This is a genomic window from Bacillus fungorum (genome assembly GCF_002746455.1).
GTDB classification, from domain to species: domain Bacteria; phylum Bacillota; class Bacilli; order Bacillales; family Bacillaceae_G; genus Bacillus_A; species Bacillus_A fungorum.
The window spans coordinates 57672-173014 of sequence record NZ_NWUW01000003.1 but is presented as its reverse complement, the minus strand read 5'-3'; the positions used below and the strand labels follow the sequence as shown (position 1 = coordinate 173014).

The following is a 115343-nucleotide window of genomic DNA, read 5'->3' as shown; positions in this document are numbered from 1 at the left end:
TATACTTACACTCTGTATTTATACTCGTACGCTGGACACTTGGATGATACCACGTTTGTCCTAACTCGACTGTTTTATCTTCTACTGAAATATTATATAAGCGTGTACTTCCTACAATCATATTCGTCTGTTGATCCACTACAACGAAAGGTATTTGCGTACCCTTTCCGTAACCCTGTATCGCTTTTTGAACATATTGCTGCATATCTTGAACACTATCCATTTTAGAGATTAAATACGCCCAAATATCCCGATTTCCTTCTACAATCGAAAACAAAGTTTCGACATCATCACTATCCATTAATCGTAACTTTACTCTTTCGTAAATGATTTCCATTTGTAAGCCCCCTTTGTTGTTACTATAACATACGAAACAAAAACGATTTATAAGAATAACGAGATATAATTAAAAGAATCACTTTTCGAATATACTCTTCACATCTAGGATGGGAAGACTCATCGATAATCATTAATATCGCACCTATAAAAAGAAAATTTTAATAATTCCCAATAAATACTATATAATAATAAACGGGAGGGGATAAAAATGCTAGATCAAATTACTTGGGGAACGCCAGCCAGCTTATTATGCTTAGGATTCTTTTTTGCAGGATTAGGAATCTTCCTAAGAAATATTACTTCACATACGAAAAAATAAATAAAACTTAAAAAAGGACATTTTCACCTGAAGATGTCCTTTTTTAAGTTTTAGAGTATTTGCCTTTCTTATCCTGACAGCGCTACAACTTTAAAGTAACAATTAACACATTTATATAACACCTGTATACTACTAATATTTTCATCACAAAAATTAATTTTCAATTCTACCTTTTTATGCTTTTGCACTTTCCCCTTTTTAAAGCAACAAATAAGCAATTGGCGTAATAATAAGTAACGTTAATATCGTTCTCTGCACGTACAGAATAATAAGTTCTGATACTTTTAACGGTATATCTGTCGATAAAATACAAGGAATAGATGCTGAGAAAAACAATATAGATGATACCGAAACAACCGCAATGACAAACTTTGTCACAAGTGGTGCACTAACTACTAATAATGATGGTAAGAACATTTCCGCAATACCGACGGATGCCGCTTTAGCAGCTAGATCTGCTTCTGGTAATTGTAAAGCCCATGTAAAAGGATAAAAAATATAGCTGATCCAATCAAATATTGGTGTGAATTTCGCTAAGACGATACCAATTAATCCTACTGACATAATAGATGGTAAAATTCCCATCGTCATGATAAAACCGTCTTTTAAGTTCACTGCAATATTTTTTATAATACTCGGTGCAGATTTCGATACTTCTAGCGCATCTTCCCAAGCGCGTTCTAGCATTTTCTCCTTATAAACGGGCTCTGGGAACCCTTCTTTTGTTACATATGTATCTGGTTTTATACTAAGGGGCGGGATTCTTACGGTGATAGCAGTTACGATGAATGTTACAACGAGAGTAGTCCAAAAATAAACATTCCATAAATGCATAATGTCTAATGTTTTTGCGATGATAATCATAAATGTTGCGGATACTGTAGAAAAGCCTGTAGCAATAATGGCTGCTTCTTTTGTCGTATATTTTCCCTCTTTATAAACTCGGTTAGTAATGAGAAGCGCAAGCGAATAACTTCCAACGAAAGAAGCAACCGCATCAATTGCTGACCTTCCCGGTGTTTTCCATAATGGTCTCATAATCGGACGGCAAAACGTACCGATAAATTCTAGCAATCCATATCCGACTAATAACGCTAAAAAAGCCGAGCCAATTGGGACGAGTAAACTTACCGATATTACTAGCTTTTCATACAAAAACGGTCCTACATCTTGTGCAAAGAACCAAGCTGGTCCTACTTTCAAACAATATAATACACCAAAAACGACGCCAACTACTTTTAAAATAGAAAAGCAAATGTCTACGATAGATGCATTCCATTTTTTCGTATAAAACGGATAAATCGCACCTATTACCATAACAAGTAGTGCGTAATAAGGTACTACGCCCGGAACAGAAGTCCTGATCCATGATACGATATGATCAATCATAATGGACGAAGCACCGTTTATTGTAACCGGTACGAAAAACATAAACACCCCAACGAGACTAGCGAGTATAAACCGAAGAATGATGCTCTTCTCACTCCCTGTCTTAATTACATTCCTTTTTAATTCAATTTCACTCAAAATTCGACACCTCTCATTATCTAAATTTTCTGTATAATTATGTTAGATTCCTTCTTTTGATTTCTAATATTTAATCATGTGAAAAAGCCTATTTTGAAATAGGCTTTTTCTATTACCTCTCATAATCATCCACAATCACTTGAATAACACAATACGATTCTTCTGCTTTTTTTCATTACTATCCTTATTCGCATCATATGTAATTAACGCCTTCCAAAGCGCCCATTCAGGAAACTGTTCCCCCTTTTTCATGTTTACTTCTTCCTTTATTGATTTTTTATACATTATATACCAAAACAAACTACTATACTTTAAAGATATCTATTATTCGGCTTGTATTACACCATAAAAAAACCGTTCCACTACTTGTGAAACGGTCTTAATCCCCTAGGTATTTACTTCGACTTCACAAAATAATATAAAAACCACACCGCATGATTTTGTTCATCGGCTGCTATTCTGCGCAACAACTCTTTCATGTTCGCATCTGATGTTTCATCTGAAATTTCCAAATAAAAATCCACTGTCTTCTGTTCATCTTGTATAGCGAATTCTAATCCTTGTAAGTACGTATTCGGACATTCTTCTGTAATTTGTGGTTTAGGTTGCTGACCAGTTAAATTTGTATAGATTTGTACAAAATGGTGAAAATGCTTGATTTCATCATTGCGAATTTCAAGAATTTGATTTCGTTCCGCCACATTCGGAGCCATGTTGGCTAATTTCGCATAGCAATTTATAGCACTAAACTCTCCGTTAATTGCTTTCTCAATATCACGAATTAGCTTATCATTTTGCCTGTACGAATCATAATAATTCGAATTATACATCTTATCCCCTCCATTATTTCGCATAACATTTTATGCATTTCGAAATAGTAAGAGCATGTATACAAAAAGGAATCACAAATATTAATTCTTCAATCACCTTTAAAACATTGAAAATGCCTGTCTATCACTGCTTTATTTCCTTATCGATTTCAGCACAAAAACCGTTTCACTACCAGTGAAGCGATTTTTTTTAAGCATTCAATTCTGTTTTATGTCCCTTTGCTGCACTACGTTTTAAAGCAGTTGCTAGTATAGTAATCATACTTACTACACCAATCCAAACGAGTACAGTAACTGGTGTATTCCAGCTTAAACCTTTTCCGAAGAGGAAGATTTCTCTGAGTCCTTCGATCATAAATTTCATTGGTAACCATGAGTAAACCCAGTCTTGATAAAATGGAGACAACATCTCAGGTGCTAACGATAATAATGGTGCTCCGAAGAACAGTAATAAAGCAAATAGTCCGATTTCTTTTAGTCCAACTAATGAAAGCACCGCAGATATCATTAAGAAGAAACTAAAAGGTGTAATGGATAAGAACAACGCTGTATCCGTGAAATTCGAAATGTTTAATCCTACCATGCCATCTGCAATCCATGTAAGACCAAATCCAATTACAAGTGCCGCAACAGCTCCTGTTACTATTTGTTTTACTTTCAATACAAAGTTTTCTTTTCGTGTACCTACCTGGCATTTTACGAATCGCCATAAAGATAATCGTTGCACTCGCTAAACTTGCGATCCATAACGGCTGGAATAATGAAATTGGTGAATGACCGTTCGCACTATTTTTGCCGATTTCATTCATATTTGTCACTTTCTTTGTAATAGGTGTTACTAAACTTGAAGCTTGATCTGCTATTAATGTAATTCCTTTCGCTTTAAATTCTTCTAATATTTGTGTAGGCATATTAAAATAATTTTTATCTTTAAAATATTTTCCATAAAATTACTCAATCATTTTTACGATATGCTCATACACTAAATACGAAGGAGTACAAATATAATTGATTTGAGAATAAAATATACCTCATTCAAATCTAATATAAAATGAGAAAATAAGATTTAATTACTAAATTAATAAGTTTTTAAATTTTTACAAACTAGTATTCCCGAAATTATTCTTTAATTATTTATTCCTTTGATCAATACATTTTTTTCTTCTAATATAGTAAATTCAGGGGGCAGCGATTGATTATTATTAAGGCGTATCACTCAAAATAATATGAGCAATATTAGAATGTGAACATGTTTTTATACAAACATGTCCATGCGTTTTTCACAATAAAATCCATATCACAATTGCTTCTGAATCATATTTACTACAGTTTTTTTGAGCATCATACGTACCGTAATATTTACTTACTCCTACATGATTACGATCCATAATTTTTACGCACAAAGGCATGTAAATCAGCTTCAAGAGATCCGACATAAAACATAGCGGCAAGATAAATTACTACGCAAACTCGTTCAATATTATAATAATTTTGAAGAAGTATTTGACAACTTTCCATATGCATATCTATAGGAAAATCATCTTTTTCATCTCTCCAATAAATGGATGTGGTTGCAGACCAACTACCATTTCTAGGGTGATTTTTTGCACATATTCACGAGCGTGATAAACAAGGTTCCTTGCTTGAAATCTTACCATCGTTTTCCATCCTAACTCTTTGAACATTTTTCTCTTTCCTCTAAGGCTCATGTAAAAAGAATCTAACTTTCCATGGGAAGGACAATTTAGTATAAAATGGATTCTGACACATTTTTTGAAGGCTCGTTGCACTGCAAATGTTATCTATTTTGCTTTATTCGTGTTATTCGTCAAGTGAGAAGAATCGAAATCCTATACAATTTTAAACACATGAATAAATGGATAAACAAAAACTCCTTATGATAAATATATTAAGAAAAGAAGAAAGGTAGGTTCATCTGATATGCAAATGTCTGTATGCAATGGTTTTTTGGTATCAACTGTTCCTAAAAGTGGAACACATTTATTAATGCAAATTTTAGAAGCTGTACCCCTAATGAATTTAAAGAAATTTTATTATTTTGAAACAAGCTGCAAACAAACTAATCTAGAGCAACTTAATAATTTTAAAAAAGAATTGTTAAGTTTAAAAAAATATGACGCGCTACTAGGACATCATTGGTATTCATCCCATTGCAAGGAATTACTTGATTCTTTAAAAGTAAAACATGTGTATCTATACCGAGATCCTAGAGATGTTATTATTTCATATATAAATCATTGTATTAGATTTAATGACCAACCAATATCTGGAATATTGAAGAGTTGTACCTCTATACAAGAAGCAATTTTAATGGTTCTATCAGGGAACAACAATGAATACCCTAGATTCATTGAATTATTTAATCCAACCTACCAATGGATTGAATTCAAAAATGATTCTAACTTCTATTGTATATCATATGAATCCCTTGTTTCTATAGATACAAGATATGATACGATTTATAAGCTTATCGAATTTTTATATGATGATCTTCCTTTATCTATTAGTGAAATGACAAATTTAGGAATGAAGGGTATCAATCCAGATACATGCCCAACATTTCACAAAGGTGAAATTGGTCAATGGGCAAACTTTTTTGATGAAGTAGTAAAGGAACATTTTAAGGATGCTATCGGCAATTTATTAATTGAAACTGGGTATGAAAAAGATAACAATTGGTAATCTTGCTACTCTAGTATTATGCTGCAATCAAATATGCCTTTTATATATTATCCAAATAATATTGAATGTTATAAAAAAATAAATAGAGCTTGTCACAAAATCTCTATCTATAAAAATACACATAAGTTATCTATAAATGATAATGTATTTATAGTTTCGTAACAGGCTCAAATCCCTTTCACATACTAAAAATTTGTACCTCTAAATACATTTCACTTCTAAAGTTAGAATAATGATAATATTGGTAAATACGATTTCACCACAAAATACCCAAAATCTATTATTATATATAACACCAACTAACCCTTTTACTCATTTGAAATAAACTCTATATTATTATTCTTAAGTGATATAGTTTCTATAATTTTCAACAAATATTTTTCTATCTTCTTCATATCCTGTAACATTTGTAATACCCGTATCGTGTAAGCACCAAGGCTTTCTTTGCCTAGGAACCCCCACCTCATATCCAGCCTTTACAAATTCCAAACACTGAGAGATGTCATAAAAGTGCCAGCCTTGAAACAAATCTTCCCTCCATTCAAGATCATATTGTGTCACCATTATTAATCCATCAACCGCTAGTACTGACTCATAATCATTTGTTACATTCCGATGTGCCATTAAATCTATATTATTTTTACCTGTAAGCGTGTGATATACAGTTCCATATGAACATAAGCTTGCCCACCATACACCATTTGGTATCGTCTTTGCACCTATCACTCCAAGCATCCCTAATTTAGGATTCATCTCAAATAATCTGATTATTTCATATATAAAATTTTTATTTAAAATATAGGTATCCTGATGAAGATATACTTTATATTTAGCATTGCTCTTTTTCATCGCCTGATTATATCCAGACGTAAGACTATTAGCTTGTTTAATAGTTATAATTTCAATCTCACAATTCTCAGGAATATGTAGCGCATGAATAAAATTTAATGCAGTGTTGTACTCTTCAAAGTTATTAACGCATGATATAAAACTTATTTTTTTTTTCATTTTGCTCTCTCCCGTTACTTAAATAGTATTGCCCTCCTCTAGTTTCACTTTTCATATTCATAATTCCCCCCCTTTAAATTAGACAATTAACCTCTTTTTATTAAGGAGAGTTCCTTATTTTTACAATAAATTTAATAAAATTACAAAGTCTTGTTAAATAACTAAGAAATATACCATCAATACGAAACTATTTATCTATAATATTACAAATCACATAATACATTCTTTCCATAGAAATTCTGTTCTTATACTTCTTCTCGAGAAAGTATATTAAAGACTGAAAAATGCGTCTATTTTTAAAATCATCCCAAATATATAAAATTAATTTTACACTAATATTTATTAGTTACTTAAATGCACTATTTTTTTGTTTTTGCCAATACACTGCCATGTTATCAATTGGAATAAGTGGCTCCTGAATATTCCGCTCTCTACGAAAATCTGTAATAGCTGGCTTACATGTAGGTAATACATAATCATCAATAATAATAAAACCGCCATCTGATACCTTATCATATAAATTTGTTAAACTATCCATTGTAGATTCATACAGATCACCATCAAGTCGTAAAATCGCTAATTTTTCAATTGGGGCCACAGGTAATGTATCTTTAAACCATCCTTTGAGAAATTGGACATTTTCATCAAGTAAACCATATTTCCGAAAATTATTTTGAACTTCTTGTAAGGATACGCGTAAATAATCAAGTGTATATAGCTTATCACCTTTATCTTGTGGATATTTTTCCTCATCTGGTTGTGGGAGACCTTGGAATGAATCCGCTACCCATACTTTTCGATTATTAACTCCATAAACCTTTAGAAAACCTCGCATAAATATACAAGACCCTCCACGCCATACACCCGTTTCAATAAAGTCTCCTTCTATATTTTGTTTCAATACAGACTCCATACACATCTGTAAATTATTCATACGCATACGACCAATCATACTGTGAGCCATTTTCGGCCATATTTCTCCCATTTTATGTCTTTCAGGATCTACTTTTGTTGAGCTATCAATTAATTTACCCATAAGAGGTACTCCCTTAAAAACACTCCCCATAATATCCTCTTCATATTCCTGCCCAATTTCAAATAAAATTGTCTTTTTTAAAAGCTCAAGATACATCTCTATACCTCGTTCTGTCTGCATAGTAACCTCTCCTTTATCAAAAATGATTCATAAGATCCAAAATCTATTAATAAAATATTTTTTCTCATCTTTAATACTTAAATCTTTTGTATCACTTTTTAATTTTTAAGATTCTATAAGTGATTTTAACTAAATATCATTTAATGTAAACCAGTATTAAACCACTCATGATTCACCTGTTTTTTTGCCAATACACTGCCATGTTATCAATTGGAATAAGTGGCTCCTGAATATTCCGCTCTCTACGAAAATCTGTAATAGCTAGCTCACATGTAGGTAATACATAATCATCAATAATAATAAATCCGCCATCTGATACTTTATCATATAAATTTGTTAAACTATCCATTGTAGATTCATACAGATCACCATCAAGTCGTAAAATCGCTAATTTTTCAATTGGGGCCACAGGTAATGTATCTTTAAACCATCCTTTGAGAAATTGGACATTTTCATCAAGCAGATCATATTTCCGAAAATTATTTTGAACTTCTTCTAAAGATACACGTAAATAATCAAGTGTATATAGCTTATCACCTTTATCTTGTGGATATTTTTCCTCATCTGGTTGTGGGAGACCTTGGAATGAGTCTGCTACCCATACTTTACGATTATCAATCCCATGAACCTTTAAAAAACCTTGCATAAATATACAAGACCCTCCACGCCATACACCCGTTTCAATAAAGTCTCCTTCTATATTTTGTTTCAATACAGACTCCATACACATCTGTAAATTATTCATACGCATACGACCAATCATACTATGAGCCATTTTCGGCCATATTTCTCCCATTTTATGTTTAGTGGGATCAACAACTCTATTTTTTATAGGGTGTTTCTGTAAATCTGAAACAAGATCTTGTTCATGCTCTTGCCAAATTTCAAATAAAATTACCTTTTTTAAAAGTTCAAGATACATCTCTCTCTCCTGCTCTATCAACATAAAAAACCTCTCCTTTTTTTGTGAATGTTCAAGTTCTTAACACTTTTATATAGTCCTCTGATTATCCACAATCTTAATTTAAACTTCTCAGTTCCTCCAATATATTCAAAAATAATTAAATAATTACTTTTAACTCTCATATCGAATTTATAAAGGATGCGCTAGTTCTACAGCTTATGATCTCCATTTGAATATCTTATATTTTTATATAAAAAACTAGTTTTAGAAGACAACTAATACAAAAATTAGTATCTAACTACAAAATAAAAATATTTTCTGAAAGAAATATTTGTCCGCTTTAGAATATTTATGAAACCCCCCCCTCCAAAAGCTATACTTTTTGGACAACCCTCTTGTCAATTAAACATATATTATTATCATTGAACAAACATGAAATAGAAACATATCACTCATTACAAAAAACGAATTGTTTTATACGCAAGTTCAAACAATTCGTTTTTTGTAATATAAATTTCTAATTGATAAAAAGTATTGCTTCCTTAGATTCAATTCGTATAAGAACCACATAATAATCTTATATTCACGACACTTATTTATAATTGCCTCTACTTAGGATAATCATTACATAAAATCAGAAGGAATTTAACTTTACATAATATCTCCTAACTTTTTATTCTATCCTGTAGAAAATTCCCTGCAGAATATACTAACAAATCAATACTATACATAGATTTCATTTAATCTTTTAAACAAAACTGAGACTCATTATTTTCAAATGATATAGCGTCTATAATTTTCAACTAAAATTGTTCTATTTTCTTCATATCCAGTCCAATCAATAACACCTGTATCATGAAGACACCAAGGAGTATCTTGTTTAGGAACTCCTACTTTGTACCCAGCTTCTATAAATTCTAAACTTTGAGAAATATCATAAAAATGCCACCCTTGAAACAAATCCTCTCTCCATAAAAGATCATACTGTGTGACCATTATTACCCCGTCAATAGCCATCACTTGTTCATAATCCCCTTTTACATCTCTCGCCTTTCCTAATTCTATTTTCCCTTTTACTACAGGAGTATGATACATCATACCGTATATATATGAACTATGAAACAAAGATCCATTCGGCAGTGTTTTTGAGCCCGCTATTCCTAACATTCCTAATTTAGGATATTTCTCAAATAACGTAATCACATCGGATATAAAATTCTCGTTTAGAATATAAGCATCTTGATGAAGATAAACTTTATATTTCGCATTACTTTTTTTCATCGCTTCATTATATCCAGAAGTAATACTAGTAGCTTCTTCAATAGCTATGGTTTCAAATTTATAACCATCTGGAACCTTCAACTTATGGATATAACGTAAGGCTGTATTATATTCCTCAAAATTGTTAACACAAGATATAAAAGTTACTAATTTATTATCCATCTAACAGCCTCCTATAAATTTGGAATTATTAATACACACCTTTTATGCTTTTAAACACTCTGTTTTAAATTATGCGAACAGCTTCTTTTTGTTTATTAAAAGGAACAATTTTTTAAATATATGAAATTGATATATTGAATTAAGCTCATTTAATCCGTAATGCACAATAATCTAGAATCGAATAAATAGGACACGACGCCCTGGCACCAAATCCATTTGTATAAATAGAGTTCGTATTGACATCTATGTTATATAAATAAAGAAAATCTCTCTAGCGCTTTTCATTATTCCCTCCAGTGTTGTATATTTTTCCTTTTTTTCTTTTATACAGTACTAAATCAACCGCTGTACACTGAATCGTACACATAATGCAAATCCCGAATATTTCTTCCTGTACCGTATCTAGGTTAAGATTTATTTTCTAAAGCATTTTTAATCACAAGAAGAATTAATTTTCTAAACATTAATAATACTGCAATTGTTAGAGAAACGTAGAATATTTACTGTAAATCCTACGTTTTACAGTACTAATGAATTTAAGTCCTCACTTGCTTTACTATGGGAGTCTAGACTATTAGAATTCAATGCGGTATCTTCTATGGAAAATCCCACTTCTCTCAATGAACCATACAATTCATTAGTAGAAATTCGAATAAATTTTTCAGTTTAATTTGCAAGGGCAACTGCTAATAATATTATTGTTCCTAATATATTTGTAGAATGAAAAAATTATGAATTTTCAATACTGCGGTTGCATATGGTACTGTAGAAAAGTTAATGCCACTGTTAATTTCATATTGCTTTATCATGGAATACAGCAATTCTTTATTTTGAATATATCCTTGAACAGATCAGTAATTCTTTCTGTCTTTAGCTCTTCTAAGTTCAATAAATTTCAACAAGTTAATTCATCGTAATTAATTCAGTAATAATAACTCTTCTCACCTAAGTATAACTTTAAGTAGTATATTACTTATTCCAAGAATAAAAAAATATACATTTCTCATTATATATATTGTTTATAAACATTTGGCACTAGCTGAATCCTGTACAATGTTAACTTCTTCTGCTAAATTCATTGCTATTCTAAAATGAAATGTACAGTACTTAATCTATCTTAACGAGCACACACATAAAAGAGACCTACTGTTTCTGTTAGATTACTTAATCTTTCAACCTATGAAAACTATTACCCGAAAATAGATATTCACATTTTATATAAGGATGTATTTACTAGAACATATTTCATTCGAAACACTTAGGCACATTAATCATTTTTGGATCGATCTCATTACCATATTAGTTCTAAACAACTACACGTTGTTATTAAATGGTTTTGTATGGAATTACTTCATTTTCCAAAGAAGAATATTTCTCTAAGTCCTTCAATCATGAATCGCATCGGCAACCATGCATACACCCAGTCTTGGTAAAATGGCGACAACATTTCAGGTGCTAACGATAATAACGGTGCCCCAAAGAATAGTAAAAGAGCGAATACACCGATTCCCTTTAGTCCAACTAATGAAAGTACCGCCGATATCATTAAGAAGAAACTAAAGATTGAAGAAAAAGGTTTTGATGCTATTACAGTGAAAGATATTACAATGAAAGCAAACATTAATCGTGGTACTTTCTATGCGCACTATCAAGATAAATTTGATTTAATGACAAAATGCCAAGAAGACATTATATATGAGTTTTCTAGCATTGCCAAAAAGAGATTCCCAGAAGTGATTGCGGATCTTGGATCAAATCCTTCTCCAACAATGCCGTTTCTACTTATCACTTCTATCCTTGAATTTCTAAATGAAAATAGTGATTTTATGAGAGCTGTACTTAGCCCAAAAGGAGATTTATCTTTCCAAACAAAACTAAAAGACTTTATGTGGAAAACACTATTTGAAGATACGAATGGTGCTCTCATTAATAAGGAAAATTTACTTGTCCCAAGTCAATACTTAGCTTCTTATATGGCATCTGCTCATATTGGTGTTATTCAGCAATGGTTAAATAACGGGCAAAAAGAAACACCAGAGGAAATTGCTCGTATTTTATCAACAATCGCAGTTCATGGACCTTTTTATGCAGCTGTTTTAAAGAAGTGAGTTGTTGCAGAGTAAAAAGATCATCCACTATTTATAGCGAATGATCTTTTATTTCATTACAACACTTCAATATACCCTTCTGTTCCATGTACCCGAATTCGTTGTCCGTCTTTTATTAATTTCGTAGCATTCTCTACCCCAACAACTGCGGCTAATCCATATTCACGTGCGATCACTGCTCCGTGTGTCATGAGTCCGCCAACTTCAGTGACTAATCCTTTTATAGACACAAACAACGGTGTCCAGCCAGGATCAGTAAAAGCAGTGACTAATATATCTCCCTCTTCTAAATTCGCATCTTCCATATTTAAAATAACGCGAGCTCTTCCCTCAATTACTCCTGAAGAAACAGGCAAACCTATGATTGCTTCAGCCGGGAGATTTTTTCGTTTATACTTTCCTGTAATGATTTCTCCATCAGACGTCATTACACGCGGAGGCGTTAGTTTTTCATATAATTTGTAATCATTTTTTTGTTTATAAATAAGCTCGTAATCTAGTTTATTCGTGCGAACAACTTCTTGAAGCTCTCCAAAAGTTAAATAGTATATATCATCAACTTCATGAATGACACCGCTCTGCACAAGTTGCTCTGCTTCTTTCAGTAATGCCTGCTTATATATAAAATAACGATGAATCATGCCGTATTTTGGATATTCACGATAACCAATACAATTACGGATGTTACGAATCATTCGCTTCGTTTCTTCTACTCTTTGTTTACTATCCGGCAATTGCTGCAATCGATCTAATAATTCTTCTTCTTTTTTCAAAGCTTCTTGCAGTCCTTCTTCAAATTTCCGTTTACTCGCACCATATTCAAAGTCTCTTATATTATTTAAAATCATCGGGATAATTGTAGTTGGCTTTTCACTCCAGCGCGTTTTCGTAATGTCGATTTCGCCGCTACATCTCATTCCATATTTATTTAGAAAAGTTAGAATGGTATCTCGAGCTTTTTCTCCGCCTTTAAACTGAACTAATTCATCTAAAAAACTATCGTTTTCTACATGTTGTAAATACGCAATAACTTCTGGGTACGGCCGAATCACATCCGCTACATCCATTAATGCTAAACCCATTTCAGAAGTAATATTATTTTGTACCGATTGAGAAAGTGTGTCTGCTGCATTCTTTTCGCCTAGCCATTGCTCCATTTTTTCATTGATCCACGTTGAAGCATTCATTCCTTTCATAATGACAGCGATACTTTGCGGGTTAAATAATACTTTCTTTAATTGCTGAATATCTTCCAAAATAAAATCAAGTACATCCACCCCTGATTTCATTTGCATGTTTCGTTTTAACTCTTCGATTGATACTTGACTATTCTTTATTAACTCCGTAACGATTGCTGGGGTGTTTTCGATTTCTGGTTGCGAACTTGCAGGCGGCACACTTTTACTAGCACTCTTTTCTTTTTCATCACCCGGTAACAATTCAATAAAATCATCTCGTTCGACTACAGTCTTTAATGCATCTCGTATGAGCGGATCCGATTTTCCTAACGTGTTTATTAAGTAATTTCTGCTAGCAGGTGAAGCTAATTTTTGTGTAGCATCCACAAACAATCTTCCTCCCGCTTTACGCATAGGAGCACTAGTCGTTAACAGGAAAAAAGATAACCCTAGTGGTTTCATCGCATCTGTCATCATTTGTTGATGGCCAACCGATATATATACATGATTTTCCCCATCATTTTCTTCAGGAATTGGATATAAAGTTGTAATTGGACGACTTTGGACAATATAAAATGTGTTATCGACTAAACACCATTCAATATCTTGCGGACAGCCAAAATAAGCTTCAATAAGCCTTCCAATCTGTGCTAGTTTTAAAATTTGTTGTTCCGACAATGTTTGAATGTTTTGCTGAGCCCGATCCATCTGTTTCGTCTCTGTTCCGCCCTCTTTTAAAGCATAGCTAGCTACTTTTTTAGTTGAAATCACCTTATCAACGATTTCACCTTCTTTTACTTTATAATTATCGGCAGAGACCAGTCCTGATACTAACGCTTCACCAAGTCCAAAACTGGCATCGATTGATAACACCCTTCGGTTAGAAGTAATTGGATCAGCAGTAAATAAAATTCCCGAAGCCTCAGGGAAAACCATTTTTTGAACGACAACACATATAGAAACTTGATTATGTTCGAAATCATTTTGCATTCGGTATATAACCGCTCGATCTGTAAATAAAGAAGCCCAGCATTTTTTAATATGCTGCAAAATGTTTTCTTTTCCAATAATATTTAAATACGTATCTTGTTGACCAGCAAACGAGGCATACGGTAAATCTTCAGCCGTAGCACTCGAACGCACGGCATACGCATGTTCATTTCCAAAACGTGAGAGATAATGAGCTACCGCTTCCACTACATCAGAAGGGATTTCTACTGCCATAATGATTTCTCTAATCTTCTTACTGATTTCACCAATTTGAGCTCGGTCTTCACGTTTCAACTTTGTTAGCTGTTGCAACAAAGGTTGAAGCTCTTCATTTTGCTCGATAGCTTTTTCATACCCTACCGTTGTAACACAAAATCCTTCTGGCACTTGTATACCTTGAATGTTAGATAACTTCCCTAAATTCATTCCTTTTCCACCGACAAGTGGAAGCTGCGTTTTTTCTATTTCTTGAAAATCGAGAACGAAAGAACTCATATAACATCTCTCCTTACTATGCATGTGTTCTTGATTGTAGCAGTAGTAAATGAGAATGAATAGTCTATTTTGAACGTGATTTACATGATATAATTAAGTTAGGAAGAGATCATTACTTCTATTTTCCCCTCTAATTCACTTCAATTATATTACCAAACTTAAATCTTCTTTAATTATGAAAAGCATCTGCACAAGTAATCGTCTCATTTAATGGATTTATATCATCTACTGTTATGTAATTTTTATATAATGAGAAATTTTATAAATGAATTAAACCTCCTTGGACAAGTATCCATTTCATATTAGTAAAAAAATTAATATCTTATTAATAGCTAATTGATAAGATGGGAGATGTTTTTTTGTCTGAACGTTGTAAAAAGTGTGGACATAGAAGTTATAACTGTAGTTGTTATAAAGAATGCAAGACATGTGTACAGAAGGTTGTTATCGAGGGAGCGCCTAGTGTATTTTCACCAGCTTTCGGAAATTTTTATCAAACTAACTTTGTTACATTGGTTAGGAACCAGCCTATGCCTTGGAATGCTACAGGGCAGACATCTGGCGGAGTAAATCTTGACTCTGATGGCTTGACTATCCACGTTACTCAAGCTGGGTCATACTATATTGATTATTATGTAAGCGTGAATTATAATCCCAATACTCCTGGCGGTGACAGGGATTTAGGACTATTCATAAACGGGGTAGAAGTTCCCAACAATCAAACGCGATTTGGGGTTTCTGATTATGAAGCCGATCGCAATGTTTGTGCCACTGTTTCTGGTGGAGCTATTGTATTCATCCCAGCCAATGCTACTGTCCAACTGAGAAATGTATTAAATGAAGTTATAGATACTTGTGATGGTAGAAAACTTGCGGCATCGATAAATCTAATTAAATTATCCTAATATTAAATTGCGTGATGTTTTAGAAATTAGAGACATGATGAATATGGTATCTATAAGTAGCAAAAGCACCCTAAAGTTGGTGCTTTTTGTTTGCAAATATCCTCTCCTGTTTAAGCTACGCTTTTTAAAGCACATTGGCAGTCCATGTTAAACCATAAAAAACATATTTTCCAAAAGACTACCTAGGATAACTATCAGATACTCCTTTTTACTTTATCTCTACTTCAACACCTGTACCCACAGGACTAGCTCCAGGTCCCCAAGGGAAATTCACTTTAAATCCACTTGAACTTACCTTAAGAGTACCACCCGCTTGTCCAAGTGAGGCTGAACCACCAATATGTAAATCATGATCTGTAAATGGTATAGGTATATCTATCCCCCCTCATATTTTGCTAAAGAAGCCTCTGCTCCAATTTCAAATCCATTTTTATCTATCTTAGCAGAAAGTTCTGCGTTTGCCATACTTAAACTTGCTTCTCCTTTTAAACCTCTTCCATCAATATTTACTGAACCTTCAATACCTACTTTAACAGTGTTATATGAGGCACTGCCTCCGATAATTGCTCCAGCTTTCAATTTACCACCTATAGCTTTAGCATATAACGGGCCACTTCTTTCATTATATAAATAGCCTTCTTTAAACTTGGTACTTAACAAATCAGTTATTGATAGAAAGAAAAACTATCGGAAAGTTATTTCTAAATTAATATGGTCATAATGTATGATAGTGAAATAAAAGAGGACGCTCACAGCGTCCTCTTTTTCAAGTAATTAAATATGCTCTCCATGATCCATAAACACTTGAATTGATTCGTTTTTTGCTACATCTTTTACATTAGTAAAACCAAAAGTAAAAACAGCGGATAACATCATCATTAATAAGATTGCTTTTTTCATTTTAGCGCCCTTCTTTCTATGCTCTTTTTGTCTGCATCTAAAGCGATGTGTAAATACTTGCTAGCTTTTTCGTGATTTTCTGAACCATAGAACTTTTCACCTAAAAGAGAAGCATATTCTTTTACCCAATCATATAATACTTCTTTTTCAAAATACAAAATACCTTCCATGACCACATTTTCTAATTCTTCTTGTGGTGCATGGTTATGTACTGCTCTTAAAATTTGAAAATGATGACGATAACATAAGTCACTAATCTTATAGCCATTCTCAATATATTCGTTAGCGATCTGATTGTAACCTAACTTAAAATGTTCTCTTGCTAAAAGAAACATAGTTTTAGCGTTATTTTCTAATGAATCCTCTAAATGCTTAATCGCTAACTCTGACATATTTTGCCTTGCATATAAAAGCCCTAAATTATGCTTTACTCGTTTAATAAGACTTTCATCATTAGATTTTTGGAAGGTACCCAGTGCAGAAAGTAAATATTCCTCTGCACTTTCGAATTCATTTAGTCGAATGTGTGCCATCCCTAAAGTATTTAAACATGCAGCAGTTTTTAATTCATACCCTGGACTAATTGAAAATAATTCATTCGCCTTCGTAGCAAATTGAACTGCTAAGATTGGTTTCAAAATGTGATAGTAATGAACTGCAAGCCAATAATTAAATTCGGCTTTTTCAATTTCATCATGCATGTACCTTAGAAACTTTTCAGCTTCTTCAAATTGAATTCTTGCTTCACTATGTTTTGCTGTATTAATAGCGTAAATTGCTTTAAATAAATGATGATAGTAAGCTAAAAATGTTTCAGCAGAATCTGGTAAAGGTTCGATTTTGTCCAAAATATCTTTTGAACTATCCATATCACGAATTAGCAGGTTATACCGTGCATTTAATAAAGCGTAGTAGACTAATATTGTTTGGTCTTCCTTAATATTATTGATTTTATTTGCAATATCTTCTTTTATTTTCTGAGATTGTGATACACGTTGTGAAATCATAGCTTGATACCAGTCGTTTAATAAATTTGTGATTTCTTCTTTAGAAATAATGTCAACACTCATCTACTGCTACTCCCTTTTGTTAAATATTACTACAATATACTTGTCTATATAAATGATTTTTCGAATATCCTAACTTGATAAACTTTTTAAGGATCGTTCCATATCTAGTAAGTTCCTCGGTTAGCTTGATGGCAATTTGGCGCATATGGTGAGACTTCAATTGCACTTACTTATAGGGGGGCGCGTCAGAAAAATACGGATTTACAAAGTTAAGGAAATTCAAATATAAAAAGCCTAATTTCTCGGTGTTATAAGTGAGAAATTAGGCTTTAATTACTTCTTTTAAGCGCCCTTTAATGGAATAACTAAAATGCTTATATTAGCTGGTATGATTCTATAAGAACAGTGGCAATTTAAATTTGAAGAGCTTTTTGTAGTGATTCTTTCATTGCTTCTATAAAGTTCTGACGTGTTTCTTCAGGTAATTCTAACAAGGAAAGATAAGGGTTTAAATCTTCTAACTCGACTAATAAAAGCCCCCCTTGTTCGCTACGGCAAGCATCAACTCGTTGAATCCCCCAGTCAAGATTATTCCAGTCGATGAAACGTTTAGCAAAAGTTACATCTTCTTCCGTAGGTACATACTCTTTCAATTCCCATCTTTTATCTTTATTTGGTGCATAAAGAGCATACTGAAATTCTTTGTCAATAAAATAAAATGAGACTTCATATTCAAAATTGATAAATGGTTGTATCAATGTATCTTTTGACTCTGAATTAACTTTTTCACTCAATTCATCTTTTGTAATAAATTCCATTCCGATAGAGTCTGCTCCATTTTTTGGCTTTACAATATATCTATCTACACTAGGGAGTTTAATTAGGGAATCAAGAGTATCAATCGTCGGAATAACAGGAAAATGAGCATTTGTAAGTTCAATTAAATATTCTTTTCCATTCATATCACCCTTCCCATTAAACGAATTATATGTTTTTAAATGTTTAGAAATAATTCGTTTACGAAAAGCTTCATATTTGTCTTTAAAATTTGCAACTGGACCTGCATTTCGGAAAACAATCAAATTAGCATTATCTTCAAATGCTTCAATATCCTCAGGATGACAGATGACCAAATTAAATGCTTCTCTAAGCTTAGAAGTTAGGAATAAATCCTCTTCATAATAATTTCTTCCTTTTGCTTCGTAATATAAATCTGTTACAAATAGTAGCGTCTTCATTACGCCTTCACCTGCTCTTCTTAAATTTTTATTGTGAAAATATTCCCTTAAAAAAAACAAAAAATCCCGTCTCAGTAAGAGACGAGATTGAAACTCGCGGTACCACTCTTGTTTAATAAAATGTTTAAATAACATTTTATTACCCTTTACAAACGTACAATCATACGTTGTCCCTTCTAACGGAGGAAACCGATAAAGCTTACTAAACATTCGGCTTTACTTCTCAGAGATGATCTTCGGTTATTATCTGAACACTGATTTTCAGCAAAACACCAGCTCTCTTTGGAACAGAAACAATAACTTACTCTTTCTCTTCATAGAATTTAAATCGAATTTGACTAATTAGACAGTATTATATATTTATTCAGAAAAAAATGCAAATGATTATTTAAAGAAATTTATTGATTTTTTTATATAAGGGTCCCGTCGCATTGCTATCAAGCTAACATATGAAATGTAACCCACTCATAATAATATATTGGGTGAATCTTTCATCTATTGTTCTTTCTAAAAGGACCTGCCCCACATCAGGTCCTTTTTTAGATTTGTAATCTATTAAAATGGCATTTCCGTTCGACATTAGTATATCTATACATACTGAAATCAATAATTGTACATAAGTACTAGTACTTATGTCGTTTCTAAAATTAAAAAAACTCATAGAATACAATATAGGACAAGTTTTATCATAATCTAGTCCTAATAAAATTGAGAAGGAGATGAGTAGAAAATGGCTATTATCCCTCCATTTATGGCTTCTAGAAGATTTACCTCCACATTAGGTGCAGGAACAGGGACAGGTGCTGCTTTTGCGATCGCTGCTACAGCCTGTTTAAATGATGCTGGCGTGACCGCTACAGCATTCCCCACTTTTACGTATTATAACTTCTATGTAAACGGGGTATTACAACCTGGTTCGAATTCTAGTGTTACTACAGGACCAACTGGTGCTATCACAATCCCAGGTGGAGACACATTAGATCCAGGAATTCCAATTACTGTTGAATTTATCGTATCTTAATCAACATCTTTTTTTGGGACAGATTTCTTTTATGAGAAATTTGTCCTTTTTAAAATTAAAGGAAATTTTACATTTGTCTTTTAAAATTAAACGGCTTAGAACATGGTGATTTAACTACTTTTTCACGCAAGATTTCTTAATAATACAGAACATTTGTAAGGTTAAAAACTGAAAAATCTCCGCGATATATAAAATTCTGTATAATAAAATAAAAAACAACTAAACACAATCACGACTAGGGTTCATGTTTTTCTTGTTACCAAGTCAAGTTACGCTTACTGGACTTGTATACAATACTCATCATAAATTTCATTTTAAAAATTCGGACAAATGTATTAGCAAAATGACTAGATTTGAATATGAATAATTATAGTAGGGATACAATCCATGCTAATTTAATATAGTCTTTTATTACAGCAAAATTGGCTAAATAAAGGCGAACACTTCTTGAAACCAATGTTGTAACAAAAACGTTTATTTTGGCTACAACCCTTTGCATAAAAAAATAAAGTTTTTAACTAATAATGTATTAATATGAATTTTTTCGTTGGGCCCCCTAGTAAGTTTCGAAATAAAGGCGATGAATTGTTTTGAACTCATATTTTCCAAAACAGAAGAAAAACTGTCGTAGACTTTTTCCTGCTTTCCCAGTTGCTTTGCCACCTATTGTGAGAGATAGATTTCTTTATGTATCAAGTGCTCTTAATAATACGGTAGAAATTTATAATATTATCAATCCTACAACTCCTGTACATGTAGGGAAATTTAATGCGGGAATTTTAAGTTTCCCTTCCGGATTGGCTATTATAGGTACTATTCTTTATGTAGCAAATCAAGATAAAAACATGATAGAAATTTATAATATTATTAATCCTACAGCACCTGTGCATGTGGGGGAATTTAATGCAGGAAATTTAAATTTCCCTGATCAATTGGCTATTACAGGTAACTTTCTTTATGTAGCAAATGGTGGTGATAGCACGGTAGAAATTTATAATATTTCTAATCCTATATCCCCTGTACGTATAGGAGAGCTTAATGGGACAAATTTAAATGTTCCTTCCGGGATGGCTATTACAAATACCACTTTATATGTAGGAAATACTGGTGATAACACTGTAGCAATTTATAATATCTCCAACCCTATGTCCCCTGTACATGTAGGGGAATTTAATGCAGGAAATTTAAATATTCCCGCGGGATTGGCTACTACAGGGAATATTCTTTATGTAGCAAATGCTGGCGATAATACTATAGAAATTTATAATATTTCCAATCCTATGGATCCTATACGTATAAGAGAGTTTAATGAAGGGAATTTAAATGGTCCCGTTGTATTAGCTATTACAGGTACTACTCTTTACGTAGCAAATGCTTTCGGTAACAATGTAACAATTTATGATATTTCTAATCCTATAATTCCTATACATGCAGGGGAATTTAATGGGGCAAATTTAAATTCCCCTAATGGATTGGCTATTTTTACGCTATCCAGCTAGTGATTTCTTTTACTATTACGCAACTCCCATAACACTTGGTTATGTATACACAAAAGCCTTTCAAATTGCTTAACTAGAGAGCTTTTAATAGTCTCCTAAATAAATTGAATTCCAATAACAAGACTTTATGCTAACTTAACGTGTATATGATATTCACTATTTAAACTTCTTAGAAAATCATTTTGTCATGTTTAAAAATTGGCCTAGTAAATTCCATATTCGGGATCACCGCACCTGTTTATCAAGTTGCCAAAAACAAATCCACCCTGTAACAGCATGAAGTTGACTACACAGTCGAACTAATGAATCACTCGCAACACGTTGACTAACCCAGACACAAATAATAGCTAAATCATGACCTGAAAATTTACGCTTTTATTATACAAAAGTTAGTTCCCTAGCAAGATTCTCTAAATAGGAGAGAAGCAAAAGTTCTCCCAGTAATTTTATATCGGGACATTTTTCCGTCCCCCTTTAAATTGACCCCCTAAAGGTAGGTATAAGCTTAAAGGAGAACAGAAGCTCTCCTCCGTTTAGACCATTTAAATTAATGAAGTATTGAAAACTATTCTAATTACGATTGCAATCAAGAAATACATACAAAGTAAGGCCCGTAACCTCTTACTTTCACCTTTAATAAAATCCTCTTGCAGATAAGGAAGAGCAACACTATACGTTCACTCAATCACTCATCTATAAGAGCTGATTTCGGCCTCTCATATATAGGTAGCTTTCTGACGACAAATTTCGATATTTTTTCCAAAGAGAATTTATTATGAGAACGCGTTATTAAAAAAGGGGAGATGTTGTAAATATGGATAAATATAGAAAACATTCGAAAGTGATTGCGCTTTGAGTTAACATAGTATTAAGGTAACTTTCCTAAGTAAGTATTTAAGGGGTGAATAATTTGAGTTTCAAATATAAGAGACCGTTAATTTTTATAGTCCTACTGTATATTCTATTGCTGGCTTTTAACTATGCAAATCATAATCAATTTAATTGGTTTGCAAACCTTATAAAAACACTATTTCTAGTAGGTTTTTATGAAATTATGATGTGGTTATTTTCTTCAAAAAAAACACCCTCTAGAAAATAGAGGGCACTGAAAATAAGAGGTTGTTTTTTTATTACTCAGTTTTCCGGACCTATGTTTTTCCAGTTCAGCCTTCTTCATATATACATGTACCTAGATACCAAGCAAGTTGACCAGCTAAGCTTATTAAATTACCTTTAACGCCTAATTTAATCATTTTTCTAGCTGCTAATTCAACACTTCAACTTATAAATAATAGCTTTTTTAGCAATCAAGATATTCTTACATGCGATAATGGAATAAATGCTTTAGAATTAACTATCATCAAATTAAACTAGTACAAATATTCCTTTAAAACTAAGTATTGTAAGGAAATCCTCTACTCATAACATTCTTATCTTTTTAAGAGCATGCTTATATGTATGCTCTTTTGATTTGCTATTCAAATAAAACTTTTATTAGATATTCTTTTTAGCATCAGTTGGACATGCTTTATTAATCTTTTATTTTCATATTCCATCCCTCTTTGGCATTTATTAATAAAGAGTTAATATACTGGAGGTGAAATATGTCAAAAGAAAATATATTTAACTCCCATGAAATTCTACATGGATCTGCATTAAATCCATCTTCGATTGGCCCTACACTACCACCTACTCCAACATTTACAATACCTACGGGACCTACTGGTGACACTGGACCTACTGAAATTCAATCAGCATTTAGAGCTACTAAAACAGTTGGTACTGGTCAGCCTGAAGATACTATTACTCCAATCATACTTACATTTGATGTCGTAGAATTTGATTTAAATGGTGAATACGATGGAATATCAACCTTCACACCTAAACAAGATGGAGTATATCTCATTATTGGCTCTGTAACTTTTTCACCGGGTTTTGTATCAATCTATACAACTACAGTAAATATACTTGTAAATGGTAATATAGCTGCTACTACTCTAAATTTTATGGATGGGAGTACGAGTGTTTTGAACTTTACAACTATTTCTACCATTCTTCAATTACAAGCAGGCGATGCTGTAACCGTTCAGTCTGTAGTATAACTGGTGTATATGTTGCGAACACTGGCACTCATTTTGAAGCGGCTAGATTCCCATCCCCTTGAAACAATTATTTCGCTCACATACTTCATACTTGTAGAAAGATAAATACACAAAACCCCCAAATCATGGGGCTTTTTTAAGTGTCCATGATTCGGGGTACAGTTCAAGTACTTATATGCTGCTCTTTTATTTGTAACCTTTTTAGACGAGTCTGTATATAATATAACCATTCCTTTCTTATGAATTAATTACGTCACTTGGATTATAAAAATAAAGTTCTAATCTATATTTTTTCATTATCATTCTTCTTAAAAGAAATCTGTCCTTTTTTAACTAATTGTAATAAATTGCAAAATAATTGACGCTCCCTGTACTGGAGCTGTAGGGGCTAACAAAGTTAATTGACCGGTTACAACTTGGTATGAAGATAACGGCTGAAGAATTCCATTTATAAATAAATTGATATATGATACATCACTTGGTGACAATATTTGCGTGGTTCCATATTGAGGTGAGCCATCAGCATTTGTATATACGAGTTTTTGTCCATCTGAAAAAGTAAAATACAATAAATTTGTTGTTTGTATGGCTCCTATTGGCCCCGTATCTCCTGTCGGTCCTGTATTTCCGGTTGCTCCCGTATCTCCGGTTGGTCCTGTACTTCCAGTTGCTCCCGTATCTCCGGTTGGACCCGTACTTCCGGTTGCTCCCGTGTCACCTGTCGGTCCTGTACTTCCGGTTACCCCCGTATCTCCGGTTGGTCCTGTACTTCCGGTTGCTCCCGTATCTCCGGTTGGTCCTGTACTTCCGGTTGCTCCCGTATCTCCGGTTGGACCCGTACTTCCGGTTGCTCCCGTATCTCCGGTTGGTCCTGTACTTCCAGTTGCTCCCGTGTCACCTGTCGGTCCTGTATTTCCGGTTGGACCTGTAGGAAATGTTATTGATGGAATTGGTGGAAAAGTAGGCCCAATTAAATCAGGATCTATTGCATGAGCTTGAAGCATTTCATATATTTTTTTCATTTCATTTTTATCAGCCACATCATCAACTCCTATAATACGACTGCATTATATTGATACGCCAGATTATATTACACTTCGTTTATCTTTATATAATATGTGTTCCTGCTACTATTATGCTCCTTATATCAGAGCTAACTTTTTAAGCACTATTAAATTATTTTATTAATATAATAAAGTTCTATCAAATATCATATCAACAATACTTATATCTTTTCCCTCTATATGTTAACAGGTTCGCTTTTCTAACTTTCATCACTTTTTCTGAAACTGAATTAAAATTAATTTTTTGTCCTTCTTTAATTATTAACTGTATTTCAATATGTCGACTAATACACATAAAAACTTGAGCATTTTTATTATGCTCAAGTTTTCATTTACACCTTTAATTAATAGAATAAATTATCCAGGATAAGTATGTAGCAAATACAGACCATAAAAAATATGGAATTAACAACCATGTCGATACTTTAGATAAATTGGAAGAAAACGCTATGAGAAGTAACGTAGTAATAGCGACTAGTAAACAATCTACTGTTGCTAAAAACAAATTTTTTTGGCTGAATTGAAAGTAGCTGAACGCTTGATTGCACATATAATTTAAAAGGAATACAAACCAAAATGTTTTTGGCTTAAATCCATAGTTGTTGTAAACAATTGCAACTGATAATGCAATAAGTCCATATAATACAGCCCATATAATTCCAATCGTCATACCAGAAGGTGTCCAAGACGGCTTTTCTAACGCATCATACCAAATACGATCAATAGGGAATAAAATACTAGAAACATAAAACAAACCATATGTTAGTAAGAATACTATAACACTAGATTTTTTCATAAACATTCTCCTTTTTACTAGAAGATTATAGAAACTCTATATGATTAGTATGTCCTTTTAATGGATAAAATTCTAATATTTAAATTTCAAATACATATTGTTTAATCTATTTTATACGAATTCTTTCATACTTTTATATGCGCAAAGTGCTCTCTCTCGTGCTGCTTTATGATCAACAATCGGAAAAGGATATGTATTACCAAGCTTTATATTGGCCTTTTGTAAAACATGCTCAGGTGCTTCCCAAGGTTTATGTATATATTTGTTTGGTATATCTCTTAATTCTGGCACCCAATTTCTTATATACTCTCCATTTTTATCAAACTTTTCCCCTTGTGTGATGGGGTTAAAAATACGAAAGTACGGTGATGCATCTGCTCCACTTCCAGCAACCCATTGCCACCCCATTGTATTATTTGCAATATCAGCATCTAGTAGTGTATCCATAAACCATTTTGCTCCTTCTTGCCACGGAATTAATAAATGCTTTACAAGAAAAGAGGCTACAGCCATCCTTGTCCGATTATGCATAAAACCTGTATGCCATAGTTCCCTCATTCCCGCATCAATAAACGGATAACCAGTTTCACCCTTCTGCCATACTCTTAATAACTCCTCTTTATTATCCCATGGAAAATTTTCAAAGCTCTTATTAAGAGGTTTATATACTGTAAACGGATAATGATATAGCAAATAGTAAGAAAACTCTCGCCAAATTAATTGACGTATAAAGCTATTCACTTGTTTTTCAAAAAAACTACATTTCCTTTCAATACCTTTATTGATTAAGTAATGATACATCAGCTTTACTGATATTTGACCAAATGAAAGATAAGGCGCCAACATCGAATGAACATTTTGGTTTGGGAAATCTCTTCCTTCGCTATAAAAAGCTAATTTGCTAGAGAAAAATTTCTTAAATGTTTTGTATGCCCCTTCTTCTGTAGGCTCCCATATTGATTCCATATGAGATGTCCACGGTATAGTCGGCAGCAATCGTAGTTCTGAAACAGGTAGGCTTACTGGTAGAGAGTTTACTCCCTTTATACTCTGCACTTTACTAGTAGGTTTAGGTATTACCTGCTTTTGAAAAGCATTGTAAAAAGGCGTAAAAACCTTATATTCAGTGTTATCTTTCTTTTTAATAATCCACGGTTCTAATAATAAATGTGAATTAAATTCCTTACAGATAATATTTTTATCTTCCAATATCGTTTTCATTTTTTGATTATCTTTTAATCTGCCCGGATCGTAACAAATATTCCAATATACACCCGTTATACCTAATTGTTCTATGAGAGAAAGTATTTCTTCTTGTGTATTTCCTTTGCGAATAATTAACGTGGAACCCAATGCTTCAAGTTGCTTTTGGATATCTAATATCGCGTGATGTAACCACCACTTGGACGCCTCTCCCATTGAAAAAGCTTCATCTTGTATATAAACTGGAAGAACTTCGCCCGATTGAGAAGCTTCAAATAGAGCTGGGTTATCATATAAGCGAAAATCTTTTTGAAACATAACAATAATTTTATTTTGCATAGTCATCCCTTCTAATTTCGATACCATAATCGTTTCCTTATATAAATAAACTTTTCCATAGTTATTGAATATCTATCTGGTAAATTAAAAAATCTGATGTGAACTTTTCACCTAATTTAGCGATTGCATATAATCCACTCATAGTCCAACTAATTGCAAGTATTATACCTTTCTTTACAGTATAATACTTATACCTACAAACATTGATTTTCAATATCTCTAAGTACGTCATTTCCTACACTGTCTATTTTTTTATTTTTCATATTAGCATATAAATTTCTCAAGACTTTTAGCTCAGTTTTTAGATGTAAAATAACACTAGATAGTATATATAATTTAGCCAGGCTCTCTTCTCCATATTTTTCCTCATATACTTTTTGAAGAGTCGTAAGGTATAAGGTTAATTGAGATATTTTAATTTTTAGCTGTTCTAGAATTAATCTGTCATCACCATACTGTGCAAAAAGTAATGCTTCATATATAGGACGATGCATATCCTCTTTCTTTATCATTTGTTCTAATAATAAATGCTCAAATTCTTGTTTACCACTTTTAGTAATACCATAGATAGTTCGTTCAGGACGTTGTTCATTACGAATAATATCAACAACTTCTATAAAGCCCTTCTTTTCAAGTTGCTCAAATGTATAATATAAAGAGCCTTTAGTAATTTTTATATAATATTTCATTTCACTATTTTTTAAAAGTTGCTGGACTTCATACGGATGCCTATTTTTCTCCATAAGAAGGCCCAGCATAAAAAGCTTTGTATTCATAACTCTCCACTCCTTAATAACCTATACCAATAGTATAAGCTAAAAATAAGCAAAGAATCTTTTTGTTTTATAAAATTTATGACTTCAAATTCACTTTATTATCCTTTGTACCAGCTTTAACGTTCCCCATAAATAATATCGCCATAAACGAAATGATAATGGGAATTAAAGCTAGTAGAAATACAGTAGTAATTGAAGATGACATAGCAGCTATAATTTTTTCAAGAATAAAAGTAGGAATACTAGTCCTTACATCTGAGCGAAATATTGCACTCGGATCACCTAGATTATTTAACATGCTGGAACCGTGTTCTATTCCCTTAAGAGCCTCCTTTAAGTTAGCTGTAAAGGTACTATTTTGAATGGACCCAAAAATCGTTACTCCAATTGTCATACCTAGTGAACGAAAGAATGAGTTTGTTGAAGTAGCTGAACCACGGAATCTCGGTTCCATATTATGAATAGAAACTGTGGGAAGTAAAGAGAACGAAAATCCAACTCCAAATCCCGTTATAATCATGTATGTCGTTAAAAGTACACGGCTTGTTTGCGGATCCATCGTTCCTAATAAATACATACCTATCCCAAAGGATATTACAGATAGTAGCATCAAGTTGCGGTAACTAATTTTCGTTTGAAATATTCCACCAATGGCACTACCTACCACAGAACCTAACATCATTGGTGTTAAAATTAATCCAGCATTAGTTGCTGTTCCGCCATATACAGCCTGAACAAAAATAGGAATAAATACTGTTAAAATAACAAATGTTGCTCCATAGAAAAATGTAATAACTTGAGATACTGCAAATTCCTTACGCTTAAACATCCGAAATGATATTATCGGATCTTTCACTTTTCTTTCTATCAATAGAAAGCCAATAAAAAATACAGTAAACGATACAAATAGCCCAATGATTTGTATAGAATCCCATGCGAATTCTTTTCCTCCTAATTCTAAAGCGAACATTAAGCTAATTACTGCTATTACGAGCGTTATCGCCCCCCACCAATCAATATTTTGCTTAGTAGGTGGATTATTTTCTTTATACGCTTTTAAAATAAAAATTAATGACATTAAACCAATTGGAATATTGACGTAAAAAATCCAATGCCAACTAATATTTTCTGTTATATACGCGCCTAATAAAGGTCCTAATACACTTGAAGAACCAAATACGGCCCCTAATAATCCAGTCATTTTACCTCTTTTTTCAATAGGAAAAATATCAAATACAATGGTAAAGGCGATTGGCATAAGTGCCCCCCCACCTATACCTTGAACTGCACGATAAATACTTAGCTGAACAATACTTTGCGCAGTACCACATAATGCAGAACCAATTAAGAAGATGAATAAACCAAAAATATAGAACCTCTTTCTACCATACATATCAGATAATTTCCCAAAAATAGGCATACCAGCCATAACTGCAACCATATAAGCAGAAGTAACCCAGACGAATTTATCCAATCCACCCAAATCTGAGACAATTGTACCAATTGCAGTGGCAACAATTGTATTATCCATTGCAGCCATTAAAATGCCTAGCATTAACCCAGCTATTACTAAGCGTAAGTTGCTCTCTTTTGCAACCATACCTCTTTCCTCCTTTTTTCACATTCAACAGAATAAATGGTCTAATTAAACTATATACTCATTATAGTCTAATTAGACTATTTTTCAATAAATCAATAAAAAAATAAATCCCCCCAAAATATATTGGAGAGATTACAATTGTAGAATTGCTTCCTATATAAAATAATTAAAATCGTTAAAACAATCACTTCTTTATACTACCTTAATTTTGCATACATGCAGCTTACTCATTTAGTTTTGGTCTAGTTTGTAAATATAAATTCAAATCCGGACTTGAACCGTTAATAATTATATCTCGAACAATTTTAGAAAGTACCATACTATATACTAATCCATTATCTCCATACGCATAGATAAAGTGACAATTTGGAAACTCTTCATACATTCCAATTATAGGTAAACCATCATGAGTACCACCATAAAAAGCACTTAAATAAAATTCAGGTTCAACTGTTATATTGGGAAAGAGCTTATTAAATTCATTCACTAATTTCTCTTTTTTATGGATTAATTTTGAGTCTCTTTCTTGAGCAATGTTTGTATCTTCATCTAACCCACCTATAATAATCCTGTTATCTGCAGTAGTTCTCATATAAATATATGGTCTCGCAGTTTCCCAAATGAGAGTACGTTTATACCAAGAAGATAAATCTTCCACAGGATTAGTAACAATTGCATATGAACTAATCAGTGTAGCGTTCTTTTCCTTTTTAAATTCCAAACCTTCATATCCTGCAGCCACAATTACTTTATTAGCAGTAATAGAATTGCCCCCTTTTGTATAAAAGATAGCACATTCTTTCTCTAACTTTTTGCCAACAATCTCCGTATCTTCATAAATGTGAACCCCTTTATTAGAAGCTTGTTTTAATAAATTATGTGTAAATTTATAAGGATTTATTTCACCATCATTATACGTATAAATAGCTGCACGTTTTTTAAATGGATATCTCTGTCCAATTTGTTCCTCTGATAGCCAAGTCGCTTTAAAATCATGCTTATGTAAATAATACAGTTCTTTTTCTAATTTCTTTATATCCTCTTCATAGCTTGCATAATATAAACTGTCACGTCGTTTAAAGTCAGAGCAATAAGGTAAACTTTGATCAGCATATTCAATATCATGAATAGCTTGTTCACATAACTTCATATGCTTAACTGCATACTCTTCTCCAAATGTATTTACAAGTTCAAAAAACATCTTATCACCTAAATATTGAATAAGTGCTGTATTTGTAAGGTTACTCCCATGTCCTACCTTTCTTTTATCAACGATAACAATATTTAAATCTGATTCACTCAAATAGTATGCTGATTGAGCACCCGAACTCCCTGCTCCTATTATTAGTACGTCACATTTTATATCTTCGTCCAAACGGGGATAAGAAGGTGTATTAGAAAAAGTTGTGTTCCAATATAAATTCCCTTTCTGTAAATCCATTTTAATTGCACCATCCTAAATAAAATAGTTATATCCCCATCTGTATCTCCAAATCATTCTAACTATATACTTCTTATTAAAATTATCTTGCTACCATTAGATTATTAGTACAATATGTTTGTCCACTCATATTTGGTATTAAACTAAGCTTATAAAAAGCTAATAGTAGATATATTATTTATTTTCATTTAGAAATTTAAGAACTTGGTTAAAAGCTTCTTGACCTGCTGGAGTGTTCATTTTAAATTGAAATTCATGTGCTAACTCGCCAGAGATATTTTTATCAAAGAAAAGTGTATCTACAGGTACTCCTTTATTTTGTAAAGTAGAAGCTAATGCTTTAGCTTGATCTTCAAATGATGCAGTATTTCCATCTGTGATGAACGTTGGTGGGTAATCTTTTGTAACGTGTTTATAAATAGAGGCAATTTCTATTTCAGGTAATGTTTCAAATTTCTTTTTCCCAAAGTAAGCCCAACCAGTAGTACGCATAAAGTCTTGCACTTCTTTGGATGTTTCCATTTTAGCTAATGCAGGCATATTATACGGGCCGCAAAATAGCAGTATACCTTTAATTGTAGAAGGAGCAACAATAGCGTCAATTCCGGTTAATTTCGCATAATCTGGAGATGTTTGAATAGTAACGAATTGTCCAGATATTTGCGCTCCAGCAGAATCTCCTGCAAAATACAGATCATCTAGTTTTACATTATATTTCTTTGCATTTTCTTTTATATATTCGTAAGCCTCACCAAGTTGTAGTACTGGTGTAGGATACTTTCTTTTAGGAGCAAGAGCATAATTTATATTTATCACTGTATAACCACGAGCAGCTAATTCTACTGCATAACCAGTAATATCTGATTTATCTCCACCTACAAATCCACCCCCATGTACCCAAAAAATAACAGATGTTTTTCCCGTAAGATTTTTGGGATAAATAATGTCTAATGTACCATCAGGAAATTTAGAATTATAATTGATATCTTTAACAATTCGTGTCTCTTTTAGAGCGTTTTTATAATCATTAGATTGAACAAACATTCCACTTTCAAATGCTTTTTTTATGAGAAACGCTTTTGGAATAGGTGAAACATTCCAAAAAACAACTCCCGCAATAATCAATCCGAAAACAATAAAAAGAGATAGCAACATTCTTTTTTTCCATATCATTTTAGGTTTTAACTGTTTTATTCTCATAATTAAAGAATCTCCATTCTTTTTAATAACAATCTTGAAATAAACCATAACATAAATTTTTATTTTCCACCTGCTAATCCGTCCTTAAAATTTCATGCAAAAGGTTATATATTTTTATTATGTACATATTAGATATCTCCTATAAAACACATTAAAAATTCAAACAAAAAGAGCAAAAGATCCCCATTTATAGAAGATTTCTTTTGCTCTTTGTAAAGGACACAAGTCCAAATAAAAGTTGCTTATCTATCGATAACTTACACATAAGAATGCATTTGTTTCACTACTTTATTAGCAGAAACTTTAACAACCATTTCTTTTTCACCTGCTCTATCAATCCTGAAACCATGAACTTTAACATTAGACGGCACTAATGGATGATGACGAATCATATCTATACTCTTCTCAATATTTTCACTAACATTTTCTTGTCCACTTAGCCATGCATTCAGGCTACCACTTGAAAATTCAGGCATGCAATTTTTAAAGAGATAGTCTATTTCTCTGTTATTTTTTATGGAATCACGTTGAATTTGTAGATTAACTACATCAGTTTCTTTATCCTCTATTCCTACAACAAAAACTTCTTCCACATTTTCTTCATAAATAGCAATAATAACAGATCTCATTATATCTCCATAAGGATGTACAATTACAGAATCATAGCTGTGTATAGTCAACATGTTTTCTTGTTGAATGTTACTTATTTGTTGGATAATAGGCTCTATTCCGTGTTCAACGTCTGTTAATAATAATACTTTTTTATTCTTTGAATTCATATGGAGCACTCCTTCTTCATTATTGTATTTATGAACCTTTTAAGTTAGTAGCAATAGTTGATTATGCATTACATGATTGTTACCAGTTTTTCCAGCGTCCCTCTGGATCAACACTTGCCAGTCTAATCCATCCATTTTGAACTTTTTCTCGAAATGTGAGATTGGCATTTAGCAAACGCTCTATATATTCAATAGGTGCTTGAATTACAATTAGTAAACGAAGTGGTGAATGATACGTCTCACTATCTGACTGCATAACCGATTGCCAAGGTAAGCCTGGCAACAGGTCACTTGCATTCCCTTGCATAACACCGAGACCTGCCGTTACGGTTTGGGTTGTTTTGTTTCCACTACCATAATAATGAGGTGCTACAGTTGAAGCATAATATTGTAGGTTTATCCACTGAGCTACTGTTCCTGGTCCCGCTATAATGTTAGCTAATATATCGCCGCTTTCATCCTGTTTCCAATCATAATTATGAAGGAAAGCCCTACCTTCTAAGTCACAATCCTGAGTTAATTCTCGTTGCCCGATAATAAAAGATGCATTACGGGCTAATCCCCATTCCGGACGTATTTCACTCCAATCTTCTGCAAATCGATGCGCCTCTTTACTCGCATTTTTTATTTTCGTTTTGAAATTAGGTAATTGCGTTAAACGCTCTCTATTTGCATGTTGGCTCACATTTGGCATAATCGACTCGATACAATCAAATGCTAATTGCGCAGTTTCCGAAAGTTCTGGGACGTAAATCCATTCCAATTCGTCCACTGTTGTTTTATGTTCAGCTGCTGCAAAAATGGTATCCTCAGGAATTTTAATACCTTCAGTAGACAACGCCTCTCTCACTTCTGGAAGATTACATAAAGTAGCAAAAACTCTTGCATTGAATCCTCCTGCTGCTCCGCCACAAGCACCACACTCAAGCGCAGCTGCATAAGGGTTGTTCGTACTTTGACTACTGTGTCCACACATTACAACTAAAGGAGCAAATTTTTCTGTCAATCCCACCATTTTTAAAGCTTGACGCACATAGTTCACTTTTTCTTCTTTAGTAAAACCGATAGGTATCTCACCTTTTGTGTCATGAACATGATTAAGCGAGAATGTTGTATCCGGTTTTTGTAACATAGTTTTACGGAGGTTACGAATTAAACTACCTACTCTTCTTGGGACAAAGCTTCTTGTCATCATCTGTAGACCAAGTAAAGGGCCACTTAACTCAGGTAGCAACATACTTGTCAGTACGTTCTGTTTCATCGTTTTAAATGTATAACTTATTGAGCTGCCTACCATCTTACGTTGCTGATAAGATTTAAATTCATTTTCATCTGTGAGCTCTTCTATTTGATGTTTCGGTTTTAGTATAACTGGCAAAGAAGGATGGCTGTCATTACTACCTAGTTCACTAGTTGCAATTGGTAACCCAAAGAAACCAGCTATTCCAAACGTTTCGAACGGACCTAATTTTTCTAGGTGGCGACGAAACGGTTCTGAACGTACATCAATACAGAATGCTAATTGAGCTAATACACGCTTTTTATCATTAGTTACACGTTGTTTAGAAGCAATCTTCTCCCTTAATTGCTCTGCATGCGTTTGTTCCCAAGCTTCCAACCAAAGTTTCCTACGAATATTTTCATCAAAGCGATAAGCAAATGTTAATAATTCGCTTTGTTCAGCTGCAGGCATTTGTAACCATTCCTGGATTGAAATATTCCCCCAATAGATCCAAGAAGCTATAAGTGGAGCAATCGAAACTTTTTTCTCAACCTTTTGATTTGTTAAAGATAAATAAGGTTTTACAATAGCCAACTCCATAGAAATTCGAACTGCTAAATATTCTATTAAGAGTCCCTGTTCCTGAATTGATTGTTGTGAGCGCCATAATATCATTCCTGCCCACCCAGGCAAAGAAAGTAAGTGCCCTTCAAGATAAGCTTGTATGTTAGATTCAAAAATCCCTAGTTCAGATAATGCTCTCGTTAAAGCTACTTGGGCATCTTGTGGCCAATCTTTTAAAACTTTACGCTCTTTTTTACTGAGCGCTGGATCAAATTTAATAAGGTGTTGCCATGCACGATAAAAACCTTTCTCTCGATTTGGCATCGTCCAACTTGACCCGGAGTCATCCAAATATAATTTACACCATTTAATGATGTGATAATTAAGAATATCAGATAGGTTTTCACTATTTTGATTCTCTATAAGCGAACTTATTGGTTGTATAACAGAGGCTTTAATACTTCCTGTATTTATATAACTCATTTCTTCCGCCAATTTATTTAATTCTGGCAATGATAATAGACTAGAAGGTAATCTCTCTAACTTTAAAGCGGCCTGGCAAAAACGCTCCGCTGTCTCTCGCGGGATATGAAAAGATTGTGAATCAAGCCAACGAGACAAGCTCATTTGTAAAAACGATTCCTCAATCTCACCTTTCGCCTTTGCCGAATGAATCATGGAAGTACTAGGATATATATCCACATTACGAGCTTCTTTTAACCAATTTGCGACTTGTTCAAATGATTGCTTTTCAAGTCCCATCCAAGGGTGATGAGCTGCAAACGTAGAGATAGGCCAAAGTGGCGCAATAACTCGGCTAGCAGATGCAATTAAATCATTTATATTATTTTCTTGTAGATCAATGTTTATATCTTTCTTTTTTAAAGGTTCTTTCGTTAATATTGACGGTATGCTCATCACTAATTACCTCCCTTTGATACATAATACTTAAGATAGCTTGGGTGACTTTCTACTGACTTTCGTCTCGCCTCACCTACTCGAACGAACCAAAGATAAAGTACAGCAAATATAGTGGAGGATTGATTACGAGTAACGAAAGTACCAATAGCACTACTAAATAGTAAAATACATATCACAAAGATAATGGCTGGAGCTGAAGGTTGAACACTTTGGTAAATGTCAGTATGCAACCATTTGTAAAGAGAATTATGAACGGTAAAATAAATAAGAGAAAATCCAATCAAAACAATTAAACCAGCAATTCGTCCCATTCTTCCCTCTCCAAAAACAACAAGCTGTTTCCATGAAAAGTATAGTGACCACCCTAAGATGAACGCACTAACTAATTGATACCCCTCTCCAGAAGCCATAAACCAGAAAACAATCGCTATAAATAATCCTAAAACACGCCCGACTATAATCCATAAATTGGACATCTTTTCATTAGACTGCTTCACTACTCCAAAACGTTCTACTGAAGAACCAGCTTGTAAAAACAGGGTAGCTTTAAACAAACCATGTAAAATTAAATGAGTAACAGCCGCTAAATAGGCTCCTAATGCGCATTGAATAAGCATAAAGCCCATTTGTGCAATAGTTGACCCCACTAGCTGACGTTTATAATCAACTTGAACTAGGCTAATTCCTGTTCCTATTAAGACAGAAATACTAGAAAAAATAAGTAAAATGATTTGTGCAATATCATCATGAAAAAGAGGCGAAAATCTAGTTAACATGATACCGCCAGCATTTACTAAACCCGCATGCATAATAGCAGAAACAGGCGTTGGAGCAACAGCAGACTCAATTAGCCATCTTTGAAAAGGCCATTGTGCTGCTGGAATCATCACAGCTACTATAATCAATAAGTTAATTCCTGTTTTTTCCAATGCTCCAAATTGAGCTACATTTTCATTCGTTAAAACTGATGTTAACTGCCACTGTCCAGTTATTTGAAACAGCCAAATGACAGCTGATAGTAAGGCAATCCAACTTATTGTAAATAAAAAGCCTGAGATTTTTGTTGCTTCACTAACTACTTTCCAACCTTTATTTAGTCTGATGAGTAGAACCAATCCAATAAGAGTTGCGCCCCAACAAATAATCATGAAACGAAGGTCATTACTTAACCATGCAACTGAAGATATACCTGTAGTAAATGTAAAAAGTGCAAAGTATTTTCGATATGAGCGATCTCCCATTAAGTAACGTACAGAAAAGCGCTGAATAATTAAACCAATTGTAAGAACAAAGAAAGCCATTAGCCAAGCTAAAGTATCTAGATGCCAAGGGCCCACAACTCTATCTCCATTGTTATTAACAAGTGCGAGTAAAGAAACCAATGAAGGCAAAGCAGCGATACCAATATGGATATGAACAAAACGTAAAGGCATCCTTGCATGTAAAAACAATAATCCACTTAACCAAGAAGCACTAAGCGCCATAAAAAATAATGTTAACAGTGTTGATGAACTTAGCGAAATTAACATGTAAATACTCCCTTCTAAACGAAAATAAACTGTAAGAATTCCCTTTCATTACGATAATTTTTTTAATTTCAATTTTCATTCACTCTTTTTAGTACATCGTTTTTTCCCATAAAAAAAACCGACAACTTCCATAATTCAATGATTTTATATCATCATTGAATTATGGAGATTGTCGGTTTCCCTTCAACTAACTGCAATAAAGTTTTTTGAAGAGCTCCCATTTTATAGAGGATAATGTATGTATTACTCCTGTTAAAAAGAAAAGTATATTTCTGATCTCCTAGATTATGCAATCAATATATCAATTTATGTTATGCGCTATCTTTCAATTAAGAAACTTTTTCATTTAGTCAATATTACATATTAAAAAAATGCTAAAGCCTTAATTATAGCAAACAGTTAAAATAAGCATCTATTAATTTTTAAAACAACTATAAGATAAACCATACTAAGCATTTTGTCAATTTATTTCCTCATTTTTTAAAGTGTTATTTCAATAAAAATTCATTATACGTAAATAATTTCAAGTTTTTAATTATTATCATGTTAATAAATTTAAATAACGTGCAAAACTTTTAGGTTTCTTAATTCTCCCATTACATTTTTAGTTTATCTCCCACTAACCTTAAGATGTTTTTCATTTTCAAAATTTTTCCTCGAGATTATGAAACAATTTAAAAATCATTACTCGTTCACCTGTACGGGAGCTTATATCCGTATGAAAGCTTTTCACTTTTTCTCCAGTTAATTCTAGTATAATCTCTTTCAAATCGTCAATTCCAGATTCAACTAGCTCCGAACGATTTTTCTTTATCGTTAGCATACCGTTTTTCGTTTCGCAAACAGTATATTCAGCCGGTGTTAAAATACCTTGTAAATTTACGATAATCATATCTCGTAATATATCTGTCTTAACGGATATAGATCCGCGTCCTAGGTAATCCTTTTCCCAGTGAGTAATTGCTTTGCTTATCTCTGATTCAATAGAGCCTTTTGAGTTTTTCATTTATGCTTCCTCCTTCAATAAATAAATTTACAATAACAATATAATAATCTGGATTGATTTTATTTTCAATTACTAAGAAGAAATTATAGTAATTGGATAGGCTACACTGAACTAGACAAAAAAAATTAAGGTCAAGTAGACTACAACTAATCTATTTGAGGAGAATCTACTATGACGAAAAATAAAAGAGAAAGAAGAACCTTTACAACGGAATTTAAGCACTAAATGGTTCAACTGTATCAGAAGGGTAAACCAAGGAAAGGCATCATTAAGGAATATGGATTAACACCATCGTCATTGGATCAATGGATCAATGGATCAATCAAAATCATACGTCTGGTTCGTTTAAAGAGAAGGCTAATAAGACCGCCGAACAACTAGAGCTGGAAGCGTTGAGAAAACAAGCCTGAATGAGATTGCCCTATTTCATACAGATCGAGGAAATGAGTTCAAAAACAAGCTAATCCATGACACGTTAAAGACCTTCAAAATCAAGCGTTCATTAAGTGCGAAAGGCTGTCCATATGATAATGTGGTAGCGGAAGCAACCTACAAAATCTTTAAAACAGAGTTCGTTCGCGGTCGTTATTTCGCAAGTTTAGAAGAATTGACCTTAGAATTGAACGACTACGTAAACTGGTTTAACAATGTTAGAATTCATGGAACATAGGCTATTTGAGCCTTATTCAATACAGACAGGAACACCTTAAAAAAATTGTCTAGTTTCGTGTTGACATACCAGTTTCTTAAGTTGATGGGGATATATGGTGGCCCCTTGTACTCTCTTCAGCATCAAAAATCCCCTCTGAATTCTGAATCACTTTAATGTATCATTATAAGGACCTAATTGTTTTTTAGAAAAGTAATGATTTGTCTCCTTACTTTTCATTAACATGTTTCCTTTTATAATTAAAAAATAGGTAGCTATTAGAAAATAGATTAGCCCTAATAACCAATCGTAATTTGTAGCCATATTGTGTAAAAGAATATATCGCATATATGCATAACCAATCGGAACATGTAGTAATACAACCGCACCTAATCCCGGGTTATATATTGTTTTAGCTTGTATATTCGCAAAAATACCATGCCATATGAATTGAAAAAAACCCATTAAAATAGGTGCCAACCCAAGCCATATAATATTTGGAAAGAAAACCGGAAGTAAATAAAAAACATACGCAATCAAAATATTTATTACCATAGCAGATTGCGTATTTAATGGATAGCGATCTGGTATATCACTTTTAAATATAACTATATTAAACAGACCAGCGAAATAACCTGGCCAACGATACTCTTCAAATTGATGCACTAAAATGGCTACAAAACTTAATGCTAACAGTACTTTTATTTCACTCATTTCTCCCAAATTCGTGACTAAACAAACAATGACAACAATAGCCACACCTAACCCTACATCACACCAATGCTTTCTAAAGAAACTAATCATCTCTATCACCCACTATCTCAATTTTTATAAAAATAGCGTTCAAATAGGAAATCAATCTGCTTTTCTATAGGCAGTACTCTTATATCCGCCCCTGATTTGAGAATTGGTATCATTAATGCTGGAAGAAAAATGGATCCGAATATTTGCACTGTCATTATCATTAAAATTTCCTGATCCGTTTCATTTGTTATTTCACTCAAAATATTCTTCACTTTACTAAAACCGAGCCTCTTCAAAAAATCTCCATACTCGTATTGTGATGTAAATACCGTAGTTCCCATTGCAATAATCTTCCTAACTAACTCAGGGTATTGCTGAATTACTAATACATAATTAAGTAAAAATATTTTTAATCTTTCTTTCGCTGGCACTGTAATATCATCTAAAATAGAAAAAGTGCCTTGGAAGCTAATTAATAAGACTTTAATTGTCTCATTAATTAACTTTTCTTTTGAGCCAAAATGGTAATTTACAAGCGCGATATTGGTATCTGACAATGCCGCAATTTTTCTTATTGTTACACTTTCGAAGCCTTTGTCTTTAATTAACTCCAATGTTGTATTTAAAATCTTTTCTTTCGTAGATATGTTTGCATTTCCCCTCAACTTATCTCCTCCTCTAAAATTCATCAATTAAACAACATTTTAAACATCGTTTAATTTTATGGTATCACCTTCAATTTTTAAAATCAATTTAATCCTTTCGACATTTCTCTACAAATAAGATTCCTGACTCTACTTAAACAAAATTAGGACTAAATTAAACTGATCATATTTAGGCTGTAGTTGTCCGATCTTCTATGGTTTAAACATATATAAACTTATAGAATCAGCTTCAAATAACTTGTTTAAGTAAAAAGTATTCACATTTAGCTTGGACAAGCATATATTATTGCATGGAGACCCTCCATTTATAAATTTTAATCTAAGAGCATTGTTATCTACTTGCTCTTGGATTTTTTACTATGAAATAACTTTCTTTAATTTATTATTCGGACTAATTCCCCAGTATTTTCAGCGTGAACTTCATGTAACTCTTCATTTTCGTTATTTAAAAAATCAATCCATCTTTTTTCTGTATCTTCGTACGATAATTCGTCCAGATAATCGTCAGGTACTAGACTACGATAAGTAGTCCTCCAACTATCAACATAAACTCTTGATACGCCCTTTATATCTTCTTTACTTATCTTTCTAATTCTCAAGTTAAGTGCCTCCAATGCAAAACAGTAAAAGAATAAAATTTATTATAACATTCTTTCTTAAACCCCAGTTAGCTCAATAAGTGTTATTCCATAAAATGGCCCGATTGTTGAACAAGTAGGAAACGGAGTACCCTTGGGATAGCACCCCATGCTCATCAAGCTAAAATTTTATAGTACCCCCAAAACGAAAAAATATGTTAAATTCTCATAGATAACTATCTTATATTAATTACATAACCTAGTGTGTGATATAATAATATAAAGATATTGTGTTTAAAGGAGGATTCAAATTGGTTAAAAACTTACCTTTACTAATAGTGATTTTAATACTAGGTGTAAGTTCTTCTACATTAAGTACGAACGGATACTTTTCTCCAGTTATAGAATGGTCTTTAATGATTATAAGTATTATTTTAAACATTACTGCAGTGATAGGTTTATCACTACACGTCCTTGTATATCAACCTATGAAAAGATTTGAAAAAAATTTATAAGAGACCTTCAAATAAAATAATGATATTTGAGGTAACACCACATCGCCATCGAGCTAAAAAAATGCATCCATAAAAAGAACAAATACGCTATTCTTTCTGTAGAATCATAGGAAAGGATGGCGTTTTTTATGTCTGTTTCTGTGTCTGATGAATTACAACTATTTGCTCAAGAGATTGAAAGTTTTTTATCTCCAAATACCTTACAGAATCTTGCTAGAAATGTTGGTTTCGTACAACGAACCAGTAAGTACCAAGCAAAAAATTTAGTAGCTTTATGTATATGGATGAGTCAAAATATCGCTACAACCTCTTTAGCTCAGTTATCTAGCTGTTTAGAAGCATCCACAGAAGTACTCATCAGTTCGAAAGGACTGAATTAACGGTTTAATAAATCAGCCGTTCAGTTTTTACAACATATATTGACTAACCTTCTAAATAAAAAATTAACTTCATCTGATTGAATTAATACAATTAAAAACTTTCCAACCATTCAAACCTAATGTCCAATCCACTCAAAACACTCTTCATATAATTAAAAGTATAGCCTTTTAATTTTTTTGAGAGGAAAAGATGTTTATGACACTACATGAGCGTTCAGAATATTTATTGAAAGAAAGAATGAAACGATTACACTGCAAGAATAAATTTAATTTTGTGTTTCTTGGAGACAGTAGAGGCAATGGGCCAGAAGATAACTGTTTTACGATGAGCGGTGAATTCGAACTTGTTTTACAAAAGGCAGCTGAATTAGATCCTTTGTTTATTATTCATGGAGGAGACACAGTTTATACAGGAGAAAAGAAATATTTAGAACACTTTGTACGCGTAGTAAAAAAAATAGTTCCTCATATACCGGTATTTGTTTGTGTTGGTAATCATGATGAATTATACCTTGAAGAAAGCAATCTAAAAAATTTCCAATCTACTATTGGAAAAGTACACTGGGTAATCGATATTCCTAACTTTAAATTTCGCTGTATAGCACTAAATAACATTATTAGCCCTAAAAATAAAATATACGGATTCACCAATGACGAACTAAACTATTTGAAAAAACAATTACATCATACCCGTCGTAATACTATTTTAGCAATGCATGCACAGCCTAATATAGGACGTTGGTCAACACTAGAAGGATTTCCTGTGGACACCCCTCAAAGTCAGAAGTTTTTTGATTTAATTCAATGTCACCATGTCAAGAAAGTACTAGTTAGCCATGTACATGCATATGACGAACAATTTATTAGAAAGAATTGCGATGGAACATTTACACTGGGACAAGGCACTGATTTTATACTATCAGGAGGGGCTGGTGCTCCCCTCGACTTGAATCCACCTTTAACTTTAAATGACTACAACTTTACTGAATTCTTCGTGAATAGACATGATATTTTAGGACCCATTCTTTGGAGAGATTTTGGCATTCCAAAAAGGTCCTGTATTTAAATAGATATTCTAATAGTAGCAAAGTATTTATACTAGAAAGACTTATTTCTAAAAAGGGCACTATTCAGCAGTGCTCTTTTTTATGGAAAATAAAATATTATTCATTATATTATCGATTTTGTTTTTCTAGATTTATCATTCAAATTATTTCATTTGTAATATCAAATTGAAAATCAACTATTCAATTGATATTGCAAGATGTGGTTTACTATAATGACTTGTGCCACCACCACCTACTGCTACTTTTCCGTTTTTATCAAATACTAATAGTTTACTTGAACCATCAGAAAGTAAAACTTCTACTCTAGCATTATCACTTGTTGCCGTATATATTACATACCCACTCTTTGTTATACACGTTTCCCAATTTTCATCAAACTCTGATCTTTCTACCCTATTTGAATACACCTGATTTTCAACTCTTCCTGGTTGTAAGTTTTCCAACTTACATCTCCCCTTCCCTTATTATATATACTTAAATTGCGGTTCTGTCTGAAGATAGTAACCACTTCTAACATGCCCTACCCAATTTGCAAAAAATTCCCTCCACTGTACACTATTAAAAAATGTATCCACTGATTGTGTTGCAGAATTCCAATTTAAAATAGTAAATGGTGCGTTGCCAACTTCCCAAATTCCCCTTAGTGTATCTGTTCCTGTCTCTCTAATTAATAGTAATGGTAATCCATATTGATAGGCCATCGAAGGTTCAATTTGTGAAAATGGCGTTCCTTCCCAAAAGGGTGTCTTAGGTTCAAAATCTCCTACATTTGTTTTAATACCTTGTACGAAGAAACGCTGAAAATTCACTGCAACCATACCATAACTGGATAAAATTACTCTCCTTATATTTGTAAGTGGTGCTTCGGGATACAAATCACTACGTGGAACCGTTCTAGGAAATAATAGAACTTGTTCTAATTCTAAAATAAGACGATCTAAAAACTGTTGTTGTAATTGATTTAGAGTGTTTGATGTACTTAAAAATACTGGAACACGAAAAGCTTGGTCTGTAATTGCCTGTAATTTTATAGAAGTATACACACCTTCTTCTGTATTTACATAGGGTTTACCATTCAGATTTTCCATACACAAAACTCCTTTAATTGTCTTTATAAATACCATATTCAACTTTAAGAATAATGCTTGGACAAGTTTATTAGTTTTATTTAAAAGTTTTTTCTCTATACCACTACCAAGCTAAAAATTTAATATACCTCTCCTGTCGCTAATAACGAAGGGCAATAATCAATGGTTTGGGTTTATTCATTTTTTATTATAGGTAGCACCATATGCCCATAAAGCTAGGATTTCAAGTTACCCCCTAAAAGAATTTTTTAACACCGAAGTTCATTTTTATGATTTTTGGGGAAGAATATGTTTCTAAACTTGATAGCTAATAGGTTCTTATCACATGTCCATTAACTTAAGTAACTTTAATACCCCCAAACAAGCTAGATGAGAAAGAATGATGTTTTCTTATGGACAATTTAAAATAAATTATAGTCATTTGTGGAAGCATCACAACGATATGTTCACTTGTGTTTTTAGTAGAAATAGCTTATTCTTTGTCCATTGGAGAAGTAATGTTATCTTTATATGTATCAATATAGATATTTCCATTTGCAGCACGTACAGCATACGTAACATCTGTGTAGCGGAGGTTACGTTTTTTTAGTTCACATTGTAATTCTAGCTCCGTATGATTGTTTTGCTTTAGGTTTTCTGTCATAATTTCCCCATCCATAATTAGCTCGATGGGAAGCTTACACTCTTTTTTTGTCGGTATATTTAAATCTTGTTTTGTAACAGTACGATATTCCGGTTTTTTCAAAACAGATATTTTACCATTTGTTTCAACTACGACATAAAGAACTTCTTCAATGTTAAAAATACCATTCTCTCTTAATTGTTGGTTTAAATAATCTAGAGAATAGCGCATTTTCCGCATATTATTTTCTAAAATTTTTCCGTTTTCAATAATGACTGTTGGATTTCCTGCAAATATTTTTCTGCCTATTCGACTTTTCAGGGATATATAACTAACCATTAAAATGATAAATACTAAAATAAGAAAAGCGATAACTGCATGATGAGTTTTTACATTTAAATTAAATGCCAAATTTGCAATAATACTTCCGATAGAAATAGCACCAATAAAATCAAAGGTATTCATTTCAGCGATAATTTGCTTTCCTAATATTTTAGCTCCGATAAATAAAATCGAGAAAGATAACAATGTTCTCAAAATAATTTCTATATGTTCAGACACAAATAGCTCCTCCTTTTAAGATTGGGTGTTCGAATAATAACATTTTATATAAGGATAATATGTATCATTGTAAAAGAATTTATTATGTTTAATAATTGCCTTATTAAAATTCACATTCGTGGCCACCGGGTATGCCTATCAATCCAACAAGAACGAACATTCTTTTTTGAAGTTAAAAAAGCATAAACAGGTTGGTCAATAAGAAACAATATTTAGGAAGCTGCTAATAATTATTGAAGTTCATTAGACATTGAAAAGAAAATCTAAAACTGCATAAAATGCGAGTTATTACACGATGGTTTCTTTCTCATGCTTTATTAATTTTTTGGGATTGCTCCTTGCTGAACTTTTAGCCCTCACGTATTTAGTGAGATAGGAAAAATATAAAAACTCATTAGTACCAAAAGGTTATAACACGACGGGAAAGTGCATATTGGACTTTCGTTCTCCTTTAGGCATGGGTTAAAGGAGAACTTTTTTATAGGGGGAATGTTTATTTTTTAGTATATTTTAACAACAGACAATTACAAGTCTTTAAAACGCCTATAGGTTCCTTGAACATAAGATATCACATAGAATTCGATAGACGAATTCCATATGATATGCGTCATCCAGAACAAGACGCTAAAACATATGAACACAATTTCCAATCACATTCAACACGTATTTGATAAATTAAATGTTTCATCTTCTTTAGAAGCTGTCACGAAGGGAATACAATTAGGTTATATTCAGCCGAATTATTGAATATAGCAATTTAATACACAAACGAAAGAGCTAACTCCAAGGAGTTAGCTCTTCCTTCTCTTATTTTGTAAATCTCCAATAGTTACGCTACACTGAGAAACAGATAGGTTTTACTTTTGTAATCCATTAATAATTGTATCTATATTCCATTTCATCATTTTCAAATACGTATCTCCATCCTCACCTGATTTACCTAGTGAGTCTGTAAAAATTGTCCCTGCAATCGGCACGTTTGTTTCTTTTGAAACAGTTTCCATACTACGTCGATCTACACTTGTTTCAACAAATAAAGCTGGCACTTTATTTGTTTGAATTACACTTACAACATCTCTAATTTGATCTGGAGTACCTTGGTTTTCTGAGTTAATTTCCCAAATGTATCCCGTCTTAATATCATATGCTTTTCCAAAGTATTTAAAAGCACCTTCACTAGAGATTAAGAAACGTTTTTCCTCAGGGATTTGATGAATTCTATTCACTGTCTCATCGTGTAAGTTTTGAAGTTCTGCTATATACTTGTCGGCATTTTTAGCATAGAACTCTTTATTTTTAGGATCTTCTTTAATTAATGCCTTTTTCACATTTTCAGCATATACAATACCGTTTTTAATATTCATCCATGCATGTGGGTCTGGTTCTTTTTCTAATCCTTTTGTTTCTAAATAAATAGCTTCTACACCTTCACTTACTTTATAAACAGGTGCATCTTTCTCTGATTTATTTGCCGTTTTTAATAGTTTTTTAAACCACGCTCCCCCTTCTTCCAGGTTTAGCCCATTGTAAAATACCATATCTGCATCTGTCATTTTCATAACATCTTTTGGTAGTGGATCATATTCATGCGGGTTAGCTCCAATTGGAACAAGACTATGAATCTCAACTTTATCTCCGCCAATTTGCTTCACCATATCATATATAATAGAGTATGTAGTTACAACTTTTAATTTTTCACTGCCTTCTTCTTTTCCATTTGTGTTACTCGAACACGCTGTTAATGCAAATACGAAAATACAAAGTATCGAAAGTAAAACATTTTTAAATTTCATTTTTATCCTCCAATCAATTATGACAACTCTGCTCTATTTTTTCTAATTTTGATAGCTCTCCAAAACAAACCTTGTGACGGTGAGAAAAAGAATGCCAATGCGAACAAGAATGTTGCAACAAGAACAATTGTTGCACCTGAAGCAAGATTATAAGAGAAACTAAAATATAGCCCTACTACAGATGAAAGTGCACCAATGCCTGCCGCAAAATAAATCATGACCCATAAACGATTTGTTAATAAATATGCTGTAGCCGCCGGTGTAATAAGCATAGCGACAACTAGAATAATTCCCACAGTTTGAAGTGATGCTACTGTAACCATTGTAAGTAGGATCATTAAGCCGTAATGAATCCATTTGTTCGGTAATCCGTAACTTTGCGCCATCGTTGGATCAAAAGTGGATACGAGTAATTCTTTGTAAAACAGCATCACAAGCCCGATAATGACCACTCCGATAATAAGCGTCATCCACATATCTGAAGAACGAACTGATAGGACGTTCCCGAATAAAATATGATACAAATCTGAACTACTCTTCATAAAGGTAATTAAAATAATCCCTACAGCAAATACAGATGTGAACATAATCCCTATCGCCATATCATGTTTAATTCGACTGTTTTGACTTACAAACCCTATTCCAACTGCAGTAATAACACCTGTTAAAACAGCTCCTATGAAATAGTTCATTCCGATCATATAAGAAAGCGCTACTCCAGGAAGAACAGCATGTGAAATAGCATCCCCCATTAATGCCATACCTCGTAAAATAATAAAGCATCCAATGACACCACAAATAACTCCTACCATAACGGAAGTTAATAGCGCCTTCTGCAGAAAACTGTACTGCGTTAATGCATCTATAAATTCTACAATCTTCATGATGAATGTACCTCCGTTGCATGATTAAACAATATTCCTTGGTTCACATACGCTTTTGACATAACAGTTGGTTCTAATACTTGCCTTACTTCTCCGTAGTGAATTAAACTCTTATTCAATAATAGCAATTTATCAAAATAGGACTCCGCTTTACTTAAATCGTGATGTACTACGACAATCGTTTTTCCCTCTGTACGTAATTCTCTAAGAATTTTAATAATTGTCTCTTCACTTGTTACATCAATTCCAACAAATGGTTCATCCAGGAAAAATATCTCTGCCTTTTGTGCTAATGCTCTCGCTAAAAAGACACGTTGTTGTTGTCCGCCTGAAAGCTCACCAATTTGACGATTTTTAAACTCCTCCATTCCGACTTTTTTGAGACATTCAAACGCCCAATCCCGATGCCCTTTCTTCGGTCTTTTCATCATACCTAAAGATGGATACGTTCCAATTAGCACGACATCTATAACTGTGATCGGGAAATCCCAATCTATATCACTTCTTTGTGGTACATATGCAACATGTTTTCTAGCACTTCGAATATCCTCTCCAAGAACTTGAACGTATCCCTTATCATTTGGGATTAAATCTAGAACAGCTTTCATTAAAGTAGATTTTCCCGCTCCATTTGGACCAATAATTCCAACGAGTTTCCCTTTTTCAATATCGAAGGAAACATTTTGAACTACTTGATTCCCCTGATAAGATACAAACAAATCTTTGACAATTATAGCCTCATCCATTTTTTATGTATTCCCCCTTCTTTTTTTCGTTAATATAATTATTTTGCGTAAAGGCAACTTTTGAACAAAAAAATATAATATGAATGTAAATCCACACTTAAGTTTCCCTAAGGAAACTTTTTTATATGAATCAAATTATATAAGCTGCACACAAATTTGTAAACTACTTTTTACTAATTTATGAATATACAATAAAAATCATTATCACTATGAAACAAAATACATTATCCATTCTATGATTTTTTAACAAGGATATTACTGTGAAAAATGAGCAATATAGTATATAAACGGAAGAGCCCACTCGTATGAGTTGACTCCTTCTCTTTTAGAATATTTAATACGCTCTACAGCAAAAACTATGATTAAGGTCAAATTACTTCCAAACAACACCTCGCCGCTCATATTCCATTCTATATTCAACAGCAGCTGCAATTTTTGGACTTGCAAACCTTTCCATAATCCAAAGACCTAAATCAATTCCTGAAGTAACTCCTCTTGCAGTAATAATATCGCCTTGATCTACAATTCTGTAAGGAAGAAATTCTGCTCCATATTCACTCATTTCACTCTGCGCCAAATGATGCATTGTCGCCTTTTTATCATTCAATATACCAAATGCAGCTAGTAACATACCTCCTGTACAAACTCCCGCAACAATCGTTCCTGCTTTGTGCATCTCTTTAATCATTTCGGTCAGAGTTCCAATTTCTAATTGCTTTCGTGCCCTATGTTCAGCTTTATGATTCCAGCCACCACCAGGTACAATTAACAAATCCGGACGATTATCCATTCGTAAAAAATCATGTAGTTTAACCGTCACTCCAAACGAAGTAGTAACTTCTTGTTTCGGTTCACTTGAAACGAATTCAACTGTAAACGGAGCCCCTTCTTCTATCGCTCTATTTAATACTTCAAAAGGTGCAAAGGAGACAAGCTCTCCAAATCCATCAAACAATACAATTTGTATTTTCATTTTTAGAACACCTCATATGGTTTCTTTTTTGAATCCCAAATTAAAGGGATAAATGTTATCTACAAATTAACAATGAAGATAGTCTTTCCCCCCGCACTCTATAAACTTCCAAATGTTTTTCCAATTCCCTCTCATCACTTATTACACTAAGCGTTTTCTTCACAAAATTCCAATTCAAACTACCGGATAGCCATAATAATGAATAAAGTCTTTTATAATCATTTGATGTTAAACTATTACTAGCCTTATACCCTTCTAAAAATGCACTAGCAACACTCGAACTTACTTCATGTGATTGTATTCCTTCTGTTCGAGAATACCACTTTATTAAAAAGGATAATCCTTCAATGCGGTCTACATAACTAATAGATTCAAAATCTACAATTCCTTTTACCTGTTCACTTGAGTCCCATAAAACATTCAAAGGATTTAAGTCTGTTTGTACGATAAACTCTAATTCACTCGTATATGCGCACTCTATATGATATGTAGCAAGATCTATATACTCCCGTACCTCCTTACATGCACTTGCCTTACTTTCTAACATCTTAAGAAATTCAGCATACCCATCCAAGTGAGATTTCTTTTGAAAAATCGAGCTTTGAAATGCGCAAGAAATATCATGGATCTTTCTTGCTTCCCTTCCAAAGGCTTCTGCAATATTTTCTGTACAATGTGTAATATGTTCCCCTTCAATCCAAGCAGACAATACAAACCGATACTGTTCATCATTCCAAGTGACAAATGTAAATGACTCTCCCGCCCTATTCTCCTTAATCTGCATAAATGGGATTCCATGCTCTCGTAAATAATACGTAAACCGTACTTGCTCTATCAGTTGTTCGTTTGATAACGCCCCAAAAGCTGGATTGATTGTTCGATCGCTATTTATAAACCGTGCGGAATATCGATCTCCATTTACGACGATTTTATAGTGTAGATCTGTATGCCAACTGTCCTTATGTAATTCTTCTTCCACTAGTAGTGAATGAATTTCTTTAAAATAATTCATTACTACATTTCTTATTATGTGTTTCATCCGATTCTCCTTTCATGCAAAAATTTGTTTTTGTACTTCCGAATAAAAACCTTTTAAAGTAAGGATTTTTAAGATACACCTAATTTATTCAAATAAAGAATCATACCCTACTGTGGAGTAATAATAAAGTTATGTAATTTTGCCGCCAAAATTACAGCAGCCTTCTATCTATGTAGATGAAAGAAGGCTGCTAAATCTTTTTAAAAATCTAGTTATTTCATAGTGAATGTATTTTTGATTAAATAATAAATTTGTTTCATACAAGTACTAAATAAGAAAAATTAACCGTCATAATGAAATTAACAAATTGAGTATTTTCATTTAGACTTCATAAAACTCAAATATATTTTTTTCTAAACATATTGTTTCATCAGAAGTTTTGATAATGATATCAAAACTCTGACTATACGAATGCATAAATACTTCATATTGAATCCGGCGTTCTTCATGAGACTGCCTTAAATAATTTATATCAGCACCCCTTTCAGCTATATCCCGGCTTGATCTTCTCATTAGTTCCGTTTCGCCATCTGTATAAAAGTAAATTTTCAAATCAAATAAATTAGGATTAATAAATGCGGCGCTCATTCCCTCCACAATCGTTACTTTATTTTTCGAAGAAATCAACTTACTTTTCATATAATGCGTATCTATCGTATAAAAATCTAGCCCAGCTCTAACCATCTGAATATCTCTTTCTAAAGCTGCCAAATGGTGCGCCGCTGGATGACAAGCTGTCATTTTATAACGATGATTTTCATTTTGATATGTATAGTGAATCATTGCATGCTTACGGATATCCGAACTGACAATGTAAGGATCTGTATTAATATAATTTACTTCATTTTGATTTAGTAGTTTTACGAGTCTATTAGCAAACGTTGTTTTTCCAGCTGCACCATGTCCTGAAATACCAATAACAATTTGTTCATCGCTCATCCTTAACCAATCTATGATTTCTTGTAACAACTTATCCATCATTCTCCCCCTTGCGCTAATATACTACCCCTTATTTCAATATTAAAACATCCTATTATTTAATTATACACAAAACGAGAAAAGTAGTGTGATTATTCATCATACCATCTCTAATTCTAAACAACTATATTATCTTTTAAATGACTTTATTATTTTTTAAGTACCTTTATTATTCGTGAACACCTACATGATAAAATACATTTCTAACTTTATCACCCTAACAGAATATTCTCTATTTTTTTGGTGATTTGTGTAAACCAATGCAGTCATGGCTATGTGCAATAAAAAAGAGCCAATCACCTATGCAATAGAAGATCGACTCTTTCCTTTATTTATTCCCCTGTTTCAGAAAATCGTTTTATACGTTCACCAATTTCATCGCGAACACGTTGAAATTCAAACCACTCTTTTCCTGCTGGATCATCAAATCCCCAGTGAACACGATTTACGTGCGGAGGTGTCGAAGGACAAACAGAATCCGCATGACTACAAAGGGTAACGACTAAATCAGCACGATTTAAAATGTTTACATCAATTATATCTGATGTTTGATTTGTTATATCAATATTTACTTCTTTCATCGCTTTAATAGCATTTGGATTTACTCCTTGTGCTTCAATTCCTGCAGAATATACATTCCACTTATCTCCTAAATATTGTTTGCCCCAAGCTTCTGCCATTTGACTTCGGCATGAATTTCCTGTGCATAAAAAGTAGATTGTCTTTTTGTTTTCCATGTTGTTTTCCACCTTTGTTTTTAAATTAGACTGGTTGATTATTAAAATATTTACGCTTAAACCAAAAAGCAACGTTTACAAGTGCAATCATTACAGGTACTTCAACTAAAGGCCCGATAACAGCTGCAAATGCTGCGCCCGAATGAATACCAAACACACCAACTGCTACAGCAATCGCTAACTCAAAGTTATTACTACCTGCTGTAAATGCTAACGTTGTTGTCACCGAATAGTTTGCACCAATTTTTCTTCCCATAAAGAAAGAAACAAAAAACATTACAATAAAATAGATTAATAACGGTATCGCTATTCTTACCACATCTAGTGGCACGCTAACAATCATCTCTCCTTTTAAAGAAAACATAACGATGATCGTAAATAGCAATGCAAGTAATGTAAGTGGACTAATCTTAGGTATAAACACCTTTTCATACCACTGTCTTCCTTTTAGCTTTACTAGTACAAAACGTGTCAACATACCTGCTATAAAAGGAATTCCCAAGTAGATACATACTGATTTCGCTACTTCTACCATTGTAATATCGACAATAGCCCCTTCAATCCCTAACCATTCCGGGATTACTGTTACAAACACGTATGCATAAACTGAGAAGAATAACATTTGGAATACCGAATTAAAAGCAACTAAACCAGCTGCATATTCTTTATCACCATCAGCTAGATCGTTCCAAACAATTACCATTGCAATACAACGTGCTAACCCAATCATAATGAGACCAACCATGTATTCTGGTTTATCAGGAAGAAAAATAATTGCTAAAACAAACATAAGTACCGGACCAATAATCCAGTTTTGTACTAAAGATAGAACTAACACTTTAACATCTTTAAATACTCGGCCCATTTCCTCGTAGCGAACTTTCGCTAATGGTGGATACATCATTACAATTAAACCAACAGCGAGCGGAATAGACGTTGTGCCAACTTGTAATGTATTCAGTCCGTCTACTACACTAGGAAACACAAACCCTAAACCAATCCCAACAGCCATCGCTAGAAAAATCCATAGTGTTAAATATCGGTCTAGAAAAGATAAACGTTTCATTTTATTTTCCATCTCCTATTAACAACAAGAATTTTTAGCTACCTCATTTGAAGTCGTGCAACAAGATGACTCTTCAATTTTGTGAACATCACTATCTGCTTTCGTATAAAAGAATTCCCACTCATTCCCATCAGGGTCTGTTACCCAAAACTTATCTTGCACTGCATAGCAACAAGTCGTATCCATCTCATCACGCGCAAAGAAACCTTCTTTTTCTAATCTTTCTTTATGAAATGTAATTTCTTCAGCTGTATCCACTTGGAAACCAAAGTGATTTACCTGATTTCCATTCACCTCATCTCGTACGTTCAGCGTGAAATTAAGCCCTGGCGTCTCTAATAAAAATTTTGCATAATCCGTTTTCACCTTAACTGGTGATACACCAAATACCTTTTCATAAAATTCAATAGACTTCTCTAAATTCGTAACGTTTATACCAACGTGAACATATTTCATACCTTATTCCTCCTCTTTATATATTATTAATCAATTTTTTTTGATTAATGACGCAAAATTTTAACAGCAGCTACCTTTTCCTGTTTTTCTAAAGATACAACACAATTCTTCTGATAATAAATTATTCACTTCCGCATCATTTAAATCATAATAACTCCACGTACCTTTTGTTTCTTTTACAATTAAACCTGCATCTAATAAAATCTTTAAATGATAGGACAACTTAGATTGCGTCATTTCAAAAATCTCTGTTAAATCACATACACACGTCTGGCCTCGCCCGCAAAGTTCATACATAATCTCTAAACGCTTTTGATCCGCCAACGCTTTAAACTTTTTCTCATAGAGCTGGAAATCTTGTGCCACCGTAGTTCACTTCCCTTCATCAATTTTTTTTGATATTTATAGTATATACGCTGATTAATTTATTATGCAACTAATTAATCAATTTTTTTTGATTTACAAAAAACTTCCTCGCATCATATCTTTTTTACAACTTAATAGTTACAATATTTTCGAGGAATAGAGTCTCTATAACTGTTTTAAATTTTAATTTGACCATTATAGAGTAGTGCCCCATCACCATCAACTTAAGAAATTGATTGTTGTCCATAACAAAAGAATTGAGCTGAATTCTCCTGAATAATTGTAAAAAGTCGAAACTTTCGTTATGGGAATAATTAAAAACCTTAGGTTAATGGGCAAGGGGTACTGCCACATCGCTATCAAGCTAAGCTTAAGTAAAAATCAATTCAACTAGATCTTTTTCTGCTTTCTAAAGATTTGATATAAACTATTTAAAAATCTGCATACCAAACAAACCTTTAAGTTCCTCTCTATTTTGATTGTAATAAATCTAGCGTATGAGAAAGCAAACTTTTATCTCCTACCTCTCCATGTCCTGGTACAACCAATTTTATATTTCTATATCGATTCATTACATTTTCAACTGACCCTGCCCATACATCTACAAATGCATCTGCAACATTTCCTAAATCTTTCGCATCTGTAGATTTTACTAAACATCCGCCAAATAGAATTTTATATTGTGGTAACCACACTATAATATTATCCTCTGTATGCCCTTTTCCTGGATAAAATGTTTCTACTTTTATATTTCCAAACTTCATATTTGTAATTTCCTTTAAATCCGCAATTGGTTCTTCATAACCATTTTTCTTTGCTAGTGTAGCCGTTAGAGCTGTACTATGTACCTGAATCCCTTTTTCTTTTAGCGTTTTAATTCCTCCAATTCGGTCGACATGAGCATGCGTTACAATTGCATCTGTTATCGATTTATGAAATTTCTTTTCAATCATCTCTATTAATTCTTTTGTAAGCTTGTCATCCCAAGAAGAATCAATAAGCACTAGCCCTTTAGAGGTGTTTAGAATTAAGCCATTTGAAGGTACTGCTTCTCCATTAAAATAAACCATTTCTGTATGAACCCATACATGTGAAGTTAACTGAGAGATTGAAATAGTACCTTCTTGATTTTTAATTATCTTTTACTCAACTTTCTCTGCAGCTTGCACTGGGAATACCGCACTAGCAAATTGACTTACTCCTAATAAACTTACACATAGACCTACTTTTAACATCATTATCTTTTTCATTTTTACCATCCCTTTCTTGACATCTTACTTCTTTAAAAAAGCCATTACGCTTAATAAACAATACATAAAATAAATTTGTTCCCGTATTCACAAAAAAAATAAGTACTTTTAAGATAAGATAGAATCTTACTAAGTGTTGGCTTGGAATAAAGTTTGATCAAAAATGATTTACGAAAACCTTGAAGCAGCAAAACTGAATGAATCTTGATTTATTATGTTACTACATCATCAAAAATTGGAATCATTATTAAAAGATATATGCTGTATAGGTATGTGAACGATTCGGAGTATGAGGGCCATCCATTAATTCCATGTATAAGGGTTACACAGCTAACGTTCACTATAAAACCCAACATAAGATCGATTATGTTGGGTTTTATATGATTGTCTTTATTGAAAATTAAACATTATTTATAGAATCTATAAAATCGCCTATAACAGACGTTCAAATTATATTTTTTGAAGTGTGGTCCCTGAAACCTAGAATCATTCACGTACCCCTAGCAGATGACAGCACTCCCTCTTACGAAAGTAATCCTGTATCTCTTGCTTTTTGCACGGCTTCTTCTCGATTGTTGACTCCCAGCTTGTCATAAAGAGTGGAGGCGTAATTTCGTACTGTGCCGTTTGATAAGTAAAGTTTCGAAGCAATTGTTTTATAACGGATTCCTTGAGACAAAAGATTCAAAACCTCTATTTCGCGTTTCGTTAAGCCATACTCTTTTCCATCTGACTTCGATTCGACTGACTCTGCCTCATCATTTCCGTCCCACATTCTACGGAACAAATCTTGGTCAATCATCGTGCCTCCCCGATAGACGAGGCGAATCGATTCAACCAGTTCACGCGACTCTATGGATTTCAGCAAATAGCCGTCAGCACCGCTTCGTATGATTTCCTTCGCCCTTTCTGTATCCTGAAACGTTGACAGAATGAGGACACGAATATCAGGACATTTTCCCTTGATTATTTTGGTCGCACGAATCCCATCAATATTGGGCATCTCCAAATCCATTAATACCAAATCTGGATTCAGGCTTTCGCACAATTCCACAGCCTGTTCTCCGTCTTCAGCCATCCCCACTACCTGCAAGCCCTCCTGTCCATCCAAGATTGTATGGAGACTTTCTCGAATAAACGAGTGATCATCAACGATACACAAGCGGATTCGTTCATCGGACAATTGTACAAGCCTGGGTAACACACATGAGATGAGAGTCCCTTCGCCTTTTTCAGAGTATACAGTGACTCTCCCTTGTAACTGTATCGCACGTTCTTTCATCACAGTTATACCAAAGCCATCTTTCCACTCCTCCACTCCGCAGCCATTATCCTGCACATCCAATCTTGTCTGTTGCGGCTCAAAATGCAGTGACACAATAATTTCGGTGGAATATCCATGGCGCACCGCATTTGTCAACGATTCCTGCAAGCTCCGATACAGCGTCATTTTCGCTTGTTTGGAGACCATGTACTCTTCCCCTATTATTCGAGTGCGTACATTTACTTTTGCATGTTTCTGAAACTCCTCTGCTAATTGTTGCAAAGTAACAGTCAAAGGAAGCGATTCTTGTGGTGAATCCATTTGATGTAAATACGTTCTCGCCTCCTCCATACCGTTACGGGCCAATTGCAATAATGAGTCGAGTTTTTGCTCTCCATCTTTTGTCGCTAATTCCGTACGCAATATTTCCATCCCCATAATGATCGAGGTATAGGAATGCCCCATCGTATCATGCAAATCTTTGGAGAGTCTATCGCGCTCCTCCAACAAAGTAATCCGCTCAATCTGAGATATGTACTGTTCCAATACAAGCTTCTGATTGCGAATAATTTCATTTTGGCGGTAATTGAGAACTAGTAAATGAAAGGAAAATCCCATCGCAAAAGCCAGACCGATTTGTAGGATAATCAGCCATAGATCTATTCCGGAGGAAAATATTGCAATAAGAAACGGAAACAAAACAATTGTGATAGAGCCCGACCAACGGTATGATTTATGAGCACTATTTGCCGCAATCATGAAAGTTGGCATTAAAAAAGCAAGATAAGCCGTCGGAAATAATAAGGTTAAGTAGAAGCACACTCCGCCAAACAAAACCATCTCAGTAAACAGATAATAGCGATAACTGAACATTAAACAAATCCAAGGTACTGAAAATGAGATAACTTCCCAAAGAATGATGATCCAAAGGGGCACAGTCAAATGGTCTTGGTGTTGGATAGTAGTTAACACCAATGAGAGCCATATGACAAAACGTATACAAAGTAATACCCAGTCATACCAGAACCATTGTTTCAAAGACGCAAACAAATTATCACCCCTTAATAGCTTTGAACATGGAACGCGTGTACATTCCAACCATTTGAACCAAACTGTTTCCAATACGAGTATGTATCCAGGCGAGAATGCACCCAGCGATCATAACATATACAGCCTTCCCCCACGAATTTACAGCGATTCCCAATAAGTATATCTCAAGATATTGAAAAAGTAACGGTGTAACGATAAATGCTAACGGAGCTACGTACAATATAACGGTACATATGAGGCTAATCACCCCAATAAAAAATTTCTGCATGAGCCAAAAAATGGCCCTCCAATTGCTACTATTAAGAATTGCTTCTCTCGCTTTAATCCATTTACCTCCTTCATTTTCTGTCCTTGGCAAGATTGGCTCTATCGATATATCCACATAAATCTTCGTCTGAATGCGTTCATACTGGACAAATGTGTGAGTTGTTCGCAACACACTCGCCAACAAAGGAATACCTATGAAGATAATCCCCATCACCAATGCAAAAGTAATGCTGACCAAATAGAAGAGAAAGTAAAATAAGCCAGATCCGAAGGTAAACAACCAAAAGTAGAAATCTTGCAAGCTTTTTTGAACTGATTCTTTTGTCATTAGATTCTCTCCTCCCCTTTCTTTTCTTTGCTAATACGCTATGAGCCGCCCTTCGATTCTAACTTTTTGTCTGTCACATACGGTAGTGTCAAAGTGTCATGATTTGTAAGTCGTGGCTATAAATCTAGCCGTACTACGCTCTGTTTTTTACGTCATGCATGAAGATGACGAAAGGTCACTAGCTACTATGACTTGCCGCTTGCTACACTCAGTTCATACACTAATGAGCTGACAACTCGTTGTGCTGACAAGAAAATTTTAGTCAAACAAAGGAGCGTTCGAAAATGAAAAAAGCAATGAATAAAATAAGCCTCGCACTTCTGCTCATTTCTACTAGCATGATTTCTGCGTGTGCCCAACAACCAGGAGGGGTGAAAGAGTCAACGCCACCAATTTCCAAAACTGATACACGAATGGAAAAATACGCTAATAACAAAAAAGAGGTGGAATCTTTTGCCGATTCGTTATTTGCAGAAAAAATGAAAAAGTACAATGTGAACGGTTCAAGTTTTGTCGTCGTCCATGATGGAAAAGTCGTTGTCAATAAAGGGTATGGTTATGCAAATAAAGAAAAGAAGACCCCTGTCAACAAGGATACCGTCTTCCAAATCGCTTCAGTCTCGAAAACTTTTACCGCCTTGGCCGTGATGCAACAAGTCGATAAAGGAAAGCTTAAACTAGATCAAGATGTACAACAGTATCTCGGCGGATTGAAAATACCCAATAAAACAGGAAAACCCCTCACACTGTTTGATATGCTGACCTATACCAGCGGCGTAGACCTGCCCGATATCACCACGCTAATCGGGCCTGAATATGTAAATAAAAATATATCTATTAAGGACTTTCTACCTGAACATATGCCCACGGTGGTACGGCCACCCGGTGAAGCTTATACGTATGACAACTTCTCATTTTTACTCGCAGGACATGCAGTGGAGAATGTTACGGGCACATCTTTCTCACGATATATGGAAAAGAATATTTTTAAACCATTAGGCATGAAGTCTACCAGTGTACGCTTTACGCCTGACCTTCTCAAGAGAATGGCTATACATTACGGTCCCACTGGCGATCCTATTCCAACAAATGGGCACGCTCCAACTGATGGGCCACAAGGAAGTATTTTGTCCACTGGAGAAGATATGTCAAAGTACATGATTATGCAGCTACAAAATGGAAAGTTTGAAGGTAAAGAAATCGTGAGTAAAAAAAGTATGGATATGATGCATGCCCACCAAGTTTTCGCAGATAAGACCATTCCTATTGCGACAGTTGGATTTGAAACATATTTCAATGACCTTGCCAATGGTCAACATGTCGTATTAAAAGGTGGGAATATGCCTGGACATTCTTCATTGATGGTTTTGGTACCTGAACAGAAAACCGCATTCTTCATGTCTTACAATAACGATTCCATGATGAGTCGAGAAGTGTACGAAGCGTTCATGGATCACTATTTCCCTGCTCCCAAGGCGGAGAAAACAGTGTATCTCCCGTTAGAGGGAAAAGAAGCACAAAAATACTTGGGCTTGTACCAAAACACACGTGCGTTTGCGATTCGTACCCACTTTACCTATGAGAATGGAGCGTTGGTCATGGAAGATGAAACAGCTGGCAAACAAGTCCTAAAAATGATTCACCCGTTGTTATTTGAAGATTCGGAAGGAAATAAGATTGCTTTCCAAAAAAATGCGACCGGAGAAATCGCATATTTTTATTACACAAGTCCTAAAGGCCTAGGCATTGTTGCTCAATCTCAGAAAATCAATATCAAACCACCTTTTGCAGACGTCCCGCAAAAGAGTAACTATAGAAGCCATATCGACAATCTTCATGCTTTAAACATCATGGATGCTAAAGCGGATAATCTATTCGATCCGATGGACACGATGACACAAGGAGAATTTACTGATGCCTTGTTGTTGGCACATGGATGGAGCATTTTCCCGGGTCAAGCCGAAGGGATTAAGAAGCAATTTATAGCAGGCGTACCAGGATATGACCGTGCGACTCCGATTAGCAGACAAGTTGCAGCAACCATGATTCAAAACTTGAAGCAGATTCAACCTGACCAAGCCAATCATGTGAAATTGCTGGACACTGCGGATGCCTGGGCAGTCCAGTCCATTCAATCCCTTGCCTCACAAGGAATCGTAGACCCTGATACTACCATCAACGTTGACGGATCTTTTACCTTCCGTCCGAAGGATCTGTTACTACGTCAAGAAGCGAGTGCCTTGCTCGATTTGGCTTTTGGCTATTATGCACTGCCCATTAAACAGAAGTAAGCATTCATCCAAACATGAATCATGGCAAACATTTAGGGGGAGTATCCTCTCAGCATAAAGCTAAAGTAAAATTGTATCCATAAAACGAAAAAACACGTTGTTCTTTCTGTAGAATTATAGGAAAGAATGGCGTTTTTTGTCTGTCTGTTTCAGTGTCTGATGAGCTACAAGGGGAGAGTACGAGTGTTCTTACAACCGGGGGCAAAGTAGCATTTCCTATAGGAGAGATGCTACTTTGCTTTTTCATATTCCTTCATTATTTTATAAAACTTGTTTTTCTTTAGTTCTAACATTGTCATAAAGGTAAAGAACCTATGGCTTTTTAAATAGAAGTTTTTACATTAGAGGTATCACCAACATTTTAGAGATTTATCATATTTTCGAATAAAAAATGTAACAATTCTACTTGAGAAACCTAATAAGAAGAAAGTTAACTTTCTTCTTATTGCATTATTACTGGCTAAGTAGTTTAGATTTTCTTGTCCTAGGTACAAAAAGTTCAGACTTTCATGTCTTTCTACATTTGCTGTTGTAGAAAGACATGAAAGTGGATAATTTTTAGACACGAAAGTAGATACTTCATGAATATCTTTCATTACTAATATAAATTCCAAATGAATTTTTCACTTCACATTTAATTAGGTTTTGCTGAAATGCAAAAAAAGAGAGCAAAACTCTCTTTATCATTTAATCAATATTATTTTAAAAAATTTAAATAATAAAAAATAGCCAGTTAAAAGAGCGTGTTGTTATATATTTAGCTAAACACGCTCTAAACCCTATATGAATTTCTTATTCCATTCATTTAACATATCCATACTTTTTATATTCGGTTATAAGCTTCAAATTCATAACCTTGTTCTTTTAATCCTTTTATAATCTGTGAGCTGCTACCATCCTGCACTTGCATTCATAGCAGATCCCATAAAATTAATAAATAACGGCCATAATAACGGCCATAACGTAAGAAGTATATTTAGAAGTATAAGTATACTATATCCCCAAGGGAAATTATGATTTTTACTATTTACCAATACTAAAATCACTAATAATATTATGGGTATTAAATATAAAAATAGCATTATAAACCAATACCATGTCATTAAAGTAAGACTCAATGGTCCTAATATCTCGTGTACAACTCCGAATGATATACCTAATACTCCAAAACTAAAGGTTGTAATGATTGTTTTTAGAAGCACTTTAGCCAATTTTGAGTCGCACGTTTTTCTACTATATAGACCTATCACAATATACAACGATAGATATGCCAATAATACACCTATCCAAATTAATAGCCAGTCTGCATCTAACATAAAGAAGTCAAACAGCGCCCAACACAACCCTACTATTGAAAAAACAAGGGAAATAATTATATTTTTTAAAACTGGTTTCATGTTCATTTCACGTCCTTTAAAAACTTAAGAATACATTATTAGCTTGTATTCTTCTTTTTCTACTGCTTTACTATAGTCTGTTGTATATTCAATAACAGTAATCTCTTTACTTCTAAGTAGATTCTTTTCCCACGTTCTGCATCAGTTGACAGTTTGAAAATTAATCATAATTTATTTTAATTAAATATATATTAACATTTTATTAAGTATAAGTAAATGAAATTAACTTTAATTTAATATACACCACTCATTTAAGGGAGATTATTTATATGCACAATTTTAATGTTGTTCAAAAAATTATGGCATTTCGAAAAGGTGCAGGATTAACTAGTAAACGTTTAGCTGAAATGGCTGATATAACCCCTTCCATGTTAAGTAAGATTGAGAAAGGGATCACGAATCCATCCTTACAAACACTAAAGTTAATTTCTGTAGCATTAACTATTCCTTTATTTAATTTTTTCTTGGAAGATACTAATACAGAAGAATTAGTTGTAAGAGCGGATCATAGAAAAAAATAACTTTCCCTGAAAGCTGTAATGTTTCGTATGAGTTATTCTCTCCTAATTTAGATGGATCACTGGAATTGGCTTTAATATGAATCTGCTACCTCAAACCGCTTCATCTCAAGTAAAACTATATCTAAATGATGAGGTTTTACTTCTCAATCCAGGTGATAGCGGTAAAATAAATCACCATTTGCTAGTATTCTTCCATTACTTCTTTTTGAATCATACTCCCTCCTGTTCTCCATGCAATATACCTACCTAGATTCAATTTATGTTTTAAATTGTTATTTTTTATCCACCTCAATCAAGCTAGCAAAACTAAATATCATTTTACTTTCTCATTATATAGACTATACTAATTTCTCTTCCCACTCATAGGTTTCGTTTAAGCTAAAAAAATATAGCCTCAAGAACGGGATCCTGAGACTCTATTTTTATTTTAGAAAGGACAGCATAACTTTCTCTGTTTCTTCTTTACTTAAATCACCTGCAATAATAAAGACTTGAAAAGCGCTATTCTTTCCTTTTGCAGGAACAATCATTTGCATTACTTTATAGGTTTCCTCTGTATCAAGACTTTCAACTAAGGTTATTTTTGTACCTTCTAATTCATAATTTGTTACCTTTTCATTATAATCCGCTTTTTTATTCGAGAATTCTATTCCCTCAGCAGTAACTGCAGATTGGTGCACAATATATACATTATCTTTACTTTCATTTTGATATTCATAAATAAAATCGGGATTCATTTTTCCAGTAGTCATCGGTGTATTAACACCTTCTCCAGTTAATTTAAACCCTTTTACCACATAACTTGGGGTGTTAATTGGAAAATCAACATATTTCTGTGCTTCCTTTTTAGTTAATCTAAAATGCGAATGAATTTTCTCTCTAAATGGTCCAATTTCTTCACTGTTTTTCTCATATTTTTTTTCCTCTTCTGGGTCTAACTTTTCAGGACTTCCTACTTGCCTTACTTTTTTATCTAAAATATGTGCTTCTGTTTCCAATGTAATGAATCGATCAAATTCTTCTTTCGTAAACAGATTCCTCGCCACTCCAATCTCTGTAAGTAAAGTATTATAGTCTCCTTCGGAAACAAAAAATTCTGCTTCTGCTTGTTCTTTTGTACCAATCATTTTTTCTACAATTCGCTGTATAGGAGCATCTGTTCGTGTTTTTAATTCTTTCATATTATTTTTCACTTCTAATTGTTGTTTCTCAGGGTTAGTCGGCTGATCAGCACGGGCGTTTAATAAGGATACAGATGATACTGCAATCACTGCCACAGCCCCTATCGCAGACCAACGATATGATTTTTTTTGGAATTTTTTAATCATTAGAATTCTCCTTTTTAACATTCTTTTGTTTTTACTAAAATTTGCTAAGCTCGGTACTTGATAATAGCCTGAGTAATGTTCCAAAAGGCTGATTATAGTATGTCCATACGCAATTTGTTCCTCTGAATTTATACATGTAAGAGCTAATGCATCGCATGCTAGTTCTTGATCTTCCCGCATACATGAGTAGGCATACCATAGAATGGGATTAAACCAATTTAAAATGAGTAAGCCATGCATAAGCCAGTTCACACCGACATCTCTTCGCTTAATGTGAGCTAATTCATGATAAAAAATATATCGTAACTGTTGTTCATCTAAAATCTTCATATGTACACTGGACAACAACAACTTGGGACGAATAAATCCGAACACTGTTGGACTGGAAACCTTTCCAGATACAAATAGAGGGATATTCCGTTGAATAGACATAGATTGCTTACACTTTTCAAAAATCTGGACAATCTTCTCATCTGTAATATCAGGTTGTTTTTTTATGTAAAGTAGTAAACGTCTGTTCATTATAAAAGTAGCAAAGCTTAGAAGAATAACGCCTGTAAGCCAAATGTATATACAGATTGTATAGAATGGAACCGTCTCATCATCCTGCTTTTCATTATTGTGTGTTTGTGTCTGGTTTGCCTGATCATTTTGTGTTGAACTTGAGGTATAAGTATCTTCTTTTGTGGGAACCTTTGTATCGTCTGTACCTTTCAATTCTTGCATGTGTTCTTTTGAAAGAAAAATAGCTACAGGGGTTCGGCTAGTAATGAATGCATCATTATTCTTGTAAGTAAAAACAGAATAGATACTATAGGAACTATCTGGCGACCAAGGTAATACAAGTCTTATTATTAATATAATCCATAGCATGTATTGCCAGCGTGGAGTTAACTTATTTCTAAACAAGACCTTGATACATAAGATTAGGCCCACTAATATACTAGCCATAATAGAGGTCTCTATCAACCAATCGAAAAAATGAGGCAGATAGACATTAATAAACATTTCTATCATTATGATCTATCCTTCCTCTGATTTTCCTCAGTTTTCTCATCCAGGATACGTTTAAGTTCGTTAATGTCTTCTGAAGACAGTTTTTCTTCTTTCAGGAAATTTACTAGCAAGGGCTTAAATGCTGCACCATAGAAACGTTTAAGTAAAGATTTTGTTTCTACTTGTAAATAACTATCTTGCGATACCAAAGGATAATAACAGTACAAACGCCCTTTATCTTGATGGTAAGCCACTGCTTCTTTGTGGACTAATCGATTAATCAGCGTTCGAATCGTTTTGGGTTTCCAATCCATTCTCACCTCCAACGCTTCGATCACTTCATTTGCCGTTTGTGGAGATTTTGACCACAGTACTTTCATTACTTCTAGTTCAGCTTCCGAAATTTTAGGTAATTCTTTCATTGTTTAAAATTACACCTCCCAGTATTACGTTTGTAATCTACAACTTAATATTACACTTGTAATCTCGTGTTGTCAATCGTATTTAATGTTTGTAGAATCCTTTCCTATGCCCATTAACATAAATTTAGACTATCATGTTCTCCTAATGAGACAAGAAAGCAGATCTTTCATAAATATTTTTTGTTACTAATATAGAATTAAATTTTAACTTCACACTCTGTGCATTTGTTGTTGTATAAAGGCATGAACATGGGAGCTTTTTAGACAAGAAAGTGGATACTATTTTATAAACAATAGCTTCTGTAAAATTTAATATTATTACATTAATAAATATTTACATATAAATATAAGGGTTCCGGTATTATATTAAAAAGACATTTACTTACTCTAAATCATAAGTAAATGTCTTTTGATTAAAAGATAGTTATTTCTATTAATAACTCCCAGTGGGAAATCCAACAATATAATTAACTATTTAAATTTAACTGTTAATCAGACTTGAAAATTGCCTTGTTTTAATAGAAATTTTTTATTATTCTTACATTATATTTGATTGCTCTTTGTCTTGCTTCTCGATAGTAAATTTTGAAACTAATGCTGACAATGCTTCTACTTTTTCTTTTATTTTGTTAGATTGATTCGATATTTCCTCGATTGATGCTGCTTGTGATTGGATAGACTGTACAGTTTGAGTTGTTTCCTTAGCTACTTGCGTTGCAGTTTCAGAAACACTGGACATAGAGGCATTGACTTCTTCTGTACCCGCAGACATTTCTTCTGTCGCTGCAGATACTTCTTGAATTTGACTAGTGATTTTATTAATAGCCGACATAATAGATGTGAATGCTTGATCTGCTTTATTAGCTGTTTCTTTTCCTTCTGAAGCTTTTTGTTGGCCTTTTTGCATTGCATCAACTGTATCTTTTGTATCTTGTTGAATGGCTTGTATTAAATGATTGATTTCATATGCCGATGTTTTAGACTGCTCAGCTAAATTTCCTACTTCCGCTGCCACTACCGCAAATCCTTTTCCGTTTTCTCCAGCACGTGCAGCTTCAATTGAGGCGTTCAAGGCAAGAAGATTTGTTTGTTCTGCAATATTGGTGATTGCATCCAGAGCTTTATCTATTTGTTGCGTACGTGTAACAAGCCTCTCAATTACTTTAGAAGTTTCTTCAACAACTTCATGAATACTATTCATTTGAAGTATAGAATGTTTTATCACTTTACTACCAGAATTGACTTGTTCTGCTGTTGTGACAGCCACTTCTGTAACCGTTGCTGAAGATTCAGCTACGGTTTGAACTCCAGTCGCAATTTCTTCCATTGATGATGAACTTTCTTGAATACTTGTAACTTGTCCTTCTATTTTTTTATCAACTTCAAATATTATTTGAACAACTTCTCTTGAAATATGGGATGCTCGTTTAGTATCTTGCAACATTCCGTTGGTAGAAGAAATAACCTCTTGTGTTGTGTTTTTTACTTCTCCGATTAATTGTTGCAAGTTATCCAGCATACTATTAAAAGACTTCACAATGCTTCCCAATTCATTATTTGATTTATAAGAAGTACGTATTGTTAAGTCACCTTCAGATACTCGCTCCATATCTTTTTCTAATAATACAATTGGTTGTTTAATCGCACTTTTAATGATATAGCCAATAAAAACAACAATTGCAATTGCTATAATGGAGATACTAACAAACAGCATCATGGTATTTGTTGCACTGTCAGTATTATTTTTTTGTAACTGATCTGCATTATTATTATTAAATTGGATAAGTTCGCGAATTGCCTGAATTGACTTTTTCATATTAGGATCAACCTCTTTTAGGTAATAAGCATATGCTTCTTCATTATTAGATTGTCCCAAATCTTGCACTTTTTTCAGTTGTGTTCTTAAGTCTTTGAATATTGTATAAAATGTGTTATACAATTCCTTTTCTCTATTAGAACTAACTCTTGTCTCAAACTTCTTTAATAACTGATCAGTTTCTGCACGAGCTACATCTATTTCTGTTAAAAGTTCTTTTATTCGTTTTTCATCTTTTGATAGGATCGTTTCCTTTACATTCATATTAATAAGATAAAAATTAGACTCTATAGCTCCTATCCACTGAATTGGCAATAAACTATCTTCATACATAGTAGTAGAAGCATGCTCCCCCTTTTTAAGGCCCCAAAATCCTAGTATAGATAATATGATACAAGAGACGCTTGCTATAACTACCATTACGTTTAGTGTTGTGCCAATTTTACTGTTTTTTAAAAACGACAATTAAATCCACCTCATTGTTATATAGTAATTAGGTAATAGAAAGTATAAAAATAAAAGACATTTAATTATTTTTATACATTGAAAAATACTATACTTAAATTTAAATAAAAAAAATAAATGGTTAAAAGAGCGTGTTGTTATATATTTAGGTCAACGCGCTCTTACATATATTTTTAAACCCTATATCAATTTCCTATTCCATTCATTTAACTCATAATTACTTTTTATATTTGTTTATCATGCCAGAAGTTTATTGGAAAATGATTATTCTCATCATATGCTTCAAATTCATACCCTTTTTCTTTTAATCCTTTTATAATTGCTGGAACTGCCGCAACAGATTGTGGATGAATATCGTGCATTAAAACAATTTCTTTTGAAGACGTCGCACCTGCTAAGACATTTTGAACAATTTTTGCGACTGCTACATCAACGGGTAATTTATTGTATTTCCAATCTAGAGAATCAATTGTCCAATCCCATACTTTTAAATTGTTTCCGACTACTTCATTTCGAAGTGATTCATTTAAGCCAGGCATTGATCCATATGGTGGACGTGTTAATTTTGGTGTGTTTCCAATAACATTTCGAATTAAAGTTTGATCCTCTTTCATTTCCTTAACATATTCCTGATTGGTGTATAACTTTTTAAAATCATGTGTCATACTATGCATGCCCACATAATGGTTTTCTACATGCTCTCGTTTCACTAAATCTGGGAACCTTTTCACATTATCGCCAATTAAAAAGAATGTCGCTTTCACATTGTTTTTCTTTAATACATCTAATAGGTTAGCTGTATATTTTCCTGGGCCATCATCAAAAGTTAAATATGCAACTTTTCTTTCTTTACCATCAAAACGATTAGGTATCGATTTTTTTAATTCATTTTTAGGTAGACTGCTCACTTGTTGAACACTGTTTACTTCTTCCGCATTTACCAGCTTAGGATTCGTAATAGATTGAAACATGTAATACCCTATTGCTACTAATGTAATAGCCAACATTACACTTATAATTCTTTTTTTCTTAAGCTTAATTTTCATATTTTAATCTTCTTTCTATCCTATTATTCCACTCTATGTTGTTTAGTTATGTTATCCTATTAGCTTATAAAGTTCTTTAACTTAACCAATCTCAATTTTGGATTACTTATTTTTATAATCTATATAGGTAAAAATTAGTTTCCTGCACTAGCATTCATGCCATTTCCTATGATAATTAGAACCAAAGGATATAATACTGGTCCCAGGGTAAGGAAAATGTTCAAGATTACAATAAATGTATATAGAAGGTTGTAATTTTGACTATTTTGATGAACAAATACTAAGATAACTAATGTTATTATAGTAATGAAATGTAGTAATAACATTATCAACCAATAATACATCATTATAGTAAGATTCGCCTTTCCTAATAGTTGGCATGTTATCCCTATTATTATTCCTAATACTGTAGCATTAAAGGAAATAAACAAAATTCTTTTTAGTATTCTAGGAAATGTTTCGTGATCCACAGTTTTATTATATAAGCCTATTAAAATGCCTAAAGATAGATATGCCAGTAATAGCCCTACCCAATCCCAGATCCAATCTTGACCTCCCATTAAAGTAAACAAAAGCGAAATGACCCCTCCTACTGCAAGAATCAAGGAGATCATAATGTTAGTTAAAGCTGATTTCATAATGTTTTCACTTCCTAAAAAATTTTATAATAAAGCATTGGTGTTTACTCATATGTTTTCATTTACTTATTAGAACTTCTTTTTAATTAACTGAGAATCTGTTTGATAGTATTCTTCCATTACTTTTTTTGGAATCATACTTCCTCCTGTTCCCTATACAATTTGTGTACCTTGATTCAATTTATGTTTTAAATCATTATTTTGTAAATAGCCTTTCCCTCCTTTATGCAATTTAATAGGTCTAATCATTCCTGTTAATGTTGATGGTTCTAGCTAAATATCCTCTTTACCTACTATTTCTTTTAATAGCTTATATAAATGATTATCACCAACTGTATATGCTCCACTTAAAAATGGTTCTATTGCTTTCCCTACAAACACAGATGCTATTCCAAGTGCCAGTCCATCCGCTATTGCATTATTGTCAATCCCAAAATCTTATACAGAAATTCAATCATATAATCAGGTCATCATACTTAATAGTTCACATGGAAGAATAAGTATCAATCATTTCTCGTCTTATTTACTATTCTCACAACTATGCAGGTGCTTGAAAATTAATCATACTTTATTATAATTAAGTATATATTAACAACATGTTTAGTATCAGTGAATAAAATTAATTTTAATTTTATTTACTTATTTAAAGGGGATTACGCATATGAACAATATTAATATCGGTGAAAAAATTATGGTATTTAGAAAAGGTGCCGGATTAACTAGTAAACGGTTAGCTGAATTAGCTGATATAACACCTTCCATGTTAAGTCAGATTGAGAAAGGAATCACGAATCCATCCTTACAAACACTAAGACTAATTTCTGGAGCATTAAATATTGCTTTATTTAATTTTTTCTTAGAAGATACCAATACAGAAGAATTAGTTGTAAGAGCTAATCAAAGAAAAAAAATAACTTTCCCTGAAAGCGGCAATGTTTCGTATGAGTTATTATCACCTAATTTAGATGGATCACTGGAATTAGCTTTAATGAATCTGTTACCTCAAACCGCTTCTTCTATGGAGCCTATGGCACATAAAGGTGAAGAAATAGCATTTGTTATGGAAGGACAAGTAAAACTATATCTAAATGATGAGGTTTTACTTCTTAATCCAGGTGATAGTGTTAAAATCCCACCATACGCAAAACATAAATGGGAAAACACTTCTTTACACAAAGTCACTGTTATATTTGGAGTAACCCCACCATCTTTTTAATTTTAAGTACTAGCGCATAAAAGTTAGAGAAAATAATTCTCTAACTTTTTTGTATACATAACTATATTTAAAAAAGTAAAAAACTTGTCTCATAATTATATGTCATTTAAATCTAAACGATTATGAGTAGTGAAAGAGACTTTTTTAATTAAATTCATATTAGCTTTTGTATACTTGTTAAACTAGTAAACAAACTTGAAAATCAATATCAATTAACCTTTATTAATTATAGTTAAGTATACATTAATAAGTCAACACATTATTAAGTTTTAGTAAATAAAATTAATTTGAATTAATTTTATTATGTTAATATTAAACATTTATGTAAAATTTATTCATTGACACTCATGCATATAAGTAACTATAATCGTTACACCAAATTGGATAGATGGCAACATCATCACAAATATATAAATATAAAAATAAAAAATCTCAATTTGGTAATACAATAGATTGGTAGAGGTGTATATTTTTATGAAACGCAAATTAATCACAACAGGTATCCTTGCGGGAGCTATATTATCTTATTCTTCTAATATTTTAGCGGATACTCACAAATTTCCTGATGTTCCAAAGTGGGCAGAGCGATCTGTTAATTATTTATTAGAAAAACAAGCTATATCAGGTGTATCAGATGGTACCTTTGGCTCAAACGCTATGTTAGATCGAGCTTCCGCCGCAACAATTATAACAAAAGCCTTAGGAATAAAAATTGATACAAAAGCCAAACCTTCTTTTACAGATACCCAAGACCACTGGGCTACTCCCTATATTGCTGCAGCTGAAAAAGCTGGCATCATTAAAGGCGAAGGAAATGGAATCTTCAATCCAACTGGAAAAGTTACACGTGCTGCTATGGCGACCATGCTAGTAAATGCTTATAAACTGCAAAGTACAGCACATGATAATGGCCAAAGTAAATTTGAGGATTTAAAAGGACATTGGGGAGAAAAATATGCCAATATTTTAATTGACTTAAAAATTTCCGCGGGTACTGATAATGGTTGGCAACCAAATAGAGTGATAACACGTGTTGAAGCTGTTCAACTTACTGCTAAAACTGATATGCTTTCTAAAGAAATAAAAGGTGTATTGAGAGAAAAAGTCAGCAGTAAAGATATGGATGTCAATAGTAAAGAAGTTGAGTTAATTTCAATAGAAAATCGATCTTTAACTACTGAGACAGCTGTTTCAACACAAAATAATAAAGAACAAACTCTACTTAATCAACACAAAAAACGTTCTGGTAAAGTAACTGCTAAAACAGAAAAGTCTTTAATTATTTCCGATGGAGATTCAATTTTAGATGCTATGGTTACTTCCCCTGAAATCCTTAAAGATATTCAAATTGGAGATACCGTTACTATTTATGCACCTATTTTTATAGATGGTCTTGTATTTGGTCAACCCGATACAGCTAAATATACAATTGTTCAAAAAGAAAATGAAGACAACGTGCTAAAAAAACAATATAAAATGCACACTGGAAATGTAATCAATAAATCAAATGACGCTATTGAAATTTCTAATGAAGATTCGACTGTTAGTGCTATCGTTTCATCTGAAATCTTACAAGATATAAATATTGGAGATACTATTTCTATTTATGGGGCATTTTTTATAAGTAATATGGCAACTGGTGAATTATCTGCTAAAGCTCCTATCATCGAAAAGTTGGCAAGTAAGACAGTGACTCCTAATACAAGTGTAGATAAATCGAATTCTATATCAGAAGTCGATAAAAAAGAACAAAATGCTCTGAATCAACACCAAAAACGTTCAGGTAAAGTAATTGAAAAAACAGAAGACGGATTGGTGGTTTCCGGTGAAAACTCAAGTGTATATGCTATCGTTTCTTCCCCTGGGATACTTAAAGATATTCAGATTGGGGATACCGCTACCATTTATGCTCCTGTTTTTATAGGCTCAATACCAGGTGAACCAGATACTGCTAAATATGCAATTGTTCAAAAAGAAAATGAAGAAAACGTGTTAAAAAACCAATATAAAATGCACACTGGAAATGTAATCAATAAAACAAAGGACACTATCCAAATTTCTACTAAAGGGCTGACCGTTACTGCTGTTGTTTCTTCTGAAGTGCTTGGGAATATTCAAGTTGGGGATACCGTTACTATGTATGGTGCAGATTTTATGAGCAATCCATCAAATGATGAATTATCTGCTAAAGCTCCTATCATCGAAAAGTTGGCAAAATAAATATTAGGTTTCCAATGGAAAAATCCCCATACTAATAAGTATATAGATGCTATTTCTCTAATATCTATGATTTTGTTAGTTATTTAAAATTGATATAAATTTGCTTTGTCTAAAGCTAAAAACAAGAGGCTTCTTACAATTAAGAAGCCTCTTGTTTTTTGTATAAGTGAATGGGATTTATAATTACTAAAATGGAACATTTTATTCCCTATAAATCTATTTATTTAGAATAATTTCATGGATATTTTATTATAAGCTAAGTAGTTTAAAGTTTCTTACCCCTAGTTTAAAACGTTTAGAGTTTCATGTCTTTATACAGAAATTGTAAAAAGACATGAAAATTTGATTACTTGTAGCTAGCAATAATTATCATTATTTTCTAGAATAATAATCGATCATTAAAAACCAGTCGACCCCTATTAATATAGAGGCCGGCGTCAAAGCTTGAAAAGAAAGTTGCATTTGCTGATCCACTTTTCTCCTCACTTACCTTTTGAACTGCCCAAGTTTGTAGGCACGGCATTACAGTTCCATAACCTGCGCCAAATAAAATTGCCGCTATAATAAGATATACATCACTTTCCGCATAAGACAACACAATAAGTGAAAAAAATCCTAGTATAGCTGAGACAATAATAATAGACCAAGGTCCTTTGTTATCATACCATTTTCCAGTAAAAAGACGTATTAAAGTTGCAACAGTTGCATTAATAAGAAAGAATAAGAAAATATGATTTAGCCCCTACTGTTTTCCGAAAAGAACTAAAAAGGTAACAATCGCCCCAAAGCCAATTGTTGTAATAACTGCCAGCAACGCTTGAAACCATACCTCTTTTTCAAAAATCATATCCCAAAAGCGAAATGGAAATGGCCGTTAAATATGTAGCAAGTATGATGGGCTTCTTCGGTGTAAAAGATATGGAGAAAGTCGTGATTGAAGGTCACAACCAATTCCCAGATAAAGCAGAAGAAATTATTGCCACAGGTCTTGAAAAGGCTGTTAAAGTAGCAAGGGCATTTTAACTAAGATAAAATTTGTTACTATATGTAGCAGTACCGACACTTTTATAGTGGTGGTACTGCTTTTATAATCGCTTATCTCACTCTTTTGTACGCTTTATCCATATAAGGGGTATTGCCTGCCCCTACCTATCAACTTAAGAATTTTATAACACCTCAAGCATGATTTCTTATAATTTCCACTATCATCAAATACAGCATATAACCCTTGCAATTTCAGTTGGTGATGCTTCATTCGTACCAATCGCTGTTGATTCAGTTACCTCTTTTCCAAATTTAATACATAATCTTTCTGCGAAACTTTGAGCTTTTCTAATCCCCACTTCTTTTGCAGTCTATATCACGGGTTTCGCCAATCCAAACAGGCCCAAAACGAGGATTTAGGGAAGAGTTCCCCATTGTTTTTTGGACGAAACCCACGGTTTTACTCTTACAGGGTTTGTCTATACAGTTTAAAAGTAATTAAAAACAAGAGGATGATTAATAAAGTGGAATTGTTGTAAAAATAGTAGGATATATACTTTGAGGTGTATATTCTATAGAGGGATAATATTGTATGGTTTCATAATAAGGTATAGCGGGATGTTGATAGTATTGCATATGCTGCATTGCATGATATACTGCATGCATTGTTGATTGAGCTCCATGGGTTGTATAGACTGAGCCTATTGCCCTGTTTTTAATACAGTAAGGATTTATCATAATAATTCACCTCAATTAATAATTAAATAAACATTTATATTATATGTCTAAAAACTAAACGGGGTCACGTCAGGATTATGCAGATTTATAACGATATTGAGATAAACCTAGTCATATCAAGTATTATCAATAGAGTATACCCTATTAATAATATAGCAAGTTGTTTATTTTAAAGGCTTTAGAAGCTCTAAAATGGATTTATCAAAATTAAATTGTTGAATTTAATCACAGATTAGCCCCTGAAATCTATAATTGTTTCCGTACCCCTTTTAGGCTAAAAAGCCTTCTTTACAAAAGTTACCTTTAATCTAAGTACATTCACTTAACCAGTGCATAGAATAATTTTATAAAATCGTGAAGGGTTGAGAAAAATGTACTATATTCCTTTTATGTATCCATATCCTTATTATGTTAATGTACCTATGTATAACTATAGAAGACCGTCTGTTTACTGGACTTTCCCCAATGAGATAGAGTATGCAAACAGATTTGATTCTTTTAGTTTTTCCGATGGTGCTGGAAGTATTTCGTTAACAGATTATGGATCAGAACCATTTGTGGTTAATATAAATGAAGCAACAAAACAAAACAATAAGTATCGTACTGCTTTATGGACAGGTAAACATTTACAAGTTACCTTAATGAGTATCAATGTTGGCGAAGATATCGGTTTAGAAATACATCCCAATGTTGATCAATTTTTACGTATTGAACAAGGTCAGGGGATTGTTCAAATGGGCAAGAGTAAAGATAATTTAAACTTTAAAAGAAATGCCTATGATGATTTTGCAATAATGATACCTGCAGGAACATGGCATAATGTAACAAATACAGGTAATATTCCATTAAAACTTTACTCGATATATGCTCCTCCAAATCATCCATTTGGTACCGTTCATGTTACGAAAACAGATGCATTGGCTATGGAAGAAAGTTATAGTTATAGTAATAAAAATACAGTTAGTTATTAATCAAGCTTTATTATAAAATCTATAACTGTATTTTAAAGAGCAATGAAATAAACATATGTACTGTGAATAAAAAAAGAATACACATTTTAATCTGTGTGCATTCCTTTTTTATTCATAGCTAACCAAAGACTTTGCAAGAAAATCTAATAAAGTCGTATTTCCAAAAGTAATGATATTATTTTTTCGCAATTACATCGAAATTCAATCTCTACTTCTGTAAATTGTAGGCGCCGGAAGAACGACATGTCTTGATATAAATTAAAAGTTTCATTGTGTAAAGGTTATTTTTGTTATCTCATATTTTAAATAGTTCCGCAATAAATGCAATACAAATGAACAATTGAAGTATTAAATTTTTAAAACCGTTTGGAATAAACATTATTTAAAATACATAAGTAGTGCCTTAGTTGTTCATTTTACATCAATAATATCTGTAAACTTCAGTATGAGTCTATTGTAAAATGCATCTGTACATACTACAGCACTATTTAACGGATCAATATCAACAACAGTCATATAGCTAGTGAGTAAATAATCGTCTTCATAATACGTAATAAGTATTTCTTCTTCAGATAATAAGGAACATAATAGCATGTTCTCGATCAGTTCTTTTTCTTCAGTGGTTAAGATCGACCAAGTTACTTTATTTTTCTTTTTGATGATTTCACAAATAACCGCAAACTGTTCAGGCATTGCTGCGAATGGTTATCAAGACCTAAATTGTAAAAAGTCATAAAAAATAAAGGGCGATACATATTAGACATGTCTAATATGTATCGCCCTTTTACTTCATGTTCCACAATCGCGCCCTTTAATAAACAAGGTACACGCGTGTAAATCTTTGTTACTCTTACTCAACACATAATTCTGAGATATCTTTCCAACCATACGCAACATCCTCTACTACTGTTCCTCCAAACTCACTAGTCCTATGAATATATTCTTCTCCTCCCATACGTTCATAAAAACCAAGTGCAGATTTATTCTGTTTCATTACCCAAACCATCATAGAATAAATACCTTTTTCTTTAAAATGCTTAGCAATAGCTGAAACAAGCTGCCTACCAACACCTAATCCTCTACATTCCTGTAAGAGATAAAGCGAATATAGTTCTCCATCAAAATTCTTCTCATCAATACTTTTACCTGATGCAAAACCTATAATTTTCCCCGTATCATTAATCGCGACATAAATAAAAGGTTCATTTTCGTTATTTAAAAAATCAATCCATCTTTTTTCTGTATCTTCGTACGATAATTCGTCCAGATAATCATCAGGTACTACACTACGATAAGTAGTCCTCCAACTATCAACATAAACTCTTGATACGCCCTTTATATCTTCTTTACTTATCTTTCTAATTTTCAAGTTAAGTGCCTCCAATGCAAAACAGTAAACTAATAAAATTTATTATAACATTCTTTCTTAAACCCCAGTTAGCTCAATAAGTGTTATTCCACAAAATGGCCCGATTGTTTTGAACAAGTAGGAAACGGAGTACCCTTTGGATGGGACCACATGCCCATCCAGCTAAAATTTTATAGTACCCCAGAACAAAATTTTGTACTAACTTGTAACAAAAAATCTCATTTTTTCGTTTTGGGGTATTTGCTTTTCTTAGCTTGATGACGATGGGGTCTTGCCACATCGCTATCAAGCTAAGAAAATACAACTTCAATTATAGTAGAGCTTGTTTCTTTTTTTAAAGGCCAAGTGTAGGGAATTTAAAGATTTGCATGCGAAATAAACCCTATCGGGTTTCATTTTTTGAATTAGGCCGCTTGATTATCAGACAGGGTACAATTGTAAACGACACCTAATATATCAAAGACTGTTTTCTTCTCATACCGATGAGATTTCCGTCCGTTTTGCTGTAGGAGATTGAACAGGCGAAGTAACACCTTTGATAGCTCTTGGGTGTCTTTTTGAATAGTTTGGAATAGAAGAAGAAAATAATCTTTAATCATATATATTGCTTTATACTCACTAAGTTCTCGTTTTTTCTTCATGAGGAGTAATTGGCGCATTTGAAACATGATAGAAGAACAGAGTAGAATGGCAATCAATTGACCATATAAATGGCACTCCAATCGTTCTGGTTTTATCTTTTTACATTGATGAATTTGAAAGAATGATTTCCACGTTTTAAATAAAATCTCGATTTGCCAACGTAAAGAATACCATTCATGTACCTGTCCCATCGGGACAATATCTGTAGGGGTGTTTGTCATATATACATTGATACCACTGAGTCGTTTACTACGAGGAGAATACCTCATTCCTTTCTTTTTTTCTCTTACAGCTTGATCTTGTAATCGTTTTTGTTGCTGGTGTTTTGTTAATCGATGAACAATTACACGAGCTGGCACTTTATCAATCATTCCTACATAAGCATTATCTATTTCATATGTTTGTCCTGGTTGAAGGGAGTTCATTAACGTCTCCATATCTCTCTGTATATACTCTGTACCTTTCTTAATTCTTCCGTCTTGAAAATAATCCGTGTTAGGATTTTTTTGATAAATACGTGTATTGGACTTGATACGAGAGATATAGTATGCCTCTTTATCTTGTATATATTGAATGTCTTTTAAATGAAAATAACCTAAATCTCGGATACATAAATCATTTGCTGTCACAGTTGGGACACACAGAGAGCCATAGGTTCGATCATGTTGTTTACCTGGACCTGTATGAATATGTAGGAACTGTCCACTTAATAGATCATACTCAAGCTGAATTTTCATCCCTGCTGTATGGCTGCATCCTCCTGCACCTGGATAAACCGATGAAAAGACATCCGGGAGTTGAAATGCAGTTGAATCTAAAATACGAATACGCTTAAAAACAGAAGTGTATGGAGAAGAAATTGACATAGACGAGGTCAATTTTTTGCTTAGTATTCCGGCTAGTAGATGTTGGAAAAGTTGGACGGCCGCCTTATTAAATCGTTGATTCAGTCCCTCTGGACTGATGAGTACTGCTGTTGATGCTTCTAAACAGCTAGTTAACTGGGCTAAAGAAGTCATTGCTACATTTTGACTCATCCATATACATAAAGCGACTAAATCTTTTGCTTGGTACTTACTAGTTCGTTGCACAAAACCAACATCTCTAGCAAGATTTCGTAAGGTATTTTGGGATAAAAAACTTTGAATTTCTTGAGCAAATAGTTGTAATTCATCGGATACAGAAATAAACATACAAAAACGCCATCCTTTCCTATGATTCTACAGAAAGGATAACGTCTTTTTAGTTTTATGGATAGTGCAAAACTTTAGCTTTATAGCAATACTTTATATAGCCGTTTAATAATTAATTCTGTTATTTACCTATGTTTACATGACCTTCGTTATCGGTAATAAAAAGAATCTTTCAGTAAAGATCCTTTTTATTTCATCACTATTATTTAATTTTATTTATTAAAAAAAGAATTTATTGAAACGAATCTTTAAGCTCAGTTGAATTAGAATAGAATTTCGCTTTTGATGGTTGAACACTGCAAATAAATAGTATGATAGATATCAAAAACATTACAAATGTTCCTGAAACTACAACAAATCGTATAGATATAAGCTCTGAAAAAACACCAAAGATTACAGTAACTGTAATAATTAAAAAAGCCTCAATAAACCCGTAAATACTGACAACTCTGCCCATCACATCAACAGGTATATTGTTTTGATAAAATGTGTAAAAACCGGTATTAGAAAAAGCAGTAGCAAATGATAAAACAAAAACCCCTACAGATGCTATAAAAAAGGTATTAGAAGATGTAAAAATCATATAACCTACTGCAGTTATTAAGGAACCCATACCCATAAGCCATGAGGTAGGTATTTTTTCATTAATTATTGCATTAGATAAAGAACCTACCAATACTCCTGCTCCAGCAATGCTGACTAAAATTCCATATTCACCTTCAGATAAAGAAAGTATCCTAGTTGCAAAAGCAGCTTCCAACGAATCTGTAGCTGTCATCATAACTACCATCGCACTAAATAAAAGATATATTATCATCACATATAGAAACTTACGGCTAAATCCAATAACAAGCTTCCAATCATCTATTAATAACCTAAGAGATAATTTTGTTGTATCTGATGTTTTTTCTAACTGTGCAGAGGATTCAACATTAGGCATTCCTACTGTAATTAATGCAGATAAAAATAAAGCTCCAGCATTGATATAAATAGCCATATTAGGTGTACCAATTGTAAACATCATTCCCGCTATTGCTGGTCCAGTCAAAAATGCTCCGGAATCAAGTAGGCTACGTAAAGAGTTGAAACGTTTTCTTTGTCCTATTGGTATTAACTTTGTAATATAAGTTACCGATGTTGAGTGGTACATAGAGCTCGCTATTGTAATAAGAAAGACCATAGCATATATAAGCCCTAAAGAAGAGAAGAAAGGTAATAATGCAATTAGCACAGTCTGAAAGACACCTAGTGCTATCATGAGATATTTTTTATTTGAACGATCTACAAGACTTCCTGACCAAATATTAGTAAACAATGTTGATAAAGCCCTAATAATATATAAACCAGAGACAGCAATTGCCGATTCTGTTATGTTAAGAACGATTAGGTTTAGAGCAATAAAGTAAACCCAACTTCCAACACTTGAAACACCAATACTAAACAATAAGATAGATGGATACCGCCAAGTTTCCAATGTTTTTTTAAAACTCAATTGAATTCCTCCTAAAATATAATCAGATAGAATACAACACTTAAAACAAAATAAAAAATCCCACCCCCAAGACTTGAAGTCTTAGGGACGAGATTTATCATCGCGGTGCCACCCTAGTTTATTAATATGTCGCCATATTAACCTTATCAGGTACGGCATTTAAAAATGCTTATACCTTAGCTCTATAACGGGAGCTCCCGTCACATCACCTCCTCCTAAAAGGTTCCGACATGCTGCTCTGAGGCTTGCTTCAATAAAGAAATTCTAACCCCTTTTCAGCTACCAGGGTTCTCTGTATAGAATTCACTTTATTTACTCTTCTCTTCATCGCATTTATTTTTTATATAATATCACCTATTGGTACCTGTGTAAATATCTGAATTTTTTTATAATACAAAAAAACCTATTAAGATATATGATTCTCATCTAACAACTAAAAAAAGAAAAATACTTTAGAGCAAAAGTTATTTGCAACTTTAATACAAAGTCGTTTTTTTCGTTTTGGGGGTACTATAAAATTTTAGCTTGATGGCAATGGGGTGTACCCATAATAAACAAATTCCTTAATAAAAATAGATGAAATGATATTTATAAGTTCAATAAATCACATCTGGAAATAAAAGTAAGACTATAACCTATTTTTACACGTATCTCGGTCGAACCCCTATGCATTTCATCAATCATTCCCTTGACTCTCCATTTGTAGTACTGTATAGTACTAATATGAAAAAAAATACACTTACTAATAAAGATATTGCTCTGCAATCCGCTTTTACGTTGTTTCTTACTAAAGGTTTTCTGGCAACAAGCATGGACGACATAGTCGCACATAGCAAAGTTTCAAAAACGAACATTTATTATTATTTTAAGAGCAAGGAGGAGCTGCTGCTCGCTATTGTTAATCAGTTGATAGCACATTACGAGCAGCGAATTAATTATATTGTGTCTCAAACTGAGCTCACCGTTCAGGAGAAATTAGAAGCGGTACTCCACATTTTAAGCGATACTATTGAACAAAATAACTACCTTGGCGGTTGTCCTTTCCTGACTCTGTATACACAGACGCCTATTGACGCGGTTGAAATTAGAGATAGAATCAAGAGTTTTTTTGAAAAACAGCTGCATGGTGTTGAATTGATTTTAGCCCAAGGGATTGCACGACAAGAACTAAAGGAAGAGCTGCCCGTTAAACAAACAGCTATGTTGATTGTCTCCTCTATTGAGGGTGCTCTCTTCTTGGCTCAAGCTTCTAACAGCCAAGATATGATCAAAAATTTATTTCCTACTTTAGCTTCCATGCTAAAGTAATATTTTTAGATATATTAGTACTAATTAGTACTATGAAACAATAAAGGAGTGTTTTTATTATGAATATCTTCATGACCGGCGGAACTGGTTATATTGGACGTCATTTAATCGCTGAGTTAGCTTCTCAGCATCAGATTTATGCACTTGTACGTCAAAAAAATCGTCTTCTTACCATTATCAATCAACTGGCACCCGATCAACAGAACAACATTGTTCCTGTTATCGGTGATCTAACGCAGCCTCGATTAGGTTTAAGTGATGACAGCTACAAGCAATTACTTGCAACTGATCTAATTATTCATGCAGGAGGTCCAATGAATATTGAGTTGAACCTCAGTGAAGCTGAGCAGTCTTTCCTCGCCCCTGCAAAATCCCTTGCTCGGCTAGCACAGGATATCCACGCTGCAAAAGAATTAAAGCATTTTATCCATGTCGCAGGCTTTATGAGTCCCTATCATGAACAAAATGCATTGTTGGATCTAGATCATTTACTGGACAATCAACCGCCTTATGAAAAAATGAAGTTTTTAGCCGACTCTTATATACGAAAATCTCTTCATAACATGAGCATTCCCTTATCTACTGTTAATCCTAGTGTAATCGTCGGTGACTCCTTCTCAGGGAAAACAGAACAGATTGGAGGCCTTAGTATCTTAGTCGATGCCGTAAGGCGAAATCTTATGCCGCTTGTTCCAGGCGGCGACGATTATTGGTTACCGATGGTTCATATTGATCATGTGGCTTCGTTTATTTCAAAACTTGCTAATACAGAAGGGGTATCAAGCAATACCTACTATCTTTTAGATTCTAAGCAAGAGAGTCCGTCGATCCGAACTTTAATCAAACTCATGGCACACGAATTGCAGACAACAAAGCCGTTAGGAACTATACCGCTTCCGTTATTGAAAAATGTGCTTAGAATGGGTGCTGGTAAGATGCTTGGTATTCCTAAAGAATCCATGAGTTTTCTTGTTAAGTCGGAATTCCCTGTTTACAGTAAATTAGAAATAGAACAAAGGAACGGCAGAAATTCATTCGTAGTTCCGTCCACGCTCCCTTTTATCATTAGTGATTTGGATTATCGGTTAAATCATTTAGGCCTGAATCAAAATGAGCAGAAAGATTTTAGTCAACGAAGAAGGGCTAACTTAGTTTCGCTAGAGAAAGATAGGAATGAAACGCCTATTATTTTTCTTCATGGGACGTTCAGCAATGCCGATGCCCTTTTGCCCCTCTCACAATTTTTAAGCAGTTTAAATACTTGGTTCGTAGATTTACCTGGATTTGGGCGTACCCCTTATCACCATAATCCTTCTGTGCTAGAAGGCTATGTAGAGAGCATTTCCACTATGATCACTGAGTTGAACAGACCCGTTATATTAGTGGGGCATTCATTTGGCGGATTGATCGCGGCTCAAGTGATGGAACGGCTGCCCTCACTGATCAAACAACTCATTTTATTGCAGCCAGTACTGCATCCTATCCAACCTAAATATAGATTTCGACGTATTACAAGTTTCGTTCTAAAATATATGGGGCCCGCCCGTTTGGAAAAAGAGCTACTTCAAGCCAATAGCTTCAGAACATCGAGTCAGTTATTGAGTAATTACGCTCATTCTGTGGTCCGTGATTTAAAATCCCCCCGTATACGCAAAACTAACGCTACGGTCATGTCTTGCTTAACTTTATCAAAATCCATTCAGTTAAATCCCGAGACATGGGATAAGAGGAAAATTAAGATACTATGGGGAGCTTTGGACAAAGATTATCATGTCCCAAAGCAGTTTGAACACTTGGATATTACACATATTCAGTACGGTCATCAGTTTCCTGTTGAATCTCCTGAACTAACTGCTCAATGGATTTCTCAAGCTGTAACAGTATGAAGGTTCTTTTGATTGTTACTGTAAAATAAAATTTGATTATTTTAGATTACGAATAATTAAAAATAGCCCCCTTATTCAAGTTGCCTAGCGAAAAAATCACGTTTTAATAGACTTCTTTATCATCCCTAACTTTCTATAAATACTAGATATGAAACAAGGATCGTTTCATATCTAGTAATTTACTTGGTTAGCTTGATGGGTATGGAGTAGTGCCCCTATAAGCAAAACCCTCCAGAAACATCTAAAATTTGCCCTGTTATCCAGCCGCTATCAGAAGAAGCAAGGAATGCTACTGCATCTGCAATATCTTCAACTTGCCCTATTCGTCCGAACACAGATGAATTCGTAGCAAAATTTCGTATTTTGGGATCATCTAGCAATTTCGCATTCATATCTGTCTTCGTATATCCAGGCATAATTGTATTCACTGTTATACCTCTTTCTCCAAGGTGCTTAGCTAGAGGAAGTGTCATCGTATTTAATGCCCCTTTACTTAAGCCGTATGCAATTGAGCCTGTAAAACCAAGTCGTACTTCTGCTGATGATATGTTGATAATGCGTCCCTCTGCTCGCATTAATGGTAATGTTTGCTGAATTAAAAAGAACGGTGCTTTAATATTTACAGACATAATTTCATCAAAAACTTCTTCTGTCGTATTTTCAATCGTCCCTTGTGTACCTATGCCTGCATTGTTTACTAAAATATCAATCTCCGATGCACCAACTCTTATTTGTAATTCATTCTTCAATTGTTCTACTAGCTTTTTGACACCATCAATTGAATTGAGATCAGCTTCAATTAAGAACGCTTTTCCTCCATTAGATTCAATCTCACTAATTGTTTCATCTGCAGCTATTTTATTTCGGCCGTAGTGAATCGCAACTAATGCACCGTCGTTTGCCAATCTCATCGCAATCGCACGACCAATACCGCGACTCGCCCCTGTTACTAACGCTACTTTCCCATCAAGATTCTTCATTTTTTCCATCCTTCCTAAATTCCCTTTTGATAAATCTTACACTTATATTTTCATGCAAATACTAATCATTTTAAATATAGATTTATAGGTAATTTAGTTCGTTCACTTATGATATTATAGTTATAATTTGCAATTCACTTTAGAAAACACAACAAGTAGGCTACACAATGCAAAACGCAGTAAAATTGGATGAAATTGACCATAGCATTATGAACTTGTTGTATGAAAATGCGAGAATTTCTGTCTCAGAAATAGGACGAATTATATCCATGACACAGCCTGCTGTAAAAGAACGAATTAACAAGCTGGAAGATCAAGGAGTTATAGCGGCATACCGAACGAAATTTGAGCCTTCCAAAATTAATAAGAACATTCAAGCATTCATCATGTTTAAAACGAGTCAATGCTCTGATTTTATCCAATATTGTAATGCCGCTCCTGAAGTAACAGATTTATATCGAATTAGCGGGGAGTTTAATTATATGATGAAGGTCATGAGCGATTCGATGAATTCTCTCGCTGCATTTTTAGACTCTTTAATGCAATTTGGATTATCGTCTCCTTTAATTGTATTAAAGAGTGAGTTTGAGGAGAAATTTTCGTTCTAATAAAGGGATACGTATTATCCCCCGCTAACAGTAAAAGTTTTTCCTTTATGAGAGAAACCAACAAAATCAATGATTAGTAAACAAAAAAGAACATTGATTTTCCAATGTTCTTTTTTACATTTCTGCTTATTAATTAGATTCCTCGTTGAATAAATTACCCTTATCCCTGATTTCTCTGCGCCTCTCTAAACTCCTCCTTCACCTTCTCTAACAACCCTTCTTCCGTAATTAATCGATACGCCGTATTTGCTAATGCTTTTGCCGATGTAATTAATGCTTTATCTCCAAGTTCTGAGCGTGCTGCTTCTCTAAATTCATTCGTATGTGCAATTAATTCATCTGGACCAATTTTAATGTACGGATGAATGGTCGGTACGACTTGGCTTACGTTTCCTGCGTCAGTCGAGCCGATACCCAGTCTTTCTTTTCGGTTTACGTCTTCACCTAGTAGTTCTAGTTCTTCGGCTACGATGTCATTAAATGTTTTTGTAACGAGTAGTTCATCAATTTCATTTTGGAATTGATGGATTTTTACTTTTGCTCCTGTTGCTAACGCTGCTCCCTCAGCAATATTTTTTACTTTTTCTGTTACTTCTGCACATCTTTTTCGCGTTGCTGCACGGATAAAGAACCTTGCCGCGGCGTAGTCAGGAATAATGTTAGGTGCTTTTCCGCCTTCTGTAATAACGCCATGAATTTTCACGTCTGACGGAAGTTGTTGGCGAAGTGCGTTAATGCTGTTGTATAGCTGAATCACCGCATCTAATGCGTTAATTCCTTCTTCAGGTGAAGCTGCAGCATGAGCTGTTTTTCCATAAAAATGAAAATCAAGTGGATCGACTGCTAGTGAAGGACTCGTTGTCGCTGTTTTTCCGCTCGGATGAATCATAAGTGCCGCATCAACATCTTTAAATAAACCTGCTTTTACATAACTCGATTTTGCGCTACCGTTTGGCCCGCCTTCTTCTGCTGGCGTTCCGAATACAACAACTTCTCCGCCAATTTCTTCAAGCGTTTCTGATAATGCGATTGCTGCTGCAACGCTAATTGTGCCAATTAAATTGTGACCACACGCATGACCAAGTCCTGGTAAAGCGTCATACTCAGCTAAAAATGCGATGGCCGGTCCTTGTTTTCCTGAACTTTTTCGCGCGATAAAACCTGTTTCATGTCCAGCTATATTGTGCTGCAACTGAAATCCTGCACTACCTAGCAATAAACTTAACGTTCTTGATGCGTAAAATTCTTGATTACCAATCTCCGGATTCGCATGAATATCATGACTTGTTTCTATGTACTTCTCCTTATTTCTTTCGATACTCTCTTCAATTGTTTTTCTTTGTGACGTTACTCCTGTCGCTCCCATTTTTCTTCCTCCTTTTATTTTCACGTAAAAAAGCCTCTTTCTAAAAGATAGAAAGAGGCTTCTGTATATACAGTCAAAATGAGCTTCTTTCTTATCTTTCAAGTTACCTTGCTGGAATTGGCACAGTATTCATAACGAATCCGCTGCCGAGGTATCATAGGGCCAGTCCCTCCACCTCTCATGATAAGAATTTTCATAAAATTATATTAAATTATTTTTATTCTAAGTTCATTCCAGGTAAAAGTCAAGGAATTCCTATCCGAATTTACCGAATATCTAAAAATCCTTTTAATACACCAATTGTCTCAGGTGCTTGCAGTCTTGCACATACGTACGGAAATTCCGTACTACCTTCAAATATCATTTGAGATGTGAGCGGTGCGCCTGCCCAGAAGATTTCATCATCAATTACGATAAACGGGAATGCTTTATTTTGTCTTTGTAACTTTACATTTTTCAGTGGAACTGGTCCATCACTATAAACTGTTATCTGTGCATTTGTACGCATTAACGCTTGCCATACTCGTTTATCTACTTGCTTCGTACTTGGAAGTGAAATAACGATTTTTCGTTTTGCAGCTAAAATATCTTTTAATAACCCTTTCGGCTCTTCAAGATTCATTTCCATAAACCAACGTAATCGTTTCGAAATTTTCCGTTCCCACAATTGTCTTGATGTCGTGCGATCATACACATCTCCGTGACGTTCTATATGAGCTGTTAATTGTGATAACGCTTGTTTTCTCGAAAGGTTTTTACGCATATAATGGCAATCTGATAATTGAATGAACTTCCCTCTCGCCCTTGTCACTGCTACATTGACGAGGCGATGGTTTTTGTGATCAAAGAATAATACGCCAGGTCGTTCTTGCGGATAACTGTCAACCGTATCAAAGATCATCATATCTCTTTCAGAACCTTGGAACTTATGAACTGTCGCCGCTAAAACTGGTATGTTTTGATATTTCGTTCTCTGCAACATTTCTCTAATACACGTCGATAAAAAGCGTGACTGCGCCCTGTAAGGTGTCACAACACCAATTGATTGAACACCGTCTAACAATCCGATTAACATCATTTGCATTGCTACTAAACCAGACATAATGTTAAAACGTGAACCAGAAGCAGCGTCTTTTAACGAAAAAGCTCCCATTTGGCTCGTATCAAATAAAACACTCGCTTCATTTGCGAACGGCTGCAATTGCGCAAGTTCTTTACGCTCTGAAACAGACGGATGATCGTATACTCTATTTTTATAAATAAACGAATTCGTAAACTTCGATATATCCGCATGCATACGTCTTTGTTCCTGCAACATAAAGAGGTTCGGATGTGCTTCTGATTTATTAACAGACTCAACAATCCCGGCATGGTAAAACATATCTTCCCCAAGCCATTTGCGAACGAGTTCATGATTTGCCATCGCAATTGGAGGTAACTGTAAAAAGTCACCGCAAACGACGATACGTTTTCCAAGTGAAGCAGCTAATGCAATTTGCGGAACATATGCCATACTTACTTCATCTACGACAACTAAATCAAATGTACGCTCATAAATAAGTGAATCAATGGCACATTTCGATAAAGTTGCGCCGATTACTTTCGCATTTTCAATATATTCTTTTTCTACTTCTTTAATTTTAGCCTTTTGCTTTCGAAGATCACTTTCAATCTCTTGTATACGCTTCTTATCAGCAGATGTTGCTTTATACGATAAGATTTTTTCACGAAGATCTTGGCGTGTCTCTTCTAAATAGAGTCTTTCCTCACCCCAAGATCCGTTCGTCGTTTCAACTAATTTCGATGCAAGTAACGTTTCATGATTTCGTATATGCTCATGTTGACTATAACCGTAACGAACAATTTCACCAGGCGTCCATTTCTTTTTCTTCTCAATTTGCTTCGTTACTTCACTCATTAATACGTCTACTGCCGCATTACTATGAGCCAACACAAGTACCGATTTTCCTTTTTGATAATGAGCCGAAATAATACGTGATAAATTGTAAGACTTCCCTGTTCCCGGCGGTCCCCATACGTACGTTGTCGGATTGTAAAATGAACGATACGCCAGTTCATTTTTCGGATTTTTCATCTTCTCAATATGCTTCGGACTACTCGTCCCATCAACAAGGCGCTTTATACGATTACGTTTTAGTTTATCTTTATGTGCCTCTTTCAATCGCTCTTGTAACTGTTCTAACAATTGCCACGGTTCACTGTATAAAACTGCTTCTCGTATTTCACCTTGTATATAATCATTTAATTTCAGTTCTATTTCTAATCCATGTATAGATAATACTTCTCCTGTCGCTTCCTCGCCATCGAACTCAATTCGAATCGGTGAACCTTCAGGTAAACTTACTTCTGAAATAAGCTGAAATACGTATACTGTACTTTCATAATCTGTATATAAAAAACGACCGTTCATGATAGAAATTTTACTACCACCTATCGTTTTCCAATGTTTAATTTCATACGCTAATGCATAATGCCACTCTTTCATCGTTTCCGATAATGAAGGAGTTTGAGTAGGTGTATTCATCGTATAATCTCCTTCCTTCTCCCCAAACATACTTTCTCACTATACCATATAACAAGCTAAAATTTGTAAGGTTTTTATCTTGCTTATTTTCTTAATTTTCAATAATATATTGTATATAATTTTCAGAAAGAAGGAATCTACATGCCAGTTAGAAGAATTGAACACGTTGGACTTATGGTTGCAAACTTAGAAACATCTATTTCCTTTTATGAAAAAGTAGTCGGCCTACAGCTCATTAAACGCATGGGGCACCCAAACCCAGACTTAAAACTCGCTTTTTTAGGTGTGGAAGAATCGAAGGAAACGATACTGGAACTCATTGAAGGTTACAACTCTTCTCTTCCGGCAGAAGGAAAAGTACATCATATTTGCTTTAAGGTAGATTCATTAGAAGATGAAATTGAAAGAATACAAAAACACAGTGTAACATTTTTACTAGGAGAAGAAATCGAAACATTACCAGATGGAACACGTTACATATTCTTCGCGGGTCCTGACGGAGAGTGGATTGAGTTTTTTGAGACGGAGAGATAAAGTGAAACTTTAATCATTGGGGGTTCTTCATCCCCCAATGATTATTAGTTGAACCAATCGGGCATTTACGGGCAGTTGATCCCCACCTAACTTCTTTTCTTTCGCTGAATTTTGAAGTGGGATTTTACTGCCCGTTAATGCGGGGTAAAGCGAACCTTTAATCAACCCACAAATAGCGGGATAATAACTTTATTATCCACATGAGGAATAGAAACTGATGAATACAGTTTTTATTATCGTTTTTTGGGTACTTATTTGTTGGAAGGATTCTATTAAGCATTGTCTATTTCATAAATGGAATGGTGTTAGGACTGCAACGAAATTGGGTAGAACCTCATCGCTATCAAGCTGATAAAAAGAAATGCCCCTAGAATGAAAAAATACGATATTCTTTCTGTAGAATCATAGGAAAGGATGGCGTTTTTTATGTCTGTTTCTGTGCATGACAAATTACAACTATTTGCTCAAGAGATTCAAAGTTTTTTATCTCCAAATACCTTAAGAGATCTTGCTAGAAATGTTGGCTTTGTACAACGAACCAGTAAGTACCAAGCAAAAGATTTAGTAGCTTTATGCGTATGATTGAGCCAAAATGTAGCTATGACTTCTTTAACTCAGTTATCTAGCTGTTTAGAAGCATCAACAGAAGTACTCATCAGTCCTGAGGGACTGAATCAACGGTTTAATAAGGCGGCCGTCCAACTTTTACAACAGCTACTAGCCGAACTACTAAGCAAAAAATTGGCCGCATCTATGCCAATTTCTTCTCCATACACTTCTGTTTTCAAGCGTATTCGTATTTTAGATTCAACTGCATTTCAACTCCCGGATGTATTTTCATCGGTTTATCCAGATGCAGGAGGATGCAGCCATACGGCTGAGATAAAAATCCAACCTGAGTAATATTTTCATTCCCACTTGTACCAAATAATTGTTTAAACACAAAATCAATACATAAGTTGACTAACCTTTGATTGGACACAGGTTTTCCTCTTCCTGTCTACTGCTATTTCTTTCCCTTATTGTACATAAAAAGAATGGAGATATGCACAAACCATTAAACAAATTTAACAAGACAACAAAACGTAAAAAAAGTACTAGAAAAACAATCAAATGTTTTCTAGTACTTTTTTATTGTTGCCTTTCCCTAACTTATAAAAAGACTAACCTTTTATTTAAAATGTACTTCCATTACTGGCGACTGATTTATAACCCTCATGTGCTAGGAACATAGAAAGTTTCAGTTATTTCATAGTCTCCTCTTTTGGTACAATTTTAATATATTTCTTCTTAATCCGAAGGAGCATGCCAAAACTGAGCAAGATGAAGAATCCTCCATATGTGCCAAATACAAATGTAGGAGTGAAATATGTTAACAATAATCCCGAAACAATTGGCCCCACAGCCATTCCCATATACCTAATAAAATTAAACATTCCCATTGCGCTTCCTCTATTATGTTCAAATTCATTTGCAATCATAGTAGCAAATAAAGGAGTAAGGATACCAATTGATATTCCGTGGAGAATTAAAGCAATTGTTACGCCAATTAAAGTATTCGAGTGTGTCACAGCAAATAATATAGCGCTCAAAGATAAGACTACATTTCCAGTTTTAAAAAGTTTATTTAGTGAAATTTTAGATTGAATAGTTTTAAAAGTCATGCTGCCAATTATTAAGCTTATCGCCATCGGTAAGTAAAGTAAACCTACTATCTGTAAACTTAATTGGTAATAATCTGTTAATAAAATTGGTAAGTAAACGATGAAAGAAAAATAGAGAAAAAATGCAAAGAAACTTAATATTAATATAGAACTTCCCACTTTACTTTTAAATATAGAAGCATAGTGAGATAGTAAAGTTCTAACATTCAAAGCTTTATTGCTCTCCACCTGATCTTTCGGAAAATATAGCCAATTAGTAATAAACAGAACTAAAGATACTACTACAAGTAGCAAAAAAACACCTGAATAGTTGTATTTCCCCCCAATAAAACCTCCTAGTACAGGTGCAACAGCAGGTGCAATGGACAACATTGTTTGATATGTACCCATTGCACTTCCTCGTTGTTCTCCTTGAAATATAGAGCCAATTGTAGTTGCCGCAATAAGTGGTATTGCAGCTGTTCCTATAGCCTGTAAAATTCTACAAATTAAAAACACTGTAAAGTTACTTGTAATCGCACAACCAATACTCGCTATAATTGTTAAAATAATACTAGGAATAAGAATAGTCCTAGCCCCTTTAAAATCAATTATAGAACCAAAAACAATTTGCATAATTGCCGTAATAAAAATAAATATTGAGACTGAAAGATTAACCATTGTTATAGAAACATGAAATGAATCTCGAATTATTGGGATTATTGGAGAGTAAATATTTTGGTTTAAAGAAGCGAAAAAAGCACTAATACACAACAAATATAAAAGAAAAGAAGTACTTGATTTAACGCGATTCATACTATCCCTCCTAAAAGATTATTAATAATTAGCTAACTAATTTAAGGTGAAATAACTTTATTTCCCCAACATTCTTTCGTTTGTATTCTGTAAAAATTTTAATATTGCATTTTGTTCTATTTCGGAAAATGAATCGACAAACTGATAAAATTCATTCTCTTTCTGATCATGGATTTTCTGATGCAATTCACAAAGTGATTGTCCTGCTGGAGTTAGTTCATAATATACCTCCTTCTTATTATCAATCGACTGGAAACGAGTGATTAAATTTTCTCTTATTAATTTGGTATTAATTTTTGTGATATTCGCTTTAGATAAATTCATTTTCCTTGCAATTGTAATATTATTTATCGGTTGGTTTTCACCAATACAGGCTATTACGTGTATACTTGTCATATTTGTCGGTACATGTTCTATTTGTTCCATTTTAGCTTGCTTAAAAAAAGTCTCAATGTCCTTATCTGCCTTTTGTTCATTGAGATGTAATAAATGTAAATAATTATCGTAGATTTTCTGTTTTATGCCCTTATTCATTTAAATACTTCTACCCTTCTTTGTTTTTTGTTTACCAGTAAACAATTTTGATTTTATATCTTCACCTAACAATTGTCAATTGAAAAATTAGAATTTATCTTATTACATAAGCATTTTTAATGTATGCCCTTTTCATAAAAGTTAGTTTTAATACATACAAGTCTCTTTTTAAAATTCTTGACTCAATTATTGTTTACTGGTAAACTTCATATATAGTTTACCAGTAAACAATATTTCGAGCTAGGGGGAATTTATTATGACAAATATTGTCCATGAACAAACCTTAAAAGCTATTGAAGATTTTGTCATAACAAGAGAAAAGAAAAAATATGCATCTCAAGAAATGATAAAAGAATTAGTTAGTGAATCTGAGAACATAAATAAAAATTGGACTCTGACGCAACTACATATAGTGTCAGTAATTCATGAAAATAAACAACAAATGAATAACACTCTATTATCTATGGAATTAAATATTTCTAAAGCAACTATCTCAAAAGCTATTCGCGTTCTTATTGAAGATACAATTTTAGTAACGCATCAAAATACAAATAATAAGAAGGAAATTTTTTACACTTTAACTGATAAAGGAAATCAGTTAGCTATTGTTCATAAAAGGTTACACAAAATTGCACATGAACGTTACAATGCGCTATTCCAACAATTTAATGATTCCGAGTTACAAGTTGTAACTAATTTTTTAGAAGCTTGGAAAAAATGTATTTAATGTTTTGTTATTTCAGCTTTAAAAGTATATATATTTAAATTTTCTATAAAAACAGAAAAACTAAGGGGCTTTTAGCCCCTTAGCAAAAATCAGATTTTATTAAAAATCAAATTAGCAATGATTTTTAAACTAACTTATCAAAAAGAATAGGCATAGAAATAGGTCCACGCGTATAGAGTCCTTTTTCAACATATTGAAAATCTTCTTCCAATTTAATGCTTTTCATATTATCTAAGACTACATTTACAACTATTTCAATTTCTGATTTTGCAAACGCTGCCCCTACGCAATTATGAATACCTGATCCAAATGCAAGATGTCTTGCAGCACCACTAAATGCCTTTTTAATGTCAAGATCCGGACGATAAATGTTGAATTCATCAGGTTTTTCAAATGCGTTAGGGTCTCGGTTCGCCGCACCAATCATACAAAATACGGTAGTTCCTTTTGATAATTGGGTACCATTTATTTCTGTGTCTTTTGCTAATTGACGAGGAATCAATTGTACTGGTGGATTATAACGTAAAGTTTCAGCAATAGCCAATGGTACTAATGAACGATCATTTAATACATCTTGAAATTGTTTCGGTTGGTTAATTAAATTATAGATTAATAAAGCAAGAGTTTTATCACCAGGTTCAGTTGCAGCTAATAATATATTTAAAATTAATGCTAGAATATCAGTATCAGTCATAGCTATGCCTTCATATTTAGCACTGCATAATTTAGAAATTAAATCTTCCTGCGGGTTTAACCGCCGCTCTTTAATAATCGGTTCTAAATAATTAGCTAACTGTTCACTACACCAGAGAGAATGTTTTCTTGCCTCCAGTGGTTGATTTATACTGGTAATAAATTCAGCTACACCGCTATGCCATTCACCTATCTTCTTATGATCTTTCTTATCTAATCCAATCATATCCATTGTTACATAAACAGCAAATGTTCTGCCAAAATCATTAATTAAATCTATCTTTCCATTTGAAAGGTGTGGAGATAGTAAATCTTCTGCATTCTGTTTAATTAAGGGCATTAATTTTTGTAAAGCATCTCCCATAAAACTTCTTAAAACAATTTTTCTTTTAGCTACATGTTCTTTCCCACGCATTTGTGCTAATACTGGCCCACGCATTACTGGTTCAGCACGCTCAGCTAATGATTGCGTTGTAAATGTATCAGTATCATTTAATATATTGCGGACATCTTGATATCTACTAATAAAATAACTATCAATCTCAGGTTCATAATGCACTGGGTCATTCTCGCGTAGGTACGAAAAATACTTGTATGGATCTTCTTGAAATTTTTCTGCTAATATATTTACCGTTTGCACTGTATTTGACATATTACTTCCCCCTTTATTGGATACTTAATATTTGTTAAAATATATCTTCCGTTTCTTGAACCATTAAATATCCTTGATTTGGTTTCATTTTGATAGAAAAGTCATTTCTAACTATTTGTTCACCAAGTTCCCATGGTTTATGATAAATAAGCACAGTTTCTTGAATTCCCAAAATTTCAGCACCACCAATGAAAAATGGAAGTTCTGCAATGACATATTCTACAGCAATATTTAGCATATCATTTGAAATTTGACCAATATCTATGTTAGTACCTCTTGCTCTTCCAAGAATGGCTGCATGTGACATTTCTAAACAAGCATTTCGAAAATAAGTTTCATTTTCAAAGATATGTTCTGCCTCTGCTCTCATGCTGTTATATGCATAATTATCATTGAAATCAGAAAAAGTATGAATAGCATTTAAGTTACCGCCATGTTCTTTAAGTGCTTTTTCAGCTGACCTTCTATTTCGTGATACTTCTTTTCGTACTTTTCTTTCCGCCTTACCTTTTGGTGTTCCTAAAGCTTCAAGTAAATTTGCAGCTTCTTTTCCAGCTAATAAAACACTAACATCATCAAATGTGTGTAACGCCCATTTAATGAGCCTATTAATATAATCATCTGAAAATCTACTATTAAACGGACTTATACCTATTAATGCATGGTTACTACGTTTAAATATTTCAGCACAATTAGTAGATAAGGGGTGAGAAATAAACTTTTGAACATTTCTTACCGCTATAGAATGTGTCATACAATCATCCCTTTAATTTTTTTATTAATATAATTAGTTTTATTAATTTTAAATAAACGGTAATCTATCAAACTATATAAACAAGAGATAGAATAACCTGATTCATATTAAATTAATAAATATGAATCTCAAACAAAATCTTTACATAATGTTCACCGGTGAACAAAAACAATTCTATATTGCAAATGTTTATTTGTCAATATAGATTATTCTGAAAAGTTAACAAGACAAAAAAACTTATATTTTTTATACACATTTTTGTCAACATTTAAAGAAATATATAATAAACATGATAAAAACGTTTAAACTTTATAATTGGGGTAGAGTCACATCCATCAACTTAAGCATTCTATAACACCCCAAAACGAGAAAACGGTCTTCTTTCTATTGGTTAATGAGGAAAAGTGGAAAAAAGTTAGTTAAAAAACGCAAGCCTCTTTTGATTAGAAGTTTGCGTTTTTTATCATATACTTTATTTTTTCTCTTCACGAGCTAAATCGATTACAATATCTTTTCCATCAACATCTTTTAATAACACTTTAAAATGATTCACATTATCAAAAGTAGTAACATCAAACGTTTTCACTTTAATTGTTTTCCTATTATCCCCAGCACTTGAGTACCCCTTCAACGTTGACTTATATGTTTTCCCTTTTTCATCCATAAGAATTACACTATCAATTGTTTTTATCTGACGTTTTATTTCTTCATCATCTCCAGAAGAATCACGTTCAAATGTGATATTCGTCCCTGTTGGTAATACTTCTGCAGACACTATTTTTACAGACTCAGGTTGTTGTTTAGGAACAAAATGAATCTCTTGATTTTCTTTAAACTTCGAGTCTAATTTTATTCCCCCTTGCCACTTCCCTTGAATTTCCTTATTAAGTTGCATACCATTCTGATGCCAAACTTCTATATCTTCTTTTACAGTATTTGATTGAGATTCTGCTTCTGTCCTGTAAGAAACATCTTTATTTTCTAATGGCGCAAACAAAGATATAGAACTAATATTAAAGTTTAGACTATCAATGTTATCAATTGAATTCATAGGATGGAATATTAAATTATAAGTTATTTCTCCCTCTTCTTCACCTGCTTGAATACTCCATTCGCTACCTGCTAAAATCTTATTATTTTCATTTGTTAATCCTTCTGTGTGTTTTGCCTTCTCTATATATCGTCCTTTATCATCCGTTAAATCGTACTTCATTCTTATATCTGTCACTTTACTTATTAGACTTTTATCTTCAAATTTCAATTGTAAAGAAACTGCTATTTTAGATTTATCATACAGTACATTTTTAATTTGAATTGTAACACCATTATCCTTCATCACATTATTCTCATCTACTTTTTGTATATATCCATTATCTGCCGCTTTTTGAACTCCCTGATCTTTCGTAAAGAAGTATTTCTTTACTACAGCTAATGCTGAATCACCATACACGCCAACTCCGACACTTGCTCCAACAATCGTTAACCCTGCTATCATCGCTGCAATTATTTTTTTATGAGAAGATGTTTGTTTTTGTTTCTTACTTTTTCTAATTTCTTCAAAAGCAAGTTCTTTTTTCTTCAAAACACTAGTAGGAATTGTTACAGCATCATTTAATGCTTCTTCTAATTTATGCTCGAATTGTTCATTCATTTTAAATTCCCCCCATTATTTACATTCTCCCAGTCTTCTTTTAAATATTGTTCTTTTAACTGTTGCCTTGCTCTATGTAGTCTTGATTTAATCGTTCCTTCTTTTTCATTTAAAATCTCTGCAATTTCTTTTGTTTTAAATTTATTTACATAATAGAGTACGATTACTAAACGATACTCCACACCTAAATAACTAAGCATATTGTCAAATTCAAGCTCTTGTTCAATATTGTCTTTTACGATTTGATCTCCCTGCACTTTCCCATAATCATCCACATATAAAACCTTATTTTTTCGTACTATATCATTACATTTATTCATTAATATTTTTGTAATCCATGTCTTAAAATACCCTGGTTCTTTTACCTTTTTTAAATTTGTAAAAGCAGATAAAATCGTTTCCTGAATTGCATCTCCTATATCTTCTTCATTTTTCAAGCGTGCTTTTGCCACTTTATACATTTGTGGCATTAATGTATCAATTGCCGCAATAAAGGCTTCCTCATCACCTTTTTGAGCCCGCTTTATGAGCAGTTCCATTTTTAATTCCTCCTTAGAAATCTACCATTCATTTTTTATATAACTATTAGACTATATACGCCTTAAAATAGTTGCAAGAAATTTTAAATAAAAAAACCTTAGCTCAGCGAATACCTGAACTAAGGTTACTTTAAATACAATGCTTCATAATCCTTATTATATCTCGGCTGTATCTCTTAATAGACTATTTAAAAAAACTAACCTCAATAAATACAGAATAACAGTCATGGATAAAGGTTCTCGTCATGTTGTAAATCTTGGTGAGTGTAAAAAGGTGCATGCCTATAAAGAATCGTTTTATAATAAAGTTTGATAGTGTTTTATACACACTATCAGCGTATTTAGATGTAAAATCCAATATATTAGATTAAGCGCTTGAAAAACAAATATAGTTGATTAATTACTTTTAGGAGCAATAGCAATTGCAACTAGATACACAATTAATCAGATACAATAAAGTACCTATAAAATTAGGTGCTTTTTTCTTTGTTGCATAAAAATTACACATTAAACGTGAATTTTAACTAAATGGACATTCGGTTACAACGCTCCTTAAAATAACCTTAATTTAACTATAGATTTAATAATATCTGAAAATTTAATGGTATAATTTTCTAAAAAGATTTAAATAAAGTTTATATTAGAAAAGGGGGAGAGAGAATATGTTTAAGAAACTCAAGTTTTATTTAATGAGCGTTTTAATTAGTTCAATGTTAGGTGGAATTATTATAGGTGCTAATTTCTTGGTTCATAACGTTTATAATTTAGTTGCAGGTAAAGAATATCATTTTAATATGTGGTCTTCTATTATTATATTTAGTGTGGTATTTATTTCAGGTTTCTCGTATATGGTGAAGAAGGGGCCGGATATATTTGTTAATGACTAAACCAATAGTAATTATCGTAGGCGCTGCGTGATCTGGGTGGCGTCTTGTTTGTTTTGAAGGAAAGATAAGGTTTAACAAAACCAACAAACACAAATAGAGATAGATAGGTCGGATTTAATATTTTATATTTATACACATTTATATGTACATTTTATTTGTATAAATTATAAACCAATAAAAATAAATATCTTTCTGTAAGAATCCTACATTCTTCTTTATTTAACTATATTTATATTTTATCTAATTTATTATGGTACCAACTTTAATTTAAAGCGTTTTATATAAAATCAATAAATGGGATTTTTAGAGAAAAGGCAGACCTTCACCTCTTAATTAACATAATTTTCAAACGTTAAGACTTTGCATGTTATTATTTGTTATATAATGTAATCAAGCCGTTATGAATAATGAAATAATTTATGTGTCCTGTGTATTCGCTTAACCCAAAAAGAACTTGTAGTGATTCCTACAAGTTCTTTTTGTTTTTAATAGTTTCGGTTAGTTGTCCGGTACATGATATGAAATGCAATAATGTTGCATACGTAAAAAAATGAATCCCCAGAATTCTTTCGGGATGGGACAGTAAAAAATAATTTTTATATGCTTTACTTAACCGTAAAGATATTATGCATTAGATAAAGCCAGGCGATACTTATAAACTTCAAGATTCCTATATATTACAACAAGAATTATCCTTGTGAATTTCGATATATAGAGTCACAACAACTCAAGTTTATAAACACAGGAAACAACGAACCAATGTTAAAAAGAAAAAAGTAAACGATTAACATAAATCAACGTTAATAAATTATCTTTTAATCAAATATGTTTATAAAACAACAAATCTACTATCATCTATGGTCTTCATATATTTGCAGCAGAACCTAGGGTAATAAAATAAGTAAAAGTTTTTCATTTATTTACAAAAAATTCAGTTAATGGTTTTTTATTCTTTTAAATGTATATTTACCTTAAATTAAATCCTAATTTTGCATGTAAATTGATATTATTTGTATGTTTATAAATTTTTGATTGTTAAAACTTTAATATTTTTTCAATTAAATCATTTGCCTCTTATGTATAAGAAATATATACTTTGAGGTGTAAGGGTTAATACCTTATAAAAATTTAAAGGAGGTTTTTTTATGAAAAAAATGAAAAAATTAGTGAATATTGCTTTAGCTGGAGCTATCGGTTTAGGAGGACTGGGGGCGTTTACACCAACAGATGCAAGTGCAGCTGAGATCTCTCCTTCTAAAACAAATATTCCTAGTAACTTATCTACTGAATTACCTACTAATTTTGTAGAGTCTAAGTTACCAAATGCAGCGAAAGCTAGTGCAAATTTAGATGTAAGTATAGATGTATTAGGTATCGCTAATTTGATTAGGAATGCCATCAATAGCCAAACTAATCGTTCAGGATTTGTAAAAGGTGTAATGGAATCAACATTTTATTCTGCAGGTCAACGTTATAATGTTATGGTTTTTAATTTAAACCAAAACTATGATGATCGTTTTAACGGTGTTAAATTCTTCGGAACAACAGTATATGATGGAATCACTTTTGGAATTTGGGTATTTGAAGATGGGGAATTCACGAATAAAGGTGATGGTGGATGGATTAACTGGGCATTTAGAGGTTGGTTCGATCGTGATGGTGGCCATGTTAAATTTTATCGTCCATAAAAATAAACCACAAAATCAGCCAATTTTGCGGTTTATTAAATAAAAAGTATTATTTAAGTCTAGGAGGTCATATTCTAAAATTAACTCCTAGCAAAAACAGTATAAATGATATTTATTAAAAAGAAAAGCACTCCTGGGAGTGTTTTTCTTTTTTTTGTTACACTCCTTTGAAAAAAAATCATAACTCAAACAGAATTCACTACTCTTAGTTACTAAATATTAGTTATGTTCAAAATTTCGCAACATGTATAGACAGGTATATATGTGTTATAATCAACTTAGCAAATTACAAATAAATTTGCATTTCTTGTGCCCATTACCTCCCAGTAAGGGGCGTACCCATTTACAAGTCACTATTTCAATACAATTTTTTTAAAGTACTTTCACGTCAATTTTACAAATTTAAAAACTCTCATATGTTACACTCCATACATCCTTTTCAAAGGAACTATATGTCGATACACGAATTTTTAATATTAAATTCTTGCCATTCTTTTACTGATTATGATTCAAATGATAGTAATATCTAAATTCGTATTGCTATTATTATTCAAGCACTAATTTGAGGATCCCCCTATTTGTAAAATAATCACAAAACGATAGTAAGTTTAACCGATTTAGGTTATGTTTAAAAAATATGATACAAACTTATTCCTAAACTCAGGGCAAACAAAACAAGCGCAGGTATTGCTTTCTTAAAGGGATCTCTCGCTAGTACAATAAGAGTTAATACAGCTGCAAGCATCGTACCACCTAACAACAATCCTACTAATAAAGCTACTGTTGGAATCCAAATTCCTATCAACATTCCAATCGCTCCTACAATCTCAAAAGATCCGGTTAAGAAATTAAAAAACGAAGGTAAACCAAAACGCTTGAACTCATCTGCCATTTTTCCAGATATAATTTTCGTACCTGTCATTAAAAAGAACCGAAACAATACAACTTTTACTACATTGATTAATATTAAAATAGCAATCACATCTTTCTTATTTATTTGATAATTTACATGCTATAGCATATATAATACATAAAACAAAGTTTGTTCCTTATGAATAGCATCAATAAGGAACAAATATTAATAGCGTGTATCATACAATTTGTTTAATAATGATTGTAATACTTTAATCTCTTCCTCACTCAAATTACTCGTAACAAAATGGTGAGCGCCTGTCACGATAGGCAAGATTTCTGTTTTTAACTCGTCACCTTTTTCAGTTGAAAGCAGGTTGTGTGAACGCCTATCTTGGTCATTCAAAGCCTTCTTTACAATCCCTTTTCCCTCCATTGACTGTATCATTCTTACGACAGTAGTTTGATCTTTATCAATCGCTTCTGATATCGACCATCATGGCATGGTAATCTTTCATTGCCCGTTGGCTGAATGTAGGCATCAAAATATTATGAGCTTTTTTCCAGTTAGGCTCGTAAGTCTCACTTGTAAATAATCCGTCTCCAGCAAAGGCGCGAACTTTCGCTAAAGCACCCTCTATACTTTTATCAAACCGTGTTTCGTCACAGACTTCTGCTACCAGTTCATGTCCAGAAACGCCAATGATGGTATCACTTAAAGTTTGAATTCGAAAAATTGGACCATACTCTTCCACTATCTTGATAAAGGATAGGGTCGGTTTATCTTTATCGGTTAATGGGAGATTCCCCAGCAGTCCATATGTTTTCGGTTGAGGAATGGCAGATACTTTTTTATCCATTAAAAACACCCTTTCAAAAAAGCATGAAATAAAGTGAAACTTTAATCAGTGGGGATTTTATTCATCCCCCACTGATTATTAGTTGAACCAATCGGGCTTTTACGAGCAGTTGATCCCCCACCTAACTTCTTTGCTGCCGCTGAATTTTGAGGTGGGGGTCTTACTGCCCGTTAATGCGGGATAAAATATCCCATTGAATAAAAAGAAGATAGCAATGAATCGCCTGGGATAAAGATATGTAATTAATTACCTTATTTTATCTTTTCCCTAACTATTCACGATTATGATATTGCTTATAAGGTTGGTAATATAAGTTGTTTGTTGACATTAGATGTATACCTTGCAGAAAAAATACTAAATTAAAATGAAGCGTATTATGATAATATTTATCAGAAATTGAAAGCTAAAGGTTGTAGTATTAGGAAAACCAGTAGTTTCTCATGTCAATTCAAACAAATACAATAAGTAAGTATACTGTTGTGTTACTAATGAAAAAGGATCTGATATGAATATCAGATCCTTTTTACTATATATAATTATTTCACTGATTCTTTTCCAGCTTTAAATACCCGCGCCTTAGCAGCAGAAATTTGCATTTCTTCATAGTCTAACTAAATAGCAAAAAACTTGTAGAAATCATTATGTAGAGTTTTATTTCACTCTACCGATTTAACCTCTCAACAGCTTCCGCGCTTGTATCTACACGTTTAACGAAAAAAACTAATAGTAGTGCAACAACATTCATGCCAAGCGCTACATAGAATGAATGCTGAATTCCGGATAATAAAGCCTTCTGAGTTAACATTGCCTTCGTAGCTTCTGTGAAGGTTGTTGGATCTACATCAGCCATTAGACTTTCAGCTTTTGTTTTTGTTACAGAATTCATAATCGTAACAAGAATAGCAGTACCAATCGAACCGGACACTTGTTGAGCTGTATTATTAACAGCTGTACCGTGCGGATTTAAGCGAGTTGGCAATTGATTAAGACCATTTGTCATAAGTGGCATCATTACCATCGCCATCCCAAACATCCGCAGCGTATAAATAAGAATGATATGTGTGTGACTAGAGTCGATTTGCAGGTTTGCCAGCATATAAGTTGAAACAGCTGTAATAGAAAGTCCTACTATACCAAGAATCCGAGGGCCATATTTATCAAATAGTTTACCTGTAATGGGTGACATAACCCCCATTATTATCGCACCTGGAAGCATCATCAGCCCAGAGCTCAGTGGTGAGATACCGCGGACGTTTTGTACATAAGCTGGTGTTAAAATCATACCCGAAAACATGGCCACTGCGTTAACAATTGCAATTACAGACGCAAGTGCAAACATTGGGTACTTGTAAACACGTAAATCCAATAACGGTTCATTCATTTTTAATTGACGGATAATGAAAGCAATTAAGGAAATAACGCCTATGATTAAGGTTGTTAAGACAACTTTATTCGTCCAACCATCGGAGCTTGCAGAACTGAATCCATATAACAAACCGCCAAAACCGACAGAAGATAATAGTAATGAGAGATAATCAAGTTTTGCGTTTTTGTTTTGTCTCATGACATTCTCCGATTTCCAAATCCCTAACAGTAAGCTAATGATTGCTAGTGGTAAAATCATTTCAAAAAGCAAACGCCAGTCATAATACTCTACAATATAACCTGATAGTGTCGGTCCAATTGCTGGAGCTGTAATCATAACTAATCCAAAAATCCCCATTGCTGTTCCCCTTTTTTCTCTTGGAAAGCTTACTAGCATAATATTCATTAACAAAGGCCCCATGACTGAAGAACCTGCTGCTTGAACCATACGGCCAGTAAGTAATAAACCGAAGTTCGGTGCTACAGCCGCTAAGGCCGTACCAAGAATGAAAATCACCATAGATGTAATAAATAAACTTCTATTGGAGAAGCGGGTTATTAAAAATGCTGATGCCGGAATTAATATACCACTTACAAGCATATACCCTGTAGAAAGCCACTGGATCGTTGAATAATCTTTAATGTCTAAATCCTTCATTATTGATGGCAAGGCCACATTTAAAAGCGAGTTATTTAGAAATGAAACAAATGCCCCAATAAAAAGAATTACAAGCATTACATATGGTGGTTTTCTTTTATGTAACGTTTCACTCATATATTTATTTGCCCCTTCATTATAAATTCCATTGATTCGTTTAAATCGTTTGCATATCTACACGAAAATATATTACCCTTGCAGTATTTTGCCAAACTCTTCGAATGGATATTCTCTTTTTAGCAATTCTACTTGCCCAATTTAAGATTTTGAATAAATATGTAAACACGTTTGTTAACAGAAATTAAATTAGGCTGAAATAAACAAAAGGAGCAAATGAAAATACCCTTCTAAAATAAAGTGAAACTTTAATCAGTGGGGCTTTTGCAGGCAGCCCCCATCTAACTTCTTTGCTTTCGTTGAATTTTGAGGTGGAGTTATCTTACTGCCCACAAATAGCGGGATAAATCACCAAGATCACACACCCATTCCTTTAAATACGGGCTTGTAACTCTAGTTATGTAACCATCCATAAAAAGGAATATTACATAGGCTAAGTCTAACATTACATTTTTAAAGTGAGGGGAATAAGCTTATGTACCAATATTGGTATTTGAATTCAAAGGGAAACGGGGAACCATATAATAACCAAATTTCAATGTCATCATTATATTCACAATCCCAAATAACTAAAACTGAGGGAATGAATGGTCTGGAGGTTCCTGAGAATTGGAGTTGTCGAGTCTATCCATTTGGTTGGGATTCACCAGCCACTTATACGAGTTTCAATCCTCAGTCCCCTCCCTTCCCTTGGGGTCAGCCAATCCATTATGCAGGGATGATGCCCCAAGGTCATCCTGCTAATTGGACTCCATTACCAGGCCATGCAGGTTTTAATTTTCAAAAACCTCCCACCCCTTGGGCCCAACCATTCAATCATACAGGGATGTTCGCACAAGGTCATCTTGCTGCTTTACTATCGCCGCCAGCTAAGGCTTTTAAATTTAATACCAATAACTGGGGTGTTTTTGGAAACTCTCCAGGGTGGGGAGGCCAGGTAAGCCCCATGGGATGGGGGAATAACGGGCAGCCAGGGATGTTCGGAAACTTACTTACAGTAGGAAAAGGCACCATGAATGGAATAGGAATGATTAGTAGTCTAATCGGTATGGGGAAGTTCTTCTTTTAGTTAATTAGAACGGGAGGATAGGTCCATAGCCCAGACTTAAAAAACATTTCCTTTTCCAATGATTTAATCTTCTCAAACATATCCCTCAATGTATTGATTGTACGCTTCCAATACTCCCTCCAAATTCATTTCCTCATCTTTCAAATTATAAAAACATCTATTATCTTGTATCTAATAACTTTATAGAGGTGTGGTCGCACCAACAAAATGCAAAAACCGGTTCCTTTACAAAAGAACCGGTTTTTTTAATTTTTGTTTATTGGAAAAGTAGTCAAATCTTTTTTCATTATTTAACACTTTGAACACGGCCAATTTGTCCATCTTGTAATCGAACTTTAATGCCGTATGTATGTGTTTCACTATGTGTCAAAATGTCTTTCACAACGCCACTTACATTTTTACTATAATCATTATCCAATTGAATAACTACATGTGAACCAACTGAAATTTGTGATCTTGTTGGTTTCCCACCTGTTGCTTGCGTTGTTTTTTCTTGTTTTTGTGTTCTCTCTTGTTGTATAGACTGTTGTTGCTGAGTCTTCTGCTCTTGTTGTTTACGTTTTTCTTCCTCTACTCTTTGCTGCTCTTCTTGTTTACGCTTCTCTTCTTCTACTCTTTGCTGCTCTTCTTGCTTACGGTTTTCTTCTTCTACTCTTTGTTGCTCTTCTTGTTTACGCTTCTCTTCTTCTACTCTTTGCTGCTCTTCTTGCTTACGGTTTTCTTCCTCTACTCTTTGTTGCTCTTCTTGCTTACGGTTTTCTTCCTCTGCTACTTTTGTAGCTTCATCTATTTTTTGCTCATCTGATGCTACCTTTGATTTTTCTTCATCACCTTTACAAGCACTTAAAGACATTACACACAAACTCAAAAGTACAAATAATAACAATTTCTTTAACATTAAAAAATCCTCCTATATATACATTACAAATCAATAACTTTCATAGCATAACAAAAACATAAGCCTTTCTTTGTCAAAATTTGTCGTATATATTTATTTTCTACTAAAAGACTGACACTACAATAAAAGCGGAGATTATTATATCGATTCGTGCACAAAAAATACGTTCATCTGCTAGTCAAGTAAACTTAATTAATCTAAACCTTCATCTTATGTATGAAAGGACTTGAAGCAACAAGTGGAAAGAGGCTTTCTCAAGTATTTAGTGAAATCATTGAAAATAATATTAACAATCCGAAATATTTTAATTAACATAATCTGTCACTTACGAGCAATATAAAAGGATCTTTCGATTGAAGATCCTTTTATATTGTTCATTTAACTAAATAAATTGGTTAGTTACATAATGCTCTTCTAACTTTCCTTGCAAAGCTTAGCGGATTATCAACGTCTTCAATATTAACGTAAATTAAATTTGGATCATCACATAACCACTCATTGTGTATAGACGAAACAATTATTCCTTGTTGAATAATTGTAGCAACAAATCCATTGACTTCTTTTTGTAAGAGCGCTATCCGTCCTAGACATAATGCCCGTCCAGTTTTATGATCTCTTGATTCGAATGAGAAGGAAGTTGTTACTCTAAAACGTTTCCCTAAGATTGTTGCCTTTATTTCATCTCGATTTATCGTTGCCACGCATTTTCCACCGGCGAATCCTTCTTGGCCGCCAATAATTCTTGCAAACTGTTGACAAATTAATTCCTCATTACACGCCATACCTTTAATCATCCTCCCTTTTACTGTTAGGTTATGAATGAATACAAAGGTCTGAAACGGTAATAAATCTATTCTATTTCAAAAAAATTATCGCAATCTACCAAAATCTATTAACTCAATTATTTTTGATTGTATGAATTGTTACCAGAGTTTAAATGGTACAGAATTTTTATTTTATGCTTAATGGGCATCGGGAACTGAAGGCAAGACTCAGCTATTATATGGTAAGACATTTTTAGAAAACATAAAAAAACACACCCTAAGGTGCCATCCTCCGACTTGAGAAACGTATCTATGTATGGAGAAATTTAGAAAAGACAAAAACAAAAGAGAAGATTCTAACTATAATTTATGGAGCTCTTATGGCATGTTCCCTTATTTACCGGAAAAAGAATCTCCGTTATATTACTTTCTGAGCAGTCTCGTTAAAGCCATCCCAAGAAATCCAACACCCATCCCTATTAGCTATCCAGTTTGGGCATTACCTAACATAGATCCCACTCCTCCACCAAGAAACATGCAGCCAACGAATACTAATCCTCCAATTCCCCAATTCGGCCGTTCCATAATTCATTCACATCCTTTCAGTAAAATATATGCTATTAGCTACTTCAACTTTCTTGCATAGGATATGTTAATTATTTTGCTTAGGTGTAGTAATCGGGGAAATCAAAAGACGCGGAGATTAACTATTTTGAATGAATTGCAGAAGGAGAATTTAATTTTTTTATATTATAATAATTTAAGATTTGTGGAACAAATTCTTCTTCGACTAATCAGCTAAGAGAAGCCTGGAGATTTTCAACAATCAGGAGCTCGTCGCTATCAAACTAAAATTTCATTTGAGGGAAGAATGTATTTCTTTACATGATAGCAATGGGATCTCTCCAGTATTTCGAACAAAAACCACACTAAGCACATTTTCATACAAAAAAGCCGAATTTTGTCCCACTAAGGATAAAGCGGCTCATTGTAATTGATCTTGAAGGACTCGTTATATAAAATCACCATTTTCATCGAAAAATATGGCTCTAGCTAATACATTTGTGACCTCACTCTTATCCAATTTTTAGTTAATGTACACATGTGATTTAAATTACCCTTTGTTATATGGACCAGTCATTTACCACATTTCTTTTTACATATATTTTTTAAAAGAAGGTTTCCATTCTGATAAATCCTCATAAACAAACGTTATATTGTCACATATTTCCTCTGCAACTTCATACATATGTTTCATATTATTAGCCGTAAATAATATAGCTCCTTTGCGCTGAGTGCTATCTACAATAGTTGGTATGGTGTCGCCCTCTTTTACTACTAGATCAATTAATCCAACCTCGGATATGTTAGTTAACTCTTTATACTTAATTTCTTTTAAGCAACCTGGTTTTGGAATCAAGCTTAAAGACATAGCTTGACATTTTGAAGGTACGCATCTAAATTCATCTATCGTCTCAGTAGCTAGCGCATCATAATAGTATCCAAATTGAGATATGCCCGTTGTTAGTTCTACCATCTTCCAGATGTTGCCGCCACCTATTCTAACTTGAGACTCTATAATTATTGGCTTATTTTGTTTGTCTAACTTTATTTCTGTATGAGTAATGCCATTTTCCATTTGCATGCCGTCCAAAAATAGCATTACTTTCTCCATAATTAATTGTTTTTGAGATTCATCTATAGGTGCTGGCATAATCGTATAGTTTATTATAAATGTATCTTCTTTAAATACTTCAGCTGATATAGCAAGTATAGAATGTTTTTTGTTATAAGAAACGGTTTCAACTGTATAAACTATATCCCCTTCAATATACTCTTCCACTAAAACAGGTAGTTGAATACCATTTTCTTTAATAAATACTCCTACGTCATCTCCCGAGTCTAGCTTACATACTCCTTTACCCCCTGCCCCAATCGGCGGCTTTATTATAACACTATCTTTTTTATTCAAAAATTCATTAATGTCTTCAGTGTTATTACAAACTGTGGAATCTATCGAAAAGTCTTTACCTGCTAGAATTTCACGCATCATGTCTTTATTGCGGGTTATCATATTAGCGTTGTAAGAAGGCCCTTTAACATTAAAAATCTTTGCAATTATGCAAGCCGTATCTAATGCTGTTTCGTTGAAAGATACAACCACATCAAAGGGTTTCTCTTTGAATAATTCTTCAGCATAGTATATAGATAAGGGTATGTTTGTTGTGTCTAATTCTTTTTTATAGAAACATTTTTCTAAGATAGTCCCATCAAAATATATGTGTTTAGCGTACGATCCTATATACGAAACAGTATAGCCACTGTCTAATGCATCTTGTATAGGCTTTGTCCATCCCCCTATAAATAAAATGTGCGGTTTATTTTCTATGTCAGTTCCTTTTAATACCTTATGCATCATAATCATCTCCTCTAAAATGAACTCGTATAGTCAATGTCATTTCCTTTTGATACGCCTCGTCTTAACAACGCCACTAAACACAATGTTGTTCCGAATCCCCCTATAAATAACGTAGTTTGAAGCCCAAATATAGAAATTAAAAATGCACTAGCAAAACTTCCCAATGCCCAAGCTCCCCAATTAAGCGTACGCTGTACAGCATTTACTCGGCCTAGCATATGATTTGGTGAGGCAAGTTGTCGTATAGTTGCAGCGTAAGGGCCAAATACACCTTCTCCCATACCATGTATGATACTTGCGGCTACTATACCGTAAACTGTTCCTATATATCCCATTATGGGTATAAAAGCCAAACCAGTAACTGATACAGTAGCGCTATAAATAAGCATTTTTGTATTATTAATTTGTTTACTTTTTTTCATGAGTATCGTATTACCTATTAAAAATCCTACCGCTGCTGAACCTACAACAAATCCTATTTCAATTTCAGATAGCCCCATTACCTTATAAAGAAATATTACTAAAATGCTAGTTAATATGTATTTAAAAAAACCGTAAACAGCACCACACGTTACAATCGGTTCCAATACAGGGTGTTTTTTGAAATATATCAAACCTTCATATATGTTTTGATATACGGATTTTATATTTACGTCTTTTAAAGAACCCTCTGTATGCGGTTTAAACTTTGAAATGAATAATACAAACATAAAACAAACAAAATACGTTACTGCGTCAACAGTGAATGAGCCTGTTAATCCAACTAGAGTAATGACGATTCCAGCTAGCATAGGACCAATTACTATAGAAAGAGACTCCGAAAGTGCTAGTTGAGCATTTCCTTTTTTTAAGTTGTCTTTATTTGTTACTATTTCTGGTAAGAAAGAAGGAATGGCAATATTATAAAATGTAGTAAATATTCCATTTAAAAACATGATAAACACCAATAAAGGGAAAGTTATAATATTAGTTACAGTCAGTATGAATACCGATAAAAATAATACGCCTTGACATATACTACAAATCAGCAAAACATTTTTCCTATGAAAAACGTCTATTAAAGCACCGGCTACTAACCCGAAAATTAGGTATGGGACGAATATAACCCCACGAAGCATAGCAGCATTTGCTTCACTTGTTTGTAACACCTCTAATGCAAAGAGTGGCAAGGCTACTATTGTAAACTGAGTACCTAACAAACTTATAGACTGTCCTAGCCAAAGCTTGTGAAAATTAAAATGTTTGCTATCTTTCATAATATTCCCCCGTTAAATCCATTTTTATAATTTCTCAAGTTTACGATAAAAGTCAGAGCAGGCAAAACCTGTCTTTCCACTAATGTCTGTACCGCATAAAAATTCGAAACCTACTATAAAAGCGATTTTAGTTTCAAAATGAAGACTTGATGTTTAAAAATCACCTGACTAATGAAAAGCACATCTTCCAAAAAATACTGCCGCATTTGTTTATAAACCAATTGATATACGGATGGAATTCATTTGGAAGAAGCTAATTGTTAATTCATTTGTTTCGAATTCATGTTCCGATAATATGTCACTTTGAATCACCTCCAGCATCAGTATAACCTTGCAGGTACGCTGTTGTACGCATTTTGAAATGTAACCGCAAGATAACGAAGCTACGATGATGAACTGAATGGATTTAACCTTGTCATTGGAGGACACATATATACATGACAATTGATGAAAATAGATCATGCACTATGAAATAAATTTTTAGATAAACCAAAATAACAAGCAAAAAGCCCCTTCAAATTTGAAGAGGCTTTTTAATATATAGAAATTAGCTTAAATCAAAGATAACATCTCTTGAAAGGGGGGCATTTTTATATGATTCAGGTTTATTGAGGAGCCTTCGTTTGAAGCAACTTTAACCCCATACCAATAAAATTAGAAAGTTCTTGATTTACAACCGATAAAACTGATGGAGTGTATCATTCGTATTGGGGACCCAAAACTCACTATTAAATAAGTAAAACCCCAGAAATCCAAAGATCTCTGGGGCTTCCTTATATATTTAGCTCTTTTTGCTTTTTGTTTTGTTTATGTCTATACAGCAATTTTCGGCTTATTAAAGAAATCAATAATAAAGTGAGGATCAATACGACAAGTTGCATAAATGATAAATCAAAATATTTAGCACCTGTAACGATTAAAAGTGTAGAAATCGTTCCTTTTACAATGAAAAAAATAATAATCCATAATCCGCCTTTTTTCCAGTTCATTTTATATTACCCTTTCCTACGTTTAAATTCTTGAAAAATTTAGTGATAGTTTTTGAATGTGATACCTTAATAGAAATCTATTATATCAATATAAAAAATAGACTTTTTCACAAAAATCATGTCCTTTTACATACGACGATTCCATCATAAATGAAAATGATATTCAGTGTCAATTTTATTGACTATTTGAACACCTATTTTTTCATCTCAATCTCTTCCCACTTTGTTTCTTATAAGCAATGAACTTTTGTCTTCAAACAAAAACACCTCCATTGCATTTGCACACTTAGTATGCGAATGCAAGAGGTGTTTTTTCATGTACCATCAGGTAAGATTTCCTGCTTTAATTATTTCTTGATACGTAGCTATTTTCTAGTAAACGATAACTGGATCGTAAGTGTTCAAACTATCATACACAGTTTTTGCAACATTAGGAAGAAGGTTTACACAACCGCCTGATCCTCCTGTTAAATAAGCATTACTTCCCCAATCTTTTCGCCAGCCGGCATCGTGGAATCCTTGACCGCTATTTGTGAATGGAACCCAGTAATCTACTTTAACTGCATAATCAGCTTTCCCTACTGCGCTACCTCTCAGTGTGTATGGTGTACGTTTATATAGAACGTACCACACACCTGGTGATGTATCTTCACCCGTGCTATGTTTACCCGTTACTACATTTGTTGTAACGACTAATTTTCCATCTTTATAAATCCAAATTTGTTGATCTGCAATGGAAACTTCTGCATATGTGTCTCCGATGCCATTATTCGATGTTGTTTTATAACCGATCCCTTCCTTCTCCCAACCATTTCCGTGAATATTAGAAGCAGAAAGCGATTTTTCGCCTTTCTCAAAGGCTTGTTGAACTTGTTTTGTTTCTTTTTCCACATCTAGCGCCCAGCCGTATCCTTGACCTTTTACTGATATAACCGAACCAGAATGTGTTTTAAAAGCGAAGTCTTTATGTAATGTAGATTTAGCCTTATTAATTTCAGTAATCTTATTCTTAATATCGCTCGCATCGATTGTCATCTTCATATCTTTTGACATAGAGGCATTTTGAATTAAATCTTTCGCTTTTAATGAATACACTTCATCCTGCACTTTATAATCAACAGACTGCCTAAGAAGATTCTGTAATGCTTTCTCTTCTTTTTTGATAATTGGATCGTCTTCTTTAATAGGCTGTATGTATGCAGACTTTAAATGAATTTCGCTTTTATGCTTCTGCTTATCGTAATCTTTTAGTAAACTCGTAACATCATATTGTTTTCCGTCAACACTCTTCGAAATAACAACTTTTCCTTGTTCAAGTTTCGCCATAGCATCTTGAGGCTCTTTTAATTGTGTATTCATAGAAACAAGCTTTTCTTCTACAAGTTTTTTCATCGTTTCACTACGATACTGCTCTGCCTTTTTTGGTAACAATGAATAATCTTTTTCCTTTGAGGAAGGGAAAAATGTCCACTGGCTTTTTAATAGTTTTTTAACTTGCGGCAAATCTTTTTCCGTCAGTTCCGTTTTTGTATCTTGTTCATCTAAAATTTGTTGTTGATCAATAAAGACTTTGTTTGCTAGTCCAGATGATTTTAATTTCTGCATTGCCTGATCAGTGCTCAAACCACCGACTTTTGTATCGTTAATCGTAACATTTGAATTGAAGTGAGTTGCCTGGTAATAACTCATTCCTCCAAGGAGAAGTGCAATTACACCGCCACCCGCTGCGATAAGCTTCCAATTTGTAAAACGTTTTCTTGATCTTACCCGTTTTTTCTCAACTTCTTCAACAGATTCATTTACTGTATTGTTATTCATCAATCTTTCCCCCGTATACATTAACGTCAATCGATTTTAAACCAAAACCATTGAATAGTGTACCTTATTTTTCCTGAAATTTCATTATTTTTGTCTAGATTTTATCAGATTTAATCTATTAAAGTTAGATTTTTTAATAGAAAAATATATAAAGATGGTAGATAAAGTGAAAAAGGAACAACACCAATCGAGCTATTACGGGCCCCTCGTATTCCCCGAGTTTTGAAGGGGGATACTCTCAATGAACATTTTAACTTAGTGAAATAATTTTTAGAAGGGTCAAGTTAGAGGAAGGCGCCTTAGAATGCCTTTTATTTATGAAAAATATCCACAAAAAAGGGTCTACATGTAGACTCTTTTTTGTGGATATTTTAATGTAGCATTTTTTATAAAGTTATAATCCCCTACTTCACTACATGTAAATGCTTCCCGCTTTTCGCCAGGTTTCACAACATCTACTATCGGCCTAACTAATTTCACCTTATGAACTTTATCATCAACAATTTCAAGTTTCTTTAAAACTATTATATATGTTTGTACCACGCTTTGTTAATACGATTAATCTTTTCAGGTGTTGAAGTTTTAGACTCATTCTTTGGTGTAATCATATTATTAGAACATCCTGCAATAGTGAGACAGCATGTAGCCAATAAAACCAATAATATTAATTTATTCAAATAGCCACTCCTATATAAGCGAAATATTATATTGAGAAAATTAAACATAACATCGAATCTTTCTAAAAACAATATATTTCCCGTTTTTATTATTCATCGGTGGATCAATCTTTTGCACTTATAAGGGTAAAACCTCGCGCTCATCAAGTCAAGATTCAATTTCTGTTTAATTCGTTCTCAGAGTTTATTCTAATATAAAAGATAGCTATGTTTGTTGAAAATTATCCATTTATTCTTTGCTAATAAGAGTAAGTTAAAAACTAGTTATCTCCCGCCTAACTTCCTTGCTTTCGCCGAATTTTGAAGCGTGAGTCTTACTGCCCGGCGAATAGCGGGAGCAATAACTGTAGAGCCTATATGCGTTTATTCAGCTAACCTCTCTCCCGTAACAATCCGAAACAAAGTGGCTGCATTTTTCCCTTCTAATTGAACGTACCGGCTATCCCCCGCTATGATTTCTATTTTATCCTTATTAGGGCTTACCCAAATTTGATACAACACAGCTTTCGCCTCTATTTTCGGATTTTTAAATTGAAAAACAAAGCGATAATCAGCTGAACGAGACATTTCCACTTTTTTATTTTCAAAATGAGCATCATTTAATATTTTCTTTACTTGCAACACTTCATTATTATCTGTCACTACCTTAAAATCTTCATATTCATTATCACCAATATGTTTTTGCACTTCGATTTTTTGCTCTTCATTTCCTAGTATATTTGAACAGCCGGTTACTATGAGTATACAGATGGCAATAAAAACCACAGATAAATTTCTACCCTTCATATTCACCTACCTCATTTCAATCAAAATATGAACATTGTAAAATAAAGGGAATTATTTTACAATTAGAAATATAAAGAATAACAGGAGAGGAGTGCCGTCCATGCAGTTAAAAACATACACTTGGAAAAGTTATACGTTTCTCATTGTAAGTATATTCGTTACTATTAATCTCTTTCTCTTCACACCTATTTTAGACAGAGTTGGAGTAAAATATGTCGTGCCTTTCTCCTACTTCATATTAGCTTCCGCTGTTATAGCAATCCTATTAGCGGTTATCTCTTTTTGTAGCCGAGCTGAGAAGAAAATTTTAGCAATTATCGGTTTATGTTTTACTCTATTTAACACAGCGATCATTTTATTTTTCCTTTGGTTTGGTTCCCACTTCACTTAAGTGAAATATAAATAAACTCCATAAGCGACAAATGCAATGAATAGAATAAAAATGCTAAGTACCGTATATATGATCCATTTTACATTTGAACTCATATACTCTCTCCTCTCACCCCCTAATAATTCCATTATATAACAAAAAAGCATTGGATACCCAATGCTTTTCACACTTACGCAAATAAAGACGTATTCGCATATAACGCTGGTGAACCACCTGAATGTACGAATAAAATGTTGTCTTCTTTATTAAATGTACCTTTTCTAATTAAATCGATTAGTCCCGCTACTGCTTTACCTGTATACACTGGATCAAGTAAAATACCTTCTGTTTTCGCAAGTAATTGAACTGCTTCCACCATTTCTGGCGTTGGTAACGCGTAACCTGGCCCTACATATTCATCAAAACATGTAACAGCTTCGCGCGGGATAAAGTTTGGAATACCAACATGAGCTGAAGTTTCATCTACAAGTTTTGCTACTTTCTCTTCTTGCTCAGCTTTTCCTCTACTTACGTTAATTCCAATTACTGGGATGTCACTTTGTGTTCCAGCAAAACCTGTAATTAAACCAGCGTGCATACCGCCGCTACCGCTTACGCAAACGACTGAACTGAAATCAATTCCTTTGTCAAATGATTGCGCCATAATTTCTTGCGCACAAGCAACGTATCCCATTGCGCCTGTAGGGT

General features: G+C 33.4%; 92 protein-coding genes, 18 pseudogenes, 1 riboswitch and 2 other annotated features (2 of these 113 cut by a window edge). Of the genes and pseudogenes, 28 read left to right on the top strand and 82 right to left on the bottom strand.

What is annotated here, in order from left to right; all coding sequences use genetic code 11:
- The 6 genes and pseudogenes from CO726_RS05490 to CO726_RS33120 all read right to left on the bottom strand — a co-directional run.
- Positions 1 to 337 carry the 5' portion of a GNAT family N-acetyltransferase gene (locus CO726_RS05490; RefSeq protein ID WP_099683575.1) on the bottom strand. Its footprint begins 251 nt before the window's first position, so the window shows 337 of its 588 coding nt (coding positions 1–337); it begins with the start codon at positions 335 to 337; the stop codon falls past the left edge of the window.
- Positions 338 to 856: 519 nt separating this feature from the next.
- Complete coding sequence (locus CO726_RS05485) at positions 857 to 2185, bottom strand: YjiH family protein (protein WP_099683574.1); 1329 nt, start codon at positions 2183 to 2185, stop codon at positions 857 to 859.
- A 112-nt stretch (positions 2186 to 2297) separates the two neighbouring features.
- Positions 2298 to 2410 (bottom strand): annotated as a pseudogene (locus tag CO726_RS05480) (aminoglycoside phosphotransferase family protein); the annotation flags it as partial.
- A 170-nt stretch (positions 2411 to 2580) separates the two neighbouring features.
- Positions 2581 to 3015 (bottom strand): ferritin-like domain-containing protein, encoded by a 435-nt coding sequence (locus CO726_RS05475; protein ID WP_099683573.1) that lies wholly within the window; start codon positions 3013 to 3015, stop codon positions 2581 to 2583.
- 190 nt (positions 3016 to 3205) lie between these two features.
- Positions 3206 to 3929, bottom strand: a pseudogene (locus tag CO726_RS05470) (ABC-2 transporter permease); the annotation flags it as partial.
- A gap of 463 nt (positions 3930 to 4392) precedes the next feature.
- Positions 4393 to 4673 (bottom strand): annotated as a pseudogene (locus tag CO726_RS33120) (hypothetical protein).
- A 283-nt stretch (positions 4674 to 4956) separates the two neighbouring features.
- Here CO726_RS33120 and CO726_RS05460 point away from each other — a divergent pair.
- Positions 4957 to 5718 carry a sulfotransferase domain-containing protein gene (locus tag CO726_RS05460; protein WP_099683572.1) on the top strand — a complete coding sequence of 254 codons (762 nt, stop codon included), beginning with the start codon at positions 4957 to 4959 and terminating at the stop codon, positions 5716 to 5718.
- A 342-nt stretch (positions 5719 to 6060) separates the two neighbouring features.
- On the opposite strand, the gene CO726_RS05455 is transcribed toward CO726_RS05460, so the two are convergent.
- From CO726_RS05455 to CO726_RS05435, 5 genes and pseudogenes are all read right to left on the bottom strand, one after another.
- Positions 6061 to 6726, bottom strand: a complete 666-nt coding sequence (locus CO726_RS05455; RefSeq protein WP_245916567.1) for a glycosyltransferase family protein — start codon at positions 6724 to 6726, stop codon at positions 6061 to 6063.
- Positions 6727 to 7072: 346 nt separating this feature from the next.
- Positions 7073 to 7882: a TylF/MycF family methyltransferase gene (locus tag CO726_RS05450; protein WP_099683571.1), complete on the bottom strand. Its 810-nt coding sequence runs from the start codon at positions 7880 to 7882 to the stop codon at positions 7073 to 7075.
- Between the two features lie 172 nt (positions 7883 to 8054).
- Entirely contained in the window at positions 8055 to 8828 is a 774-nt protein-coding gene (locus CO726_RS05445; RefSeq protein WP_099683570.1) for a TylF/MycF family methyltransferase, read from the bottom strand.
- 732 nt (positions 8829 to 9560) lie between these two features.
- On the bottom strand, positions 9561 to 10229 hold the full coding sequence (locus tag CO726_RS05440) for a glycosyltransferase family protein (RefSeq protein WP_099683569.1): 669 nt from the start codon (positions 10227 to 10229) through the stop codon (positions 9561 to 9563).
- A 1354-nt stretch (positions 10230 to 11583) separates the two neighbouring features.
- Positions 11584 to 11793, bottom strand: a pseudogene (locus tag CO726_RS05435) (YhgE/Pip domain-containing protein); the annotation flags it as partial.
- Between CO726_RS05435 and CO726_RS05430 the strand changes: the two are divergent.
- Entirely contained in the window at positions 11735 to 12337 is a 603-nt protein-coding gene (locus tag CO726_RS05430) for a TetR/AcrR family transcriptional regulator (RefSeq protein WP_281259829.1), read from the top strand. The pseudogene CO726_RS05435 and the gene CO726_RS05430 sit on opposite strands and share 59 nt — an antisense overlap.
- 56 nt (positions 12338 to 12393) lie before the next feature.
- Here CO726_RS05430 and ppsA read toward each other — a convergent pair whose 3' ends face one another.
- On the bottom strand, positions 12394 to 15000 hold the full coding sequence (gene ppsA / locus CO726_RS05425; RefSeq protein WP_099683568.1) for a phosphoenolpyruvate synthase: 2607 nt from the start codon (positions 14998 to 15000) through the stop codon (positions 12394 to 12396).
- A 169-nt stretch (positions 15001 to 15169) separates the two neighbouring features.
- Positions 15170 to 15250 (bottom strand): annotated as a pseudogene (locus CO726_RS32355) (YolD-like family protein); the annotation flags it as partial.
- Between the two features lie 109 nt (positions 15251 to 15359).
- Here CO726_RS32355 and CO726_RS05420 point away from each other — a divergent pair.
- Positions 15360 to 15905, top strand: coding sequence for a hypothetical protein (locus CO726_RS05420; RefSeq protein ID WP_099683567.1), 546 nt, complete (start codon positions 15360 to 15362; stop codon positions 15903 to 15905).
- A gap of 208 nt (positions 15906 to 16113) precedes the next feature.
- Here CO726_RS05420 and CO726_RS05415 read toward each other — a convergent pair.
- The 4 genes and pseudogenes from CO726_RS05415 to CO726_RS05400 all read right to left on the bottom strand — a co-directional run bounded on the left by CO726_RS05415 (position 16114) and on the right by CO726_RS05400 (position 19053).
- Positions 16114 to 16370, bottom strand: a pseudogene (locus CO726_RS05415) (hypothetical protein).
- A gap of 309 nt (positions 16371 to 16679) precedes the next feature.
- Positions 16680 to 16805, bottom strand: a complete 126-nt coding sequence (locus CO726_RS05410) for an aspartate phosphatase (RefSeq protein ID WP_099683566.1) — start codon at positions 16803 to 16805, stop codon at positions 16680 to 16682.
- Positions 16802 to 17875 (bottom strand): Rap family tetratricopeptide repeat protein, encoded by a 1074-nt coding sequence (locus tag CO726_RS05405; RefSeq protein WP_099683565.1) that lies wholly within the window; start codon positions 17873 to 17875, stop codon positions 16802 to 16804. The genes CO726_RS05410 and CO726_RS05405 overlap by 4 nt, the downstream gene beginning before the upstream one ends.
- 353 nt (positions 17876 to 18228) lie before the next feature.
- Positions 18229 to 19053, bottom strand: a complete 825-nt coding sequence (locus CO726_RS05400; RefSeq protein ID WP_099683731.1) for an ATP-grasp domain-containing protein — start codon at positions 19051 to 19053, stop codon at positions 18229 to 18231.
- A 74-nt stretch (positions 19054 to 19127) separates the two neighbouring features.
- Positions 19128 to 19380 (bottom strand) — a binding site (T-box leader).
- A 403-nt stretch (positions 19381 to 19783) separates the two neighbouring features.
- Here CO726_RS05400 and CO726_RS05395 point away from each other — a divergent pair.
- Positions 19784 to 20074 carry a DUF4183 domain-containing protein gene (locus CO726_RS05395; protein WP_098759320.1) on the top strand — a complete coding sequence of 97 codons (291 nt, stop codon included), beginning with the start codon at positions 19784 to 19786 and terminating at the stop codon, positions 20072 to 20074.
- A 590-nt stretch (positions 20075 to 20664) separates the two neighbouring features.
- The gene (locus tag CO726_RS05390; protein WP_099683564.1) at positions 20665 to 21573 is read left to right on the top strand and encodes an LVIVD repeat-containing protein; all 909 of its coding nucleotides are present in this window, start codon (positions 20665 to 20667) and stop codon (positions 21571 to 21573) included.
- Between the two features lie 264 nt (positions 21574 to 21837).
- On the opposite strand, the pseudogene CO726_RS05385 reads toward CO726_RS05390, so the two are convergent.
- Positions 21838 to 22002 (bottom strand): annotated as a pseudogene (locus tag CO726_RS05385) (IS4 family transposase); the annotation flags it as partial.
- 828 nt (positions 22003 to 22830) lie between these two features.
- Between CO726_RS05385 and CO726_RS32350 the strand changes: the two are divergent.
- Both CO726_RS32350 and CO726_RS31410 read left to right on the top strand, forming a co-directional pair.
- A pseudogene (locus CO726_RS32350) lies at positions 22831 to 22947 on the top strand (exosporium leader peptide-containing protein); the annotation flags it as partial.
- A gap of 230 nt (positions 22948 to 23177) precedes the next feature.
- Positions 23178 to 23675, top strand: a complete 498-nt coding sequence (locus CO726_RS31410) for an exosporium leader peptide-containing protein (protein ID WP_136699395.1) — start codon at positions 23178 to 23180, stop codon at positions 23673 to 23675.
- 329 nt (positions 23676 to 24004) lie between these two features.
- Here the strand turns inward: CO726_RS31410 and CO726_RS32765 are convergent, their stop codons facing one another.
- The 11 genes from CO726_RS32765 to CO726_RS05315 all read right to left on the bottom strand — a co-directional run bounded on the left by CO726_RS32765 (position 24005) and on the right by CO726_RS05315 (position 38115).
- On the bottom strand, positions 24005 to 24697 hold the full coding sequence (locus tag CO726_RS32765) for a DUF4183 domain-containing protein (protein ID WP_099683730.1): 693 nt from the start codon (positions 24695 to 24697) through the stop codon (positions 24005 to 24007).
- 382 nt (positions 24698 to 25079) lie between these two features.
- Positions 25080 to 25535 (bottom strand): TspO/MBR family protein, encoded by a 456-nt coding sequence (locus CO726_RS05360; RefSeq protein WP_136699393.1) that lies wholly within the window; start codon positions 25533 to 25535, stop codon positions 25080 to 25082.
- A gap of 111 nt (positions 25536 to 25646) precedes the next feature.
- Positions 25647 to 27077 carry a cryptochrome/photolyase family protein gene (locus CO726_RS05355; RefSeq protein ID WP_099683729.1) on the bottom strand — a complete coding sequence of 477 codons (1431 nt, stop codon included), beginning with the start codon at positions 27075 to 27077 and terminating at the stop codon, positions 25647 to 25649.
- 194 nt (positions 27078 to 27271) lie between these two features.
- Positions 27272 to 27853 carry a PadR family transcriptional regulator gene (locus tag CO726_RS05350; RefSeq protein WP_099683562.1) on the bottom strand — a complete coding sequence of 194 codons (582 nt, stop codon included), beginning with the start codon at positions 27851 to 27853 and terminating at the stop codon, positions 27272 to 27274.
- A gap of 76 nt (positions 27854 to 27929) precedes the next feature.
- Entirely contained in the window at positions 27930 to 29453 is a 1524-nt protein-coding gene (locus CO726_RS05345; RefSeq protein ID WP_099683561.1) for an MDR family MFS transporter, read from the bottom strand.
- Positions 29454 to 29676: 223 nt separating this feature from the next.
- The gene (locus tag CO726_RS05340; RefSeq protein ID WP_099683560.1) at positions 29677 to 30894 is read right to left on the bottom strand and encodes an NAD(P)/FAD-dependent oxidoreductase; all 1218 of its coding nucleotides are present in this window, start codon (positions 30892 to 30894) and stop codon (positions 29677 to 29679) included.
- Positions 30895 to 31068: 174 nt separating this feature from the next.
- A complete protein-coding gene (locus CO726_RS05335; protein ID WP_099683728.1) occupies positions 31069 to 32094 on the bottom strand; it encodes an alpha/beta hydrolase in 1026 nt (341 codons plus the stop codon).
- Between the two features lie 257 nt (positions 32095 to 32351).
- Positions 32352 to 32873 (bottom strand): carbonic anhydrase, encoded by a 522-nt coding sequence (locus CO726_RS05330; RefSeq protein ID WP_099683559.1) that lies wholly within the window; start codon positions 32871 to 32873, stop codon positions 32352 to 32354.
- Between the two features lie 79 nt (positions 32874 to 32952).
- Positions 32953 to 35577, bottom strand: a complete 2625-nt coding sequence (locus CO726_RS05325) for a DUF2309 domain-containing protein (protein ID WP_099683558.1) — start codon at positions 35575 to 35577, stop codon at positions 32953 to 32955.
- Positions 35578 to 35579: 2 nt separating this feature from the next.
- Positions 35580 to 37109 (bottom strand): NADH dehydrogenase subunit 5, encoded by a 1530-nt coding sequence (locus CO726_RS05320; RefSeq protein ID WP_099683557.1) that lies wholly within the window; start codon positions 37107 to 37109, stop codon positions 35580 to 35582.
- Positions 37110 to 37752: 643 nt separating this feature from the next.
- Positions 37753 to 38115, bottom strand: coding sequence for a Na-translocating system protein MpsC family protein (locus tag CO726_RS05315; protein WP_099683556.1), 363 nt, complete (start codon positions 38113 to 38115; stop codon positions 37753 to 37755).
- A 400-nt stretch (positions 38116 to 38515) separates the two neighbouring features.
- Between CO726_RS05315 and CO726_RS05310 the strand changes: the two are divergent.
- Positions 38516 to 38838 (top strand): annotated as a pseudogene (locus CO726_RS05310) (transposase); the annotation flags it as partial.
- Between the two features lie 94 nt (positions 38839 to 38932).
- On the opposite strand, the gene CO726_RS05305 reads toward CO726_RS05310, so the two are convergent.
- From CO726_RS05305 to CO726_RS05295, 3 genes are all read right to left on the bottom strand, one after another.
- Positions 38933 to 39568: an HXXEE domain-containing protein gene (locus tag CO726_RS05305; RefSeq protein WP_169513017.1), complete on the bottom strand. Its 636-nt coding sequence runs from the start codon at positions 39566 to 39568 to the stop codon at positions 38933 to 38935.
- Between the two features lie 17 nt (positions 39569 to 39585).
- Positions 39586 to 40173, bottom strand: coding sequence for a TetR/AcrR family transcriptional regulator (locus CO726_RS05300; protein WP_099683553.1), 588 nt, complete (start codon positions 40171 to 40173; stop codon positions 39586 to 39588).
- A gap of 374 nt (positions 40174 to 40547) precedes the next feature.
- Positions 40548 to 40772 (bottom strand): hypothetical protein, encoded by a 225-nt coding sequence (locus tag CO726_RS05295; protein WP_245916566.1) that lies wholly within the window; start codon positions 40770 to 40772, stop codon positions 40548 to 40550.
- A gap of 290 nt (positions 40773 to 41062) precedes the next feature.
- On the opposite strand from CO726_RS05295, the gene CO726_RS05290 reads away from it, so the two are divergent.
- From CO726_RS05290 to CO726_RS05280, 3 genes and pseudogenes are all read left to right on the top strand, one after another.
- A complete protein-coding gene (locus tag CO726_RS05290) occupies positions 41063 to 41266 on the top strand; it encodes a hypothetical protein (protein WP_099683552.1) in 204 nt (67 codons plus the stop codon).
- A gap of 128 nt (positions 41267 to 41394) precedes the next feature.
- Positions 41395 to 41721 (top strand): annotated as a pseudogene (locus CO726_RS05285) (IS4 family transposase); the annotation flags it as partial.
- 121 nt (positions 41722 to 41842) lie between these two features.
- On the top strand, positions 41843 to 42712 hold the full coding sequence (locus tag CO726_RS05280) for a metallophosphoesterase family protein (RefSeq protein ID WP_245916565.1): 870 nt from the start codon (positions 41843 to 41845) through the stop codon (positions 42710 to 42712).
- A 177-nt stretch (positions 42713 to 42889) separates the two neighbouring features.
- On the opposite strand, the gene CO726_RS05275 is transcribed toward CO726_RS05280, so the two are convergent.
- The 3 genes from CO726_RS05275 to CO726_RS05265 all read right to left on the bottom strand — a co-directional run bounded on the left by CO726_RS05275 (position 42890) and on the right by CO726_RS05265 (position 44984).
- Complete coding sequence (locus CO726_RS05275) at positions 42890 to 43156, bottom strand: hypothetical protein (protein WP_099683551.1); 267 nt, start codon at positions 43154 to 43156, stop codon at positions 42890 to 42892.
- Between the two features lie 21 nt (positions 43157 to 43177).
- The gene (locus CO726_RS05270; RefSeq protein WP_099683550.1) at positions 43178 to 43801 is read right to left on the bottom strand and encodes a hypothetical protein; all 624 of its coding nucleotides are present in this window, start codon (positions 43799 to 43801) and stop codon (positions 43178 to 43180) included.
- Positions 43802 to 44273: 472 nt separating this feature from the next.
- Positions 44274 to 44984, bottom strand: a complete 711-nt coding sequence (locus tag CO726_RS05265; RefSeq protein WP_098758187.1) for a DUF421 domain-containing protein — start codon at positions 44982 to 44984, stop codon at positions 44274 to 44276.
- Between the two features lie 639 nt (positions 44985 to 45623).
- Between CO726_RS05265 and CO726_RS32330 the strand changes: the two are divergent.
- Positions 45624 to 45731: pseudogene (locus CO726_RS32330) on the top strand (response regulator transcription factor); the annotation flags it as partial.
- Positions 45732 to 45841: 110 nt separating this feature from the next.
- Here the strand turns inward: CO726_RS32330 and mntA are convergent.
- The 13 genes and pseudogenes from mntA to CO726_RS05190 all read right to left on the bottom strand — a co-directional run bounded on the left by mntA (position 45842) and on the right by CO726_RS05190 (position 58181).
- On the bottom strand, positions 45842 to 46777 hold the full coding sequence (gene mntA / locus CO726_RS05255; RefSeq protein WP_099683549.1) for a manganese ABC transporter substrate-binding protein/adhesin MntA: 936 nt from the start codon (positions 46775 to 46777) through the stop codon (positions 45842 to 45844).
- 17 nt (positions 46778 to 46794) lie between these two features.
- Positions 46795 to 47661, bottom strand: coding sequence for a metal ABC transporter permease (locus CO726_RS05250; protein WP_099683548.1), 867 nt, complete (start codon positions 47659 to 47661; stop codon positions 46795 to 46797).
- Positions 47658 to 48407 (bottom strand): metal ABC transporter ATP-binding protein, encoded by a 750-nt coding sequence (locus CO726_RS05245; RefSeq protein ID WP_099683547.1) that lies wholly within the window; start codon positions 48405 to 48407, stop codon positions 47658 to 47660. Before CO726_RS05245 ends, CO726_RS05250 begins: the two co-directional genes overlap by 4 nt.
- Before the next feature lie 373 nt (positions 48408 to 48780).
- Positions 48781 to 49380 (bottom strand): DJ-1/PfpI family protein, encoded by a 600-nt coding sequence (locus CO726_RS05240; protein ID WP_099683546.1) that lies wholly within the window; start codon positions 49378 to 49380, stop codon positions 48781 to 48783.
- A gap of 55 nt (positions 49381 to 49435) precedes the next feature.
- Complete coding sequence (locus CO726_RS05235) at positions 49436 to 50419, bottom strand: phosphotransferase enzyme family protein (protein ID WP_136699391.1); 984 nt, start codon at positions 50417 to 50419, stop codon at positions 49436 to 49438.
- 321 nt (positions 50420 to 50740) lie between these two features.
- Positions 50741 to 51397 (bottom strand): uridine kinase family protein, encoded by a 657-nt coding sequence (locus CO726_RS05230; protein WP_099683545.1) that lies wholly within the window; start codon positions 51395 to 51397, stop codon positions 50741 to 50743.
- A gap of 332 nt (positions 51398 to 51729) precedes the next feature.
- Positions 51730 to 52134, bottom strand: coding sequence for an arsenate reductase (thioredoxin) (arsC, locus tag CO726_RS05225; RefSeq protein WP_099683544.1), 405 nt, complete (start codon positions 52132 to 52134; stop codon positions 51730 to 51732).
- Positions 52135 to 52159: 25 nt separating this feature from the next.
- Positions 52160 to 53200: an ACR3 family arsenite efflux transporter gene (gene arsB / locus CO726_RS05220; protein ID WP_099683543.1), complete on the bottom strand. Its 1041-nt coding sequence runs from the start codon at positions 53198 to 53200 to the stop codon at positions 52160 to 52162.
- A gap of 18 nt (positions 53201 to 53218) precedes the next feature.
- Positions 53219 to 53656 carry an ArsI/CadI family heavy metal resistance metalloenzyme gene (locus CO726_RS05215; protein WP_099683542.1) on the bottom strand — a complete coding sequence of 146 codons (438 nt, stop codon included), beginning with the start codon at positions 53654 to 53656 and terminating at the stop codon, positions 53219 to 53221.
- A 60-nt stretch (positions 53657 to 53716) separates the two neighbouring features.
- Positions 53717 to 54022, bottom strand: coding sequence for an arsenical resistance operon transcriptional regulator ArsR (gene arsR, locus CO726_RS05210; RefSeq protein WP_098758197.1), 306 nt, complete (start codon positions 54020 to 54022; stop codon positions 53717 to 53719).
- A 470-nt stretch (positions 54023 to 54492) separates the two neighbouring features.
- Positions 54493 to 55272, bottom strand: a pseudogene (bla, locus tag CO726_RS05200) (subclass B1 metallo-beta-lactamase).
- Positions 55273 to 55795: 523 nt separating this feature from the next.
- A complete protein-coding gene (locus CO726_RS05195) occupies positions 55796 to 57586 on the bottom strand; it encodes a helix-turn-helix transcriptional regulator (RefSeq protein WP_099683541.1) in 1791 nt (596 codons plus the stop codon).
- A 4-nt stretch (positions 57587 to 57590) separates the two neighbouring features.
- Positions 57591 to 58181 carry a sensor domain-containing protein gene (locus tag CO726_RS05190; protein ID WP_099683540.1) on the bottom strand — a complete coding sequence of 197 codons (591 nt, stop codon included), beginning with the start codon at positions 58179 to 58181 and terminating at the stop codon, positions 57591 to 57593.
- 284 nt (positions 58182 to 58465) lie between these two features.
- Between CO726_RS05190 and CO726_RS05185 the strand changes: the two genes are divergently transcribed.
- On the top strand, positions 58466 to 60472 hold the full coding sequence (locus tag CO726_RS05185) for a serine hydrolase domain-containing protein (protein ID WP_099683539.1): 2007 nt from the start codon (positions 58466 to 58468) through the stop codon (positions 60470 to 60472).
- 890 nt (positions 60473 to 61362) lie between these two features.
- Here the strand turns inward: CO726_RS05185 and CO726_RS05175 are convergent.
- A complete protein-coding gene (locus tag CO726_RS05175; RefSeq protein WP_136699389.1) occupies positions 61363 to 61869 on the bottom strand; it encodes a DUF3902 family protein in 507 nt (168 codons plus the stop codon).
- A gap of 269 nt (positions 61870 to 62138) precedes the next feature.
- Between CO726_RS05175 and CO726_RS32325 the strand changes: the two are divergent.
- Positions 62139 to 62559: pseudogene (locus tag CO726_RS32325) on the top strand (helix-turn-helix domain-containing protein); the annotation flags it as partial.
- 253 nt (positions 62560 to 62812) lie between these two features.
- Here the strand turns inward: CO726_RS32325 and CO726_RS05160 are convergent.
- The 5 genes from CO726_RS05160 to CO726_RS05140 all read right to left on the bottom strand — a co-directional run bounded on the left by CO726_RS05160 (position 62813) and on the right by CO726_RS05140 (position 69101).
- Positions 62813 to 64735 carry a M56 family metallopeptidase gene (locus CO726_RS05160; protein WP_099683536.1) on the bottom strand — a complete coding sequence of 641 codons (1923 nt, stop codon included), beginning with the start codon at positions 64733 to 64735 and terminating at the stop codon, positions 62813 to 62815.
- Positions 64735 to 65136, bottom strand: coding sequence for a BlaI/MecI/CopY family transcriptional regulator (locus tag CO726_RS05155; protein ID WP_099683535.1), 402 nt, complete (start codon positions 65134 to 65136; stop codon positions 64735 to 64737). Before CO726_RS05155 ends, CO726_RS05160 begins: the two co-directional genes overlap by 1 nt.
- Positions 65137 to 65674: 538 nt before the next feature.
- A complete protein-coding gene (locus tag CO726_RS05150; RefSeq protein WP_099683534.1) occupies positions 65675 to 67417 on the bottom strand; it encodes a methyl-accepting chemotaxis protein in 1743 nt (580 codons plus the stop codon).
- Positions 67418 to 67641: 224 nt separating this feature from the next.
- A complete protein-coding gene (locus tag CO726_RS05145) occupies positions 67642 to 68463 on the bottom strand; it encodes a peptidoglycan-N-acetylglucosamine deacetylase (protein ID WP_099683533.1) in 822 nt (273 codons plus the stop codon).
- A gap of 134 nt (positions 68464 to 68597) precedes the next feature.
- Complete coding sequence (locus CO726_RS05140; protein ID WP_099683532.1) at positions 68598 to 69101, bottom strand: DUF3902 family protein; 504 nt, start codon at positions 69099 to 69101, stop codon at positions 68598 to 68600.
- 661 nt (positions 69102 to 69762) lie between these two features.
- Here CO726_RS05140 and CO726_RS05130 point away from each other — a divergent pair.
- Both CO726_RS05130 and CO726_RS05125 read left to right on the top strand, forming a co-directional pair.
- Positions 69763 to 70317 carry a helix-turn-helix domain-containing protein gene (locus CO726_RS05130; protein WP_099683531.1) on the top strand — a complete coding sequence of 185 codons (555 nt, stop codon included), beginning with the start codon at positions 69763 to 69765 and terminating at the stop codon, positions 70315 to 70317.
- A gap of 474 nt (positions 70318 to 70791) precedes the next feature.
- Entirely contained in the window at positions 70792 to 72537 is a 1746-nt protein-coding gene (locus CO726_RS05125; RefSeq protein WP_099683530.1) for an S-layer homology domain-containing protein, read from the top strand.
- A 418-nt stretch (positions 72538 to 72955) separates the two neighbouring features.
- On the opposite strand, the pseudogene CO726_RS05120 reads toward CO726_RS05125, so the two are convergent.
- Positions 72956 to 73402: pseudogene (locus CO726_RS05120) on the bottom strand (MFS transporter); the annotation flags it as partial.
- Here CO726_RS05120 and CO726_RS05115 point away from each other — a divergent pair.
- Positions 73387 to 73560 (top strand): annotated as a pseudogene (locus tag CO726_RS05115) (FMN-dependent NADH-azoreductase); the annotation flags it as partial. The pseudogenes CO726_RS05120 and CO726_RS05115 sit on opposite strands and share 16 nt — an antisense overlap.
- A gap of 185 nt (positions 73561 to 73745) precedes the next feature.
- On the opposite strand, the gene CO726_RS32320 reads toward CO726_RS05115, so the two are convergent.
- Together CO726_RS32320 and CO726_RS05110 are read right to left on the bottom strand one after the other, a co-directional pair.
- Positions 73746 to 73880, bottom strand: a complete 135-nt coding sequence (locus CO726_RS32320; protein ID WP_425427763.1) for a hypothetical protein — start codon at positions 73878 to 73880, stop codon at positions 73746 to 73748.
- Between the two features lie 157 nt (positions 73881 to 74037).
- The gene (locus CO726_RS05110) at positions 74038 to 74259 is read right to left on the bottom strand and encodes a DUF3947 family protein (RefSeq protein WP_099683528.1); all 222 of its coding nucleotides are present in this window, start codon (positions 74257 to 74259) and stop codon (positions 74038 to 74040) included.
- A 371-nt stretch (positions 74260 to 74630) separates the two neighbouring features.
- Between CO726_RS05110 and CO726_RS05105 the strand changes: the two genes are divergently transcribed.
- A complete protein-coding gene (locus tag CO726_RS05105) occupies positions 74631 to 75230 on the top strand; it encodes a cupin domain-containing protein (protein ID WP_099683527.1) in 600 nt (199 codons plus the stop codon).
- Between the two features lie 411 nt (positions 75231 to 75641).
- On the opposite strand, the gene CO726_RS05100 is transcribed toward CO726_RS05105, so the two are convergent.
- The 4 genes from CO726_RS05100 to CO726_RS05085 all read right to left on the bottom strand — a co-directional run bounded on the left by CO726_RS05100 (position 75642) and on the right by CO726_RS05085 (position 79926).
- Positions 75642 to 75923 (bottom strand): YolD-like family protein, encoded by a 282-nt coding sequence (locus CO726_RS05100; RefSeq protein ID WP_099683526.1) that lies wholly within the window; start codon positions 75921 to 75923, stop codon positions 75642 to 75644.
- 157 nt (positions 75924 to 76080) lie between these two features.
- The gene (locus tag CO726_RS05095) at positions 76081 to 76599 is read right to left on the bottom strand and encodes a GNAT family N-acetyltransferase (RefSeq protein WP_099683525.1); all 519 of its coding nucleotides are present in this window, start codon (positions 76597 to 76599) and stop codon (positions 76081 to 76083) included.
- 404 nt (positions 76600 to 77003) lie between these two features.
- On the bottom strand, positions 77004 to 78434 hold the full coding sequence (locus CO726_RS05090; RefSeq protein ID WP_099683524.1) for an IS4 family transposase: 1431 nt from the start codon (positions 78432 to 78434) through the stop codon (positions 77004 to 77006).
- A 232-nt stretch (positions 78435 to 78666) separates the two neighbouring features.
- Positions 78667 to 79926 carry an MFS transporter gene (locus tag CO726_RS05085; protein ID WP_099683523.1) on the bottom strand — a complete coding sequence of 420 codons (1260 nt, stop codon included), beginning with the start codon at positions 79924 to 79926 and terminating at the stop codon, positions 78667 to 78669.
- Positions 79927 to 80006: 80 nt separating this feature from the next.
- Positions 80007 to 80263 (bottom strand) — a binding site (T-box leader).
- Between the two features lie 386 nt (positions 80264 to 80649).
- On the opposite strand from CO726_RS05085, the gene CO726_RS05080 reads away from it, so the two are divergent.
- Both CO726_RS05080 and CO726_RS05075 read left to right on the top strand, forming a co-directional pair.
- Positions 80650 to 81234, top strand: coding sequence for a TetR/AcrR family transcriptional regulator (locus tag CO726_RS05080; RefSeq protein WP_245916564.1), 585 nt, complete (start codon positions 80650 to 80652; stop codon positions 81232 to 81234).
- A 59-nt stretch (positions 81235 to 81293) separates the two neighbouring features.
- On the top strand, positions 81294 to 83120 hold the full coding sequence (locus CO726_RS05075) for an alpha/beta fold hydrolase (RefSeq protein ID WP_099683521.1): 1827 nt from the start codon (positions 81294 to 81296) through the stop codon (positions 83118 to 83120).
- Positions 83121 to 83335: 215 nt separating this feature from the next.
- Here CO726_RS05075 and CO726_RS05070 read toward each other — a convergent pair whose 3' ends face one another.
- A complete protein-coding gene (locus CO726_RS05070; protein WP_136699387.1) occupies positions 83336 to 84100 on the bottom strand; it encodes an SDR family oxidoreductase in 765 nt (254 codons plus the stop codon).
- Positions 84101 to 84267: 167 nt separating this feature from the next.
- Here CO726_RS05070 and CO726_RS05065 point away from each other — a divergent pair, with 167 nt between their 5' ends.
- Positions 84268 to 84708 carry an Lrp/AsnC family transcriptional regulator gene (locus CO726_RS05065; protein ID WP_099683519.1) on the top strand — a complete coding sequence of 147 codons (441 nt, stop codon included), beginning with the start codon at positions 84268 to 84270 and terminating at the stop codon, positions 84706 to 84708.
- A 160-nt stretch (positions 84709 to 84868) separates the two neighbouring features.
- On the opposite strand, the gene CO726_RS05060 is transcribed toward CO726_RS05065, so the two are convergent.
- On the bottom strand, positions 84869 to 86074 hold the full coding sequence (locus CO726_RS05060; protein WP_099683518.1) for a M20 family metallopeptidase: 1206 nt from the start codon (positions 86072 to 86074) through the stop codon (positions 84869 to 84871).
- Between the two features lie 88 nt (positions 86075 to 86162).
- Positions 86163 to 86264, bottom strand: a riboswitch (SAM riboswitch).
- A 75-nt stretch (positions 86265 to 86339) separates the two neighbouring features.
- Positions 86340 to 88649 carry an AAA domain-containing protein gene (locus CO726_RS05055; protein ID WP_136699385.1) on the bottom strand — a complete coding sequence of 770 codons (2310 nt, stop codon included), beginning with the start codon at positions 88647 to 88649 and terminating at the stop codon, positions 86340 to 86342.
- A 111-nt stretch (positions 88650 to 88760) separates the two neighbouring features.
- On the opposite strand from CO726_RS05055, the gene CO726_RS05050 reads away from it, so the two are divergent.
- Positions 88761 to 89153: a VOC family protein gene (locus CO726_RS05050; RefSeq protein WP_099683516.1), complete on the top strand. Its 393-nt coding sequence runs from the start codon at positions 88761 to 88763 to the stop codon at positions 89151 to 89153.
- A gap of 426 nt (positions 89154 to 89579) precedes the next feature.
- Positions 89580 to 90053 (top strand): annotated as a pseudogene (locus tag CO726_RS05045) (transposase); the annotation flags it as partial.
- Positions 90054 to 90397: 344 nt separating this feature from the next.
- On the opposite strand, the gene CO726_RS05040 reads toward CO726_RS05045, so the two are convergent.
- Together CO726_RS05040 and CO726_RS05035 are read right to left on the bottom strand one after the other, a co-directional pair.
- Positions 90398 to 91612, bottom strand: coding sequence for an MFS transporter (locus CO726_RS05040; protein WP_099683515.1), 1215 nt, complete (start codon positions 91610 to 91612; stop codon positions 90398 to 90400).
- 57 nt (positions 91613 to 91669) lie between these two features.
- The gene (locus CO726_RS05035; RefSeq protein WP_099683514.1) at positions 91670 to 92146 is read right to left on the bottom strand and encodes a MarR family transcriptional regulator; all 477 of its coding nucleotides are present in this window, start codon (positions 92144 to 92146) and stop codon (positions 91670 to 91672) included.
- A 256-nt stretch (positions 92147 to 92402) separates the two neighbouring features.
- On the opposite strand from CO726_RS05035, the gene CO726_RS05030 reads away from it, so the two are divergent.
- Positions 92403 to 92873: a MarR family transcriptional regulator gene (locus CO726_RS05030; protein ID WP_099683513.1), complete on the top strand. Its 471-nt coding sequence runs from the start codon at positions 92403 to 92405 to the stop codon at positions 92871 to 92873.
- A gap of 124 nt (positions 92874 to 92997) precedes the next feature.
- On the opposite strand, the gene cypX is transcribed toward CO726_RS05030, so the two are convergent.
- From cypX to CO726_RS05010, 4 genes are all read right to left on the bottom strand, one after another.
- Positions 92998 to 94218 carry a pulcherriminic acid synthase gene (gene cypX / locus CO726_RS05025; RefSeq protein WP_099683512.1) on the bottom strand — a complete coding sequence of 407 codons (1221 nt, stop codon included), beginning with the start codon at positions 94216 to 94218 and terminating at the stop codon, positions 92998 to 93000.
- A 34-nt stretch (positions 94219 to 94252) separates the two neighbouring features.
- Positions 94253 to 94972: a tRNA-dependent cyclodipeptide synthase gene (locus CO726_RS05020; protein ID WP_099683511.1), complete on the bottom strand. Its 720-nt coding sequence runs from the start codon at positions 94970 to 94972 to the stop codon at positions 94253 to 94255.
- A gap of 472 nt (positions 94973 to 95444) precedes the next feature.
- Complete coding sequence (locus CO726_RS05015) at positions 95445 to 96623, bottom strand: DUF4179 domain-containing protein (RefSeq protein ID WP_169513016.1); 1179 nt, start codon at positions 96621 to 96623, stop codon at positions 95445 to 95447.
- Positions 96620 to 97162 (bottom strand): RNA polymerase sigma factor, encoded by a 543-nt coding sequence (locus tag CO726_RS05010; RefSeq protein ID WP_099683510.1) that lies wholly within the window; start codon positions 97160 to 97162, stop codon positions 96620 to 96622. The genes CO726_RS05015 and CO726_RS05010 overlap by 4 nt, the downstream gene beginning before the upstream one ends.
- Before the next feature lie 662 nt (positions 97163 to 97824).
- Here CO726_RS05010 and CO726_RS05005 point away from each other — a divergent pair.
- Both CO726_RS05005 and CO726_RS05000 read left to right on the top strand, forming a co-directional pair.
- Complete coding sequence (locus CO726_RS05005; RefSeq protein ID WP_099683509.1) at positions 97825 to 98049, top strand: hypothetical protein; 225 nt, start codon at positions 97825 to 97827, stop codon at positions 98047 to 98049.
- Between the two features lie 1145 nt (positions 98050 to 99194).
- Positions 99195 to 99737, top strand: a complete 543-nt coding sequence (locus CO726_RS05000) for a stress protein (protein ID WP_099683508.1) — start codon at positions 99195 to 99197, stop codon at positions 99735 to 99737.
- Positions 99738 to 100365: 628 nt separating this feature from the next.
- Here CO726_RS05000 and CO726_RS04995 read toward each other — a convergent pair.
- From CO726_RS04995 to CO726_RS04975, 4 genes and pseudogenes are all read right to left on the bottom strand, one after another.
- Positions 100366 to 100716, bottom strand: a complete 351-nt coding sequence (locus CO726_RS04995) for a DoxX family protein (RefSeq protein WP_099683724.1) — start codon at positions 100714 to 100716, stop codon at positions 100366 to 100368.
- A gap of 99 nt (positions 100717 to 100815) precedes the next feature.
- Positions 100816 to 101079 (bottom strand): annotated as a pseudogene (locus CO726_RS04990) (MarR family winged helix-turn-helix transcriptional regulator); the annotation flags it as partial.
- Positions 101075 to 101449, bottom strand: a pseudogene (locus CO726_RS04985) (cytochrome P450); the annotation flags it as partial. The pseudogenes CO726_RS04985 and CO726_RS04990, both read right to left, overlap by 5 nt.
- 661 nt (positions 101450 to 102110) lie before the next feature.
- Positions 102111 to 103589 carry a DHA2 family efflux MFS transporter permease subunit gene (locus CO726_RS04975; RefSeq protein ID WP_099683507.1) on the bottom strand — a complete coding sequence of 493 codons (1479 nt, stop codon included), beginning with the start codon at positions 103587 to 103589 and terminating at the stop codon, positions 102111 to 102113.
- Between the two features lie 475 nt (positions 103590 to 104064).
- Here CO726_RS04975 and CO726_RS04970 point away from each other — a divergent pair, with 475 nt between their 5' ends.
- A complete protein-coding gene (locus CO726_RS04970) occupies positions 104065 to 104658 on the top strand; it encodes a hypothetical protein (protein WP_099683506.1) in 594 nt (197 codons plus the stop codon).
- Positions 104659 to 104944: 286 nt separating this feature from the next.
- Here the strand turns inward: CO726_RS04970 and CO726_RS04965 are convergent, their stop codons facing one another.
- The 7 genes from CO726_RS04965 to CO726_RS04920 all read right to left on the bottom strand — a co-directional run bounded on the left by CO726_RS04965 (position 104945) and on the right by CO726_RS04920 (position 114265).
- Positions 104945 to 105556 carry a YwbE family protein gene (locus CO726_RS04965; RefSeq protein ID WP_099683505.1) on the bottom strand — a complete coding sequence of 204 codons (612 nt, stop codon included), beginning with the start codon at positions 105554 to 105556 and terminating at the stop codon, positions 104945 to 104947.
- 395 nt (positions 105557 to 105951) lie between these two features.
- A complete protein-coding gene (locus CO726_RS04955) occupies positions 105952 to 106338 on the bottom strand; it encodes a DUF1259 domain-containing protein (protein WP_136699383.1) in 387 nt (128 codons plus the stop codon).
- Positions 106339 to 107476: 1138 nt separating this feature from the next.
- Entirely contained in the window at positions 107477 to 108739 is a 1263-nt protein-coding gene (locus CO726_RS04950; protein WP_425427757.1) for an ATP-grasp domain-containing protein, read from the bottom strand.
- A gap of 11 nt (positions 108740 to 108750) precedes the next feature.
- On the bottom strand, positions 108751 to 109995 hold the full coding sequence (locus CO726_RS04945; RefSeq protein ID WP_099683502.1) for an MFS transporter: 1245 nt from the start codon (positions 109993 to 109995) through the stop codon (positions 108751 to 108753).
- Between the two features lie 773 nt (positions 109996 to 110768).
- Positions 110769 to 110984: a hypothetical protein gene (locus tag CO726_RS04940; protein WP_099683501.1), complete on the bottom strand. Its 216-nt coding sequence runs from the start codon at positions 110982 to 110984 to the stop codon at positions 110769 to 110771.
- Between the two features lie 372 nt (positions 110985 to 111356).
- Positions 111357 to 112802 carry a L,D-transpeptidase family protein gene (locus tag CO726_RS04935; protein WP_099683500.1) on the bottom strand — a complete coding sequence of 482 codons (1446 nt, stop codon included), beginning with the start codon at positions 112800 to 112802 and terminating at the stop codon, positions 111357 to 111359.
- A gap of 1040 nt (positions 112803 to 113842) precedes the next feature.
- Positions 113843 to 114265, bottom strand: a complete 423-nt coding sequence (locus CO726_RS04920; RefSeq protein WP_099683499.1) for a YhfM domain-containing protein — start codon at positions 114263 to 114265, stop codon at positions 113843 to 113845.
- 100 nt (positions 114266 to 114365) lie between these two features.
- Here CO726_RS04920 and CO726_RS04915 point away from each other — a divergent pair, with 100 nt between their 5' ends.
- Entirely contained in the window at positions 114366 to 114656 is a 291-nt protein-coding gene (locus tag CO726_RS04915) for a hypothetical protein (RefSeq protein WP_099683498.1), read from the top strand.
- Between the two features lie 169 nt (positions 114657 to 114825).
- Here the strand turns inward: CO726_RS04915 and cuyA are convergent, their stop codons facing one another.
- On the bottom strand, positions 114826 to 115343 hold the 3' portion of the coding sequence (gene cuyA / locus CO726_RS04905) for a D-cysteate sulfo-lyase (protein WP_099683496.1). 478 nt of this gene lie beyond the right edge of the window; only the last 518 of its 996 coding nucleotides appear in the window; the start codon falls outside the window, past its right edge; its stop codon occupies positions 114826 to 114828.

Coding starts and splice junctions, on each gene's coding strand:
- CO726_RS05475 (WP_099683573.1), bottom strand. CDS start 3,015: ATGTATAATTCGAATTATTATGATTCGTACAGGCAAAATGATAAGCTA.
- CO726_RS05460 (WP_099683572.1), top strand. CDS start 4,957: ATGCAAATGTCTGTATGCAATGGTTTTTTGGTATCAACTGTTCCTAAA.
- CO726_RS05455 (WP_245916567.1), bottom strand. CDS start 6,726: ATGAAAAAAAAAATAAGTTTTATATCATGCGTTAATAACTTTGAAGAG.
- CO726_RS05450 (WP_099683571.1), bottom strand. CDS start 7,882: ATGCAGACAGAACGAGGTATAGAGATGTATCTTGAGCTTTTAAAAAAG.
- CO726_RS05445 (WP_099683570.1), bottom strand. CDS start 8,828: ATGTTGATAGAGCAGGAGAGAGAGATGTATCTTGAACTTTTAAAAAAG.
- CO726_RS05440 (WP_099683569.1), bottom strand. CDS start 10,229: ATGGATAATAAATTAGTAACTTTTATATCTTGTGTTAACAATTTTGAG.
- ppsA (WP_099683568.1), bottom strand. CDS start 15,000: ATGAGTTCTTTCGTTCTCGATTTTCAAGAAATAGAAAAAACGCAGCTT.
- CO726_RS05410 (WP_099683566.1), bottom strand. CDS start 16,805: ATGAAAAAAGCAATCTTATTAATGATGATGTTATCCGCTGTTTTTACT.
- CO726_RS05405 (WP_099683565.1), bottom strand. CDS start 17,875: ATGAGTGTTGACATTATTTCTAAAGAAGAAATCACAAATTTATTAAAC.
- CO726_RS05400 (WP_099683731.1), bottom strand. CDS start 19,053: ATGAAGACGCTACTATTTGTAACAGATTTATATTACGAAGCAAAAGGA.
- CO726_RS05395 (WP_098759320.1), top strand. CDS start 19,784: ATGGCTATTATCCCTCCATTTATGGCTTCTAGAAGATTTACCTCCACA.
- CO726_RS31410 (WP_136699395.1), top strand. CDS start 23,178: ATGTCAAAAGAAAATATATTTAACTCCCATGAAATTCTACATGGATCT.
- CO726_RS32765 (WP_099683730.1), bottom strand. CDS start 24,697: ATGAAAAAAATATATGAAATGCTTCAAGCTCATGCAATAGATCCTGAT.
- CO726_RS05360 (WP_136699393.1), bottom strand. CDS start 25,535: ATGAAAAAATCTAGTGTTATAGTATTCTTACTAACATATGGTTTGTTT.
- CO726_RS05355 (WP_099683729.1), bottom strand. CDS start 27,077: ATGCAAAATAAAATTATTGTTATGTTTCAAAAAGATTTTCGCTTATAT.
- CO726_RS05350 (WP_099683562.1), bottom strand. CDS start 27,853: ATGAATACAAAGCTTTTTATGCTGGGCCTTCTTATGGAGAAAAATAGG.
- CO726_RS05345 (WP_099683561.1), bottom strand. CDS start 29,453: ATGGTTGCAAAAGAGAGCAACTTACGCTTAGTAATAGCTGGGTTAATG.
- CO726_RS05340 (WP_099683560.1), bottom strand. CDS start 30,894: ATGGATTTACAGAAAGGGAATTTATATTGGAACACAACTTTTTCTAAT.
- CO726_RS05335 (WP_099683728.1), bottom strand. CDS start 32,094: ATGAGAATAAAACAGTTAAAACCTAAAATGATATGGAAAAAAAGAATG.
- CO726_RS05330 (WP_099683559.1), bottom strand. CDS start 32,873: ATGAATTCAAAGAATAAAAAAGTATTATTATTAACAGACGTTGAACAC.
- CO726_RS05325 (WP_099683558.1), bottom strand. CDS start 35,577: ATGAGCATACCGTCAATATTAACGAAAGAACCTTTAAAAAAGAAAGAT.
- CO726_RS05320 (WP_099683557.1), bottom strand. CDS start 37,109: ATGTTAATTTCGCTAAGTTCATCAACACTGTTAACATTATTTTTTATG.
- CO726_RS05315 (WP_099683556.1), bottom strand. CDS start 38,115: ATGAAAAACTCAAAAGGCTCTATTGAATCAGAGATAAGCAAAGCAATT.
- CO726_RS05305 (WP_169513017.1), bottom strand. CDS start 39,568: ATGATTAGTTTCTTTAGAAAGCATTGGTGTGATGTAGGGTTAGGTGTG.
- CO726_RS05280 (WP_245916565.1), top strand. CDS start 41,843: ATGACACTACATGAGCGTTCAGAATATTTATTGAAAGAAAGAATGAAA.
- CO726_RS05270 (WP_099683550.1), bottom strand. CDS start 43,801: ATGGAAAATCTGAATGGTAAACCCTATGTAAATACAGAAGAAGGTGTG.
- mntA (WP_099683549.1), bottom strand. CDS start 46,777: ATGAAATTTAAAAATGTTTTACTTTCGATACTTTGTATTTTCGTATTT.
- CO726_RS05250 (WP_099683548.1), bottom strand. CDS start 47,661: ATGAAGATTGTAGAATTTATAGATGCATTAACGCAGTACAGTTTTCTG.
- CO726_RS05245 (WP_099683547.1), bottom strand. CDS start 48,407: ATGGATGAGGCTATAATTGTCAAAGATTTGTTTGTATCTTATCAGGGG.
- CO726_RS05240 (WP_099683546.1), bottom strand. CDS start 49,380: ATGAAAATACAAATTGTATTGTTTGATGGATTTGGAGAGCTTGTCTCC.
- CO726_RS05235 (WP_136699391.1), bottom strand. CDS start 50,419: ATGAAACACATAATAAGAAATGTAGTAATGAATTATTTTAAAGAAATT.
- CO726_RS05230 (WP_099683545.1), bottom strand. CDS start 51,397: ATGGATAAGTTGTTACAAGAAATCATAGATTGGTTAAGGATGAGCGAT.
- arsC (WP_099683544.1), bottom strand. CDS start 52,134: ATGGAAAACAAAAAGACAATCTACTTTTTATGCACAGGAAATTCATGC.
- arsB (WP_099683543.1), bottom strand. CDS start 53,200: ATGAAACGTTTATCTTTTCTAGACCGATATTTAACACTATGGATTTTT.
- CO726_RS05215 (WP_099683542.1), bottom strand. CDS start 53,656: ATGAAATATGTTCACGTTGGTATAAACGTTACGAATTTAGAGAAGTCT.
- CO726_RS05190 (WP_099683540.1), bottom strand. CDS start 58,181: ATGACAAAAGAATCAGTTCAAAAAAGCTTGCAAGATTTCTACTTTTGG.
- CO726_RS05185 (WP_099683539.1), top strand. CDS start 58,466: ATGAAAAAAGCAATGAATAAAATAAGCCTCGCACTTCTGCTCATTTCT.
- CO726_RS05175 (WP_136699389.1), bottom strand. CDS start 61,869: ATGAAACCAGTTTTAAAAAATATAATTATTTCCCTTGTTTTTTCAATA.
- CO726_RS05160 (WP_099683536.1), bottom strand. CDS start 64,735: ATGATAGAAATGTTTATTAATGTCTATCTGCCTCATTTTTTCGATTGG.
- CO726_RS05155 (WP_099683535.1), bottom strand. CDS start 65,136: ATGAAAGAATTACCTAAAATTTCGGAAGCTGAACTAGAAGTAATGAAA.
- CO726_RS05145 (WP_099683533.1), bottom strand. CDS start 68,463: ATGAAAATTAAGCTTAAGAAAAAAAGAATTATAAGTGTAATGTTGGCT.
- CO726_RS05140 (WP_099683532.1), bottom strand. CDS start 69,101: ATGAAATCAGCTTTAACTAACATTATGATCTCCTTGATTCTTGCAGTA.
- CO726_RS05130 (WP_099683531.1), top strand. CDS start 69,763: ATGAACAATATTAATATCGGTGAAAAAATTATGGTATTTAGAAAAGGT.
- CO726_RS05125 (WP_099683530.1), top strand. CDS start 70,792: ATGAAACGCAAATTAATCACAACAGGTATCCTTGCGGGAGCTATATTA.
- CO726_RS05110 (WP_099683528.1), bottom strand. CDS start 74,259: ATGATAAATCCTTACTGTATTAAAAACAGGGCAATAGGCTCAGTCTAT.
- CO726_RS05105 (WP_099683527.1), top strand. CDS start 74,631: ATGTACTATATTCCTTTTATGTATCCATATCCTTATTATGTTAATGTA.
- CO726_RS05100 (WP_099683526.1), bottom strand. CDS start 75,923: ATGCCTGAACAGTTTGCGGTTATTTGTGAAATCATCAAAAAGAAAAAT.
- CO726_RS05090 (WP_099683524.1), bottom strand. CDS start 78,434: ATGTTTATTTCTGTATCCGATGAATTACAACTATTTGCTCAAGAAATT.
- CO726_RS05080 (WP_245916564.1), top strand. CDS start 80,650: ATGAAAAAAAATACACTTACTAATAAAGATATTGCTCTGCAATCCGCT.
- CO726_RS05075 (WP_099683521.1), top strand. CDS start 81,294: ATGAATATCTTCATGACCGGCGGAACTGGTTATATTGGACGTCATTTA.
- CO726_RS05070 (WP_136699387.1), bottom strand. CDS start 84,100: ATGAAGAATCTTGATGGGAAAGTAGCGTTAGTAACAGGGGCGAGTCGC.
- CO726_RS05065 (WP_099683519.1), top strand. CDS start 84,268: ATGCAAAACGCAGTAAAATTGGATGAAATTGACCATAGCATTATGAAC.
- CO726_RS05060 (WP_099683518.1), bottom strand. CDS start 86,074: ATGGGAGCGACAGGAGTAACGTCACAAAGAAAAACAATTGAAGAGAGT.
- CO726_RS05055 (WP_136699385.1), bottom strand. CDS start 88,649: ATGTTTGGGGAGAAGGAAGGAGATTATACGATGAATACACCTACTCAA.
- CO726_RS05050 (WP_099683516.1), top strand. CDS start 88,761: ATGCCAGTTAGAAGAATTGAACACGTTGGACTTATGGTTGCAAACTTA.
- CO726_RS05040 (WP_099683515.1), bottom strand. CDS start 91,612: ATGAATCGCGTTAAATCAAGTACTTCTTTTCTTTTATATTTGTTGTGT.
- CO726_RS05035 (WP_099683514.1), bottom strand. CDS start 92,146: ATGAATAAGGGCATAAAACAGAAAATCTACGATAATTATTTACATTTA.
- CO726_RS05030 (WP_099683513.1), top strand. CDS start 92,403: ATGACAAATATTGTCCATGAACAAACCTTAAAAGCTATTGAAGATTTT.
- cypX (WP_099683512.1), bottom strand. CDS start 94,218: ATGTCAAATACAGTGCAAACGGTAAATATATTAGCAGAAAAATTTCAA.
- CO726_RS05020 (WP_099683511.1), bottom strand. CDS start 94,972: ATGACACATTCTATAGCGGTAAGAAATGTTCAAAAGTTTATTTCTCAC.
- CO726_RS05015 (WP_169513016.1), bottom strand. CDS start 96,623: ATGAATGAACAATTCGAGCATAAATTAGAAGAAGCATTAAATGATGCT.
- CO726_RS05010 (WP_099683510.1), bottom strand. CDS start 97,162: ATGGAACTGCTCATAAAGCGGGCTCAAAAAGGTGATGAGGAAGCCTTT.
- CO726_RS05005 (WP_099683509.1), top strand. CDS start 97,825: ATGTTTAAGAAACTCAAGTTTTATTTAATGAGCGTTTTAATTAGTTCA.
- CO726_RS05000 (WP_099683508.1), top strand. CDS start 99,195: ATGAAAAAAATGAAAAAATTAGTGAATATTGCTTTAGCTGGAGCTATC.
- CO726_RS04975 (WP_099683507.1), bottom strand. CDS start 103,589: ATGAGTGAAACGTTACATAAAAGAAAACCACCATATGTAATGCTTGTA.
- CO726_RS04970 (WP_099683506.1), top strand. CDS start 104,065: ATGTACCAATATTGGTATTTGAATTCAAAGGGAAACGGGGAACCATAT.
- CO726_RS04965 (WP_099683505.1), bottom strand. CDS start 105,556: ATGTTAAAGAAATTGTTATTATTTGTACTTTTGAGTTTGTGTGTAATG.
- CO726_RS04955 (WP_136699383.1), bottom strand. CDS start 106,338: ATGGCGTGTAATGAGGAATTAATTTGTCAACAGTTTGCAAGAATTATT.
- CO726_RS04950 (WP_425427757.1), bottom strand. CDS start 108,739: ATGATGCATAAGGTATTAAAAGGAACTGACATAGAAAATAAACCGCAC.
- CO726_RS04945 (WP_099683502.1), bottom strand. CDS start 109,995: ATGAAAGATAGCAAACATTTTAATTTTCACAAGCTTTGGCTAGGACAG.
- CO726_RS04940 (WP_099683501.1), bottom strand. CDS start 110,984: ATGAACTGGAAAAAAGGCGGATTATGGATTATTATTTTTTTCATTGTA.
- CO726_RS04935 (WP_099683500.1), bottom strand. CDS start 112,802: ATGAATAACAATACAGTAAATGAATCTGTTGAAGAAGTTGAGAAAAAA.
- CO726_RS04920 (WP_099683499.1), bottom strand. CDS start 114,265: ATGAAGGGTAGAAATTTATCTGTGGTTTTTATTGCCATCTGTATACTC.
- CO726_RS04915 (WP_099683498.1), top strand. CDS start 114,366: ATGCAGTTAAAAACATACACTTGGAAAAGTTATACGTTTCTCATTGTA.